At 64.6% G+C, this 103,572-nt stretch carries 109 protein-coding genes, 1 pseudogene and 1 riboswitch (1 of these 111 only partly in view); of the genes and pseudogenes, 61 read left to right on the forward strand and 49 right to left on the reverse strand.

From position 1 onward, the window contains the following. From SP6_RS13725 to SP6_RS13745, 6 genes are all read left to right on the forward strand, one after another. Window positions 1-1,442, forward strand: the 3' portion of a protein-coding gene (locus SP6_RS13725) for a conjugal transfer protein TraN (protein ID WP_007406612.1). Its footprint begins 400 nt before the window's first position; 1,442 of the gene's 1,842 nt are visible here — the last part of the coding sequence; its start codon lies off the left edge, out of view; the stop codon is at window positions 1,440-1,442. Window positions 1,443-1,466: 24 nt separating this feature from the next. Further along, window positions 1,467-1,862 (forward strand): hypothetical protein, encoded by a 396-nt coding sequence (locus SP6_RS13730; protein WP_231727521.1) that lies wholly within the window; start codon window positions 1,467-1,469, stop codon window positions 1,860-1,862. After that, window positions 1,843-2,079, forward strand: coding sequence for a hypothetical protein (locus SP6_RS20495; protein ID WP_082052519.1), 237 nt, complete (start codon window positions 1,843-1,845; stop codon window positions 2,077-2,079). The genes SP6_RS13730 and SP6_RS20495 overlap by 20 nt, the downstream gene beginning before the upstream one ends. Before the next feature lie 2 nt (window positions 2,080-2,081). Further along, the gene (locus SP6_RS13735) at window positions 2,082-2,906 is read left to right on the forward strand and encodes a conjugal transfer protein TraF (RefSeq protein ID WP_007406581.1); all 825 of its coding nucleotides are present in this window, start codon (window positions 2,082-2,084) and stop codon (window positions 2,904-2,906) included. A gap of 65 nt (window positions 2,907-2,971) precedes the next feature. Then, window positions 2,972-4,372 carry a conjugal transfer protein TraH gene (locus tag SP6_RS13740; protein WP_007406607.1) on the forward strand — a complete coding sequence of 467 codons (1,401 nt, stop codon included), beginning with the start codon at window positions 2,972-2,974 and terminating at the stop codon, window positions 4,370-4,372. Window positions 4,373-4,396: 24 nt separating this feature from the next. Then, window positions 4,397-7,225: a conjugal transfer protein TraG N-terminal domain-containing protein gene (locus SP6_RS13745; RefSeq protein ID WP_007406614.1), complete on the forward strand. Its 2,829-nt coding sequence runs from the start codon at window positions 4,397-4,399 to the stop codon at window positions 7,223-7,225. Here SP6_RS13745 and SP6_RS13750 read toward each other — a convergent pair. Continuing rightward, window positions 7,222-7,425, reverse strand: a complete 204-nt coding sequence (locus tag SP6_RS13750; protein WP_037569807.1) for a hypothetical protein — start codon at window positions 7,423-7,425, stop codon at window positions 7,222-7,224. The two genes, SP6_RS13745 and SP6_RS13750, sit on opposite strands and share 4 nt — an antisense overlap. Before the next feature lie 1,156 nt (window positions 7,426-8,581). On the opposite strand from SP6_RS13750, the pseudogene SP6_RS20505 reads away from it, so the two are divergent. Continuing rightward, window positions 8,582-9,292 (forward strand): annotated as a pseudogene (locus SP6_RS20505) (IS5 family transposase). A 147-nt stretch (window positions 9,293-9,439) separates the two neighbouring features. Further along, on the forward strand, window positions 9,440-10,126 hold the full coding sequence (locus SP6_RS13765; RefSeq protein ID WP_007406590.1) for a pentapeptide repeat-containing protein: 687 nt from the start codon (window positions 9,440-9,442) through the stop codon (window positions 10,124-10,126). Here the strand turns inward: SP6_RS13765 and SP6_RS13770 are convergent. Both SP6_RS13770 and SP6_RS13775 read right to left on the reverse strand, forming a co-directional pair. After that, window positions 10,113-10,988: an SDR family oxidoreductase gene (locus SP6_RS13770; protein WP_007406583.1), complete on the reverse strand. Its 876-nt coding sequence runs from the start codon at window positions 10,986-10,988 to the stop codon at window positions 10,113-10,115. The two genes, SP6_RS13765 and SP6_RS13770, sit on opposite strands and share 14 nt — an antisense overlap. Further along, window positions 10,985-12,199: a multidrug effflux MFS transporter gene (locus SP6_RS13775; protein WP_007406598.1), complete on the reverse strand. Its 1,215-nt coding sequence runs from the start codon at window positions 12,197-12,199 to the stop codon at window positions 10,985-10,987. The genes SP6_RS13770 and SP6_RS13775 overlap by 4 nt, the downstream gene beginning before the upstream one ends. Window positions 12,200-12,210: 11 nt before the next feature. Between SP6_RS13775 and SP6_RS20145 the strand changes: the two genes are divergently transcribed. The 3 genes from SP6_RS20145 (at window position 12,211) to SP6_RS13790 (ending at window position 15,307) form a co-directional block, all read left to right on the forward strand. Then, complete coding sequence (locus tag SP6_RS20145; RefSeq protein ID WP_217996030.1) at window positions 12,211-12,957, forward strand: TetR/AcrR family transcriptional regulator; 747 nt, start codon at window positions 12,211-12,213, stop codon at window positions 12,955-12,957. 306 nt (window positions 12,958-13,263) lie between these two features. Continuing rightward, window positions 13,264-13,626, forward strand: coding sequence for a Crp/Fnr family transcriptional regulator (locus tag SP6_RS13785; RefSeq protein WP_050794223.1), 363 nt, complete (start codon window positions 13,264-13,266; stop codon window positions 13,624-13,626). A 232-nt stretch (window positions 13,627-13,858) separates the two neighbouring features. Beyond that, window positions 13,859-15,307 (forward strand): L,D-transpeptidase family protein, encoded by a 1,449-nt coding sequence (locus SP6_RS13790; RefSeq protein ID WP_037569803.1) that lies wholly within the window; start codon window positions 13,859-13,861, stop codon window positions 15,305-15,307. A gap of 64 nt (window positions 15,308-15,371) precedes the next feature. Here SP6_RS13790 and SP6_RS13795 read toward each other — a convergent pair whose 3' ends face one another. The 3 genes from SP6_RS13795 to SP6_RS13805 form a co-directional block, all read right to left on the reverse strand. After that, window positions 15,372-15,923: a hypothetical protein gene (locus SP6_RS13795; RefSeq protein ID WP_007406600.1), complete on the reverse strand. Its 552-nt coding sequence runs from the start codon at window positions 15,921-15,923 to the stop codon at window positions 15,372-15,374. A 129-nt stretch (window positions 15,924-16,052) separates the two neighbouring features. Next, a complete protein-coding gene (locus SP6_RS13800) occupies window positions 16,053-16,397 on the reverse strand; it encodes a type II toxin-antitoxin system RelE/ParE family toxin (RefSeq protein ID WP_007406611.1) in 345 nt (114 codons plus the stop codon). Then, entirely contained in the window at window positions 16,394-16,627 is a 234-nt protein-coding gene (locus tag SP6_RS13805) for a type II toxin-antitoxin system ParD family antitoxin (protein ID WP_037569801.1), read from the reverse strand. The genes SP6_RS13800 and SP6_RS13805 overlap by 4 nt, the downstream gene beginning before the upstream one ends. 470 nt (window positions 16,628-17,097) lie before the next feature. Here SP6_RS13805 and SP6_RS13810 point away from each other — a divergent pair, with 470 nt between their 5' ends. Both SP6_RS13810 and SP6_RS13815 read left to right on the forward strand, forming a co-directional pair. Beyond that, window positions 17,098-18,579 (forward strand): ATPase domain-containing protein, encoded by a 1,482-nt coding sequence (locus SP6_RS13810; protein ID WP_037569798.1) that lies wholly within the window; start codon window positions 17,098-17,100, stop codon window positions 18,577-18,579. After that, window positions 18,579-20,564, forward strand: coding sequence for a PAS domain-containing hybrid sensor histidine kinase/response regulator family protein (locus SP6_RS13815; RefSeq protein ID WP_007406594.1), 1,986 nt, complete (start codon window positions 18,579-18,581; stop codon window positions 20,562-20,564). Before SP6_RS13810 ends, SP6_RS13815 begins: the two co-directional genes overlap by 1 nt. Before the next feature lie 48 nt (window positions 20,565-20,612). On the opposite strand, the gene groL is transcribed toward SP6_RS13815, so the two are convergent. Together groL and groES are read right to left on the reverse strand one after the other, a co-directional pair. Then, entirely contained in the window at window positions 20,613-22,232 is a 1,620-nt protein-coding gene (gene groL, locus SP6_RS13820; protein ID WP_007406588.1) for a chaperonin GroEL, read from the reverse strand. Window positions 22,233-22,280: 48 nt separating this feature from the next. After that, window positions 22,281-22,586: a co-chaperone GroES gene (groES, locus tag SP6_RS13825; RefSeq protein WP_007406608.1), complete on the reverse strand. Its 306-nt coding sequence runs from the start codon at window positions 22,584-22,586 to the stop codon at window positions 22,281-22,283. 486 nt (window positions 22,587-23,072) lie between these two features. Here groES and SP6_RS13830 point away from each other — a divergent pair, with 486 nt between their 5' ends. The 5 genes from SP6_RS13830 (at window position 23,073) to SP6_RS13845 (ending at window position 27,491) form a co-directional block, all read left to right on the forward strand. Next, the gene (locus tag SP6_RS13830; RefSeq protein WP_037569795.1) at window positions 23,073-23,801 is read left to right on the forward strand and encodes a Bax inhibitor-1/YccA family protein; all 729 of its coding nucleotides are present in this window, start codon (window positions 23,073-23,075) and stop codon (window positions 23,799-23,801) included. Between the two features lie 47 nt (window positions 23,802-23,848). After that, a complete protein-coding gene (locus tag SP6_RS13835; RefSeq protein ID WP_007406577.1) occupies window positions 23,849-24,463 on the forward strand; it encodes an HdeD family acid-resistance protein in 615 nt (204 codons plus the stop codon). Between the two features lie 206 nt (window positions 24,464-24,669). Then, window positions 24,670-24,837, forward strand: coding sequence for a hypothetical protein (locus SP6_RS21015; protein WP_007406597.1), 168 nt, complete (start codon window positions 24,670-24,672; stop codon window positions 24,835-24,837). Between the two features lie 69 nt (window positions 24,838-24,906). Beyond that, window positions 24,907-26,613: a cation:proton antiporter domain-containing protein gene (locus SP6_RS13840; RefSeq protein WP_007406580.1), complete on the forward strand. Its 1,707-nt coding sequence runs from the start codon at window positions 24,907-24,909 to the stop codon at window positions 26,611-26,613. A gap of 47 nt (window positions 26,614-26,660) precedes the next feature. Then, the gene (locus SP6_RS13845) at window positions 26,661-27,491 is read left to right on the forward strand and encodes a universal stress protein (protein ID WP_037569791.1); all 831 of its coding nucleotides are present in this window, start codon (window positions 26,661-26,663) and stop codon (window positions 27,489-27,491) included. An 80-nt stretch (window positions 27,492-27,571) separates the two neighbouring features. On the opposite strand, the gene SP6_RS13850 is transcribed toward SP6_RS13845, so the two are convergent. Continuing rightward, window positions 27,572-29,266 carry a cation:proton antiporter domain-containing protein gene (locus tag SP6_RS13850; RefSeq protein WP_007406609.1) on the reverse strand — a complete coding sequence of 565 codons (1,695 nt, stop codon included), beginning with the start codon at window positions 29,264-29,266 and terminating at the stop codon, window positions 27,572-27,574. A 54-nt stretch (window positions 29,267-29,320) separates the two neighbouring features. After that, entirely contained in the window at window positions 29,321-30,799 is a 1,479-nt protein-coding gene (gene cls, locus SP6_RS13855; RefSeq protein ID WP_053003300.1) for a cardiolipin synthase, read from the reverse strand. A 591-nt stretch (window positions 30,800-31,390) separates the two neighbouring features. Between cls and SP6_RS13860 the strand changes: the two genes are divergently transcribed. Continuing rightward, window positions 31,391-33,850: an NAD-dependent epimerase/dehydratase family protein gene (locus SP6_RS13860; RefSeq protein WP_007406280.1), complete on the forward strand. Its 2,460-nt coding sequence runs from the start codon at window positions 31,391-31,393 to the stop codon at window positions 33,848-33,850. Window positions 33,851-33,939: 89 nt separating this feature from the next. Here SP6_RS13860 and SP6_RS13865 read toward each other — a convergent pair whose 3' ends face one another. Continuing rightward, entirely contained in the window at window positions 33,940-34,680 is a 741-nt protein-coding gene (locus SP6_RS13865; RefSeq protein ID WP_037569525.1) for a sensor histidine kinase, read from the reverse strand. 323 nt (window positions 34,681-35,003) lie between these two features. Here SP6_RS13865 and SP6_RS13870 point away from each other — a divergent pair, with 323 nt between their 5' ends. Then, the gene (locus SP6_RS13870) at window positions 35,004-35,516 is read left to right on the forward strand and encodes an Hsp20/alpha crystallin family protein (protein WP_007406251.1); all 513 of its coding nucleotides are present in this window, start codon (window positions 35,004-35,006) and stop codon (window positions 35,514-35,516) included. Window positions 35,517-35,620: 104 nt separating this feature from the next. Here the strand turns inward: SP6_RS13870 and SP6_RS13875 are convergent, their stop codons facing one another. Both SP6_RS13875 and SP6_RS13880 read right to left on the reverse strand, forming a co-directional pair. After that, complete coding sequence (locus SP6_RS13875) at window positions 35,621-36,355, reverse strand: Crp/Fnr family transcriptional regulator (protein WP_007406257.1); 735 nt, start codon at window positions 36,353-36,355, stop codon at window positions 35,621-35,623. Between the two features lie 89 nt (window positions 36,356-36,444). After that, on the reverse strand, window positions 36,445-37,023 hold the full coding sequence (locus SP6_RS13880; RefSeq protein WP_037569501.1) for a helix-turn-helix domain-containing protein: 579 nt from the start codon (window positions 37,021-37,023) through the stop codon (window positions 36,445-36,447). A 538-nt stretch (window positions 37,024-37,561) separates the two neighbouring features. On the opposite strand from SP6_RS13880, the gene SP6_RS13885 reads away from it, so the two are divergent. The 3 genes from SP6_RS13885 to SP6_RS13895 all read left to right on the forward strand — a co-directional run bounded on the left by SP6_RS13885 (window position 37,562) and on the right by SP6_RS13895 (window position 40,214). Then, window positions 37,562-37,897, forward strand: a complete 336-nt coding sequence (locus SP6_RS13885; RefSeq protein ID WP_007406253.1) for a DUF5335 domain-containing protein — start codon at window positions 37,562-37,564, stop codon at window positions 37,895-37,897. Between the two features lie 76 nt (window positions 37,898-37,973). After that, entirely contained in the window at window positions 37,974-38,837 is an 864-nt protein-coding gene (locus SP6_RS13890; protein ID WP_232253934.1) for a YfdX family protein, read from the forward strand. 87 nt (window positions 38,838-38,924) lie between these two features. Further along, on the forward strand, window positions 38,925-40,214 hold the full coding sequence (locus tag SP6_RS13895; protein WP_125974926.1) for a glycoside hydrolase family 130 protein: 1,290 nt from the start codon (window positions 38,925-38,927) through the stop codon (window positions 40,212-40,214). Between the two features lie 167 nt (window positions 40,215-40,381). Here the strand turns inward: SP6_RS13895 and SP6_RS21020 are convergent, their stop codons facing one another. Then, a complete protein-coding gene (locus SP6_RS21020) occupies window positions 40,382-40,837 on the reverse strand; it encodes a hypothetical protein (RefSeq protein ID WP_037569498.1) in 456 nt (151 codons plus the stop codon). A gap of 125 nt (window positions 40,838-40,962) precedes the next feature. On the opposite strand from SP6_RS21020, the gene SP6_RS13905 reads away from it, so the two are divergent. From SP6_RS13905 to trxC, 6 genes are all read left to right on the forward strand, one after another. Further along, complete coding sequence (locus SP6_RS13905) at window positions 40,963-41,760, forward strand: class I mannose-6-phosphate isomerase (protein WP_082052520.1); 798 nt, start codon at window positions 40,963-40,965, stop codon at window positions 41,758-41,760. A 113-nt stretch (window positions 41,761-41,873) separates the two neighbouring features. After that, window positions 41,874-42,482, forward strand: a complete 609-nt coding sequence (locus SP6_RS21025; RefSeq protein ID WP_167541261.1) for a glycine zipper 2TM domain-containing protein — start codon at window positions 41,874-41,876, stop codon at window positions 42,480-42,482. 69 nt (window positions 42,483-42,551) lie between these two features. After that, window positions 42,552-43,214 carry a 6-phosphogluconolactonase gene (locus SP6_RS13910; protein ID WP_209092444.1) on the forward strand — a complete coding sequence of 221 codons (663 nt, stop codon included), beginning with the start codon at window positions 42,552-42,554 and terminating at the stop codon, window positions 43,212-43,214. 248 nt (window positions 43,215-43,462) lie between these two features. Then, entirely contained in the window at window positions 43,463-44,962 is a 1,500-nt protein-coding gene (locus SP6_RS13915; protein ID WP_233419832.1) for a Do family serine endopeptidase, read from the forward strand. Between the two features lie 193 nt (window positions 44,963-45,155). Next, the gene (gene clpB / locus SP6_RS13920; protein ID WP_007406254.1) at window positions 45,156-47,765 is read left to right on the forward strand and encodes an ATP-dependent chaperone ClpB; all 2,610 of its coding nucleotides are present in this window, start codon (window positions 45,156-45,158) and stop codon (window positions 47,763-47,765) included. A gap of 61 nt (window positions 47,766-47,826) precedes the next feature. Continuing rightward, window positions 47,827-48,264, forward strand: coding sequence for a thioredoxin TrxC (trxC, locus tag SP6_RS13925; RefSeq protein ID WP_007406248.1), 438 nt, complete (start codon window positions 47,827-47,829; stop codon window positions 48,262-48,264). Window positions 48,265-48,341: 77 nt separating this feature from the next. On the opposite strand, the gene SP6_RS13930 is transcribed toward trxC, so the two are convergent. Next, the gene (locus SP6_RS13930; protein ID WP_050794211.1) at window positions 48,342-48,857 is read right to left on the reverse strand and encodes an NADH dehydrogenase ubiquinone Fe-S protein 4; all 516 of its coding nucleotides are present in this window, start codon (window positions 48,855-48,857) and stop codon (window positions 48,342-48,344) included. Between the two features lie 53 nt (window positions 48,858-48,910). Continuing rightward, entirely contained in the window at window positions 48,911-49,387 is a 477-nt protein-coding gene (locus SP6_RS13935) for an Hsp20 family protein (RefSeq protein ID WP_007406230.1), read from the reverse strand. 281 nt (window positions 49,388-49,668) lie between these two features. Here SP6_RS13935 and SP6_RS13940 point away from each other — a divergent pair, with 281 nt between their 5' ends. Continuing rightward, the gene (locus tag SP6_RS13940; protein WP_007406240.1) at window positions 49,669-50,307 is read left to right on the forward strand and encodes a hypothetical protein; all 639 of its coding nucleotides are present in this window, start codon (window positions 49,669-49,671) and stop codon (window positions 50,305-50,307) included. A 277-nt stretch (window positions 50,308-50,584) separates the two neighbouring features. On the opposite strand, the gene SP6_RS13945 is transcribed toward SP6_RS13940, so the two are convergent. Together SP6_RS13945 and SP6_RS13950 are read right to left on the reverse strand one after the other, a co-directional pair. Beyond that, window positions 50,585-50,866 carry a glutaredoxin family protein gene (locus SP6_RS13945; RefSeq protein ID WP_007406284.1) on the reverse strand — a complete coding sequence of 94 codons (282 nt, stop codon included), beginning with the start codon at window positions 50,864-50,866 and terminating at the stop codon, window positions 50,585-50,587. Continuing rightward, window positions 50,866-51,612, reverse strand: coding sequence for a redoxin domain-containing protein (locus SP6_RS13950; RefSeq protein ID WP_007406291.1), 747 nt, complete (start codon window positions 51,610-51,612; stop codon window positions 50,866-50,868). The genes SP6_RS13945 and SP6_RS13950 overlap by 1 nt, the downstream gene beginning before the upstream one ends. A 406-nt stretch (window positions 51,613-52,018) precedes the next feature. Here SP6_RS13950 and SP6_RS13955 point away from each other — a divergent pair, with 406 nt between their 5' ends. Continuing rightward, complete coding sequence (locus SP6_RS13955) at window positions 52,019-52,342, forward strand: hypothetical protein (RefSeq protein ID WP_231727515.1); 324 nt, start codon at window positions 52,019-52,021, stop codon at window positions 52,340-52,342. A 116-nt stretch (window positions 52,343-52,458) separates the two neighbouring features. Here SP6_RS13955 and SP6_RS13960 read toward each other — a convergent pair whose 3' ends face one another. After that, window positions 52,459-53,121, reverse strand: coding sequence for a BON domain-containing protein (locus SP6_RS13960; RefSeq protein WP_007406294.1), 663 nt, complete (start codon window positions 53,119-53,121; stop codon window positions 52,459-52,461). A gap of 313 nt (window positions 53,122-53,434) precedes the next feature. On the opposite strand from SP6_RS13960, the gene SP6_RS13965 reads away from it, so the two are divergent. From SP6_RS13965 to SP6_RS13985, 5 genes are all read left to right on the forward strand, one after another. After that, entirely contained in the window at window positions 53,435-53,899 is a 465-nt protein-coding gene (locus SP6_RS13965) for a Dps family protein (protein WP_007406243.1), read from the forward strand. Between the two features lie 154 nt (window positions 53,900-54,053). Next, window positions 54,054-54,866, forward strand: a complete 813-nt coding sequence (locus SP6_RS13970) for a universal stress protein (RefSeq protein ID WP_007406273.1) — start codon at window positions 54,054-54,056, stop codon at window positions 54,864-54,866. Window positions 54,867-54,883: 17 nt separating this feature from the next. Next, window positions 54,884-55,219, forward strand: coding sequence for a hypothetical protein (locus SP6_RS13975; RefSeq protein ID WP_007406244.1), 336 nt, complete (start codon window positions 54,884-54,886; stop codon window positions 55,217-55,219). A gap of 46 nt (window positions 55,220-55,265) precedes the next feature. Then, complete coding sequence (locus tag SP6_RS13980; RefSeq protein WP_037569488.1) at window positions 55,266-56,012, forward strand: HAD-IIB family hydrolase; 747 nt, start codon at window positions 55,266-55,268, stop codon at window positions 56,010-56,012. A gap of 149 nt (window positions 56,013-56,161) precedes the next feature. Then, window positions 56,162-57,109, forward strand: coding sequence for a DnaJ C-terminal domain-containing protein (locus SP6_RS13985; RefSeq protein WP_007406275.1), 948 nt, complete (start codon window positions 56,162-56,164; stop codon window positions 57,107-57,109). Window positions 57,110-57,167: 58 nt separating this feature from the next. Here SP6_RS13985 and SP6_RS13990 read toward each other — a convergent pair whose 3' ends face one another. Next, window positions 57,168-57,551: a winged helix-turn-helix transcriptional regulator gene (locus SP6_RS13990; RefSeq protein WP_042469294.1), complete on the reverse strand. Its 384-nt coding sequence runs from the start codon at window positions 57,549-57,551 to the stop codon at window positions 57,168-57,170. Between the two features lie 112 nt (window positions 57,552-57,663). On the opposite strand from SP6_RS13990, the gene SP6_RS13995 reads away from it, so the two are divergent. The 5 genes from SP6_RS13995 (at window position 57,664) to SP6_RS14010 (ending at window position 62,336) form a co-directional block, all read left to right on the forward strand. Beyond that, on the forward strand, window positions 57,664-58,647 hold the full coding sequence (locus SP6_RS13995; protein WP_037569510.1) for an MBL fold metallo-hydrolase: 984 nt from the start codon (window positions 57,664-57,666) through the stop codon (window positions 58,645-58,647). 245 nt (window positions 58,648-58,892) lie between these two features. Then, entirely contained in the window at window positions 58,893-60,767 is a 1,875-nt protein-coding gene (gene dnaK, locus SP6_RS14000; RefSeq protein WP_007406245.1) for a molecular chaperone DnaK, read from the forward strand. Between the two features lie 75 nt (window positions 60,768-60,842). Further along, window positions 60,843-61,382, forward strand: a complete 540-nt coding sequence (locus SP6_RS14005; protein ID WP_007406296.1) for a nucleotide exchange factor GrpE — start codon at window positions 60,843-60,845, stop codon at window positions 61,380-61,382. A 17-nt stretch (window positions 61,383-61,399) separates the two neighbouring features. Continuing rightward, window positions 61,400-62,026: a hypothetical protein gene (locus SP6_RS21030; protein ID WP_125974932.1), complete on the forward strand. Its 627-nt coding sequence runs from the start codon at window positions 61,400-61,402 to the stop codon at window positions 62,024-62,026. 70 nt (window positions 62,027-62,096) lie between these two features. Beyond that, a complete protein-coding gene (locus SP6_RS14010; RefSeq protein ID WP_007406266.1) occupies window positions 62,097-62,336 on the forward strand; it encodes a hypothetical protein in 240 nt (79 codons plus the stop codon). A 53-nt stretch (window positions 62,337-62,389) separates the two neighbouring features. On the opposite strand, the gene SP6_RS14015 is transcribed toward SP6_RS14010, so the two are convergent. The 8 genes from SP6_RS14015 to SP6_RS14050 form a co-directional block, all read right to left on the reverse strand. Then, window positions 62,390-63,733, reverse strand: a complete 1,344-nt coding sequence (locus SP6_RS14015) for a glycoside hydrolase family 130 protein (RefSeq protein ID WP_037569485.1) — start codon at window positions 63,731-63,733, stop codon at window positions 62,390-62,392. After that, window positions 63,724-66,033: a glycosyltransferase family 4 protein gene (locus SP6_RS14020; protein WP_007406278.1), complete on the reverse strand. Its 2,310-nt coding sequence runs from the start codon at window positions 66,031-66,033 to the stop codon at window positions 63,724-63,726. The genes SP6_RS14015 and SP6_RS14020 overlap by 10 nt, the downstream gene beginning before the upstream one ends. A 55-nt stretch (window positions 66,034-66,088) precedes the next feature. Further along, the gene (locus SP6_RS14025) at window positions 66,089-67,201 is read right to left on the reverse strand and encodes a mannose-1-phosphate guanylyltransferase/mannose-6-phosphate isomerase (protein WP_007406228.1); all 1,113 of its coding nucleotides are present in this window, start codon (window positions 67,199-67,201) and stop codon (window positions 66,089-66,091) included. Window positions 67,202-67,419: 218 nt separating this feature from the next. Beyond that, window positions 67,420-68,466, reverse strand: a complete 1,047-nt coding sequence (locus SP6_RS14030) for a tyrosine-type recombinase/integrase (RefSeq protein ID WP_007406283.1) — start codon at window positions 68,464-68,466, stop codon at window positions 67,420-67,422. Between the two features lie 181 nt (window positions 68,467-68,647). After that, entirely contained in the window at window positions 68,648-70,183 is a 1,536-nt protein-coding gene (locus SP6_RS14035; protein WP_007406262.1) for an argonaute/piwi family protein, read from the reverse strand. Continuing rightward, a complete protein-coding gene (locus SP6_RS14040) occupies window positions 70,180-71,574 on the reverse strand; it encodes a toll/interleukin-1 receptor domain-containing protein (protein ID WP_007406249.1) in 1,395 nt (464 codons plus the stop codon). Before SP6_RS14040 ends, SP6_RS14035 begins: the two co-directional genes overlap by 4 nt. Window positions 71,575-71,622: 48 nt before the next feature. Next, complete coding sequence (locus SP6_RS14045) at window positions 71,623-72,021, reverse strand: type II toxin-antitoxin system VapC family toxin (protein ID WP_037569483.1); 399 nt, start codon at window positions 72,019-72,021, stop codon at window positions 71,623-71,625. Then, complete coding sequence (locus SP6_RS14050) at window positions 72,014-72,376, reverse strand: AbrB/MazE/SpoVT family DNA-binding domain-containing protein (RefSeq protein WP_202795898.1); 363 nt, start codon at window positions 72,374-72,376, stop codon at window positions 72,014-72,016. Before SP6_RS14050 ends, SP6_RS14045 begins: the two co-directional genes overlap by 8 nt. A gap of 151 nt (window positions 72,377-72,527) precedes the next feature. On the opposite strand from SP6_RS14050, the gene SP6_RS14055 reads away from it, so the two are divergent. Next, the gene (locus SP6_RS14055) at window positions 72,528-73,181 is read left to right on the forward strand and encodes a recombinase family protein (protein ID WP_007406279.1); all 654 of its coding nucleotides are present in this window, start codon (window positions 72,528-72,530) and stop codon (window positions 73,179-73,181) included. A gap of 147 nt (window positions 73,182-73,328) precedes the next feature. Here the strand turns inward: SP6_RS14055 and SP6_RS14060 are convergent, their stop codons facing one another. The 4 genes from SP6_RS14060 to SP6_RS14075 form a co-directional block, all read right to left on the reverse strand. Next, complete coding sequence (locus SP6_RS14060; protein WP_007406258.1) at window positions 73,329-73,811, reverse strand: c-type cytochrome; 483 nt, start codon at window positions 73,809-73,811, stop codon at window positions 73,329-73,331. Window positions 73,812-73,825: 14 nt separating this feature from the next. After that, window positions 73,826-75,061 (reverse strand): molybdopterin-dependent oxidoreductase, encoded by a 1,236-nt coding sequence (locus tag SP6_RS14065; protein WP_007406293.1) that lies wholly within the window; start codon window positions 75,059-75,061, stop codon window positions 73,826-73,828. 89 nt (window positions 75,062-75,150) lie between these two features. Next, a complete protein-coding gene (locus tag SP6_RS14070) occupies window positions 75,151-76,302 on the reverse strand; it encodes a TDT family transporter (RefSeq protein WP_007406242.1) in 1,152 nt (383 codons plus the stop codon). Next, complete coding sequence (locus SP6_RS14075) at window positions 76,299-77,171, reverse strand: LysR family transcriptional regulator (RefSeq protein ID WP_007406272.1); 873 nt, start codon at window positions 77,169-77,171, stop codon at window positions 76,299-76,301. Before SP6_RS14075 ends, SP6_RS14070 begins: the two co-directional genes overlap by 4 nt. A gap of 146 nt (window positions 77,172-77,317) precedes the next feature. Between SP6_RS14075 and SP6_RS14080 the strand changes: the two genes are divergently transcribed. Both SP6_RS14080 and SP6_RS14085 read left to right on the forward strand, forming a co-directional pair. Next, window positions 77,318-78,385 (forward strand): molybdopterin-dependent oxidoreductase, encoded by a 1,068-nt coding sequence (locus tag SP6_RS14080; RefSeq protein WP_007406227.1) that lies wholly within the window; start codon window positions 77,318-77,320, stop codon window positions 78,383-78,385. Further along, complete coding sequence (locus SP6_RS14085; protein WP_007406274.1) at window positions 78,382-78,894, forward strand: MgtC/SapB family protein; 513 nt, start codon at window positions 78,382-78,384, stop codon at window positions 78,892-78,894. Before SP6_RS14080 ends, SP6_RS14085 begins: the two co-directional genes overlap by 4 nt. A gap of 51 nt (window positions 78,895-78,945) precedes the next feature. Here SP6_RS14085 and SP6_RS14090 read toward each other — a convergent pair whose 3' ends face one another. From SP6_RS14090 to SP6_RS14105, 4 genes are read right to left on the reverse strand one after another with little or no spacing between them, the layout of a single operon-like run. Next, window positions 78,946-79,716 carry an anti-sigma factor family protein gene (locus tag SP6_RS14090; protein WP_007406229.1) on the reverse strand — a complete coding sequence of 257 codons (771 nt, stop codon included), beginning with the start codon at window positions 79,714-79,716 and terminating at the stop codon, window positions 78,946-78,948. Continuing rightward, a complete protein-coding gene (locus SP6_RS14095; protein ID WP_007406239.1) occupies window positions 79,713-80,222 on the reverse strand; it encodes an RNA polymerase sigma factor in 510 nt (169 codons plus the stop codon). Before SP6_RS14095 ends, SP6_RS14090 begins: the two co-directional genes overlap by 4 nt. 1 nt (window position 80,223) lies before the next feature. Continuing rightward, on the reverse strand, window positions 80,224-81,663 hold the full coding sequence (locus tag SP6_RS14100) for a YncE family protein (RefSeq protein WP_007406255.1): 1,440 nt from the start codon (window positions 81,661-81,663) through the stop codon (window positions 80,224-80,226). Window position 81,664: 1 nt separating this feature from the next. After that, window positions 81,665-82,063, reverse strand: coding sequence for a DUF305 domain-containing protein (locus tag SP6_RS14105; RefSeq protein ID WP_037569481.1), 399 nt, complete (start codon window positions 82,061-82,063; stop codon window positions 81,665-81,667). 130 nt (window positions 82,064-82,193) lie between these two features. Then, window positions 82,194-82,270: riboswitch (Fluoride riboswitch) on the forward strand. 23 nt (window positions 82,271-82,293) lie between these two features. Here SP6_RS14105 and SP6_RS14110 point away from each other — a divergent pair. The 3 genes from SP6_RS14110 to SP6_RS14120 all read left to right on the forward strand — a co-directional run bounded on the left by SP6_RS14110 (window position 82,294) and on the right by SP6_RS14120 (window position 84,770). Then, window positions 82,294-83,652: a voltage-gated chloride channel family protein gene (locus tag SP6_RS14110; RefSeq protein ID WP_007406263.1), complete on the forward strand. Its 1,359-nt coding sequence runs from the start codon at window positions 82,294-82,296 to the stop codon at window positions 83,650-83,652. A gap of 64 nt (window positions 83,653-83,716) precedes the next feature. After that, entirely contained in the window at window positions 83,717-84,061 is a 345-nt protein-coding gene (locus SP6_RS14115; protein ID WP_232252452.1) for a DUF190 domain-containing protein, read from the forward strand. A gap of 142 nt (window positions 84,062-84,203) precedes the next feature. Further along, window positions 84,204-84,770 (forward strand): recombinase family protein, encoded by a 567-nt coding sequence (locus SP6_RS14120; RefSeq protein ID WP_007406260.1) that lies wholly within the window; start codon window positions 84,204-84,206, stop codon window positions 84,768-84,770. Between the two features lie 128 nt (window positions 84,771-84,898). Here the strand turns inward: SP6_RS14120 and SP6_RS14125 are convergent, their stop codons facing one another. Both SP6_RS14125 and SP6_RS14130 read right to left on the reverse strand, forming a co-directional pair. Next, window positions 84,899-86,197 carry a transposase gene (locus SP6_RS14125; protein WP_232252451.1) on the reverse strand — a complete coding sequence of 433 codons (1,299 nt, stop codon included), beginning with the start codon at window positions 86,195-86,197 and terminating at the stop codon, window positions 84,899-84,901. A gap of 97 nt (window positions 86,198-86,294) precedes the next feature. Further along, window positions 86,295-86,711 carry a MerR family transcriptional regulator gene (locus SP6_RS14130; protein ID WP_007406252.1) on the reverse strand — a complete coding sequence of 139 codons (417 nt, stop codon included), beginning with the start codon at window positions 86,709-86,711 and terminating at the stop codon, window positions 86,295-86,297. 63 nt (window positions 86,712-86,774) lie between these two features. Here SP6_RS14130 and SP6_RS14135 point away from each other — a divergent pair, with 63 nt between their 5' ends. Then, a complete protein-coding gene (locus SP6_RS14135) occupies window positions 86,775-87,191 on the forward strand; it encodes a mercuric transporter MerT family protein (protein WP_004213257.1) in 417 nt (138 codons plus the stop codon). After that, window positions 87,191-87,412 (forward strand): GDCCVxC domain-containing (seleno)protein, encoded by a 222-nt coding sequence (locus tag SP6_RS14140; RefSeq protein ID WP_004213258.1) that lies wholly within the window; start codon window positions 87,191-87,193, stop codon window positions 87,410-87,412. The genes SP6_RS14135 and SP6_RS14140 overlap by 1 nt, the downstream gene beginning before the upstream one ends. Before the next feature lie 16 nt (window positions 87,413-87,428). On the opposite strand, the gene SP6_RS14145 is transcribed toward SP6_RS14140, so the two are convergent. After that, complete coding sequence (locus SP6_RS14145) at window positions 87,429-87,938, reverse strand: DsrE family protein (protein WP_007406276.1); 510 nt, start codon at window positions 87,936-87,938, stop codon at window positions 87,429-87,431. Window positions 87,939-88,040: 102 nt separating this feature from the next. Next, the gene (locus tag SP6_RS14150; RefSeq protein ID WP_007016074.1) at window positions 88,041-89,513 is read right to left on the reverse strand and encodes a multicopper oxidase family protein; all 1,473 of its coding nucleotides are present in this window, start codon (window positions 89,511-89,513) and stop codon (window positions 88,041-88,043) included. Between the two features lie 224 nt (window positions 89,514-89,737). Between SP6_RS14150 and SP6_RS14155 the strand changes: the two genes are divergently transcribed. Genes SP6_RS14155 through lgt form a run of 7 tightly spaced genes read left to right on the forward strand, consistent with a single transcriptional unit; the run spans window position 89,738 to window position 93,823 of the window. Further along, window positions 89,738-90,058: an ArsR/SmtB family transcription factor gene (locus tag SP6_RS14155; RefSeq protein ID WP_037569480.1), complete on the forward strand. Its 321-nt coding sequence runs from the start codon at window positions 89,738-89,740 to the stop codon at window positions 90,056-90,058. 2 nt (window positions 90,059-90,060) lie between these two features. Next, window positions 90,061-90,486: a YeeE/YedE family protein gene (locus tag SP6_RS14160; protein WP_004213265.1), complete on the forward strand. Its 426-nt coding sequence runs from the start codon at window positions 90,061-90,063 to the stop codon at window positions 90,484-90,486. A gap of 3 nt (window positions 90,487-90,489) precedes the next feature. Then, the gene (locus tag SP6_RS14165; RefSeq protein ID WP_004213266.1) at window positions 90,490-90,933 is read left to right on the forward strand and encodes a DUF6691 family protein; all 444 of its coding nucleotides are present in this window, start codon (window positions 90,490-90,492) and stop codon (window positions 90,931-90,933) included. Beyond that, entirely contained in the window at window positions 90,930-91,709 is a 780-nt protein-coding gene (locus SP6_RS14170; protein WP_007406237.1) for a sulfite exporter TauE/SafE family protein, read from the forward strand. Before SP6_RS14165 ends, SP6_RS14170 begins: the two co-directional genes overlap by 4 nt. 19 nt (window positions 91,710-91,728) lie before the next feature. Then, window positions 91,729-92,478 carry an MBL fold metallo-hydrolase gene (locus tag SP6_RS14175; RefSeq protein WP_007016078.1) on the forward strand — a complete coding sequence of 250 codons (750 nt, stop codon included), beginning with the start codon at window positions 91,729-91,731 and terminating at the stop codon, window positions 92,476-92,478. Window positions 92,479-92,514: 36 nt separating this feature from the next. After that, complete coding sequence (locus SP6_RS14180) at window positions 92,515-92,901, forward strand: rhodanese-like domain-containing protein (protein WP_004213269.1); 387 nt, start codon at window positions 92,515-92,517, stop codon at window positions 92,899-92,901. 46 nt (window positions 92,902-92,947) lie between these two features. Then, window positions 92,948-93,823: a prolipoprotein diacylglyceryl transferase gene (gene lgt, locus SP6_RS14185; RefSeq protein WP_007016079.1), complete on the forward strand. Its 876-nt coding sequence runs from the start codon at window positions 92,948-92,950 to the stop codon at window positions 93,821-93,823. A 3-nt stretch (window positions 93,824-93,826) separates the two neighbouring features. On the opposite strand, the gene SP6_RS14190 is transcribed toward lgt, so the two are convergent. The 5 genes from SP6_RS14190 to SP6_RS14210 form a co-directional block, all read right to left on the reverse strand. Then, window positions 93,827-94,393 carry a DUF6118 family protein gene (locus SP6_RS14190; protein WP_007016080.1) on the reverse strand — a complete coding sequence of 189 codons (567 nt, stop codon included), beginning with the start codon at window positions 94,391-94,393 and terminating at the stop codon, window positions 93,827-93,829. Window positions 94,394-94,613: 220 nt separating this feature from the next. Then, on the reverse strand, window positions 94,614-95,567 hold the full coding sequence (locus SP6_RS14195; protein ID WP_007406232.1) for a replication initiator protein A: 954 nt from the start codon (window positions 95,565-95,567) through the stop codon (window positions 94,614-94,616). Next, window positions 95,564-95,896, reverse strand: a complete 333-nt coding sequence (locus tag SP6_RS14200; protein ID WP_007406247.1) for a hypothetical protein — start codon at window positions 95,894-95,896, stop codon at window positions 95,564-95,566. The genes SP6_RS14195 and SP6_RS14200 overlap by 4 nt, the downstream gene beginning before the upstream one ends. Next, window positions 95,896-96,549: a nucleotide-binding protein gene (locus SP6_RS14205; protein WP_037569479.1), complete on the reverse strand. Its 654-nt coding sequence runs from the start codon at window positions 96,547-96,549 to the stop codon at window positions 95,896-95,898. The genes SP6_RS14200 and SP6_RS14205 overlap by 1 nt, the downstream gene beginning before the upstream one ends. 71 nt (window positions 96,550-96,620) lie before the next feature. After that, window positions 96,621-97,253, reverse strand: coding sequence for a SprT family zinc-dependent metalloprotease (locus tag SP6_RS14210; RefSeq protein ID WP_007406250.1), 633 nt, complete (start codon window positions 97,251-97,253; stop codon window positions 96,621-96,623). Between the two features lie 376 nt (window positions 97,254-97,629). On the opposite strand from SP6_RS14210, the gene SP6_RS14215 reads away from it, so the two are divergent. Further along, window positions 97,630-97,893: a DUF4160 domain-containing protein gene (locus SP6_RS14215; RefSeq protein WP_233419830.1), complete on the forward strand. Its 264-nt coding sequence runs from the start codon at window positions 97,630-97,632 to the stop codon at window positions 97,891-97,893. Then, window positions 97,880-98,293 (forward strand): DUF2442 domain-containing protein, encoded by a 414-nt coding sequence (locus SP6_RS14220; RefSeq protein WP_007406277.1) that lies wholly within the window; start codon window positions 97,880-97,882, stop codon window positions 98,291-98,293. Before SP6_RS14215 ends, SP6_RS14220 begins: the two co-directional genes overlap by 14 nt. A 9-nt stretch (window positions 98,294-98,302) precedes the next feature. Here the strand turns inward: SP6_RS14220 and SP6_RS14225 are convergent, their stop codons facing one another. Beyond that, complete coding sequence (locus SP6_RS14225; RefSeq protein WP_007406286.1) at window positions 98,303-98,620, reverse strand: hypothetical protein; 318 nt, start codon at window positions 98,618-98,620, stop codon at window positions 98,303-98,305. A 176-nt stretch (window positions 98,621-98,796) separates the two neighbouring features. On the opposite strand from SP6_RS14225, the gene SP6_RS14230 reads away from it, so the two are divergent. Further along, the gene (locus SP6_RS14230; protein ID WP_007406231.1) at window positions 98,797-99,249 is read left to right on the forward strand and encodes a hypothetical protein; all 453 of its coding nucleotides are present in this window, start codon (window positions 98,797-98,799) and stop codon (window positions 99,247-99,249) included. Between the two features lie 79 nt (window positions 99,250-99,328). Here SP6_RS14230 and SP6_RS14235 read toward each other — a convergent pair whose 3' ends face one another. The 3 genes from SP6_RS14235 to SP6_RS14245 form a co-directional block, all read right to left on the reverse strand. Then, window positions 99,329-99,907 (reverse strand): recombinase family protein, encoded by a 579-nt coding sequence (locus SP6_RS14235; RefSeq protein WP_007406295.1) that lies wholly within the window; start codon window positions 99,905-99,907, stop codon window positions 99,329-99,331. Between the two features lie 134 nt (window positions 99,908-100,041). After that, window positions 100,042-100,920, reverse strand: coding sequence for an AAA family ATPase (locus SP6_RS20515; protein WP_009824028.1), 879 nt, complete (start codon window positions 100,918-100,920; stop codon window positions 100,042-100,044). Further along, entirely contained in the window at window positions 100,847-102,247 is a 1,401-nt protein-coding gene (locus SP6_RS14245; RefSeq protein WP_042469296.1) for a TnsB C-terminal domain-containing protein, read from the reverse strand. Before SP6_RS14245 ends, SP6_RS20515 begins: the two co-directional genes overlap by 74 nt. Before the next feature lie 191 nt (window positions 102,248-102,438). On the opposite strand from SP6_RS14245, the gene SP6_RS14250 reads away from it, so the two are divergent. Together SP6_RS14250 and SP6_RS21540 are read left to right on the forward strand one after the other, a co-directional pair. Continuing rightward, complete coding sequence (locus tag SP6_RS14250; RefSeq protein ID WP_007407197.1) at window positions 102,439-103,011, forward strand: recombinase family protein; 573 nt, start codon at window positions 102,439-102,441, stop codon at window positions 103,009-103,011. A 289-nt stretch (window positions 103,012-103,300) separates the two neighbouring features. Continuing rightward, window positions 103,301-103,572, forward strand: a 272-nt coding sequence (locus SP6_RS21540) for an aspartyl protease family protein (RefSeq protein ID WP_369397431.1), incomplete at its 3' end; no start/stop codon positions are given.

Below are 103,572 nucleotides of genomic sequence, written 5' to 3' on the forward strand. Positions count from 1 at the left end.
GCTCGACCACCGGCCAGTGCCAACCGCTCCCGCCAGGTTCCGGCGCGGGAGGATATTACGAGGCGACGTGCAACCAGGGAACGAAGCTCGACGAAGTGCCGAGGTCCTGTTCTATCAGGATGGCGCCTGAGATCACGAAAACCGACGCGTACAAGTATTTCGTCGTTCCCGACAGCGCCTACGGTACGCCGTTCGCACGCTATTCCTCGATGGCGCCGCACGTCGCGGCCGGAACCTGCAAGCCCACGGGCGTGGCCATGCAGGCCTGCGCCGCGCACCGGATTTACGGCGTGTCCACCAACAAGTTCTGCGACGACTACTATGCGACGGAGTATGTCTGCTCGCAGAGCCTGGGGGATATCGCCCTCTTGCCGAGCCCCATCACTGGCGAGGGCTGGCACGAGAAGACCGTCCAGACCAGGGTGACGGTGAAGCGGGTCGACGGCTGCGCCGAAATGGCAGCCGATGCGATGTGCACCGCTGCCGCGGCCGGCGAGGTCTGCACCGAAGGACCTGAGACCCGGATCATCGACGGCGTGCCGGTCACGCAGGCCTGTTGGGCGTGGAAGCGCGACTTCACCTGCAATGTCATGAGCGCAGGGAACGACTGCGGCGATCTCGACGCGAACCGACAGTGCACGTTTCTGCGCGAGGACTGCCTGGACGACCCGCAGCAGGGTGCGTGCAAGGTCAAGGAGAAGGTCTATCGTTGCCCAACACCGGACACCCCGACCTCAAACGCGCCGCAGTACATCTGTGGTGACGATGTCTACTGCATCAACGGGGACTGCGAGCCGATTACCCGCGAGGCCTCGACCGAGTTCAAGGACGCCTTGGTCGCGTTGCACGCGATCGACGACGCTTCAAAGGGCTTCGACCCGAACAATCTCACCGTCTTCTCGGGAACGCGGGACACCTGCCACAAGCCGGTCTTCGGCCTCATCAACTGCTGCGCGGGCAAGGTATCCGGCGCGCTGACGGTCGCCGCAGGCGGCGCAGCGCTCGCCGGCGGGCCCGTCGCGATCGCCGCGCTCGCGACCCCGTTCCTGGCGCTGTTCGCCTGCTCCCAGGACGAGATGAAGCTCGACATCAAGGACCGCATGGGTTTCTGCCACAAGGTCGGAACCTGGTGCTCGTCCAGCTTCCTCGGCATCTGCAAGACGAAGAAGACCGCCTATTGCTGCTTCGAAAGCAAGCTGAGCCGTGTCCTTCAGGAGCAGGGCCGCGTCCAGCTGAACAAACCTTGGGGGAAGCCCAAGAACGAGCAGTGCAAGGGCTTCAGCATTGCCGAGTTCCAGCGGCTCGATCTCTCGAAAATGGACTTCACGGAAGTGTACGCCGACTTCCTCGACGCGGCCAAGCTGCCGGACGAGGTCCAGACGATGACCGAGATTCAGTCGAAGATTCAGAACTACTACGACCTGCATGGAGGCAAGCCATGACCAGCCACGAGCCAGGGGATCGAGATGACGGCCACGGCGAATGACCTGCTCTCTGCCGGCGCTCCAGGGTGTGACTGGAAGATGACCGTGTTCGAGCTGGCGATTTTCATGTGCCTGTATCGCGCCGGGCAGCCGCGGCGCGTGGAGGACATCTGCAAGGTGATCGGCGGCTGGTTCGAATGCGTGGTCGACCCGCCGGCCGCAGCTGCGCCGATCGAGCACATGCTGGCCAATCGGTGGCTCGCGGAAAAGGGTCATGGCCTTTGCGCAACCGAGGAAGGCCGCCGTGCGGCGCGACCGCTGATGAGCGGCATGGTGCGGATGCTCGACCATGGGACGCGGCTGATCGATGTCGCTCTGATGATGTCCGTGCTGCGCTTGTCGAAAGGAGAACTGGACCATGGCATTCGCGATCTTTGAGCCAGCGATCTTGGCGGTGCTGCTCGCCGGCGTCGGCCAGCCAGCACCTGCAGCGCCTATGTCCGCGCCCGCCTCACCGTGCAGTCGCCACGCAACCATCACCTCCGCCTTCGACTGCTGCCTCGACCTCGCGCTGTGGAAGGCGCCGCCCACCGCACCGCTCAACCACCCCGCGCCATCCCCGGACGGTGCGGCAGATCAAAAGGAAGGACGATGAGCATGTCCAAGGTCGCGAAGCTGGCGATGCTCCTGCTGGCGGTCGCGCCCCTGGCGGCGCCGCTGCGGGCGCAGGATGCCGAGCGTCGGGACGACAGCGTCGAGGCGTCCGACCGCAGCGACGATTTCTACTGCGGCGAGCGCAGGCTCGGACAATGGTTCTACTGCACCAAGCCGAAGCCGCCCGAGACCGCGAAGGCGCAGCCGCAGACGTCCGAGCAGAGCGCGGCGGAGCGCCTCGACGCCATCACGCGGCAACTGGATGAGCTGAAGGCGCGGGCGATCCTCGATCCGTCGGAAGAGAACGTCATTGCCTATGTCCGTTTCCAGCGTGAGCAGCTGGACCGCGCGTCGACCTTTTCGGACACCTGGCAGCGTGCGCTCTGGCAGAATCCGGACATCGACTACACGCTGCAGCGGCCGGTCAACACGGTGGCCAAGCGCGCCTGGCTCGACAACCGGAAGGCCGACCGCGACCAGGTGCTGACCAACCTCGGTCAGCGCTACGGTCTGTTCTACTTCTACGCGCAGAGCTGCGGCGCGTGCGAGGTCTTTTCGCCGATCCTGCGATCGGTCGCGGACGGTCACCGCATGGCCGTGATGGCCGTCTCGATGGACGGCGGGCCGAGCCGCGACTTCCCCAACTATGTGGTCGACTCCGGCCAGCGCGCGCGGATGGGGATACCCGGCAACGAGACGCCGGCACTCGTCCTGTTCGACACCGCGACGAAGCGCACCATCCCCGTCGGCTACGGCATCCTCAGCGCCGATGAGATCATGGATCGCATCTTCATGCTCACCAACACCAAGGTCGGGAGCGACTACTGATGTCCATTCAACGGCAGAAGGGTCGACTGAAAAGGCTGGCTCACCGCGCCGGCGCCGCCCTCTCCATGGTCGCCGCATCGCATTTCGCGCTCATCGGTGTCGCACGGGCGGACGTCGCCTCGGAGATGAACGGGTTCTTCAACGACGCCGGCGGCGCGGCGAACGTCACCGGGCCAACGGCGTTCCAGGGGCAGTCGGCCGGCTACTACTCGCTCGGCAACGTCTGGACGCGCTTCCCGCAGAAGAGCGTGTCGCCCTTCAACCTGCAGCTCCCAAGCGCGCGGGCGGGATGCGGGGGTATCGACCTGTTCTCCGGCTCCTTCAGCTTCATCAACGCGAGCGAGATCGTCGCGATGCTGAAGGCGACGGCGAACAACGCGCTCGGCTTCGCCTTCAAGCTGGCGATCGACAGCGTCTCGCCTGAGATCGGCAAGGTCATGGACGAGTTCAGCCAGAAGGCTCAGCTCCTCAACCAGATGAACATCTCGAGCTGCGAGACCGCGCAGGCGCTGGTGGGCGGGATCTGGCCGCAGATGGAAACCACCCGATCGACCATCTGCGAGGCTGTCGGCAACAGCCAGGGCGTCTTCTCGGACTGGGCCGCGTCCCGCCAAGGCTGCAACAACGGGGGCCAGAGGGACGCGACGCTCGCTGGCAACACCGACCCGGCGATGAAGGAGCAGATCATCGGCGACCCGCACAATTATACGTGGGAGGCGCTGAAGAAGTCGTCAAAGTTCGGAGCATTCGACCAGGCCTTCTCCGAATATGTGATGACGCTGGTCGGGACGATCGTCACGACCCCGCCGACAGGCAGCGAGCATGGCCCGAAGGTGGTGATCTACGGACCGGCCGAGGAGGCGGTCGTGACGGCATTGCTCGACGGCACCGCGAACGCGCCGGCAGTGAAAATCCTGAAGTGCAACAACGACCCGTGCACCGACGTCTCCGACCAGACCCTGAACGTGCCTGCGTCAAGCGCGCTTCGGCCCCGGATCGCGACGATGATCAAGAGCATGAGCTCCAAGATTCGTAGCGACACCGCGCTCGACGCAGCCGAGAAGCAGCTGCTGAACATGGCGACGGTTCCGATCTACAAGATCCTCGCGGTTCAGGCCTACGCCCACTACGCGCTCACCGACGGCGAGATTCAGACGCTCTCCGAAATCGTCGCGGTCGATCTGCTGAACGCCATGCTCGACAACATGCTCGACAGGGTGGAGCAGGCGAAGGTCTTCTACCAGACCGCGGACCAGGAGACGGCCTCGCAGTGGCGCCAGCAGATCGCGGCGACCCGCGCCAAGTTCGCGCAGCGGGACGTGAAGCTCAGCAACAAGCTCCAGGTGACGATGCAGATCATCAACCGGAGCATCATGCTCGAATCGACGCTGCAGAACACCATGACGCCCGGCATGTCCTCAGCGCTAAACTTCTCGCGGGGACTGAACGCGCAGGGCCTGCTCTAGGCGCGCAACAGGGAGGTAGCGGCCGTGCTCGAGGTCTACACCGTCGGCGGGGGCGAGTATCTCGTCAACACCTTCAACGCCGTAGCAGCGTGGGCGGGGGGAGGGGGCTACCGCTCTCTCCTGCGGGTCGTGATGGTGATGGGGCTGATCTATTCGCTTCTCGTCGTCGCCTTCACCCTCAACTTCCGCGCGTGGTTGAACTGGTTCCTCCAGGCGACGGGTATCTACCTGTGCCTCATGGTGCCGACGATCGACGTGAAGGTGACCGACCGCCTCAATCCGAGCCTGTCGCCCGCGACGGTGGCGAATGTTCCTCTTGGCCTGGGGGTCCTCGCGAGCTTCACCACCCAGATTGGCGACTGGCTAACCCGGACGGCCGAAACCGTCTTCGTCATGCCCGGAGAGCTCAACTACACGACGAATGGCATGGTGTACGGCGCACGGCTGTTCGACGCGACCCGCAACTTCACCATCCGCGACGCGGAATTCTCGACCAACCTCGAGAACCACTTCAAGAACTGCCTGTTCGGCGACGTGATGCTCTACCAGAAGTCGCTCACCAACCTTGCGAAGGCGCCGGACCTGTGGGCGGCGATCGGGCCGGGCTCGCAAGCGCGGTCGCAGGAGTGGCTGGAGAGGCAAGGCGACGGCTCGGTCCAGAACTTCATTGTCACGTGTCGCCAGGCCTATGACACGCTGAACGGCCAATGGGCGACCATGATCGAGGCGAACGCGGAGCCTTGGGCAAAGGAGGTCTATCCCAAGCTCAGCAATGCTGTCGCCGCGGCGAAGCTCAAGCACGACGTCCCGATCGTGAATGCGGCCTTCACAGGCTCGGGCGACGATTTCACTGGCGTCATGAGGCAGAACACCGCCGTCAACGCCTTCATCCAGGCGCGAAACTCGATGGCCGGCGGGAGCGGGGCGGCGTCGATCGACACCTTCGCACAGACCCGGGCGGACATTCAGGCTCGGAACACCTATAATTCAATCGCGCAACAGGCGATGGCCTGGGTGCCGATCCTGAACATCGTTCTCACAGTCGTCTTCTTCGCGATGTTCCCCGTCATCTTCCCGCTCTTCCTGCTTCCACAGACAGGGCTGAGCTCGTTGAAGGGCTACGCGATGGGGTTCTTCTATCTGGCTTCATGGGGACCGCTTTACGTCATCCTGCACATGATCTGCATGACCCGCGCCGAGGCAGCCTCGAACGGCGTCGCCTCCGGCGGGATGTCGCTCGGAAGCTACGCCGGCATAGGCGCCGTGAACGGCGAGACAGCGACAATCGCAGGCTTCATGCTGATGAGCATACCCTTCCTAGCGGGAGGTCTCGCGCGGGGAGCGATGTCGATCGCCGGGCAGGCGACGTCGATGCTGGCGCCGGCGCAGAATGCCGCGGAAGCTGCGGCGCTGGAGCAGACTACCGGCAATTATTCCTACGGGAACGTGAGCTGGGCGAACTCGACCTCGAACATGCGGCAGGCCGACCAGTGGCAGACCGCACCCAGTTTCATGGGCGGCGCGGCGAGTGTCGGATGGCGTCAGGACAATGGCGCTCTCGTCAACGGCTTCGGCAACGGTCAGGACGTGTTCGACACCAGCGGCGCGATCTCGCGGTTGGGATTCACGCCCACCATGTCGACAGGCACTGTCGCCGAGTGGCGGCAGATGGCAAGCGAGGCGCATCGTCAGTCGCAGGCCTACGACAATGCGGCACAGGAGATGCTCACCTGGACCAAGACCGAGCGGAGTGCGTACGGCACGTCGAGCGAGCGTTCGTCTGGCTGGGATTCGAGCAGCGGCCGCTCGTCGAACACGTCGGTTGAGCAGTTTGACCGGACGACTGGCAGCAGTTCACAAGGATTAGAGGATCGGTCGTCTACCGGCCAGAGCCTGACTGTGTCCAACGGCCATGACCGATCGGCGGGTACTGTCAACCAGGTGTCAGGCTCTGTATCAGTCGGATTGCGCGGTGGTCAGCAAGGCACCGGTGGCGCGCGTAGCGGCATCGGAAGAGTTCTCGGTCGCTTGCCAGGCGTGGGCGGCAGCCTCACAACGCAAGGTCAGCAGCAGGACACCTTGCGGCATGGAACGACAGATACTCGTTCGTCTGATAGTTCCAGTACCGCGAGCAGCGGGGTCCGGGACGAGCATGCCAATGGTACGGGCGCAACGTCCTCCGATGGCACTTATGACCGCTCGGGCGTTTTCAGCCGCGCTTCGACCACTTCCAGCTCCTCCCTCACCCACGAGCAGGCGCTGGCACGTGCCCGGTCGTACACGGAGACGGCCCGAAAGCTCGAGGAGTTGTCGCAGCAGCTCTCCCGCGATGCCAGTTACGCCGAGACGCACGGCATGCAGCTGAGCGAGAACATGAGCCAGGATCTGGCGCAGTGGTATCGGGCGCAACAGGCTTCAAACCCCGGCCTGGATGCTCCGGAGTTGTGGGCGACTGACCTCAGCGACCACCAGCGCGCCGTTCGGCAGGAGATGGTAGCGCGCTGGATGCGCGAGAAGCAGGACGACATTCGCGAAGAGATCGCTGGTAAGCTGCAAGAGCCTGATCTCGTCCAAGTCCACCGGCCAGGTGTCGATAGCGCGGCGGATGTCGCGAGCTCGTATCGACCGCATGGCGTATCAGACAATCCGTCCGGCCCTGCCGGCGGCGATCCTCGGGCCGCCCAGTCGATTATCGAGTCAGGTGGAGACCGGCTCGAGAGCGATCGTGGCGCGGCGCAGGCTGCTCGGACCAACGCCGTGCAGGGTTCGGTCGACGTCCAGCTAGAGGTGAATCGCGACCACAACCGCGGCTTCTTCAATGATCCGAAGCTGCGGGAGCGACCGCGGCGCTAGATTGCGAGAAAGAAGTAGCCGATAACGCCTGCCAGAATCGCATAGGCGACCAGGTAGGCAACCGCGCTCGCTGTGCTGACATTACCATCGGCGTCGGTCACCGGGCCGTGAGGCTCAAACCCATCGTCGACGAACTGAATGATCGGACCGGCTGAATTATCCTGTGTGATTAAGTATGTCGCGGCGTCCAGCTTAAGCATAAGAACCTCCGAACCTGTCCATTACAAGGTTCGAGGCTTGATAACAAGGTGGTGAGGGAGGAGCGGCTCCGGCGCGAAACGGGAAATGCTCGCTGAAGAGCGGGCCACAGCGGGGGCCGCAGCTCCTGATCTCTCGCGCATGGCCGAGATGACGGTAACTGTCGCAGCATCGTCATCGCGATCCAGGTTAGCTATAAACTAGGGACTAGGAACTCCGGCGGAGCGCTTGGGCTCTGCTTCTCGCTGACGTGAAGCCGGCCCTAGTCGGCGAACTCCCGCACGGTCCTAATCGACAACTTGGGCCGTCGGCGCCGAACTGGTCCATCGAGGGGCCACCCGTCATTGTCCCGCGCGGCGCCCTCCAGCCTTGCCCTTAGCTCCTGCGCCTGCCCCTCATATTCGATCGCCAGCAGCCTGTGAGCCGAGGCCGCCTCGACGCTGTGGGCGGCCGCGGCCGCGGCTGCCTCATCGCGTGCGCGACGCACGTAATATTCAAGGTCTTCCCTGCTCATGCAACTCTCCTCCAGCGCCTCTCCCGAATGAGTGGTTCGGCGTCGAGCCGGCCCCGCGCCACCCGAGCGGAGCCGTTGTGCTCCTTTCGGATCCTGTCGTGCGCCTGCACCGAAATGGCTTCCGGCCGGCCGCAGATTAAGGTCTCGCGTGTCAAGTGCCGGCTACCCGACGATGGAGGTGGGGCAGGTTACGCTGGACCTCCCATTTTGTATCACGCCCTTCATAGGCGTTCCACCGATATGTCGGGGGGCTTCTGAGGCGGGCTTCGCCAAAACTCACTGGAAGTTGCCCGCCACCCATGAATCTTTGACGCCCGTGTTTTGGACGAGGGAAGGCCTTATCCCGGAAGTGCCTTTGATCCGGCGATATTGGTGGCGTGGATGATGTTGTAGGCCAATACCGAGAGGACGGCTTCGGCTTTACCCGTCGGAGACCTCTCGTGAGGAATCTACCGCGCCAGAAATGCGTTTTATCGTCCCGAAGGGATGCTCGACGGTGCAGCGCCGCGTGCGCATCAGACTGGGGTCGGCCAAAATCCTGGCCTCCATGGCGCCAAGGTCGACGCTCACCGCGGCGCGATCTCACAGAACCCTCCAGATTCACTTTGCGTTGCGGATGTGACTCACGCTGCGAATGGATCGAGATGGCTGACCGACGCCCATTGGCGAGGATTGAACCGCATTGTCTGGGTAAGCCGACTGACCCTGGGCGTAGCGGTAGAGACAACCGGCTGTTTCTGGAGGCGGTGCTGTGGATTGCGCGCACGGGCAGTCCGTGGCGCGATCTGCCGGAGCGGTTCGGCAACTGGAGCACGGCGCTCCGGCGGTTTCGCGACTAGCGTGCAGCTGATGTGTTCAAGCGGATTTTCGACGCGCTGTCGGACGAGCCTGACCTGGAATACGCCATGGTCGATGCAACGATCGCGAAAGTCCACCGTCACGGGCAGGGCGCAAAAGGGGGAATCAGCGCCAGGCCATCGGCCGCTCCAAAGGTGGCATGACGACCAAGAACCTGGCGCTGACCGATGCGCTCGGCAATCTGGTGCGCTTCCGGCTGGTGCCCCGGCCAGCGCTTCGACAGCGTCGAGGTGGCGCCGCTCATCGACGGCCTCGCCTTTGAAGGGCTGATCGCGGACAAGGCCTTCGACAGCAACGCCATCCTCGCCGACCTGGATGAGCGCGGCGCCGCCGTCATCATCTCGCAGCACCCCAAACGCATCGGCGCACGACAGATCGATGCCGCCGTCTATACCTGGACCCATCTGATCGAAAACTTCTTCTGTAAACTGAAGGAGTTCAAACGCACCGCCATGCGCGCCTGCAAAAGCGACCCCAGCTTCGAAGCCATGATCTAACTCGCAGCCGCCGTCATCAACTCACGGTGAATCCCAATAGTCCCTAAATCGGCTATTTCGCATTCACGCACGACTTCCCGCGGGCGGCCATTGCTTAGAGGCATGGCGAGTGTGGATAACATTGGCTGACCGAGCTACCAGTCACCAGTGGATAATCTGTTTTCCGATCGCTCAATTCACGACCAGGCGTTGACCCGGGCCGATGTCGAGCGCCTGCTCGCGTCCCCGTCTCATCTCATCGACTGCGATCTCGAAGCGGCCGACCTCGCCAGACTGGACCTATCCCGCTGGACGTTCGAGCGATGCAATCTGCGCCGCGCCGACTTCACCGGCGCGAAGTTGGAGGGCACGGCCTGGCGGTCTTGCCGCGCCGCTTTCGCGCAATTCACCGGAGCCGACCTGAGCGACGCCATCTTCGTCGCCAGCGACTTCAATAATTGCGTCCTGCGCGAATCAACCCTTGCCGCCGCGAAATTCGAGCGATGCAAGCTGACGGGCGCGGACCTGTCGAACGCGAAAGCGCTCGATATCCGCTTTGATGAAACCCTGTTGATCCATGCCAAATTGCCGGGATTATCGTTCCGCAAGCGGATCCTGAAGAAGATCGACTTCGGGCAAGCCGATCTGCGCAGGTGCGACTTCCGCGCGACGATCTTCGAGGAGTGCAGTTTGCGCGATGCGGTCATGACGGGATCGCGTTTCGACGGCGCCGATCTGCGCGGCGCCGACCTGGGCGGCTTACGGCTTGTCGACGCCAGCCTGTTTCGCGGTGCGACGATCTCCCGCGAGCAGGCCGGCCAGCTCTTGAGCGAACTGGGACTCAATGTGCGTTGATGGGTCGGTCCTTCAGCGCCGTTGCGAGGGCCTCCGACAGCGGCGTGGTCGGCCGCCCGATGAGCCGGCTGAGCTGGCGGCTGTCATCGAACAGGCCGCCCTTGGCGATGCCGATGTCGGAGGCGACCATCCGCGCGGCGATCGGCTCCGGCAGGCCGCGCACCACGAGCGCCGCCCGGCATTCGTCCGCCGGCAGGTCGCGATAGGTGACGGTCTTGCCGGAAAGCCGGGTGATTTGCGCCGCGAGCTCGGCGAGAGTGAAGGCCGTATCGCCCGCAAGCTCATAGACCTGGCCTGACTGATCGGCCGTGGCCGTCAGGACGGCCGCCGCACCAGCGGCATAGTCGGCGCGCGCGGCGGCCGAGATGCGTCCGTCACCGGCGGCGCCGATGATCGACCCGTTATCGATCGCCATGCCGACGCTGCCCGTATAATTCTCGATATACCAGCCGTTGCGCAGCAGGACGTGGGGAATAGCGGCCTCGGCCAATGCCGCCTCGGTCGCGACGTGCTCCTCCCGCACCGCGAGCGGCGAGCGGTCGGCATGGAGCAGGCTGGTATAGGCCAGCAGCTTCACCTTTGCGCGCTGTGCCGCCGCGATCACCGCGCGGTGCTGGGGCACGCGCCGACCCATCTCGTTCGACGAGATCAGCAGTAGCCGCTCGATCCCGGCAAGGGCGCTGTCGAGAGTCTCGGGCCGATCATAGTCGGCCTGCCGCACGGCGACGCCCTTCGCGGCAAGCTCCGCGGCCTTGTCGGGGCTGCGCGCCAGCGCTGCGATGTCGGATGCGGGGATCGTCTGCAAGAGCGTGTCGATGACGAGCCGGCCGAGCTTGCCGGTGGCGCCGGTGATTCCGATCATGATGCGGGTTCCTTCTGCAATTCGAAGACGCGCGCCCTCGGAAAGACACCAAAGGCAAGCAGGCAGGCGGCGATGCCGCTTACCGCGATCGTCAGCACCATCGGCAATGCGGTGCCGTCGGCGGTGAGTCCGACGATGAGCGATGCGAGGGTTCCCGCCGCGAACTGGATCGTGCCCATCAGTGCTGCGGCCGTGCCCGAGATGGCGCCATAGGATTCGAGCGCCATCATGCTGTTCAGCGGCATCACGAAGGCGAGCGCGGTGATTGCCACGAACAGCAAGGCGGCCAGCGCCACGATGCCCGCGCCGCCGCCCAGTTCGAGCAGGGCGAGAATGACCGCTGCCGCCGCATAAACGGCCAGCGCCGCGCGAACGATCGTCTGCGGGGCGAAGCGATGCATGAGACGAGGCGCGAGTTGCGCGCCGGCCGTCAGGCCGACGGCATTCATGGCGAAGATCAGGCTGTAGGCGGCCGGGGTCAGGCCGTGGACGGAGATGAACACGAAGGACGAGCCGGCGAGGTAAGCGAAGAAACCCGCCTGTGCGACGGCCATCACACCGACATAGGCGATGTAGCGCCGGCTGACGATCAGATGCAGATAGTTGCGCGCCACGTCGGCCGGGCGGGTCGCGGTCCGCAGGGCAGGCGGCCGCGTCTCTGGCAGAACGGTGGCGACCAGTAGCGCACAGCCAGCGCCGACGATCGCCAGCAGCACGAACAGGGCCGGCCAGGGTGCAAAGGCAAGGATGGCCGTTCCCAGCAGCGGCGCAATGACGGGCGCGACACTGAGCGCCATCATCATCAGCCCCATCAGGCGGGCGGCGGCATGGCCGGTGTAGAGATCGCGGATGATGGCCATGCTGATCGCCATGCCGACCGAGCCGCCAAGGCCCTGCACGAAGCGCCAGGCGATCAACTGTTCGGGCGTCGCCGCGCTCGCGCAGCCGAGCGCAGCGGCGACAAACAGCGCCAGTCCCGCATAGATCGTCGGCTTGCGCCCGATCCTGTCGGAGAGCGGGCCGCAGAAGAGCTGACCGATCATCAGGCCCGCGAAGAAGGTCATGAGGCTGAATTGCACGGCGCCTTCGCCGGCATGGAGATCGGCGGCGATCCGCGGCATGCCCGGAAGATACATGTCGATGGCCAAAGGGGCGAGCGCGCCGAGGCTTCCGAGGATGGGTGCGATGCGTCTTGATGCTATGGGCTGCAATGCGAATGACCTTGCCGGATATCTTCCACTCCGCCCCGGATTTGCGCTGGCGGTTCGGAAACGGTAGCGTTTTGAACCGTGATAGGAAACGATATCGTTCCGTAATGTCAAGAACCTCCTCGACACTTCCCGATCACGCCATCGCCAGGGCGGGACGACCTCCGCTCTATTCGGACACCGAGCGGCGGCGGCGCATCCTTCAGGCCGCCGAGCAGGTGTTCACAACGCGCGGCTACGGCGCCGCCACGATGGAGGACGTGGCGCGAACCGCCGGCATGTCGAAGAAGACGATCTACGCCTTCTATACGGACAAGAGCCGGCTGTTGGCCGCGATTGTCGTCGCCGCCGATGATTGCCCCTGGGACGATCGCGACGCTGTGCCGATCGCCGATCCATTGGCGGAGCTGCGCCACCGCCTGATGGAGGTGATCGCCTTCGTGCTGTCGCCACGGCAGGTCCGCCTCACGCGGCTTCTCATCGCGGAGGCCGAGCACGCGCCGGAACTGGCCGATGATTTCCATGAGCGCGTGATGGCGAAAGGCTATCGCTATCTGGTGGCGGCCGTGGAACGGGTGAAGCTGGAACGTCCGTGCCCGAGCATCGGCGATGTCGAGCGCGTGACGGGAATGCTGCTGGGCGCGGCGATGGGCGACCTTCACCTCTGCGCCCTGTTCGGCAGGAGCGAGAGCCTCACACGCAAGCGGATCGTCGCACAGATCGACCTGGCGCTCCGGACGTTCGGCTTCATAGCCGAATAGCCTCGACTACCTTCAGCATCTGCCGGCGCCCGGAATAATGATCGATTGGTCGGCGCGCGCTTCCTCATTCGTGGTCTGAGACGGGTGAAGGCTGAAACCGCACTCTCAGTCGTACCTTATCACATCACCCACGCCGCAAACGCCCGTGGGTTGATCAAACTGCTCGCTGCGGCTTGATTCACCCCGCGCCCTGGCATCATGCGCCGCCGGCCGCCTGAACATGTTGACGGGCTTTGGCACAGCCTGTGAGGGGTGCGCTCGTTAGATTCGCGTAGATCATTCACTTCCAATCTCCTTTTTTCACGGATGGGAAACGATGATCTCGGTCTGCTGCGACCGCATCTAACACCGGTCGAGTTGGGGCGAGGCCAGAAGCTGGTCGTGGCGGGCGAACCGATCGAACACATCTACTTTCCCGAGGGAGGGGTTGCGACCGTCGTCTCGACGTTGCCGGAGAGCGGCAGCACGGAAGTCGGCATCTTTGGACGTGATGGTCTGTCAGGCTTTTGCGCGCTGATGGGGGCCGAATGTTCTCGGCACGACACGATCGTACAGGTCGATGGGGCAACTGGCCTCCGCATTGATACATCGACGCTTATCGAGCTGATGGAGCAGAGTCCTCCCCTGCGTGCGCTTCTCAAGCTCTATGTGCCGACGTTCATAGTCTAGCTGGCGCACGGCATTGTCTGCCATGTGCATCACCAGGTCGAGACCCGTGTCGCGCACTGGCTGCTGATGTGCCACGACCGCATCGACGGAGACGAAATCATGGCAGTGGGGGGGAGGGGGTGAAACTGTCAGGGGTCGCCCATAGCCGAGGCGCGTTTCGTGAACCTGGATGCCGGTCGACGGACTTCGGAGCGGAACCGCCTTTGCCGCGTTGCGGTTCGATTAGAAGGGGATGATAGTGCGCGTGAATGTGGCCGTTCCATTGTTGCTGGCCGGCTCGCTGGGCCTGTCTGCATGCGAGGTTCGCACCAATCCATCGAGTCAGCATGAGGCTGGGGGAACGGTTTCCCAACCAGCCTGGACCGAGGCTTTGGTGGGCCAGCTCAGGAAAGCCATGGAGGCCCGTGCGGCTCACGGTCTCGACCGCCTGCCGTTTCCGCTCGAGCAGCGATCGGGCACAGCGGGTCGCGACGCGGCGTTGACGAAGGCCGCGCTCGCATATGCGGGCACGTTGGCTCGCGGGGCGGCCGATCCGACAAAGCTCTTCGACATCTACACCGTCCCACGCCCGCAAGTTGATCTTCGGGCGGGTCTTGCGCGCGCGATGCAGGAAGGAAAGCTGGACGAGTGGCTGGAGAGCTTGGCGCCGGGGGACGAGAATTACCGCAGGCTGTCGCAGGCCTATGTTGCGCTTCGAAAGTCGAGCAACGCGCCTCCCACGCCGATACCGGACGCGGGCAAGCCCATCGAACCGGGCAAGAGCGATCCGCGCATACCGGCTATCGCCGCGCAGCTCGTAGCCTTCGATTATCTCGACAAGGCCGCCGCCGGCGCTGTCTATACGCCGCCGATGGTGGCTGCGGTCAAGCGGATGCAGGCTGACTATGGCATCGATCCCGATGGGATGATCGGAACCGATGCGCTGGAGATCCTGAATCTCTCGGACGCGGACCGAGCGCGTGCGATCGCAGTCAACATGGAGCGGCTGCGGTGGCTCGAGAGAAACCCGCCGGCGACCCGCATCGATGTCAATCTCGCCGCCGCCCGATTGGCCTACTGGCGCGACGGCAAGCTCGTCGACACGCGCAAAGTGGTTGTCGGCGAACCGGAGACCGCGACCCCGCAGCTTGGATCGCCGATCCTGCGGCTGGTTGCGAACCCCACCTGGACCGTGCCGCGCTCGATCCAGCGCAAGGAGCTCGCCGGCAAGGGCGCCGGCTATCTCCGTCGCAACAACATGGTGTGGAAGGATGGCTGGATCGTCCAGCAGCCGGGTCCGAAGAACGCGCTTGGGCTTGTGAAATTCGACATGCAGAACGAGCAGTCCATCTATCTGCATGACACGCCCGCCAAGGCGCTGTTCTCCGAAGTGCAGCGGCAGCGCAGCCATGGCTGCGTGCGCGTCGAGGACGCTCTTGGCTTCGCCGAGATGCTCGCACGCGATCAGGGCGTTGATGCCGAATGGCACCGGGCCCGCGCCACGGGCAAGGAGAGCTACGTCGCGCTGCCGCAACCCGTACCGGTCCGCATGCTCTACCAGACGGTGCTCTTCGACGATTCAGGCGAGCCGGTGGTGCGCTCCGATCCCTATGGATGGAATGATCGCGTGGCGAGCGCGCTCGGCTTCCCGGCAAGCACGGGCCTTCGGGTGAAGACACGTGCGGCTGACGTCGGGCCCTGACGGCGATTGTGGCTGCTTGTCCAAGGGCTTCAGGCAGCCGCCGGATAGTCTTTCGCCAAGCTCATTACCGCGGATGAAGCGCGCGCCGCACCTCGTCGGTGACCGTGTAGACAGCCTGGCGCTGGGCACCGCGGTTGTGATGGTCGACGCGGTAGCCCTGATAGTGCCGCCGCACGAAGCCGGCCCTGACGAGTTCCGAAACCGCTCGGCTCACGTTCGTGCGCCCGGAGAGACGGATTCGCTTCTGAACCTCCGCGGCGATCAGCTGTTCGGCGGCGGCTATGTCGGATGGAAGCTCATTGCGCTGCTCGAGCTCCGATCGAACTTTCCTTGCGATCGCAAGACGGCGGGGATCCCGCCGGGCGACCGGAGCGAGGGCATCGCAGAGCCAGTCCCGCACCGGCACCTGGCGGTCCCCGTCACGGACGTAGGGGCCGGCCGAGCCGCTTTGTGTGCTCGCCTGCGCGATCAGATTGAGCACCATGAAGCTATAGCGTGGGCGTTCGCAAACCGCCGTCAGGCGATCGAGAAGAGCCGGCAGGTCCAGCGCGGGTGCGTCCTGCGATGCTGATCGATCCGCATCGGTGGCGGCGGCGAAGAAGTCCGGCTGGAACATGAGAACGAATCAAGCACATCTTGATTCCCATGTGAATCCCCCTTCTTGCGGTAGGTCGGACTTTCCGAGGTTTCGCGCATCGAGTTTCGCGACTGCGGAGTCTTCAGAAAGCGCCTGGCGTGCTCGACCTCAGCGCGATGTGCGGTCATCGCCTTCGGGATCGTCAAGCCAGGCCGGGATGTCGCGGTGCGCGTCGAGCACGCGCCAGACATCGATGTGATCGTCCCGCTCAACGTAGAAGACGAGCCACGGAAAGCGGGCGAGCCGGCGATGTCGCAGACCGGGCAGGGCCAGTTCATGTGCGTAGCGCGGGGAACCGATCCCGGGTTGCTCGCCTATCATGCGGTAAGCTGCTTCGAGCGTATTCACGAAGCGAAGCGCGATCTCCGGCCCGGCCTCGCGCGCATAATGGTCAATAGCGTTTTCGACGTCGCGATGAGCCTGTTCGCGCGGAACGACCCGCTTGGCGGTCATGCCGTGCGGCGAGCCCGCGCGCGCAGCCCCTCGAAATACGGGTCGTCCGCTGGATCGCCCGGGGCAGATTCGGCACCGTCGAGCAGCAGCCGGCGCAACCGCTGGCGATCCTGGTCCTTGCGGATGAGTTCGCGGACATACTCGCTGCTTGTGCCGTAGCCGCGGCCCGCGACCTGCTCGTCCACGAATGCCTTGAGGGTGTCGGGCAGCGAGATGTTCATCGTGCTCATGGCGTTCTAGATACGCAGTTTGGCAAAATTTGGCAAGGTGAGCCGCCCGTCGTGCGTCTTCTGACGACTAGATCCGACAATTTCCCGATGCGAGAAGCCCGGGGATGAACAGCTGTGGCACTTTACCGGCGGGGTAAAGTGCCACGAGCGGTTGTCTTCGCGGCGAGAAACTGTGGGGGAGGTGATCGGCTCAGTGGGGAACAGGCGGGCGGGTAACGCTCGCCAGGCTCCTCGAGCAGGGTAGCGGCTGACCGGCACCTGCATGATTGACTGATCTAGCTCAGCGACGAATACATCTCTGATCCGGCACCCTTTCTGGCGGGGCGCCGTGGGCCAGCAATCCAGGCATCGCTGGGTGCTTTGTCGGCATGTTCAACGAGGCTCGCTCCTGCCCCGCCATACGTCGTCAGGCAGCGAGGGTCGCGCAGAACGGTCGGGGGAACCCATGCTCGAAGGGGGCAAGTTGTACGATGAATAGCGAAGAACCTGCTGGAACGGGAGTGCCGGGCCTTGATGACATCCTCGGTGGAGGGTTGAGCCGCGGCAGAGTCTTTCTCCTCGAGGGCCTGCCGGGAACGGGCAAGACCACGGTCGCGATGCAGTTCCTGCTCGAAGGGGCCCGGAACGGAGAGAAGGTGCTGTATCTGACGCTCTCCGAAAGCGAGGAAGAGCTGCGCGCCGCCGCCGCAGCGCACGGGTGGGCGCTCGACGGCGTCGAGATCGTCGAGTTGATCTCCCCCGATAGCCTCGTTGACGAGAAGCAGCAGCAGAGCTTGCTCTACTCGTCGGACCTCGAGCTGGTGGAGACGACCCGGAGAATATTCGAAGCCTTCACGCGATCGAAGCCCGACCGGCTGGTCCTCGACAGCCTCTCGGAAATCAGACTGCTGTCGCAGAGCTCGCTTCGCTACCGGCGACAGGTCCTCGCGTTGAAGCACTATTTCGCGGGCCAGGGTACGATCGTGCTGATGCTCGACGACATGACGACGGAGACCGAAGACAAGACCGTTCACAGCGTCGCGCATGGTGTGGTCTGCCTGGAGGAGCTCGCAAGAGAATACGGTCCGGAGCGCCGGCGGATCAGGGTCGCCAAATATCGCGGGCGAGGCTTTCGCGGCGGCTATCACGACTTCGTCATCGAACGAGGCGGCGCCCGCGTATTTCCGCGCCTGATCTCGGCCGAGCACCGGTCCAGCTTCGAGCGCGACAAGGTCACGACCGAGATCGCCGAACTGGACGCGCTGACGGGGGGTGGTCTGGAGCGTGGATCGAGCGTGCTGATCCTGGGCCCTGCAGGAACGGGGAAGTCTCTGCTCGTGCTGACGTTCGTCGCTGCGGCCGTGAAGAAAGGAGAGAAGGCGGCGTTGTTCGTGTTCGACGAGGAGGTCGGACTCCTGGCCGAACGGGCAAGAGGGCTTGGAATCGACATCATCGCGATGATGGACGCCGGTGCCTTGCAGGTCGAGCAGATCGACGCCGCCGAGCTCACCCCCGGAGAGCTTTCAGCGCGGGTCCGGAAATGCGTCGAGGAGAATGGCGCGAGGACGGTGGTGGTGGATAGCCTTAATGGTTACCAGGCCGCGATGCCGGGCGAGAACGCCCTGGTGCTGCACATGCACGAGCTGCTGCAGTATCTGAACCGCCAGGGCGCAACGACGTTCGTCACCATCGCGCAGCGCGGGCTGGTCGGCAATACGCAATCTCCCGTCGATGTCACCTATCTCGCCGACACGGTGATCATGCTGCGCTACTTCGAGGCCCGCGGCCGTCTTCGCCGGGCGATTTCGGTCGTGAAGAAGCGAACCGGTGCGCATGAAGACACCATTCGCGAATATAGCATTGGCGCCGAAGGGGTCCGGATCGGCGAAGCGCTGGTCTCGTTCCAGGGAATGGCGCGCGGCGTGTGCAGCCTCTTCGGGGATGCACCTGAGCTGATCGAAGAACGCCATTGATGCCCGAACATTCCGAGCGCGCGCTGATCCTCGCGCCTTTCGGCCGGGATGCAGACGTCGCCGCATCCGTTTTGGCGAACGCGGGCATCACCGCGCTCGAATGTCCCTCGGTCGCCCGGCTGGTCGAGGAGATCCGGGCAGGCGCAGGCCTCGCGGTGGTCACCTCGGAGGCGCTGATCGGTGCCGACACCGGGTCGCTACAGGCATGGATCGCGGACCAGCCAGAATGGTCCGATTTTCCGTTCGTTCTGCTCGTGCACCAGGGCAGCGGGCTCGAACGCAACCCCGAGGCTTCCCGCTTGCTGGAGCGGCTCGGGAACGTCAGCTTCCTCGAACGCCCCTTCCATCCGACTACCCTCATGAGCCTGGCGCGCGCGGCGCTGCGCGCCCGCCGCCGGCAATATGAGGCACGCGCGCGCCTCGAGGAGCTGCGTAGCCTCGCCGGCTCCCTTGAGCGCAAGGTCGAGGAGCGGACCGCCGAGCTAACGTTGGGCGAAGCGCGGATGCGGGCGATTTTCCAGACCAACAATCAATATCAGCTGCTCATCGATCTCGATGGGACCGTCCTCGACGCGAACGCCACGGCGCTGGCGGGGATCGAAGCGCGGCTCGAGGATGTGGTCGGCAAGCTCCTCTGGGAGACCCCGTGGTTCGCGCATTCGCCCGACCTCCACAACGCCGTGAAGGCTGGTGTGCTGCGCGTCGCAGCGGGCGTGAGTTTGCAAAAAGAATTGACCATCCATCTTCCGATCGGCCCGCGCTCGTTCGACGTGGGCATGCGGCCGATGCGTGGTCCGCAAGGCGATACGCTGGCACTCATCGTGGAAGCGCTCGACATCACCGACCGCAAGCGTGCCGAGGAGGCGCTCCGTCAGGCGCAGAAGCTCGAGGCGATGGGTCAGCTTACCGGCGGCGTCGCCCACGACTTTAACAACCTGCTGACGCCGATGGTGGGCGGGCTAGACATCCTGAGTCGCAGCGGAGTTGGCACGGAGCGCCAGCGCCGCCTCATCGAGGGTGCCATACAGTCGGCCGAGCGGGCGAGGGCGCTCGTGCAGCGGCTGCTGGCCTTCGCGCGGCAGCAGCCGTTGCAGCTCCGCGCGGTCGATATCGGCACGCTGGTGCGCGGCATGGCCGAACTGGTCGGATCGACGATCGGGCCAAGAATCAGCCTGGTGATCGAGATGCCGGAAGGGCTGCCTTCCGCACGCGCCGATCACAACCAGGTCGAGATGGCGCTCCTCAACCTTTGCGTGAACGCGAGGGACGCGATGCCCGAAGGGGGCACGCTCCGCATCTCGGCATCTGCCCGGCATCTCAGCGCGGAAAATGATGAGGGCCTGAGCGCCGGCAGCTATATCAGCCTCGCGGTCTCGGATACCGGGATCGGTATGGATGAGGAGACGGCCAAGCGAGCCGTGGAGCCGTTCTTTTCGACCAAGGGGCTGGGCAAGGGGACAGGGCTTGGCCTTTCGATGGCGCATGGCCTTGCGCGGCAACTCGGCGGAACCCTCACGATCACGACCGCTCCCGATGCAGGGACCCGGGTGGAGATTCTCCTTCCCGTGTCGACGGAGACCCCGCAGCGCGCGGCGCCAAAGATCGAGGGAGTGCTGCCCCAGGAGGGAACCGCCCTTCTTGTCGACGATGACGATCTCGTCCGCTCGAGCATCAGCCAGATGCTTTCCGCGATCGGCTATGAGGTGACCGAGGCGAAATCGGCGGAGGACGCCCTGGAGCTGGTGAAGTGCGGCATGAACCCGAGCGTCGTGGTCACCGATCATCTGATGACAGGGATGTCGGGCGTTGCCCTCGGCCGCGCGCTGCGCGCGCGCACACCCGTCCTGATCGTCTCGGGCTATGCCGAGAGCAGCGAGATCACTCCGGACTTTCCGCGCCTCATGAAGCCCTTTCGGCAGGACGAACTGGCCGCGAAACTTGCCGAAATCCGGGCGGCGGCGAGCGCGAGCGGTGACACCGCCTAGACGAAAGGCACTGGGTGTTCGGATGGGGGCCTTGCGGCCCCCAATCCTTTAATAGTCCATCGCGGGAACCGGCGCCGGCTTTTCGTCCTTCGGCAGCTCCGCGACGAGCGCCTCGGTCGTGATGAGCAACCCTGCAACCGACGCCGCATCCTGAAGAGCGGTGCGCACGACCTTGGCAGGGTCGATCACGCCGGCGCGGACGAGATCTTCATACTCGCCTGTGGCAGCGTTGAAGCCCCAGTTGTAGTCCGATCCCTCGCCGAGCTTCCCGACCACGTAGGCGCCGTCCTCGCCGGCATTGTCGACGATCTGGCGCGCCGGCGCCTTCAAGGCGCGGCGGACGATCTCGATCCCGGCCTTCTGGTCGTCGTTGGCCGCGGAGAGGCTTTCCAGCGCTTTGACCGCGCGCAGCAACGGGATGCCGCCTCCGGGCAGGATGCCCTCCTCGACCGCAGCGCGCGTGGCGTGGAACGCATCGTCTACCCGGTCCTTCTTCTCCTTCACCTCGACCTCGGTGGCGCCGCCGACACGGATCACGGCGACGCCGCCGGCGAGCTTGGCGAGCCGCTCCTGCAGCTTCTCGCGATCATAGTCGGAGGTGGTCGTCTCGATCTGCTGGCGGATCTGCGCGGCGCGGCCGTCGATGTCCGACTTCTGGCCGGCGCCATCGATGATCGTCGTGTCGTCCTTGTCGATCACCACCTTCTTGGCGCGACCGAGCATGTTGACGGTGACGTTCTCGAGCTTGATGCCGAGGTCCTCGCTGACGACATTGCCGCCGGTGAGGACGGCGATGTCCTCGAGCATCGCCTTGCGCCGATCGCCGAAGCCCGGCGCCTTGACGGCCGCGACCTGGAGCCCGCCGCGCAGCTTGTTGACGACCAGGGTAGCCAGCGCGTCGCCCTCGACGTCCTCGGCGATAATCAGCAGCGGGCGGCCCGACTGGATTACCTTTTCGAGCAGGGGCACCAGCGCCTGCAGGTTCGAGAGCTTCTTCTCGTGGATCAGGATGTACGGATCTTCCAGCTCGACCCGCAGCTTCTCGGGGTTGGTGATGAAATAGGGCGAGAGATAACCGCGGTCGAACTGCATGCCCTCCACGACTTCGAGCTCGGTCGCGAGGCTCTTTGCCTCCTCGACGGTGATGACACCTTCGTTGCCGACCTTTTCCATCGCCTCGGCAAGGATCTGGCCGACCTCGGTGTCGCCGTTCGCGGAGATCGTGGCAACCTGGGCGATTTCGCTGTTCGCGCTGATCCTGCGCGCATGCGCCTTGAGATCGTCGACCACGGCTCCGACGGCGAGATCGATGCCGCGCTTCAGGTCCATCGGGTTCATGCCGGCGGCGACCGCCTTGGCGCCCTCGCGGACGATCGCCTGGGCGAGCACGGTCGCGGTCGTGGTCCCGTCGCCGGCGAGATCATTGGTCTTGGACGCGACCTCTCGGATCAGTTGTGCGCCCATGTTCTCGAACTTGTCCTTGAGCTCGATCTCCTTGGCGACCGTGACCCCGTCCTTGGTGATCCGCGGCGCGCCGAAGCTCTTGTCGATCACGACGTTGCGGCCCTTCGGCCCGAGCGTGACCTTGACCGCATCGGCGAGGATGTCGACGCCTCGCAGCATGCGGTCACGCGCGTCGGTCGAGAAACGGACTTCCTTTGCAGCCATTGTATCGTTTCCTCCTATGTTCGCGTGGATTTCTGTGGGTACGCCGCCCTATTTCGACGACGCTTCGGTCTCGACGATCCCGAGGATGTCGCTCTCTTTCATGATGAGCAGTTCCTCACCGTCGATCTTGACCTCGCTGCCGGACCATTTGCCGAAAAGGACGCGATCGCCGGCCTTGACGGACAGCTCGACGAGCTTGCCGGTCTCGTCGCGGGCGCCGGGCCCGACGGCGACGACCTCGCCCTCCTGAGGCTTCTCCTTGGCAGTGTCGGGGATGATGATGCCGCCGGCCGTCTTTTCCTCGGCTTCGATGCGACGCACGGCGACACGGTCGTGCAGGGGACGGAAATGCATGCATTACCTCCAAAGCAGATCATGATGTGATGACCCTCCCGTTCGCGGGGAACGGTCGGTTTCGGCAGAGCTAGGAAGACGACTTTCGACCATCAAGAGATCTGCCGCACGTTCCTGGCACTTCACCCATGTGAGTGCCAATGCGCATGCACGTTCGCGCAGCGCACGAGCGGACATTGCCTCGAGAGTCGCGGCGACGAGGTGATGTAGATCAGCGGGCGATTGCGGCCGATTCGCTACGGCACTGCTCAAGAGGACCGCAAGACTTCGGCAAGGACGGACAGCCCGTGATCTCGCTTGGTTCAGTGCTCCAAAGGTGGGTGACGCGATGGCCCCTGCCGATCGTGGACGCGGGCGCTGTGCAGCGCTCGACGAGCCTTCAAAGGTCCGGAACGCCGCGAACTGCTCCCGGACCGTGTCGGAAGGCGCAAGGCCGGACCCGCACGTGCTTCCTCGATCGCTGCACCATCCGTTGGAGATTTGCAGATGAACACGCCAATTGAAAGTTCTGGCGCGGATTTGCACGGCGCCTCGCGGCGCGCGGTGGCTTACGACGCCGGTCTTCGCCGTTACATGCTTGGTATCTATCGCACGATGGCCCTGGGACTGGTCCTTACCGGGCTTGTCGCCTCCCTCGTCGCCAGCACCCCAGCTCTCTATCAACCGATCTTCAACACGCCCCTCAAATGGGTCGTGATGCTGGCGCCGCTCGCCTTCGTCCTGTTCTTCTCCTTCCGCGTCGAGCAAATGAGCGCCAACACTGCGCGGATCGCCTTTTATTCATTCGCGGCCATCATGGGACTGTCGCTGGCCAGCGTCTTCCTGGTGTTCACCGGCACCAGCATCGCGCTGGCGTTCTTCTCGGCCGCCGCCCTGTTCGCGACGATGTGCCTGTGGGGCTATACGACCAATGTCGACCTCTCGCGCTGGTCGACCTTCCTCATGGTCGGGCTTGTCGGCGTCATCATCGCGAGCCTGATCAACCTGTTCCTCGCCTCCGACACGCTGCAGTTCGCCGTTTCGATCATCGGCGTGCTGGTGTTCACCGGCCTGACCGCCTGGGACAGCCAGCGATTGAAGAGCCAATACTTCGCCTATGCGGGCACCGAATCCGGCGAGAAGCTGGCCGTGATGGGGGCGCTGTCCCTTTATCTGGATCTCATCAACCTGTTCCAGCTGCTGCTGAACCTGATCGGGGAGCGTCAGCGAGCATAGCGACGTCGCGTCGCCGTCCTATCGGCCCGCAGAAAAGGGAGGCTTTCGTGGTTCGAGTTAAGATCAACGCCGTTTCCGACGAGCCCGAAGCGGTCAGCCAGCCGATGTTGGGGACACTGCGCCGCAACTGGGGATGGATCGTCTTTCGCGGTGTCCTCGCGCTGGCGCTTGGCGTGGTATCCTTCCTGTTCCCGCTCAGCGCCCTGTTCGCCTTTGCGATGGTATTCGCCGCCTATGCCGGTGCCGATGGAATCCTTTCCATGGTCGCGGCGGTGCGCGGCGCCCGGCGTAAGGAGGAGCGCTGGTGGGCCTACGTGATCCGCGGGATCATCGGCATCGCGACTGCGGTCCTGTTCGTGCTGATGCCCGAGGTCATGACCGTTGGCTACGCTCTCGTCACGCTTGTCATGCTGGCGATCTGGGCGATTGTGACCGGCACCCTCGAGATTGTCGCAGCAACGAGCCTGCGCAAGGAGATCAGCGGCGAGTGGTTGATGGGGCTCTCAGGTGCCCTCTCCGTCGTTCTCGGGATCGTGATCATCATCCTGCTGGTCCTCGATCCCCTCACGACCTTGCCTTCGGCCGCATGGGTGATCGGCTCCTACGCGATCTTCGCCGGCGTGGTCCTTCTGGGGCTTGGCTTCAAGCTTCGGCGGGCCTGAATCCGCCGATTGCCGCGGGAGCCGGTGCTCTCCTGGAGGCGCCCGCGGAAAAGCACCGGGCGGCGAGAGCCGCTCGGTGCATCCCCACACCGCAAAACATCCACTGGCTGATCTGAATCAGTTCTCCTTCTCGCACGATGGAGAGAATACCCAGTTGAACGGCCCGCCCCCTAGTCGCGGCGCGGCTTTGCTGAAGGAGAAAGACGATGCCGACTCCCAAGGCGCGGGACGAACGTGCCGAAGACGAAAAGCCGGAAACAGAGGCCGGCGAGGATATGATCGAGGAAGAAGCGGGGGCCGACGATCTGGACCCTGTCGACGAGGCGATCATCGAATCGTTTCCGGCGAGCGATCCGCCCGGATGGACCCTCTAGAGGATTCTCGCGACTCTTCGATCTTCGCGAGCTCGAAAGCGGTTTGATCAGGCGAGAGGTGTACGAGCCATGCTTCACCATCTTCTCGCCGATGCCGTGATCCTCATCCTTGCGTCTTTGGCGTTCGTCGCCCTCTTCACGAAGTTGCGGCTTTCGTCGATCGCCGGTTATCTTTTTGCGGGTGCGCTCGTCGGCCCATACGGGCTGCATCTGGTCGCCGCGAACGAGGGCACCCGTTTCCTGGGCGAGCTCGGCATCGCCGCGCTGATGTTCGTCATCGGCTTCGAGTTCTCCTGGCCCCGCATCGTCGCCGCGCGGCGTTTGGTCTTCGTGGTTGGCCTGCTTCAGGTGAGCCTGACTGCTTCGTTGGTTGCAGGCGCCGCTCTCCTGGCAGGGCTCTCCCTGACCGCATCGCTGATACTGGGATTTGCGCTGGCGCATTCGTCGAGCGCGATCATCCACAAGCAGCTGCTCGATCAGGAGGAAGTCACAACGGCCCACGGCATCACGACGACCGGGATCCTGCTGTTTCAGGATCTGGCCGCACTGCCGGCGCTGCTGCTCGTCGGTGCGATGGCCTCGGGTGCTGAGCACGACCTCGCTCCTTTGCTGCTGCGTCTTGGCGCCGCTGTCGTCATCTTTGCCGGGGCGGCCCTCTTCGCCCGCCGGACGATCGGCCGGATTTTTGACTGGGTCGCCCGATCACGCTCGAACGAGCCGCTGATGCTGGCCGGGCTCGGGCTCGTGGCGGGCGTCGCGCTGATTGCGGAGTCGATCGGGCTTTCGCTGGCGGTTGCCGCCTTCATCGTCGGCATGGTCGTTGCCGAGAGCAACTATCGCCATCACCTCGCAGACGAGCTCCGTCCGCTACGCGACATTTTCCTCGGCCTCTTCTTCCTCACGATCGGCATGAGCGTGGACTGGTCCATCGTTATCACCGAACCTGTGGCCACGGCCGGTGCGCTGCTCGTGCTCGTCCTTGTGAAGTTCGCTATCGTCTTCGCCCTCGTGCGGCTAAGCGGCGCCGAGCGCAGCTCGGCGTTGCGGACAGCCCTCATCCTTGCCCATGGTGGCGAGATCTCGCTGCTCATCCTGATGCAGGCGATTGGCGGCGGCCTGCTGCCCGAGGAGGTGGCGCAACCTGCAATGGCCGGAACCGCGGTCAGCATTTTCCTCGCCCCTTTCCTGATCCAGTTCAATCGGCGCATCGTGACCGAGGTCATCGCTGCGCCTGAGATCGCGGGTGATCCCGAAGGGATGATCGGGGGGGCGCAAGGAAATCTGCGGAACCACGTCGTCCTGGCAGGCTGTGGGCCTGTGGGGCGCCTCGTTGGTAAGGTGCTGAAAGCCAGCGGCGTTCCCTACATCGCGATCGAGCGAGACGTGGATCGGCTTCGGATCGCGCAGCGCGAGGGACATCCGGTCATCTTCGGTGACGCCACCCGCTACGGTGTCCTGGAAGCTGCCGGCGTCGAGGACGCGGGAGCCGTGGTCTGCCTTCTGAACAGCGAGGCTCGGCTGGAGGAGCTTGTCCGGCATGTGCGGCAGCTCAACCCTGCGGTCCCCGTCCTCGTCAGCACCAGGGACGACCGGGGGCTCAGGCCACTCGTGAAGGCGGGCGCCACCCACATTTTCCCAGAGAGCCAGGCTGCAGGACTTGGCCTGGCGGCTCAGACGTTCATCGCGCTTGGGGTCCCTCCGGCCGAAGCGCTCGCTCGCGTTCGGGCGATCCGTGTCAGGCTCAATCCCGAACTTCGAGCGCTGCGACCAGTATGACTCATCGCAGGTCCTCAGCCTGCATGTCCCGCTAAAGGAGCTTCTCGATGGTGTATCGCGACCTCTTGCTTCAGCTGACGACTTACCCCAAGCCGACGCCGGATTCTTTCATTGAGGCGGCGGCGGCGTTGGCGAACAGGTTCGACGCGCGGCTCTCGGGAGTGATCTGCCAGGTGGAGCTTCCGCCGGTCTCCAACTTCCTCGCTGATCGGCTCGTGGGTGCCAGCGCAATCATCGCCGGCGAGAACGCGAAGAGCAGCGAGAATTGCCGGCATGTCGAGGAGCGATTCCGCGCGATTGTTCCGCCTGCTTCACAGGGAGAGCTGTTACCCGTTCACTGCAAGGCCCTGGTGAGCGCCTTGCAGATCGCGCCGCATTCAAGGGTCTTCGACCTTACCATCGTTCCGAGCTTCGGCGCTTCCGAGGCCATCGCAGAAGATCTTGTGTTCGATGCCGGCCGGCCGGTGCTGCTGCTTCCCGCCCAAGATGGATTGCCGTTACTCGGCCTCGATGCGGTCGTGATCGGATGGGATGGTGGCCGTGCCGCCGCCAGAGCGGTGGCGGACGCGCTTCCGATCTGCGTCGTCGCCAAGTCGGTCAAAGTGGTGACGATCACTGGGGAAAAGTCGCTGAAGGCAGATCTGCAAGCTTCCCTCGAACGGCATCTAAAGGCTCACGGCATCCAGCCCGAGATGATCGAGCACCATGCGGAAGGCGCGAATGCCGGGACGCAGCTCCTCGAGTTTTGCCGGCGCTCAGGGGCGGGCATCCTGGTGATGGGCGCCTACGGCCATTCGCAATTTCGCGAGTTCATCCTGGGTGGCGCCACACGAACAATCCTTGCGGCGGCCGACCTGCCGATCCTGATGTCCCACTGAACCGGCTGGGGTATGCACTCCGGACGGTGAGACTCGTGGATCGTCCCAGGACCTGGCTAAGGAATAGACGCGATCGCCGTTCAGCTGTCCGCCATACGGACCAGCCCTTCGCCCTCCTCCTCTCCCGCTTCGCACGCCAGCGCCGCCATCCGCGCGGCGGCTTCCCTTTCCGCCATCACGATCTCGTCGGACCCCATTGCCTGCAGCTGCTCGACCTCCGGTTCCGAGTGCGCCCGCGCGATGATCCGTAGATCCGGGTTCAGCCTCCGCGCGCGCTTCGCGATGATAGCGGCTTCGAACCCTTCCGGGATCGCGATCAGCAGCTTCGATGCGCTTGCGATGTCGGCTTGCTTGAGCGCGGAAACCTCGGTGGCGTTGCCGAAAATGGCCCGGAGGCCGGACGATTCTGCTGCTTTTGCCGCATCTCTTCGGTCCTCGATCACCGTCAGCGCGTAACCCGACGCTCCGAGGATGTCGGCGATGATCCGCCCCACGCGGCCAAAGCCCACGAGTACAACATGGCCCGGGGGTGGGCTCTGCTCGCTTTCCTGACTTTCCGACGATCCGCGCGCGGCCACGATGGTGAGGAGGGAGAGCGTGCCTCTACTGGTCGCGAATGAGAATAGAAGCGGGTTGAGGAAGATCGAGATGATAGCGGCGGCAAGGATGAGATCCCGGCCGTCAGGCGGGAGAATCCCGTAGCTGACGCCAAGGCCGGCGAGGATGAACGAAAACTCGCCGATCTGCGCCAGGCTTGCCGAGATCGTGAGCGCGGTCTGGTCCGGATAGCGGAACGAGCGCACGATCGCATAGGCTGCGGCCGACTTGCCCACTAGGATGATGGCGAGGGTGGCGAGCAGGGCCGCCGGTTGTTCGACAACGACGGCTGGGTCGAACAGCATCCCCGCGGAAACGAAGAACAAGACGGCGAAGGCGTCGCGGAAGGGCAAAATTTCCTCGGTTGCCAACCGACTGAGCTGCGTCTCGCCGAGAATCATGCCCGCGAAGAATGCACCGAGAGCAAACGAGACATCGAAAAGGAACGCGGCGCCGAAGGCAACTCCTAATGCAATGGCGAGCACCGCGAGGCGGAACAGCTCGCGGGAGCCCGTGTCTGCGACCCAGTGCAGCACTGCAGGCATGGCGCGCCGGCCCACCAGAAGCATGACTGCGATGAAGCCCGCCACCTTCAAGAAGGTGCTCGCGACGGCGCTCGCGGCAGCTGCGCCGGCGTTCGCCGCCGTGCCATTGAGGATGGCCGCGACGGAGGGCAGCAGCACCAGCGCCAGAACCATCACGAGGTCCTCGACGACGAGCCATCCGACGGCGATGCGGCCTCTGTCGGTTTGCACCAGGTTGTGGACCTGCAGTGCCCGGACCAGGACGACGGTGCTCGCGACGGATAGCGCGAGGCCGAAGACGAAGCCCTCGCCCATGCTCCAACCCAGCGTCCACGCCAGCCCCATTCCGAGAAGCGTTGCGACAGTGATTTGGATCAGGGCCCCGGGTATGGCCACGTTCTTCACCGAAAGCAGGTCTCGCAACGAGAAGTGCAGGCCGACGCCGAACATCAGGAGGATCACTCCGATCTCGGCAAGCTGGGCGGCGAGCTCGGGATCAGCAGCGAAGCCGGGCGTGGAGGGTCCGACTGCGAGACCCGCCAGCAGATAGCCGGCGATCGGCGATATCTTGAGCCGGTGAGCGAGCGTTCCAGCAATGAAAGCGACAACGAGGCCGGCGACGATCGTGGTGATGAGCGGAGCGTTATGGTGCATAGTCGTTCTGCCGGAATAGAGGTCTCGGTTTGCCCCGACCGAGTTGATGTGAGCTCACAGCAAAGGACTGAACAGTCGCGCGACATTCTCCGCGCACTTGCGCACGAGATTGCGCGACTCCCAGTCGCTCGGCATCAGCCGGATGCTTTGCTCGAGGCGCGCGTCCTCGATGCGCCGCAAGGCGAGCGTAGCGTCCCGATCATAGAGTACGAGGCTGATCTCGGAATTGAGCGCGAACGAGCGCATGTCGACATTGCTCGACCCGACGACGGCGACGGTCTCGTCGATGCTCATATGCTTGGCGTGGAGAAAGCCCGGCTGAAAAAGATGGATTCTTGCTCCTGCGGATAGCAGCTCGGAATAATAGGACTGCTGGGCGAGGTGAACTAGGGGATGATCTGAGCGGCCGGACAAGAGCAGATGGACCTCGGCTCCCTTGAGGATCGCCACCTGCAACGCTTGCAGGAGGGGCTCGCTCGGGACGAAGTAGGGAGTGGAAATCAGGACACGCTCTCGAGCCGAGTGAATCAGCGCAACGAAAAGCTCGTCGATGCCCCCGTGCTCGAGATCGGGCCCACTCGGCAGAACTTGCCCGAGGCTGCTGCCGGCATCGTTCGCCGGAGGGTAGAGATGCCCGTCGGCGAGCTCCTTCTCCGTCTCGAGGAACCAGTCCGCCACGAAGACCGCCTGCAATTCGCCGACAACCGGCCCTCGAACCCGGGCCATTACCTCCCAATTTGGCCAGCCCCATCCATGATCGGCGTCGATGATGTTCTGCGAGCCGGTGTAACCGATGCGTCCGTCGATTACGGCGATCTTGCGGTGATTGCGCAGGTCGAAGCGCGTGGTGCGGCCAAGCACCCGAATCGGCAGGATCTCGTGAACTTCGACGCCTGCGGGCCGCAGCTCCCGCTCGATGCGGGCGGCCCACGTGCGCGATCCGATCGCATCGACGAGCACCCTGCACCTGACGCCGCGCAGCGCGGCCTGGCGCAGCGCGGCGATCACCTTGTGGCCGGCGGCGTCCGTGGCGAAGATGTAGAAGAGAAGGTGGACATGGTCGTTGGCGTGCCCGATGTCCTCAACGAGGAGATTGATCGTTGCGTCGTAGTCCGTCAGGAAGTCGACCTCATTGCCTTGTAAGAGCGGCATGCGGCCGATCCCGCTCACGAGGGAAGCCGCTGAAGCTTGGGCGAGCGGCAGCTCGGCCGGCCGAGCGACCCGGTCGATGCAGGAAACTGCCCGGTCGATGATCGGCCAGAGTTGCGCGACACGTTCTCGACGCCACCGGGGGTGGAATGGCCGGCCGATCGCCAGATAAAGGACGAGGCCGAGCCACGGCGCCACGAAGAAGAGGAGCAGCCAGCTCTGCGTCGCAGCCGGCGACCGGCGGAAGGGAACAACGATCAGCGCGCCGATCCGGATCGCCCAAGGCGCTGCGACGGCCAGCCACTCGAGAGCGACGCCCAGGTTCACCTCATCGCCTTTGGCGATGAAGAAGCCGTGTTGCGCGAAGTGATCCGATCCCAGCATCGCGGCCGCGGTGTGGACTCCTGGGCGGAGCGTGCCTCCCAACCCATTCTGTGTCGAGGTCCAGAGAGGCTAAAGTCGTGTGGGATGCGATCGGCTCGGTTCGGTCCACGGGCGTCTGGTCGATCGGCATGCTGGGCTGGGAGACCACTTGGCGCGTTGCGCACGGTGCCGCCTCATGGCGGCGGGCCGGCGTCCTCGTACACGAACCGCTGCTGCCGCTTCCGGATGACGCCAGCCGCGCCCGTTGAGATCAGCCCGCACATAATCACCTCCTGGAAGGAGCGAGCTTCCCACCGGCAAGGTGGCGTGGCCCTGACATAGCTCAGGACGAGCTCGACGAAAGTTAAGGTATGAGCTGCGTGCCGGACCTTCCGGAACCAGGTGATGCCCAGACGAAGGGTCGAATGGCGTAGCTCGTGCCGCCGTGCATGACGGCTGAAGGGACCAGGTGGGCGCTCGGGCTCGGCGCCTTGCGTCGCCCCGAAGCTCAGCTCGTGCGGCAGATGTGCTCGCGCCATGCGCCGGCGTCGCGGTTGGGATCAGGTCGGCGTGGCCGTGAGGCCAACACGAGACAGATCGGGGTGAGCACACATGGATAAGCCACTTGTCATCATCTCCGGCGCAACGGGCAATCTTGGACGTTCGGTGGCGGCTGTGCTTTCAGCGGATTACCGGATCGTCGGGCTCGATCTCAAAGCAGAGGCGCTGACCTTCCCGGTGATCAAGGTCGATCTTGCTTCGGACCAATCTGTGCTCGATGCTCTGGCGCAGATCCGCGCGAGCCATGGTGGACGCGTGGCGTCGGTGATCCACCTGGCGGCCTACTTCGACTTCACGGGCAAGGAACATCCGCTCTACCGGTCGGTCAATGTAGAGGGCACGCGCCGGCTCCTGCGAGCGTTGCAGGACTTCGAAGTAGAACAGTTCGTCTATTCAAGCACGATGCTCGTGCACGCGCCGTGCGCGCCGGGCGAACAAATCGACGAGAGCTGGCCGATCGATCCCCGTTGGGCCTATCCGAAGTCGAAGGCGCTGGCCGAAGAGGTAATCCGCGAAGAACACGGTTCCATCCCATATGCGATCTTGCGCTTCGCCGGGGTGTACGACGAGGAGTCTGCAGTCCCCACGCTCTCCAATCAGATAGCCCGGATCTACGAACGCGAATTCGAGAGCTTCTTCTACTCGGGCTCGCCGCTAGTGGGCCAGTCCATGGTCCATCGAGAGGATGTTGTCGAAGCGGTCCGTCTCGCCGTTCAACGCCGGGACACGCTGCCGCCCGATGCGGAGATCCTGATCGGCGAGCCCGAAGCGCTGGGGTATGATGCGCTGCAAGACGAGATCGGATATCTCATCCACGGCATCGAGGACTGGCCGACGTTGCGAGTGCCAAAGCCGGTGGCGGCAGTCGGTGTCTGGGCTCAGGATAAGCTCGAGCCCGTCGTCCCCGACGCAATCGACGAGGGTGAGAAGCCGTTCATCAAGCCCTTCATGATCCGGCTTGCAGACGACCATTATGCGCTGGATATCGGCCGCGCCGAGAAACTGCTGGGCTGGCGACCCCATCATCGCCTCAAGGATGAGCTCCCGAAGATGATCGCGGCGCTGAAGCGCGATCCTCTGGCTTGGTACAAGAGAAACGGTCTCCGGCCGCCGCACGATCTCGCCGAGGCCGCCGCGCTGGGCAAACATCCTGAGGAGGTCAGGCGGGCGAGCGACGAGCGCTACCGGAGGGAGCATTCCGAGACGCGCTGGGCGCATTTCGTGAACCTCATGCTCGGAACCTGGTTGCTCACTCAGCCGCCGCTGATCGGCGTGGTCGAGCCTCTGCTCCGCTGGACCGAGATCGTCTCCGGCGTGCTGCTGATCGTCTTCGCATCGCTGTCGCTGAGCTGGCACGCGCCTTGGGCGCGATGGGTATCGGCCGCGATAGGCGCTGTCGTGATGGCAGCGCCGTTTGTCTTTTGGACCGACAATCCAACAGCATACCTTTCCGACACGCTGGTGGGTATGTTGATCTTCGGCTTTGCGGTCGGGACAAAGCCCGAAGTGGGGCCGTCACCTCTGGCGCGAGTGACCGGTCCGCAGGTGCCTCAGGGGTGGACGTATAATCCCTCGAGCTGGACCCAGCGCATCCCGATCATCGCCCTTGCACTGATCGGCCTCTATGTCTCCCGTTACCTCGCAGCATATCAGCTCGGCTATGTGTCCGACGTCTGGGAGCCCTTCTTTCAGGGAAGCGTCGAAGACCCGCGCAACGGCACCGAGGAGATCATCACCAGCGAAGTCTCGGAAGCATGGCCTGTTTCCGATGCCGCGCTCGGCGGCTACACCTACGGCCTCGAGATCCTTACGGGGATCGTCGGGTCGCGCGCGCGCTGGCGGACCATGCCGTGGCTCGTGCTTCTCTTCGGGCTGATGATCGCCCCGCTCGGGATTGTCTCGATCTTCTTCATCATCATCCAGCCGATCTGGATCGGCACCTGGAGCACGCTGGCGCTGATCGGAGCCGCGGCGATGCTGATCCAGATACCCTACTCGCTGGACGAACTGGTGGCGGTCGGCCAGTTCCTTCGCCGCCGTGCACGGGCAGGCAAGAATGTGCTTCGGGTCTTCCTGTTCGGGGACACGGACGAGGGGGGGGCTGGTGACGTGCCTGACGAGTTCGACCGACCGGCCCGCGCGATCGTGAAGGACGTGGCGATCGGTGGCGTGAGCCTGCCCTGGAACCTGGCCATTGCGGCCGCGCTGGCGGCATCGCTCTTGTTCACGCGGGTCACGTTCGGCGCAGCGCCGCCGATCGCGGATTGGGATCACCTGCTCGGGTCACTGGCGCTGACCGTGATCTCGATAGCCGCCGCCGAGGTCGCGCGCTCCGTCCGCTTCCTGCTCATTCCCATTGGCGCGGCGCTCTGTGTTACGCCATTCGCCTTCGGCGCGGAGGCTCTGCACACCGCATATAATGTGCTGCTAGGCCTTGCGTTGGTCGGTCTCGCCATCCGGAGAGGCGAGGTGTCAGCCCAGTACGGGTCGTGGAATCGCCTGATTGCCTGACCAGGGCAGGCGCGGCAGGGCTCGTGACACGCGGCCGCAGCGCGGCTGAGACGGGAAGGGCGGCCGCGTTCTTTGGCGGTGATATCGGTTCAGGACCTGCCCGGCGCTGCTCGCGGCAGGTGCAGGATGACTCGGGTTCCCGCGCCTTGGTCGCTCTCGACCGCGATATCACCGCCAAATTGGGTCGCGAACCTTCGGACCTGGCCCAACCCGAGTCCGGTTCTCCTGAGCGACTGCCTCGTCGTGAAGAACGGATCGAAAACGCGGGTCAGAACGTCGGGTGCGATTCCTTCACCGGAATCGATCATTTCAAGCCGAACGAAGTCGCCCGCTGCGCCTATAGGGCTCGCCGTGCTTCGGAATGTGTTCAAGGCTCGCAGGACCAGCACGCCACCCTTTGGCATCGCGTCGGCGGCGTTCGCCAGGAGATTGAAGAGCGCAAACTGGAGATAATTGGGTAGGACGCGGACCGGCCAGAGGTCACGCGCGATCTCTGTCCGAAAGTCCACGCCGTCTCCCAGAATGGTGCTGGCCCGCGCCTCCAGCCCGCGGATCAGCGCTTCAACCGAAACCCGCTCGGTCGTCACGCCGCGATCGGTGCTGAGCTCCGCGATATCGTCGGCCAGGGCGGCGGCATTCCGGATCGCGTGCTTCATTCCGGCTACGAGGCGCGCCAGCTGCTGCTGATCCGCTCCGCGCTCGATCGAGACCAGACCTGAGGCGATCACCGCCAGCATATTGTCGAGGTCGTGCGCCATTCCACGCATCAGCATGTCGGGTTGGCGAACGACCCGATCGGCCGGGCTGCTCAACACAGTCGTGATGTCCATGACCACTCCTTCGGTCGCCGGATGCCAAGCTTCGGTCGCCATGCCATGCCGGAGCATATCGCGACCGGCGCCAATCGGGGGCTGAGCTAAATCAGTGTTAGCCTGCCCGGAGCGCTTACCGATGAAGCTCGCCACCGGCCGCCTCGGCGGAATGACTGGAAGTACCAAAGTAGCGTGGAGAGTTTTGTGCCTTAGCTGGCGAAACGGCGCAATCACGCACCGGCGCGCTCAGCCTGAGGCGACTGGCCACCCAGCTTTCGGTCAGCGTGCCAGGCATGTCGGCGGCTCCGCGATGACGCTGTTCGAAGAAGGAGTTAGATGCCATGTCCATTCGTGATCTGATCCCCTGGAGCCGTCAGGAGAACAAGGTTCCTGCTCAGGTCAGCGCTGCCGGCGCTGCGAGCGACCCGGTGCTCTCGCTGCACAGGGAAGTGAACCGCCTGTTCGAAGATGTCTTCCGTGGCTTCGGCGTGCCGGCGCTCGCCGGCGTCGAGCGAGGGCTCCTCGCCCCGAGCGTCGAGCTTGCCGAAACCGACAAGGAAATCCGCGTCACGGCCGAACTCCCCGGCCTCGACGAAAAGGACGTGGAAGTGATCGTCGAGGAAGGCGTCCTCACGCTCCGTGGCGAGAAGAAGTCGGAGGTCGAGGACAAGGACCGGGGTTACTCCGAGCGGAGCTACGGGCGATTCGAGCGCCGCATCGGCCTTCCGAAGGGTATCGAGCAGGACAAGGCGAGTGCCACGTTCAAGAACGGCGTTCTCACCGTCACGGTGCCGAAATCGGCGTCTGCCGCCGAGAACGTCCGCCGCATAGCCGTCAATTCGGGTCAGGCATGACGGTGCCCGCCCGTGGGCCGCGCGCCCACGGGCGGAGCCATTCAAGCAATTGCGACGGTTCTGGTGAAGCTGTCCCGCTCCCGGCAACGGCATATCACGTATGATCAGAGCAGAAGGCGAGGGTGCTCCCGAGTCGACAGTGTATAGCCCGAAAGGTTGATCATGAGCTGCCGGTTGCGGATCACGAGCGAGTTCGCTGCGATCGCTGCCAGATCGCCGCGGCGAAGCTCCTGCATCGAGCGGCTGACATGAGTCTCAGATAAGCCGAGGAGGTCAGCCAGATGGCGACGCTGAAGCGGGAAATACGACATCGCATCTTGCCCGAGGTCCAACGCAACGAGGCGATCTACAAGCTCAAGGAGGAAGTAGGCTAGGCGTTCAGCGCCATTCTGCTTCGCGACAAGCGCCATGCGGCGATCGGCGCGGCGCTGGTCCTCCATGAGCGCGAAGACCATCGCCTCGGAGAGGTGGCTGTGCCGCTGAAACAGCTCGTCAATACTGCGCCCTGTCAACACGCACAGCGTCACGGGGGTTAGGCTTTCGACACCGCTCTCCGAATCGCCCAGCATCAACTGTTGGAGACCGATCAGGCTACCCGGCAGCAGAATGTCGATGATCTGTCGTTGCCCGGTTGGTGTAAGCTTGTAGCGATATGCCCATCCCGCATACAGCGTGTACAGCTTTCCGGCGAACCGCCCAGGCTCGATGATCACGCGGCGCGCAGGAACATCGATCTGATTATTCTTAAGGGCGCGCACAAAGCTGAGCTCGGGCGCTGTAAACTTCTTGAACAGCGCCAACCGGCGAAGCGCGCAGTCTTCACACGGTATGAAGTTCATTCGCAGTCCGACCCCGTTCGCATAGCCAGTGCGCTATAGCAGCAGTGGGCCCACATGTCACACCGGTGGCTGCCTCGGCTGCGGCCCTGTCAGGTCGTGACCACCGCCGCCGCCAGACGCGCAAGCCCGATCGGATCCAGGATTTCAAGGTTGCGGCCATTCACCTGCACATAATTATGCCGCTGGAGCCGGGTGAAGGTACGCGTCACAGTCTCGCTGGTTAGCCCGAGATGGTCGCCGATGTCGGCTCTGGACATAAGCAGATGGAAGTGGCGGCGCCCTTCCAGCCTCTGCATGAGATCGAGAAGAAAGAACGCCAGCCGCTCCATGGCATTCGACCGTCCGAGCAGGAAACCGGTGCGGAGCGCGACCCGATAGGTGCGCAGAAACCAGGTCGTGATCGTGGCGCATGTGAAGTGATCGAACTGCGACAGGCCCTCGAGCACGCTGCGATCCGTCATGATGAGCGAGGTCGGGCACAGGGCCTGGGCGAACTGGCTGCGCACCTCGTCGCGTTCGAGCAGGATGAATTCCCCCGGCAGGTAGAAGCCGCCGATCCAGCGGCGACCATCCTCGGAGATGATGCTGGTTTGGATGGCGCCGGAGAGGATCCAGTAGAGGCCATCCGACTCGGGCCGTGCAGGGAGTTCCTGGCGGTCCTTCAACATGATGAGTTTGGAGTTGAAGCCATTTCCTAGAGGCGGAGGAACGACCTTTCGCCCGCGATTCATCGCGGGCGCCTCCGTCTCATATGAGCTAATAAGCCGTTCCACATGTCACTGTGCGTAACATATGTCACGGGTTAGGGCAATCCCAATGGCCGAGTCGTGCCACAGTTCGACCGGCAGAAAGCTGAGCTATGTCAGGGCGGCTGAGGGCCGGGCCTGCAATTCCAGGCGCTACCTGGAGAATATCGATGAGCGCGTTGAGCTGGATATCGGCCAAGATCGCGATCTCACCGCCCTCGCTGGCCCCGCCAGCGGGCGGCCGGGTGGATCAAGATCCGATGTTCAAGATGTTGGGAAGCGGCTCGGGAAACTGTGCCCCGGACCTTCCAAGGCATTCCCCAATTCGCAGCTTTTCCGGAGGAAGCGCTGCGGCAAACCGCGCCCCGCGGACCGGGGGCTCGATGCGGGACGGCCGATATCCTCTCTCGACGAGAAACCCCGGCGAGCGGTCCCTCGCCCTTTGTGAAGGAGTCGAACCGTGAACGTCGTTCCTAAGGCGGAATGGCCTCAATATCTGAACCGCGTGTCCCGCGGCCTGACCGGGCTTCGAGCCGAAATCGAAGTCGCATCGCTCGAACTCGGCGATCAGATCGAAGCGCAATACCTGCCGATCACCGGAATCTTCTATGACCACAAGGATGACTTGGTCGGTGTGACGCTCGAGGGGCTGGATCACATGATCCGCCACCCGCAGTCGATCTATGTCGAAGAATCCGGCGATGGCGTTGCGGCGATCGCAGTGATCGATCGCGACGGAACGAATCACCTCATCAAGCTGAGGCGGCCGCTGGCGCTGCCCGCTCCCGACCAATGAGCCCGTATCCTCAACAACCAAAGGGAAGATCATGAAACGCAGTCTTTTCGCCGCGACCGCAGCCTCGGCCCTCATCTTGACGGCGGGCTGTTCCAAGCAGGACGCCGACAACCAGGCCGCCGAGAACACGACCACGGCGGCGAACAACGCCACCGCGCAGGCGACGCCGGCCCCGCCGGTCGATCGCGAAGAGCTGCTCCAGGACGCCGTTTCGGCGCTGCAGGAGACAGAGAATGCTCTTGCCGCGCTCGACAAGAAGGATGCCAAGGCCGCGACCGCCGCTCTCGAGCGCGCGACGGGCAAGCTGGAAATCGTGCTCGCGCGCAACCCCAGCCTCGCTCTCGCCCCGGTCGACGTCAGCGTCGTCAGCTACGACGTCCTGGGTTCGGTGGACGCCGTGAATGCGCTGCGGAAATCGGCCGAGGACGCGCTCGAGGATGGGCGGCTGCAGGAAGCACGCCATCTCATCGACGGGCTGGCGAGCGAGACCGTCGTGCGGGTCAGCAATCTCCCGCTCGCGACCTACCCGGACGCGATCAAGGCGGCCGCGGTCCTGGTCGCGCAGAACAAGCTCGATGAAGCGAAGGCGGCGCTCGAAGCGGCGCTCAGCACGATCGTGGTCCGCGACGTGATCCACCCGCTCCCGCTTACGCGGGCAAGCGCGGCAATCGAAGAGGCGCGCAAGCTGGCCGCGAACGCACAGCGGGGCGCCGGAGACGAGGCGAAGATACAGCGGCTGCTGACCACTGCGCGCGAGCAGCTCCGGCTCGGTCAGGCGCTCGGCTATGCGACCAAGGACGAAATGAAGGACCTTCTGAAGACGGTCGACGAGATCGAGGACGGCACCAAGAACAAGGGCGCGGCGACCAGCATCTTCGACAAGATCCGCGAGCGCTTCAAGAAGGCAACGGAGTCGAGTCAGCCTGCGGAGAAGAAGTGACCTTGCGCTCTCCAAGCAATGCGGCAGGCGCCGGCGCGCGCAGGTTCGACGGTTCCGCCGGTCGGCAACGAGGGGAAACATAAGTAGATGAGTGCGGACGTTCCGATCCTGCGAAGTCCGCACTTCATCAAACCCGACCATCGAAGAACGGTTATACGAACGTTCATGCCCGGCGACTCGCCGAATGCCTTGGAGCAGGGTCAGACCCGGGCCGAGCGCATCGTCGGGCGGATCCTCGGCCTGTCTGAGGATGAATTGGCGGACGAGTACGCACGGCTGCTGAGTGTTCTTTGCGGCCGCCACCGCGACGTGGAGAAGGTCTTTCTCCAGCGCTACGAGAACGCCAGAGAACTGCTCCGCGGGGGCTTCTCGGCGAGTGGCGCTCGCGCAAAGCTGATCGGCGCCTATTTCAGCGAAGAATATGCCTACCAGTCGGCTGCTCTGTTCAACCCGAGCATCGTCAGGCATCCGGATCAGTCGGGTTGTCCGCCAGGCGCGCTGCGGTTCATCCTCTCGCTGCGGGCGATCGGCGAAGGGCATCTTTCGTCCATCGCCTTCAGAACGGGCACCTGGCAGCCAGGGAGAGACATCGTCCTAGATGCGGCGAGCCCGCTGGCGGCCACGCCCCTAATCGAATATCCCCAAAACGATGATGGTGCGGTGCGTCTTCATTGCGAAGACAGTCACAACCTGTCGGAGACAGTCCTCTTCCCGATCCTCGAGCGGCAGCGCGGCGGCATTGAGGATCTTCGGCTCACCAGCCTCGAACTGGAGGACGGGTCGACACTGTTTGCAGGGACCTACACGGCGGTCGGGGGACGAGGAATCGCCCAGGAGCTGCTCACCACCCGAAACTTCATCGACTTCAAGATGCACCGGCTCGAGGGACCGATCGCCGCCTCGAAGGGAATGGCGCTGTTTCCCCGCCTGATCGAGGGCCGTTACGCGATGCTCGGCCGGCACGACAATGAGAATATTTGGCTTCTGCTGTCCGAGAACCTGCATCACTGGGACGGGGGCATCAGGATCGTAAACCCGCAATGGACATGGGAATTCACACAGCTCGGCAACTGTGGATCGCCGATCGAAACTGCCGATGGTTGGCTCGTCTTCACGCATGGCGTTGGAGCGATGCGGGAATATTGCATCGGTGCGTGCCTTCTCGATCGATCCGATCCCAGCCATGTGATCGCCCGCACACGCCGGCCGCTGCTGCGCCCGTCCCCGGAGGAGCGATACGGCTACGTCCCGAACGTCGTTTATAGCTGCGGCGCGCTGCTGAGCGGGAACGACATATTGCTCCCATATGGCGTCGCAGACAGCTTCACTGCCTTTTCGACCTTGACCGTTGATGCTCTGTTGGCCGCGATGGATTAGGCGGTAACGCACGGGGAACGTAACGGGGTCGCAGCAATCCGACTGACATGGGTCAGCCAGCCGGACGGCTTCACTGCTTACAAAGCACTTCGTCTATCGGCGCCGCCGACGCGCGATCTCGTGGAGCTGCCTGCGTGCCGCACACCTTGCCCCATTGCCTGCTCCGGTCAGTACTTCTGATTGCGCTTCCGCTTAGCGGTGCTGGCGCGCTTGCGCAGGACGGGAAGCCTCAGCAGCCGGTCGGCGAGGTGTTGGACCGCGCGGGCAAGATTGTCGTGCAGCCCGCCCACGATGTGGGTGTCGCCAGGACCGAGATTCCGCCGGTGCTCCTCAAGGCCGCAGAGGATCCATATAGCGTGGAGAAGCTTGGAACCTGCCGCGAGCTCACAGAGGCGATCAAGGAACTGAGCAACGTCCTGGGCCCTGATTTTACCACTGCGCGCCAAAGACGAGAAAATCGGGCCGGGAGAATAGCCGAAGCCGGCGGCAGGTCCGTGGTCAATGCCTTGATCCCCTTCCGCGGAATCGTCCGGGAGATAACAGGCGCCGCTCCCGCGCAGCGGCGCCTGAATGCCGCAATCGACGCGGGCTACGCGCGGCGTGGCTTCCTCAGAGGGCTCCATTACGCCCGCCACTGCCGCTCGAACTTCTAGAAGGGGAGGGGAACGCCTTGCCGGTCTTCCGCTTGGTGACAAAAACGGTCAGAAAGCCCTGGGGCCGGCGGTCGCTTGGACCTGGGTGCGATGACGTGAGTGCGGGCGAGGAGCCCATCGGCGAAATCTGGTTCGAGGTTCCGCGCGGGAGCGGGCTTGGTGAACCAGAGCTGCTGGTCAAGCACTTGTTCACAAGCGAGCGGCTCTCTGTCCAGGTTCATCCTGATGACACCACCGCGAAGGCGCATGGGCTTCCCCGGGGCAAGAGCGAAGCCTGGCATATCCTCGAGGCAGAGCCAGGGGCGAGCATTGCCATGGGATTGCGCGAGCCGATTGCAAAAGACCGGCTGCGGGCCGCAGCGAAGGACGGCTCGATCGTGGCGCTGCTCGATTGGAAGCCGGTAAGAGCGGGTGACTTCTGGTACGCGCCGGCAGGCACGATCCACGCCATAGGCGCAGGGCTCAGCCTGATCGAGATTCAGCAGAATGTGGACGTCACCTATCGGCTCTATGACTATGGTAGCAATCGCGAGCTCCATCTGGACGAGGCGGTGGAGGCTGCCCGCCCGGCGCCCTACGAGGCTCCATTCGCCCCATTCGAGTTGGCGCGGGGCAGGCGGGTGCTTGCCGCCGGAGGGCCGTTCGTGGTGGAACGCTGGGCCGACGCTTTCACTGGCATTCTGGCGCCGCGGCGAGGCGAGCCGGTCTGGTTGATACCCCTCCGGGGCGAAGCGGTCGTGGGATCGGAGCCGATTGAGCCCGGCGGCGTGTGGATCGTCGCTGGCGATGCCGGCGTCAACTTCACCGGCTCGTGCGATCTTCTCGTCGCCTATTCGGGCCGAGCGGTGCACGAGGCGCTCATCAGCAGATCTCGGAATGAGCGGCAGTCCTGAAGTCGCTCCCGATCGAACCGAAAGCGCCTTCGTGATCTGAGCTAGATCAGTGCCGGACGGAGGTGTTGCGCATAGCGAAGCCGATGATCCCGCCTCGGTGGGCTTCTCCAAGGATGGGCCTTGAAATGCCTGCTAGTCCGGTTCGCTGCGCCACAATCCTGACATTGCTTCTCGCATGCGGGAATCCCGCGAGTGCGCAGACTTCCACCGCTTCGTCTTCAAGCCCAACCGAAGGCCGCAGCGAGCAGTACAACGTACCGCCGCCGCCTGGCTACAAGCCGTCTCCTGGCCGGTTCGTGCAGTCGGACCGCGAGCGCGAGGAGGACGATCGCTACAGCCGCGAAGCCGAACGGTGGGCGGCAGAAAACTGTATTGCGGACCGCCGAAGCAACGTCGCTGCAGGCGCGGTGATCGGCGGGCTGATTGGAGCGCTTGCTGGTTCAGGGCTCGCCGGTCGCTACGATAGAGCCCCGGCCACCGTCCTTGGCGCGGGTGCAGGCGCGGTCGCGGGCAGCGCCATCGCGAGGAACGCCAGCCCCGACTGTCCGCCCGGGTTCGTGGTCAAGGCAGCGCCCGAGCCCTTCTATCCGCCACCCGTCTATCCGCACGTCTATGTGGCGCCGCCGTGGTATGATCCCTGGGTATGGTACGGGGGCCACTGGATCTACAGGCCCTATCCCTATCACCGATACTGGTACAAGCGCCACTGGCGACGCCGCTAAGTGCCGGAGGAGCCGGAAGTCCTTGGTGTGCCTGAGCCGCTATGGCATGGGTTTGCCACTCCGGAGCATTTGGCCGAGAGCCTGGTCCGAGAGGTGTCGGGCATCATCACCGATCGTCTAGATACGGAAGGCGCCGCCTTCGTCGCCTTTCCAGGTGGCCGGTCGCCTGTGCGCGCGTTCGAATTCCTTGCACCGCGCGCGAGCGGGTGGCGTGGAGTCACGATCATCCCCACCGACGACCGCCTCGTGCCGCCACGCGACCGACTGTCCAACTATGGTCTGCTGGAGAGATATTTCGCGGCGGGGCAAGCACAGCTCATCCCTCTCGCAAGACCACCGTTCGATGATCCTGCCGCGGCGGCAGACGCAGCCGAGCTGAGGCTTTCGGACCTGGCTTGGCCGCTGGATCTGGTCTGGCTAGGGTTCGGCCTGGATGGGCATGTTGCCTCGCTCCTCCCCGGACCCGACCTTTCCGTCGCGATGCGTTATCCTGACTGGAGGCGCGTCGCGGGCGTCAGGCCCGTGCCGCTTCCGGCCGAGGCGCCGGTGCCAAGGGTGACGTTGACCCTGAGTGCCATTCTCTCGGCAAAGCGACTGCTGATTTCCGGCTGCGGCCGGGACAAGTTGGAAGTCGTCAAACGGGCCTTGGATGAGGGTGCGGAGTCGCAGATGCCGCTCGGCATCGTCTTAGCTAAAGCGAAGTGCCAGCCCGATCTGTTCTGGAGCCGATAGCGTCGGACTTTGCCAGTGGATCAGGCTCGCTTCGCGACGTCACTCATGCGGGACCGGCTCAGCAAGCTCTTTGCGAAGAAGCATCGCAGCGAATGCTGGGTGTCGTGGAGAAGATGCTGGGGACGCCCTTTCCATAGCACTGACAAAGATCAGCGTTTCGCCGAGCCGGCAGGCTTAGCTTGCCCAGGTCTTTGGTGCTCGATCGGCTCGCCGGAAGGCTGATCGAGCTGATCGACAGGAGATCCTGGATGCGGAGGTTCGTTTTCGTTCCAGCGTTGTTGCTAGCGGTCGCCTGCGACACGCGTAGTCACGCCCAGACGGCACCACTGAATGCGGACGGTTCCGGTCGTCTGGAGTCGGCGCGCGGCGCCCCCCCGAGCTTTGCCGATCTTGCGGCCCGTCTCTCCCCGGCTGTCGTGAACATCTCGACGACGTCGCGTGTCAGGGCGCGGAGAATGCCCGACTTTCCAGGCGGCCTTCCGTTCGGCGGCCTGTTTCCCTTTCCGGAGCTGGGCCGGCCGCCCGCTCCCCGTAACGCGACGTCGCTCGGATCCGGATTCCTCATTTCGGCAGATGGCTACGTCGTCACGAACAACCACGTCGTGGCGGGTCGCGGCGCGGGCGTGCAGGTTCAAGCGATCAAGGTCACGCTGACCGGCGGGCAGGAATATCCCGCTCGCGTGGTCGGGCGTGACGAAGCCTCCGACCTCGCTGTCCTGAAAATCGAGGCCAACAACTTGCCCTTTGTGCGCTTTGGTGACCCGCCGGGCGCGCGCACCGGCGACTGGGTCCTGGCAATCGGGAATCCCTATGGCCTCGGCGGCACGGTGACGGCCGGAATCGTGTCCGCCCTTCATCGCGACCTCCGGTCGGGGCCATATGACAGCTTCATCCAGACCGATGCCTCGATCAACTCCGGCAATTCAGGCGGCCCGCTCTTCGACATGCAGGGCAATGTGATCGGGATCAACACCGCGATCATTTCTCCCACCGGGGGCAATGTCGGGCTCGGCTTCGCGATCCCGGCGGAGATCGCAAAGCCGGTCGTCGATACGTTGAGAGCAGGTGGTCGCGTCCGCCGTGGCTATCTCGGCCTCCTGCTGCAGCCTGTCACCGAGGATGTCGCTGCCGCGCTGGGCTTGCAGAAGGACCGCGGCGAAATCGTCGCGGAAGTGCAGCCGAACCTGCCGGCGGCGCGTGCGGGCTTGCGGCAGGGCGATGTCATCTTGCGCGTGAATGGGAGCGAGATCACGCCGGAGAACTCGGTAGCAAGGCTCGTCGCAGCCGCTCCCGTCGGCTCGCGGGTAACGCTCGAGGTGCTTCGCGAAGGTGCCCAGAAAACGCTGACGGCGGTGGTTGCCGAACGGCCGCCAGAAGCGAGCCTCAACGGCGAGGACGAAGAATTCGACCTTGACGACGATGGCGAGGGTAAGGCGAGCGTCTCCGCCGGGCTGGGCCTTTCCGTCCGTCCGCTCACGCCCGCGCTTGCGAGCGAACTGCGGGTCGATCCTGGAACCCAAGGTCTCGTCATCGTGCAGGTCGATCCTTCCAGCGACGCCGCGGCGAAAGGGCTGAGCGAGGGCGACATCATCCTGTCGATCAACCAGCAGGCTGTACGGACCGCACAGGAGGCGGTGAGCTTGATCGCCGCAGCGAGGAAGGCGGGACGCAAGCAGGTGCTTCTGTTGGTGAAGCGCGAGTCGGTGCCACCGCGGTTCGTCGGCATCGAGCTCTCCGGGAAGCCCTGAGAGATGGCGAGGAGAGGAGGACTGGCGCGCGGCACTTCTCCTCGCCTTGCGTGTTGGACGAGGCGGCTGATGCTTGCTCCGATCGCAATCGGACGCGACCTGCCGATCGATGCGCCGACGGAAAGTCCGCGCGCGAGGCCTCCGCTCGCTCCGCACTTCCGCCGGCTCTGTTTGTCGAACAGGAGGAATCGGAATGAACCTTGAGAAGTACACGGACCGCGCGAAGGGCTTTCTCCAGTCCGCGCAGACTGTCGCAATCCGGCTCAATCATCAGCGCATCACGCCGGAGCATATCCTCAAAGCCCTGCTCGAGGACGAGCAGGGCATGGCAGCCGGCCTGATCCGCGCCGCCGGCGGCAATCCGGACCTGGCGACCAGCGAGGTCGACGCTGCGCTGGCCAAGCTGCCCTCGGTCACCGGAAGCGGGGCGTCCCAGCCTCCCGGGCTCGACAACGATGCCGTCCGCCTCCTCGATCAAGCCGAGCAGATCGCCCAGAAGGCCGGGGACAGCTATGTGACCGTCGAGCGGTTGCTGCTGGCGCTCACCCTTGCGGCAGGCGCGGCGGCTGGCAAGGCGCTGGCGCGAGCGGGCGTGAAGGCGGAGGCGCTGAACGAAGCGATCAACCAGCTCCGCGGCGGGCGCGCCGCCGACACGGCAAGCGCCGAGGACCGCTACGATGCGCTGAAGAAATTCGCCCGCGACCTCACCCAGGCCGCCAGGGACGGGAAGCTCGATCCGGTCATCGGCCGGGATGAGGAGATCCGACGCACGGTTCAGATCCTGGCGCGTCGGACCAAGAACAACCCCGTGCTCATCGGCGATCCCGGCGTGGGCAAGACCGCGATCGTGGAAGGGTTGGCGCTCCGCATCGCCAATGGCGACGTTCCCGACACGCTCAAGGATCGCAAGCTGATGGCGCTCGACATGGGGGCGCTCATCGCCGGTGCGAAGTATCGCGGCGAGTTCGAGGAGCGACTCAAGGGCGTGCTCGACGAAGTGAAGGGGGCCGAGGGCGACATCATCCTCTTCATAGACGAGATGCACACGCTGATCGGCGCGGGTAAGACGGAAGGTGCGATGGACGCGGGCAACCTGCTGAAGCCCGCGCTTGCCCGCGGTGAGCTGCACTGCATCGGCGCGACCACGCTCGACGAATACCGCAAATATGTCGAGAAGGACGCGGCGCTCCAGCGCCGGTTCCAGCCCGTGTTCGTCGGCGAGCCAACGGTGGAGGACACGATCTCCATCCTCCGGGGTCTCAAGGAGAAATACGAGCTGCACCACGGCGTGCGGATCACGGATGGGGCGATCGTCGCGGCGGCGACGCTTTCCAACCGCTACATCACCGACCGGTTCCTGCCCGACAAGGCGATCGACCTTATGGATGAGGCGGCAAGCCGGATCCGCATGGAGGTCGAATCGAAACCGGAAGAGATCGAGACGCTCGACCGGCGCATCATCCAGCTGAAGATCGAGCGGGAAGCGCTCAGGAAGGAGTCGGATGCCGCATCCAAGGATCGCCTGACCCACCTCGAGCATGATCTCGCGCAGCTCGAGCAGCAGTCGGCGGAACTTACACAGCGCTGGCAGGCGGAGCGGGAGAAGATCCAGGCCGAGGCCAAGCTCAAGGAGCAGCTCGACCAGGCTCGCCTCGAGCTCGACCAGGCACAGCGACGCGGCGACCTCGGCCGCGCTGGCGAGCTGAGCTATGGCGTCATACCGGGTCTGGAGAAGCAGCTGGCCGACGCCCAAACAGCGAGCCAGGGCGCGATGCTGCGCGAGGAGGTGACCGCCCAGGACATCGCAGCGGTCGTCTCGCGCTGGACGGGCATCCCGGTGGACAAAATGCTCGAAGGCGAGCGCGAAAAGCTCCTCCATATGGAGGAGGCGCTCGGCAGGCGGGTCATCGGCCAGCGGCAGGCGGTCACGGCGGTCAGCCGCGCGATCCGCCGTGCCCGCGCGGGCCTGCAGGATCCGGACCGGCCGATGGGCTCGTTCCTGTTCCTCGGCCCGACCGGCGTCGGCAAGACCGAGCTAACCAAGGCGCTCGCCGGCTTCCTGTTCGATGACGACAGCGCGATGGTCCGCATCGACATGTCGGAGTTCATGGAGAAACACTCGGTCGCGCGGCTGATCGGCGCCCCGCCGGGCTATGTCGGCTATGAGGAAGGCGGCGTGCTGACCGAGGCGGTGCGGCGGCGGCCCTACCAGGTGATCCTCTTCGACGAGGTGGAAAAGGCGCACAACGACGTCTTCAACGTGCTCCTGCAGGTGCTCGACGATGGCCGGCTGACGGACGGACAGGGCCGCACGGTCGATTTCAAGAATACGCTGATCATCCTCACGTCCAATCTCGGCAGCCAGTATCTTTCGAACCTGGCGGAAGGGGAGACGGTCGAGAGCGTCGAGCCGCAGGTGATGGAGGTGGTGCGCGCGCATTTCCGGCCGGAATTCCTCAACCGGCTCGACGAGATCATCCTGTTCCACCGCCTCGGCCAGGCCGACATGGGTCCCATCGTCGACATTCAGGTCGCGCGCGTCCAGAACCTCCTCAAGGACCGCAAGATCACGCTCGACCTCACGGATCGCGCGCGTGCGTGGCTCGGCCGCGTGGGGTATGACCCGGTCTATGGCGCCCGTCCGCTGAAGCGCGCGATCCAGCGATATCTTCAGGACCCCCTGGCGGACCTCCTCCTGCGGGGCGAGGTGCCGGATGGCTCGACCGTCACCATCGATGAAGGCGACAGCGAGCTGACATTCTCAACCCAGGTATCAAGGCCTGCCGAGGCGCAGGCTGCTTGAAAGGGCCCGTCGCGGCGGCGACCCGCTGCCGCGATGACCTGCAGCGAACGAGGATTCATCGATGGCCGAAAAGCGTCGGGTCGTCTGCCCCCATTGCGATGCCACCAACGCGGTGCCGGCCGACCGTGAGCCGCTCGTCGCAAAATGCGGGCGTTGTCATCAGAAGCTGTTCGAGGGCGCCCCTGCCGCTCTCGACGCTGCGCGAGCGCGCAAGCATATCCGCAATTCGGACCTGCCGGTGATCGTCGACTTCTGGGCGGCCTGGTGCGGCCCGTGCCGGGCGATGGCGCCGATCTTCGAACAGGCGGCGCGCTCGCTCGAACCGAAGGCGCGCTTCATCAAGGTCGATGTGGACGCAAACCCCGACATCGCGTCCGAGTACGGCGTCCAGGGGATTCCTGCGTTGCTCGCCTTCAAGAATGGCAATGTCGTCGCGCGCCAGGCTGGCGTCACTGATCTAGGCACGCTGAGAGGGTGGGCCGAGCGGTTCAGCACCTAAGTTCCAGTGCGGTGCCTCGGTGCGCATCGGGCGCGGCGGTGCCGAGCGTCCTCCCAGGACGCCGCGCCGATACAATGTCAGGAGCGGTCCTGCGCCAAGGTGGCGTCGGGCCACCCCGCGATCGGCGCGTCGTCGAGCTGGAAGCGCTGCTTATTGACCGGCGCGGTATGAGCGCGCGGAGGCTCATGCACGTCGTAGGGCAAGTTCAGTCGCTCGCAATATCGCTCTGCCGCCTCGCGAGTAGGAAAGCGAAGGTCGACCTGAACCAGAGGATCGTCACCACCGGTCCACCCCATCAGCCAATCTACAAACGGCTTCTTCCTTTGCGGGAAACTGAGCCTCCACTGCCCCTTCCGCGCCCGCCCGCCCTGGTTCGTCGCCGTTGGGAGCGGCTCGAGGACGGCCCGCGCGTCCTCCGGAAGCGCGCTCAGGTAGCGGAGCCACGAGCGGTCATCCTGCGAGTTGCGGCCGGACCTGACCTCTTCACGGATGATCAGCGGTCCTGGGCGCAGTCGACGGCGCGAAACGCGGGCAAGCCTCGCCCTGAACCGGGCAGACGCTGCCGCGCGGGCCTTCGCGAGTCGCGCAATCATAAAACGTCTCCTTCCAAGTGCGCGCCACCGGCTTGTCGATGGCGCGCAATCTCTTAAGCCTGGGCCTGGGTTTGGTCCTTCTCGGTCGTGGATGCCGGCTGGGCGGTGGTGGAGATGTCGAGTTTGCGTGGCTTCATCGCCTCGGGCACCTCACGCTTCAGCGTGATGGTCAGAAGCCCGTTCTCCAGTGCGGCCGACTGCACGATGACGAAGTCGGCGAGCGGGAAACGACGCTCGAAGGAGCGTGTGGAGATGCCTTGATGCAGGTACGTGGCCTGGGGTTCTCCCCCAGCCTTGCTTCCGCTGACGGTGAGCATGTTCTGCTGCGCCACCACTTCCAGTTCGTCCGGTCGGAAGCCGGGAACTGCGACCGAAATACGATAGGTGCCGTCTGCGCGCCTTTCGATGTCGAACGGCGGGTAGGGCTCGGCCGCATCGGGCGCGGCATTGTTCATCAGGTCGAGAAGCCGGTCGAAGCCGACGGTAGAGCGCCGATAGGGCGCCAGATCTAGATAATTCGCTGCTCTCATCTCCAAATCCTCCTCGTGAGCAATTTGGACATCTGAGGCGTCGGAGAGAGAGCCGACGCCCTCTTGTCCTGCCGGGCCCGCAGAGGCACCCGACACAATTTAGCTAGTACTGGTGAAGTCGTGTTCAAGACGGCGTGAAGCCGCTTGGGTGACTTTTTTGGCTCTCGGGCCCGAGCGCAAAGAACGCGGGAGCAGTGCGGAGCAACGGCTGATTTACATCAGGGCGTTTCGAGCGGAGACCGGGGAGACGTGGAGTATTTCGGTCATCATTGGAGCGCAGCGTGCCGCAAGAGTCGGAGCAGAGCATTGTCCAAATCGTCCGGGCTCGGGAAGTCGTCGGCACCGTGCACAATCTCGAACTGCTCGAGAGCATGGTCGTCGCACTCAGCGCCGCGGGCTTCGACAAGAGCGATATCGACCTGATGGCCAGCCGCGAGGCGGTCCTGGAGAAGCTGCCGGCGATCTATGCTGATCCCATCTACCTGGCCGAGATACCTGAGCTGCCACGGCGCGAGCTCGTAACGCGCGATGAAGGGACGACGGTCACGGGCCTGGTGTTCGGGACGTTGATCTCGCTTGCCGCGCTCGGGGCAGCTTTGCCGGTCGTCGCATCGGGCGGCGCACTCGCAGCGGTGCTTGCCGCCACAGCCGCCGGTGGCGCGGCCGGAGCGGGAATTGCGAAGGTCGTCCGCAGCGCAATTCTTGGGGGCGTTGGCGCGGAAGATTTGGAACGCGACTTGCGTGGGGGAGGATTGGTCGTCTTCGTTCGCGCGCGCGATGCCGCCGCGGAGGAAAAGGCTCAGCAGATCATGCGGAAGTCAGGAGCTCTCAACGTGCACGTGCACGAAATCGAGCTGAAGAAGACGCTGGACGAGTTGCCCCTTGCCACTATCCAACCCGATCCGTGGCTCGCCACTTGATCCGCACGGGCCTGGCGGCCCGGCGCGCCCGAGAAATCAGAACGGGCCCCGATCTAACCCTAGCCGGTTCGGTCGTACCTCGGGCGTTTCGAGGTACCATTCGTGTGGCGGCCGCGGCATCATGCTCAGCCGCCCATGAAATACGGGCGCGCCGTAGATTTGTTGGTGGGGAAGGGCACCGGACAGCGTGACGGGCGGAGTGATAGCATCACGCTGCCCGGTGCGACGGCTCGCCGGCCGGGGGGGCGAGTGGCCAGTGCGAGCCGTATTCCTAAAGCTAACGGTATCCGGCGCGGGCCAGCGCCCATTCGAGTTCGCGCATCGAGGGCTGCACGAGAACCTGTCCCCCGAGCTTGATCGTCGGACTGGCTAGCCTGCCTCCGGCCAGCCATTCGAGCTCCGACCGCACTTCCGGATGGGCTTCCCAGTCGACGAAGCGATACGGGATCCCGGCTCGATCGAGATACCGCCGAACCATCATGGTGATGCCGCACCAACGGCTTCCATAGATGACGATCGGAGCGGCAGCCGAGCCGCGTGCTCGATACGCGGACGCCATTATTCGCGTCCCTCAGTTGCTGGCGTTCCAACAATCTCGTCGAGCTTGGCGAAGAGCTCATAGATGTCGGGAACATGCTGGAGCTTCGGCGAGACGTGGGCGTAACGGATGACGCCCTCTCCATCGATGATGTAGAGCGCGCGCTCGGAAAAGCCATCAGCGTCGCGCCATACGTTATAGCGGCGCGCGACTTCTCCTTTGGGATTGAAATCCGCGAGGAGAGGCATCGAGAGTCCGCGGGCGGCGGCCCAGGCGCCGTGGCTGTAAAGGCTATCTACGGAAATCCCGACGATCTCCACGTCGCGCTTCTCGAACTCGCTCCATTCCTGCTGATAAAGGTCCAACTGCTTGCTGCAGCCCGGGCTCCAGTCGAGCGGATAGAAGACGAGGACGATTGCCCGTCCCGCATAGGATGAGAGGGTGACTTCCCGGCCGTTAGCGTCCAGCAGGGCGAACTCTGGCGCCTTCGCTCCCACGCTGAGAGGAGAATTGATCGCATCTCCCTCCATCGCGGGCGCATGCTCGTGGAGGCTTTTCAGATCATCCAGAGTCGCGCCGGCCGGTGCCTCGAAGGCAGGGCGGGCCGAGCCGGCGGAGCGCCACAATTCCTGGATCATGCCGTGGAGCAGCGATAGAGCCTGCTTTTCCGGGCCGTCCGGAAGCTTGGGCGCCAGCGCCGCGAAGTCGGTGCTGAGCTGTTCCAGTCGACTTGGCTGGGGGTCCAGTGTGCCTGCGTTTCTATCCAAGTTGAGGGCTCCTTGCTGCCAACGTGGTCCGTCTTCGCGAGGAATGGCGCGACGAACCGCTCTGATGTCGCCGACTCAACCTAGCCCGGTCGCCCGGTGGCGGGCTGAGATAGATCAGAGCCCGGATCGCCCTTGCGACTAACCCAAGATCGCCGCTCGACGTGGCTCGGCTGCAGGAGGTCGGTGACCCTCGTCGAGCGCGGGGACCATGGACCAAGGGGCGACGATCAAACGCATAGAGCAAGAGGTTGAGATGGAGATGAAGGGAATCAGGGCTGCTCTCGTGCCCGCGCTGCTTCTGGGCATAGCCGGGTGCACCACGACAGGGTCCGGCGTCGGCGTTTCGAGGGCCGGGTCGACGACAGCGACGTTCGTGTGGAAATCGAGCGGTGCCCGATCGGGCACGATGACCGCAAACCTGAGCACGGGCGCCACCTATGCAGGCCCGTTCTTCCAGATCACGAGCGAGACAACCATCGAAGAACTCGGCCCGCTATGGACCGGGTGGGGCAACCGGTGGAGGTGGCGCGGCTGGGCCTATTGGGGTCCCACCCAAAGCACGCTCACCCATTATAGCGGGAGAGTCCTGGCCAACCTCGGCGGGCCGGACGGGCAGATGCGGTGCCATTTCCGGCTGATGCGGCCCGGCGCAGGCATGGCTGGCGGCGGTCAAGGTCGCTGCCAGTTGCCAAGCGGGACGATCATCGACGCGACCTTCCCCCCGACCTGACGGGCCCTCGCTCAAATCCGTCGGCAAGGTTGCGCCGGTCGGCGATCGGTTCGTGCAGGTCGATGCTGCGCAGCCGGCGAAGGCGGGGATAGCCAAAGCCATCCCCGCCGATTGCATCAGGGCAGGATCCTGATCTGATTGTCGACACTCGACACGCCGGGCGCAGACCAGGCCGACCGCTCGGCTTCCTGGCGCTCCGCCCAGGTCCTCACGGTGCCCTTGAGCGTGATCTTGCTGCCGTCGACCTCGACCTGGACGCGCTGCGCGTCAACCTGCGCGCTGCGCACGAGCGCATCCTCGATCTTCTTCTTGACGTCGCCAGGGTTCACCCTGGGCTGGACCGTGATCGTGTTGGTAACGCCCTTCACGCCGGCGATCGATCGGACGGCGCGTTCTGCCCATTCCTTCTGGAAGTTCCATTCCACGTGGCCCTCGAGCGTGAGCCAGCCGCTCTTGACGACGATCTTGATCTTGTCGGCGCTGCTGGGCAGCTCGCGTTTCAGCGACTTGACCGCCTCCTCGGCAATCTCGGGATCGAGGCGCTCGGTCGAGAGCTTGACCTGAATGTCGTTGGCGACGGCCTTCACCCCCGAAACCCGCTTCGCCGCCTTCTCGGCATAATAGGAGTCCATGTAGCTCTTGGTGACGCCGCTCAGCGTCACGATGCCGTCCTTCACGGCGACCGCGATCGTGTCTTCATGCTGGATCGACGGATCGTATTGGATCTCGCTCTCCACGTCCTTCTTGATCGTGGCGTCAGTGCGGAAAAGTGAAACCATCTCGGATCCTCCTGTCTGCTACGGGCATCTAAGCCCCAGTTGGTACTCCGCCGCGGTTCACCTATTCTGCGAGTCGAGCGCGCGCGCTGACCCACGTCAGCCGAAATCGGGGACATCGAAGGGTAGGCGTTCCCCGAGCAGCGACATTGGCGTGCACGTCTGATCTGGGTCAGTTTGCCGCGCGCTTCGCCGGCTAAAGTTGGCGCGACCTCAGGAGCCGCGCACGTGGCCGAGGATGGCATAGGAGCTGCGACCGCATCGGCGGAATAGTGACCGCGGAGGCGGCGCCATTTGCAGGACAATTCGAATGGCCATGAATATCGGAATCGACGAGACAAAGAGGAAAGAGATAACCGGCGGCTTGGCCCGCTTGTTGGCGGACACCTACACCCTTTATCTGACGACCCATAACTTTCACTGGAACGTCTCGGGGCCGATGTTCAACAGCCTTCATGCGATGTTCATGGCGCAATACACCGAATTATGGAACGCCGTTGATCCGATTGCGGAGAGAATACGTTCTCTTGGTGAGCCGGCGCCGGGGTCCTATGCGCAGTTCGCCAGGCTCAGCTCTCTTGCCGATGCGCCCGAGACGCCCCCGAAGGCCGAGGCCATGATCAGGATCCTGGCCGAGGGTCACGAGGCGACTGCCCGATCGGCTCGCAGCCTCTTTCCTTTGGCCGATAAAGCGGGCGATCAGGCGACCGCTGATCTCGCCACGCAACGCGTTGCGGTTCACGAAAAGGCGGCCTGGATGCTCCGCGCGCTCCTCGACTAGTGAGCTGACCTCCGCAGTCCACGCTCTGGCGGGCGAGAACGATCGCCGCGCGTCGTCTGACCTATGTCAGCGTCCGCCATCTTAGTGCTGCTTACCCTTCTGCTGCTGCGGCCATTGCCTTTCGGCCGACCACGCAATCGAAAGGATAGGGTTGATGAAAACAGGATTGCTCCACGTCGCCGAAGACAGAGGCGGAGACGCGCGGCTCGACGCGGCGGTCCAGCTTGCCCGGGCATTCGACCTTCATCTGACGGGCACGCAGGCTGCGCCCCTGTCGGCCTACGCGATGGCCGACCCCTTCGGCGGGGTCTATCCATCGGTGAAGCTCTTCACGGAGCACGAGAAGCGACAGGATGCCACGCGCGCGGCCGTGGAGGCCAGACTGCGCGACGAGGGCGTGGCGTTCGACTGGGTACGCGGAGCTGGTTCTCCCGCGACGGTGCTTCTCGATCAATCGCGGCTGAGCGACGTGATCATCCTCAGTCATCTCGAAAGCGACGAAGGCGGCTGGGACGCCGAACTCGACCTCGTCGGCGACGTCGCAGTCCATTCGCGCGCTCCGATCCTCTCGGTGCCTTATGACAACGGAACGCTTGATCTCGAGGGCACTGCGCTCGTCGCGTGGAACGCTTCGTTCGAGGCCGCGCAGGCGCTGCGTTTCGCGGTTCCGCTCCTGAGCCGGGCGGCGCGCGTCCAGATCGTGACGATCGGGGACGACGCTCCCGAATTTCCCGCAGCCGGCGCCGCCGCCTATCTCTCGCATCATGGCATCCAGTCGGAGTTGCTCCCGGTGCCCCGCGGCGAGCTCAGCGTGGGGGAGGAACTGCTGAACGTCATCATCGACTCGCGGTCGAGCTTCGCGGTTCTCGGCGCCTATGGGCATTCGCGCATTCGCGAACGTATCCTTGGTGGGGTCACGCGCGAGATGTTGCTGCGGTCCCCGAAGCCGCTGCTGCTGGCCCATTGAGCAGGGGAGAACGATCGATGCGTCGGTTCCTCGCGGCGACCGCCTTGTGCGTCGCACTCGCTGGATGCGGAACGCAGAAGGCCGAACAGCCTGCCGCCGGCCAGACCGCCACGAGCGACGGGATAAACGACTACCAGCAGGCGGTGATCAACCTCAACGAGGCATCGCGGAAGGCGGTGCTTTTCCGTGCAATCCGAGATGCCGGCCTTCCGTGCCAGAACGTCATTCAAGCCGAGCGGCTGCCTGACGAGAAGGACGGGCCGGTCTGGCGCGCGCAGTGCGAGGACAAGTCATATCACCTCGTCATCGTCCGCGCTGACGGAACAGCCTATGTGGTGAGCCGGACCCGATGACCGCACGAGGCGAGCGCGATGTCGACGCACTTGCGACGGTGGCAGCGTGAAGCAGCTAATGGCGTTCGATCTCGACGGCACGTTGGCCGAGAGCAAGGCCCCGCTCGATGACGAGGTAGCCGGGCTGCTTGCCGCGCTCTTGTCCTTCGCGCAGGTGGCGGTGATTTCCGGGGGCGACTGGCCTCAGTTCAAGAAGCAGGTCGTCGATCGGCTGCCGCCGGGTGCCGAGCTGGGGCGGCTGTGGATCCTGCCGACGGCAGGAGCGAAGCTTTTCCGGTTCGCCGGAGAGTGGCGCCAAGCCTATTCGGAGGCAATCACGCCTGCCGAGAAGGCCCACATACTCAAGGAGCTGGATCGGGCGATCAAGGCTGCCGAGCTCGATCGCGATCCCGCATGGGGGCCCCGGATCGAGGACCGCGGCACCCAGATCACCTATTCAGGGATTGGGCAGAAGGCGCCGCTCGAGGCCAAGGAGGCCTGGGATCCGGATCGGCGCAAGCGGCTACAGCTCCAGGAGATGCTGAGGCGAACCTTGACAGAATGGTCGGTCAATATCGGAGGCACCACCTCAATAGACATCACCCGGGCAGGAATTGACAAAGGTTTCGGGCTTCGCAAGCTCGCCGCAGAGAGCGGCGTTCCTTTGGAAGACATGGTCTTCCTCGGCGATTCGATTTTCCCGGGTGGCAACGACTATCCGGCCGTCACCGTCGGAGTCGATGCAGTTGCCGTTCGCGACGTGCAGGAGACGAAGAGCATTCTTCATGCTCTGACGCTGTGGCTAGGCCGTTGAGCCCGCCAGACGATGGTGGGTCGGTCTAGCTCCGATGGCAGCCGCGGGGGCTCGGGACGAACGGATGATTCTGACGGAACGATTTGCCATCTCATCTGCAGCGCGGGGCGATCGCAGGCGATGAGGGGCCGGGACAGGGACTGAATAGAATGGCGGATCCATACCAAACCCTGAACGTCCCGCGCGATGCCGACGATGCCACGATCAAGAAGGCATATCGCAAGCTCGCCAAGGAGTATCATCCCGACCGTAACGCGGATAAGCCGGGGGCGGCGGAACGCTTCGCTGCCGTGACCGCGGCCTACGACCTGCTCACCGACAAGGACAAACGAGCGCGCTACGATCGCGGCGAGATCGACGAGGACGGCAATCCGAAGGCTCCCTTCGGCTTCTCCGATTTCGATGGCGCCGGTCCTTTCGCCCGGCGCGGCGGCTTCCGCGCGGGCGCCGATGGCGGCGCGACAACCTTCGAATTCAGCGGAGACGAGGCCGACTTCGCCAGCATCTTCGGCGACTTGTTCGGCCGCGGGGAGACCGCGGGTGGAGCGCGCCGGCACGGTTCGTATCGCCCTCGCGGAGCGGACGTCGCCTATCGTTTGAATGTCAGCTTCGAGGATGCCGCGGCTCTGCGACCGCAGCATATCGACCTGGGGGGTGGGAAGGCTCTCGACCTCAAGCTGCCGGCAGGCTTCGAGTCCGGCACCCAGCTGCGTCTTCGCGGGCAGGGTGAGGATGGTCCCGGAGGCGCTGGCGATGCGATCGTCATCCTCGAAATTCAGCCGCACCGATTCTTTGCGCGCGAAGGCGACGATGTATTGCTGGACCTGCCGGTGCGCTGGGACGAAGCCGTGCTCGGCGCCAAGGTGCGGGTCCCGACCGTCGACGGACCGGTGTTGCTGACGATCCCTAAGGGATCGAGCTCGGGCCGCACGCTACGGATCAAGGGCAAGGGGTTCCACCGGCGGGACGGTTCACGCGGCAATCAGTTGGTCCGCCTGATGGTGCATCTGCCTTCCGGAGACGCCGAGCTCGAGGAGTTCGCCCGCACCTGGGCTCAGCGTCATGACGAGAATCCGCGCGCGACGATGGGGGTCTGAGAGGGGGCGGAGCTGTGCACGCGTACCGACGTCGACCCGATGCGCGTGCACCAGTCGATCAGGCTGCTCTGCCTGACCGCTGGACCCAGTCTTCAATCTCAAAGGCGTGCGTCTCGATCCAGCGATCGAGCTCGCGCACGACGCTGCTGAGGGTGTAGCCCAGCGAGGTGAGTGCATATTCGACCCGCGGTGGTACCTCAGGGTAGCTGGTGCGCGCCACCAAGCCACACTCCTCGAGGCGACGCAGGGCCTGGATCAGCATCTTCTCCGATACGCCGCCGATGCGCCGACGCAGCTCGGCGGTGCGATACGAACGCTCGCTAAGCGCGTGGATAACGAGCAGCGTCCATTTTTCAGCCAAGAGCGCCAGTACCTTCCGTGCCGGGCAATCAGCAAGGAACACGTCGCACTGCAGTTCGCGGAAGGCACGCGAATTCTCCATTACTTACCTCACGGTATGTACTTGCTGAGTGGGCTGTACGGCAACACCTCCTAGCGTGCAAGGCGCCCACTCGCTGGCGGTGCGGCGCACGACGACGAAAGGAGGCTTCGAGGTGAAATCGTTGACCAAGGTCTTGCCTGCTATCGCAGCAGCAATTTTGCCCCTGTCAGTTTCGGCAGAGCCGGCACATGCGGCGAGGGTAGAGCGGTCAGCAGCGCAGGCGCCCGGTTTCTATCGGGTGATGCTTGGCGATTTTGAGATCACCGTTTTGACGGACGGCACCACGCCGGTGCCTTTCGCCGACCTGCTCCATGGCATCAGCCGTGGGGAACTGGCCGAGATCTTTCGCGCTGCCGGCGAGCCGCTCGACCGCGAAACTTCGATCAACAGCTTCCTGATCGACACGGGCGAGCGCCGTATCCTGATCGAGGCAGGCGCGGGAGGGTTGTTTGGCGACTGCTGCGGGCGTCTCCCAGCCATGCTGAAGGAAGCAGGCTATTCGCCGGAGTCGATCGACGCGGTGCTCCTGACGCATGTTCACGGTGACCATTCGGGTGGCCTGACCGTGGACGGTCGTCGAGTCTTTCCGAACGCCGAGATCTACCTCGCTAAGCAGGAGCTCGAATATTGGCTGAGCGACGTGGCTAAGGCACGGGCAAAAGCCAGTCACAGCAAGATGTTCGAAGAGGGGCGTGCGGCCCTTGCACCCTATTACGCAGCGGGTCGTATCCGTACCTTCACCGCGCCGGCGGAGTTGTTTCCCGGCATTCGTGCGACCGCCGCACCCGGCCACACGCCCGGGCACAGTTTCTTCGAGATCGAGAGCCGCGGGAATCGCTTACGCGTGGTCGGCGACATCATCCACGCGGCCGAGATTCAGCTGCCGCGACCCGACATCACAATCGATTTTGACGCCGACGAAGCGCGGGCGGCAAAGACGAGGACGGCCGCCCTGGCGGAGCTTGCCGGTACCCACGAGCTCGTGGCAGCGCCCCATGTCTCCTTCCCGGGCCTGGGACATGTCGTGCGTGCCGGCGTCGGTTACGCCTGGACGCCGATCCCCTATTCCGCGGCCGTTCGGCAGGTAGGGCACTGAGGACTGTTGCGCGTTCAGCGCGCCGCCGCGCGCCGTCCCAGTGCCGCCGCGCGCGCGGTCGTAGCTCGCGAGGAAGCTTGATCGAGCGAAAGCTCGTCAGATCCAAAGTCTGCTGACGGGAAGTAGACGAGTGCGCGCACGCCGGCGGTCTGCAGAGGCGAGGGTTCGCGGCAACTGATCCAGGTCAGGACTCACCTGCAGGATACTGTCCATCGTCGGCGTTCGATTTATCCTTGGAGGCTGGCATGGCGAAAGCAATCGGCATCGATCTCGGCACCACCAATTCATGCGTCGCGGTGATGGAGGGCAAGGAGCCCAAGGTCATCGAGAATGCCGAAGGTGCCCGGACCACCCCATCCATGGTGGCCTTCCGCCCTGATGGCGAGGTGCTGGTCGGTGCCGCCGCGAAGCGTCAGGCCATTACCAATCCGGAGCAGACCCTCTTTGCGATCAAGCGCCTGATCGGGCGCCGCTACGATGACCCCATCGTCCAGAAGGACAAGGGCATGGTCCCCTACAAGATCGTTCCCGGCGCCAATGGTGACGCCTGGGTCGAGGTGAACGGAAAGAAGTCGAGCCCCAGCGAGATTTCTGCGCACATCCTGCGCAAGATGAAGGAGACTGCCGAGAAATATCTGGGCGAGCCGGTCACCGAAGCCGTCATCACCGTTCCGGCCTATTTCAACGACGCCCAGCGGCAGGCGACCAAGGATGCTGGGACCATCGCCGGTCTCGAGGTTCTGCGCATCATCAATGAGCCAACGGCTGCCGCCCTTGCCTACGGGCTCGAAAAGAAGAAGGCAGGCACGATCGCGGTCTATGATCTTGGCGGCGGCACTTTCGACGTGTCCATTCTCGAACTCGGCGATGGCGTGTTCGAAGTGAAGTCGACCAACGGCGACACCTTTCTCGGCGGCGAGGATTTCGACAAGCGGATCATCGACTTTCTGGCGGACGAGTTCCGCAAGGAGCAGGGCATCGATCTGCGCCAAGACCGGCTCGCGCTCCAGCGGCTGAAAGAGGCGGCCGAGAAAGCGAAGATCGAGCTCAGCTCGGCATCACAGACGAGTGTCAACCTGCCCTTCATTACCGCGGATCAATCCGGTCCGAAGCATCTCGACATCAGCCTAACGCGCGCCAAGCTCGAGGCGCTGGTCGATGACCTCATCTCCCGCACCGTGGGGCCGTGCAAGGCGGCGCTGGAGGATGCAGGGCTCAAGGCCGATCAGCTCGACGAAGTCGTGCTGGTCGGCGGGATGACCCGCATGCCGAAGGTCGTCGAGGCGGTGAAGACCATCTTCGGGCGCGAGCCGCACCAGGGCGTCAACCCTGACGAGGTCGTGGCACTCGGCGCAGCGATCCAGGCGGGCGTGCTGAAGGGCCAGGTCGAGGACGTGCTGCTCCTCGACGTCACGCCATTGTCGTTGGGCATCGAGACGCTCGGCGGCGTGATGACCAAGCTCATCGACCGGAACACGACAATACCTACGAAGAAGAGCCAGACCTTCTCGACGGCGGAGGACAACCAGCCCGCTGTGACCATCAGGGTCTTCCAGGGCGAGCGGGAAATGGCCGAGGACAACAAGCTCCTCGGCCAGTTCAATCTCGAGAACATCGCACCCGCGCCCCGAGGCGTGCCGCAGATCGAGGTGACGTTCGATATCGATGCAAACGGCATCGTGAACGTTTCCGCGACAGACAAGGGGACCGGGCGCGAGCAGAAGATCACCATCCAGTCGTCGGGCGGACTGAGCGAAGAGGACATCAAGCGTGCGGTCAGGGATGCCGAAGAGCATGCCAGCGAGGACAGGAAGCGGCGCGAATTGGCGGAAGCGAAGAACCAGTCCGACGCTCTGATCTTCCTCTCCGAAAAGACGCTTGCGGATGCAGGAGATCGCGTTGCGGCCGCGGATCGGCAAGCCGTCGAAGAGGCGGTTTCGAACCTGAAGACGGCCATGCAGGGCGACCAGATCGAGGACATCCGCGCGCGCGGCGAGGATCTGCAGTCTGCGACGCAGAAGGTCGCCAGCGCCCAGCGCTCCGAGCCGGGCAGCACATCGTCGGCTGACGACGGGATTGTGGATGCCGAGTTCGAGGAGGCGGACGACGCGAAGAAGTGATCCGGTCCGTTCCGCTGATCACTGTTTGGTGAAGTGGCGCCTGCCGCTTGCACGGATGAATGAAGGCTCGGTCAAATGAACCAGGACGACATCGCTGAAGGAGGGCAGTCTCCGGAGCCGCAGGAGCAAGGGGTGGAGAAGCCCGAGTCCAAGCAGGCGGCCGCATCGGAAGCCGACGAGCTGCGGGAGCGGCTCCTGCGTGCGCTGGCCGATGCCGAGAATGCCAGAAAGCGAGCCGATCGCGCGCGTGCCGAGGGGCGCGAAACCGGCATTGCAGACCTAGTCTCGAAGATCGTTCCCGCTCTCGACAGCCTCGATCTCGCCATCGAGGCGGCCAGCCGGACGGAGGAAGGAACCCGGCCGAGTGTCGATGCCCTGTTAAACGGGCTCCGGGCGACCAGTCGCGCGTTCCTCGATGCGCTGGTCAAGGTTGGCGTCGAGCGAATATGCCCCGGTACGGGCGAGGCGTTCGACCCCAACATCCACGATGCGATCTCATCGCGATCTGATGACGAGACCGGTGATGGCCTGGTCCTGGAGACCCTCCAGCCCGGATACAGGGTTGCAAGCCGGCTTGTGCGGCCCGCGCGCGTCGTGATTTCAAGGGCGAGCTGAGCGAGGAGGCGGATCCGATGATACGGTTCGCCTCCGCCGCTGACGCCCCCGGAACACGGCAGAGCTTTGGCCGGCTGCTGCGGCGCTCGGCCCGGTCCACAAGGGGCAACTGGTGGTGCGGCGTGCTCGCCCTCGTCTCGGCCGCGCATGTCGACCCGGCGCCTGCGAAAAGCGAGCCCCAGCTCCCGACTTTCGAAGTCCGCGAGGTCGGCAGCGGCGATCGGCCGAGCTATGAAATCGCAATCCTCGCCCCGACTCGCTGGCCTGACCGGTCGGTGCGGACGGGCTTGCTGAGGAAAGCGGCGCAAGTCGCTGCAGGCCGAGGGGCGCGCTGCTTTGCGATCGAACGCGCGCAGTTAAGCCGCGATGTGTCGTATGTGCCGCTCCGATCCGGCCATATGACCGTTTCGACGAGCGGAAGCGCGGCCGAATGGCGCCGTTACTGGCGGCTCTATCAGCATGTGCTCGACAAGCCAGGCGTTCATTTTGGCCTCGGATCTGCACCTCGAATAGGAAGCAAGGTAGTCGAGGGGCGGATGATCATTCGTCTCTGCGGACCTGGTGTCGAGACGTCGGGCGATCTCTTCGAAGTGGAACAGATTTTGTCACGCATTCACACTTCCGACCCAGCCGGAAGCCGTTGATGGTCTGATCCTCTCTCTGCGACCTCGTCTTTGCAGATGTTCTCGCGAGTCAAGGTGGCGGAGTAGGCGTATGTCCGTTGTCGTCCTGATGATCGAGCACCTCGGTAAGGTCTTCCTGTCGACGCACCCGAACCATGCAATCGCCTGGTCCACCCTTTTGTCCTACGTGAACGGCGCCTGGGCTGAACATTTCCCCGATCGGCCGCCTCCAGACAACGAGGAAGAACGCGTCACGATGTTCTTCGCGGGGGAGGGGGACGAGTATGTCATCGCGGAGGCGGACGTCGAGACCGACACGACGCTGCATTAGGCAAGTGCCTGCTGGTGCACGACTGACGTCCGCTGCCCCGTCAGAGCGAAGGATCACGCGTCCGTTCGGTCCCGGATCGGCTCCACATCCTGGGCGAGTGGGGACCGGGCGCCAGCTGGCGGCGACAGCATCGCCAGCAATTCCGCCAGGTCCATCGACGCGAAGCTCACGGAACTGTCCGCCACGCCATACGGCATGATCAGGCGGCCGGCGTGCGCCAACGCCCCGCAGGTGTAGACGACGTTGGGAACATAGCCTTCGCGTGCTTCATCCGAGGGCGAGAGGAGCGGCACTGCTGTTCGGCCGATAACGCGGCTGGGGTCATCCCGATCGAGCAGCAGCGCCCCGATGGAATATTTGCGCATGGCGCCGACGCCGTGGGTGAGCACCAGCCACCCTTCTTCCAGCTCAATAGGTGATCCGCAGTTGCCGATCTGAATGAGCTCCCAGGCATATTCGGGGCGGGCAAGAAGTTCGCCATGCTCCCAGCGATTGAGATCGGAGGAGCGCAGCAGATAAAGGCTTTCGCCATCCTGCCTGCCGATCATCAAATAGTCTCCGTCGAAACTACGCGGGAAGAGCGCCATGCCCTTGTTGCGTGCGGCGCTGCCTTGGAGCGGACGAAGCTCGAACGTCTCAAAATCGCGGGTCTCGAGGATTTCCGAGGAGATCGCCTTGCCGCTGTAGGCGGTATAGGTACCGTAATAGGTAAAGCCGCCATCATCCTGCTCGAACCGTACGAGGCGTAGGTCCTCCAAGCCGTTGCGCTGCGCGGGCGTGAATGGAAACAGCACCATCTCGTCGAGACGGTTGCTGCAGTCATGGCGGCGAAAGACGACTCTGCCATCGTCGTGGCTCTCGGCTTTGGCGGCGACTGCAAGATCCGGTTCCGGCTCGAGTTCGAGCGAGCCGTCTGGAAGGACGATGCCTTGGCGGAACGTCACCGATGAGATGTGCCCCTCGCCGACGGCGCGCAGGGACAGGATGAAGCGCAATGCGCCATGCGGGAGCCCCGTCTGGTCAGGATGAGGCACGATGCTCGGGTTCATGACAGCAGCGGCACCGAACGAATATTCATGGCAAAAATAGGCGCCGATAAGCTGCCGCTGCGAACGGTCTAACGAACCGGTGAGACCAATGTCGGTCGCGACCTGATCGTATCGCTCTTCGAAAACCTTGCGAATCTCACGGTGCCGGCTCTCGAAATCCGCGAGCACGAGGGCAAGCTCCGCTTGGGTCGTGCGGCCGTCCATCGCCCGCACGGCAGCGATGATCCGGCGCATCCGCTCATTATCGACAGGATTGAGGTGCCGCGGCTCCGACGCGATTTGCAAGGGCCGGACGACCACTCTGGAAGGGTTCGGAAGGAGGTGCAGGCTGGATTGGATCAGCGGCATGCCTTGCCTCCGGACGCGGCCACCTGGCGCTCCTCGCTTGTGTCCAACGCGGCCGCCTCGTTGCGCAAGCGCGCGATCGCCAGGGCGGCAAACTGGAAGGCGAGGATGGATTCTGCGCCTTGGTTGAGGTTCACCCGATCCACCTGCAGGCCATCGTAGCAACCGCCATCGGGGCTCGCGATCCGGACGCCGAGATCATTTGCGCCAAGATACCAGGCAAACGCGGCTTCGGCATGGTCCCGCCATCGGCGATCGCCGTCCTGCGCGAATGCGAGCGTGCAGGCATCGATCGTCGCCCAGGCCTCGAGCGGCTGCTGATCGAAGGCACGCGGCGGTTGAAAGGCCGCGCCGAAGCTTTGGGTGCCGACCGGCCGGAAATGGCCTTCCGGAGCGGTCTGCTGGCGCCGGAGCCAGTCCAGCGCCTCCAGGGCGTCCTGTCGCATGTCCGTGCGACCGAGAACGGTACTCGCCAGCAGCAGTGCTTCCGGCAGGCGGGCATTGTCATAGGCAAGGACCGGCTCGAACCACGTCCAGGCGTCCCGCCTTACTGTACGAAGCAGGTCGAGCAGCTCCCCGGCGAACGATTCAAGTTGAAGCCTTGCCGGTCGGTGGCCCGGGTACACGCTGAGATGCGCTGCTAGGCCGAGAATGGCGAAGGCGCGGGCGCGGGGGCTGGTGAGGAATGCGCTTGCCGGGATCACCTTGTCTGCGAGCGCCGTCGCCCAGAGCTTGAGACCGTGATTGCGGGTGAGCTCGGCCGTACGGCCGATCGCCCAGACAGCGCGGCCGAAGCTGTCCTGCGAGCCTTCCTGTTCGAGCCAGTTCCGGTTGAAAGCCATGAAGTTGCGAAAGCGCTGTGACTGCTCGTTCCAGGCAAGGTCGACGAACGAGGCGTAGGTAGGCGCCAGGGCAAGCGCGCGCTTGGCCTCGATTCGCTCTGCTTCGAACTGCGTGGCGAGCATCAGCGCGCGGGCGTTATCATCGAGGCAATAGCCATGGCGCCGGTCGGGGACGGTGGACCGACTGTGCTGCAGCATACCGCACCCATCGGTCAGCCGCGCCACGGCGCTGAGGCTTGGCTTCGGCGGCTTCGACTTGGAGGCATGGAGCTGCACGACGCCCGGCTTACCAAAGACCTCGATGCGCGCCCGCTGAAAAAGCGTCGTATAGCGCTCCGCCACCACAGGCCAGATCATGTCACGGCCGGCTTGATAAGCGTTGCGCCGCATCTCGTCGCGAAGGTTCCTGTTGGACAGAACGGCGCCCACGGATCCGGCGAGCGCCTCGGGCGAACCGAAGGGGACCAGCTGACCGCGACGCCCGGCGAGCAACTCCTGCGCGTGCCAATAGGGGGTAGAGATCACCGCCTTGCCCAAGCCGACAGCGTAGGCGAGCGTTCCGCTCGTGATCTGCGCCTCGGAGAGATAGGGCGTCACATAGATGTCGCAGGCCGAGAGCCACGCCTGCAAGGTCGGCGCGTCGACATACTCGTTCACGAAGCGCACATGGCTCTCGAGACCGAGGCGGCGGACGCGACTTGCCAGCTCGTCGCGGTAGCGTTCGCCCTCGCGCGCCGCCAGATGAGGGTGCGTCGCGCCGAGGACGATGTATACGAGATCTGGATGGTCCTTCACGAGGCGATAAAGCGCTTCGATCATCACCTCGATGCCCTTGTTTGGGGAAAGCAGGCCGAAGGTCAGGATGACGCGATGGCCGTCGAGCCCGAAGCGGTGCTTGTGGAAGGCTGGGTCCAGGAAGGGCAGATCGGGGATGCCATGCGGGATCACGGCGATCTTGCCGGCCGCCACCTCCATGTCACGGGTAAGAATCGTTCGGCCCATCTCGGTCATGACGACCAGGCGGGATGACCGCTCGGCGAGAGCGCGCATCACCCGTCGTTGATCCGGGTCGGGCTGCGTCAGCACCGTGTGAAGCGTCGTCACGACCGGCGCCCGAAGCCTCTCGAGCATCGGCAGCAAGTAGCCGCCTGCCTTCCCACCGAAGATGCCGAATTCATGCTGAACGCAGATGACGTCCGGATTGAGCGCATTGAGGTGGTCCGCAGCCGCCAGGTAGGCGTCGGGATCGTCCTGCGCGATCTCGTAGCCTACTTCCTCCGGGTAGCGGTGCCGCGTCCCAGGATCGTTCATCGCGACAGTGGAGAGACTGGCGTCGGGCGATATCTGGCGCAGCGCGTCGTGCAGATCGGCGGTGAAAGTCGCGATGCCGCAGCGTCGAGGAGGGAAATTGCCGATCAGCGCGATGTGGCGAACCGGCGGCGTCAGAGCATAGCCGTTCATCTTACTCTCCATTCCGGGCGTCTTCGAGATCCGTGTCGCCGATCCCTTTTCCTGCTCACGAGGCGGCGGGCGTGGCGATCGACAGGGCGGCGGTTCGCTGCGGTCGTCGCGGTGGCGGAGGCGTCGCTTGACTGGCGCGTTGCACCAGTCGTCGTACCTCCTGGGCACGCTCCCGCGGGATCACCAGCACGACGTCATCCGTGGCAACGATGACGAGATCGGACACGCCCAGCGCGGCAACTCGCGGCCCGCTCGTCCGAATAAGGCACCCGTGGCTTTCCAGCGCTAGGACATCGCCGTGCAGCGCATTTGCGCTGTCGTCCTGCGCTTCGATCTCATGAAGCGCATCCCAGCTCCCGATGTCGGACCATCCCACCTCGACGGGGACCACCGCCATGCGCGCGGCGTGCTCCATCACGACATAGTCGATCGATTTCGCCTCCACGGACGCGAAGGCGGCTCTATCGGGAATCACTCGATTGCCCTCGCGATCGGCGGTCGCCAAAGCCTTGCGAACCGATCCGAGAAGCCCCGGCGCGTGAACCGAGAGTTCCTCAATGAGGCGGTCCGAGCGGAGGAGGAAGATGCCTGCGTTCCAAACATATCGGCCATCGGCAAGCATGCGTTCCGCGCGTGCCGCCTCCGGCTTCTCGACAAACCGGTTCACCCGGCAAATCTCGCCGGAGAGCGGCTCTCCCATGTGGATATAGCCATAACCGGTCGCGGGGCGGTCTGGAGTGATGCCGAACGTCACCAGCCAGCCATCCTGGGCCAGGGGAAGAGCCCGATGCACGGCTTCGCCGAAGGACTCCACGTCCCTGATCACATGATCGCTCGGCATGACCAGCAACAACGCGTTCTCGTCCGTGCATTCGAGCGCCGCCATGGCGAGGGCGGGGGCGGTGTTGCGCCCGATCGGCTCGAGGAGCAGCCGGGAGGGTGGGCATCCCACCGCTTCGAGCTCTCGGAGGATCTGCCGCTCATGGTCCTGGCTGGCGACGACGACGGGGGAGCTTGCTTGCGCGATGCTCCTGGCGCGCAAAGCCGTCTGCTGAAGGAGGCTTTCTTCGCCTGCCAGTGGAAGGAACTGCTTCGGCGTCTGCTCTGTGGAGAGTGGCCACAGTCTCGTCCCTGCGCCGCCGGAAAGGATGACGGGGATGAGCTGCATGAATCAGGCCCTTGTCGCGAAGTCCCGCCATGGGAGCAGCGCGCTCCAGGGACACTTTTCCGATTTCCTTTCAGCGTTGGGCGCGATCCTGATGGCCGCACCCGCCGCCAAGGCTACGTGAGGGTAAGGAGGGCGCGGCTGCCCCGCCCTGCGCTAGATCAGTCGTAGCATCACTGCCTGCTCATGAGGCCGGCTGTCGCGAGCGGCGGCGCTCTGGATCAGAGAAACCGCTGGCCGGCATGGTCGCGGAACCGGTCGGCCGAGCGGACATAGTCCGAGAGGACTTGCACCGTCTTGTGGCGGCTGACCTCCTGCATCTTGAAGATCGTCGCGCCCTGACTGGCTGCTTCGGTCAGGAACCCCGCGCGCAGCGAGTGACCGGAGAATTTGGCGGCGTCGTAGCCGGCGGCACCGGCATAGCGCTTGACCAAGCGCGCGACTGCCTTGTCGGACATCGGCTCGCCGGTAAGTTGGTCGCTGCGGGTGAGGCGGCGGAACAGCGGGACCGTCGCTTCCTGCGCGGGCGTGCGGACAACTTCGGCCTCCAGCACCCGCACGGCGCTGATCCATTCGAGCAGCAGCGCCTTCGGGCGCAGCCGGGTGCCTTCGGGGATCGCGATCGTCGTGCCTTCGCCGGCTTGGTCCGTTTTGGTGGTGCCGAGGTAGAGTTCGATCCCGTGGTCGAGGATGCCGACATTCTCGAGCGTCAACGCCACCAGCTCGGAACGGCGCAACGCGGCGGCCATGCCGATCGCGAGCGCGGCACGATCGCGACGGGCGCGCAGGCCATCGCCCTTGATCTGCGCCAGCATGTCGCGGAGCGCGGTGGCGTCTGCGGGCTCCTTGCGGGTTTTCTTGGCCCGCTTTTCGTTGCGGATGCCGGCAAGCGCCTCGCGCAGGCCGCCCGCTTCCGGGTGCGCGGCCGGCGCTGGATAGTTGCTTGTGCGATGATGGTGGCCGATCGCGGCCACGCGCCGTTCGATGGTGCTTGGCTTAAGACCGGACGCGGCCTGGTTCGCGACGAACGCGGCAATCTGTTCCGGATGTGCCGGCATCGCTACGAGGCCGCGCGTGCGACACCAGTCGGTGTAGATGATCCAGTCGGAGTTATAGGCGCGATGGGTCGCGGCGGCGCGCGCGGCTTTCTTGTAGGCGGCCGCGCGTTCGAGATCCTCGTGGAGCACGGCAAGCATCGCGGCGTCGGGCGCCAGCGCCGGCAGCGTGACGGGCTCGGGCTCGGCTTGGTCGGGACTTGGGTCGTGCAAGATCGGTGCCGCAGTTCGATGGACTGTCAGCGCCGGTTTGCCACCTGTAGGTTTTCCTTAAATGGTGGACGGCATCTGCCCGGCGGCAAGCTCCCGAAATAGTGGATTTGTGCCTGAACTGGACGTCACCATCTTCGCCTTAGGATCGAACCCACATCGGCGTTAGTCGGCGCTCATGGCATCAGATGTAGTGCCGAAACGGCAGCGGCGGTGCGGTAACGGTATGGGGCGATGCCATCAGGATCTCACCCACCCGGTCCGCGAACTTGAGCGTCACGGGCAGGGCGCTCGCGAAATCGCAGGCGTTGTAGTTGACCTTGGTGAGCGCAAGGATGTCGCCGAGCACCTCTACGATGTCCCCTTCGCCATGCGTCACGTCGACGGTGAGCGGCTTGGGTGTCTCGAACCCTTGATAACCTGCCAGCCGGGGTACGAACCCCCGCGCCCAAAGGTAACCTGACCAGTCACCCACGGTAAGGGCCGTGCCGCGCAGGACCGGTGTCGACGCGGAGGGGCGGAACAGCCGAACGTCATCGAGCTGCTTGATCCTGACTCCTACCAGCTGTGTTTCAGTGGGTACTGCGCTGCAAAAGCCGTCCCACTCATCGTCGGAAAAGCGGTGACGCCCATGGATGAACAGCTGGTTCGGTGGCTTGCCGTGCTTGAGCTTATAGCCCTCGACCACCGAGGTCATCAAATTCGCCGCCGCGCTCCTCGACAGGTGATATTCCTTGCGCTCGTCGGAGTACCAGGGGCCAAGGGCGCCGCGAAAGACGAGGCCGTCGCCTGAGTTGAGGAACATCTGCGCGGCGCAACAGGCCTCGCCCGTTGCCGCAGGCGTGTCGTCGTTCTTGAACACCAGTCCGACGTAGCACACGCCAGGCCGGACATGGGCTAAGGCCCAAGGCTTCGCGTCCATCTTGAAGTAGAGCGTGGTGCAGAAGTTCCAGGCAACCGTGGCCTCGTCCTGAAGGCCGCGTCGGCGGTCGTTGGCTATGTTGAGGTTGCGGTCGACCAGCGTGCTTTCGAGGATCAGCTGGAGGACGACGCCGTCCTGCAGCAACTCGGCTTTCAGCTGGTGGTGGAAATTGTTCGAGAACAGGTAAGTTTCGGCATCCCGCACCGTGTCGGGGAACAGGTCGCCGCCCATCTGGAAGAAGCGTTTGGCGTCCTTGAAGCTCGTGATGTCGGAGGGGGTGCGCTCGTCCTTGGGCGGTGGTGCGACCTGGGGGCGTCCATAGCGATAGACGACGTCCGGAACGACAACGAGCCAGACGTCGGGACGGCGCTCCTCGGCGCGGATGTGCGCGCGGATCGCGTCGGCGAACAGCAGCACCGTGGAACGAACCGCGTCGGCGCGATTGTTCTTCTTGATGCAATGATCGATGTCGCCGCTCTTGACCGCTAGCTCGACCATGCCGCGGGTCGGCAGCGGGATGCCGAAGCAGGCCTCGAAGCCCGGCCATGCGGGTGCCCATAAGACGGGCTTGCCCTTCGCATCGACTTTGCCGGGTATATGCAGGCTGATCCGCTCTAACCAGCGGCGGGATAGGCCGACGCCGCTCTCCGTCCCGATGACGCCCAAGCGTACCTGGGAGCGGCCATCTGGACCTTCGAGCGGCCCGAAGAGGAAGAGCCCATCTTTTGGCGCTTCCATCTGCTGCCCGTGACCGAACTCGAGCAAAGGCTCGGCGATGCGGTGCGTGAGGATGCTCATGCGTCGGCCTCCTCCGGTATCTCATCCCGGTCAAAGGCCGTTTCGAAGTCCTCTGACAGAGTTATCTGGCCTCCGTCGTCTTCCTCGGCTCGGCGGTCTTCTTCCGCGGCGAAGCTGACTGGAAAGTCGAAGCTCATCGGTAAGCTAGCGACGGTGAGGCGCTCACCGGACGCGGCAATGTCTAGTGCCGCTTCACCTTCGGCAAGCCAGCCCATCGCGGCGAGCAGCATGTCGCGCCATTTGTCATTGAACCAGGACCGCGTGAGGCGCAATCGGATGCGCTGCAGCTGTTCACCCGGGAGCGGGGTTCGGCCGTCGGTCGTCACCGCAACATTGGCATGGACCCGGAAGAGAGCATCCGGCCAGAGCTTGGGTTGAGCGACAAGGCACAGGTGCCAGCGCCGATCCTTGAACTTGCCGCTCAGGACACGGTCGACCCGATGTCCATCGCTCAGCGTCAGCTTCACTCTTCCGTCGATGAGTCCGTCGGGGAAGAAGCGGCCTCGGGCGCCCGAGGCGAAATCGACAGGAAGTAGCCCGAGACGATGCATGGCCAGGTCCCAGTGCTGACGCATCAAATTGACGGCGATCCGCCGTGCATTGGAACGCTCACCGAAGTGGCGGCTATAGGTACCGTCGATCACGCCGTTGAATGGCAAGCTGGCGCGCGCCTTCAAAGGCGGAGCGCCGTTGTCGAGACGCTCGATAGCATCGGGTCCGCAGAAGGCGATGGCGCCTCCCTCGTGAAGCACATGGGGAACACGCGTAAACTGGCTCCAGGCTTCCAGCTGCGCAGTCGTTCCCTTCGCCTCCAGGATCCAGACGTCGGGCCTCGCCCGGAGTTCGAACCAGTTGCTGTAAAGCGTCTCGGGATTTGGAGTGACCAGCTTTCGACCGTCCTCTTGGGCAGCAACGATCATCGCAAGCTGCTCGGCGTCCGGATGCTCGACCTTCAGCACACGTGAGGTGTCGAGCGTTTCGAGCAGGGGCTGAAGACAGGCCGCCCAATTAGGGAACGCATTGTGTGCGTTCTGGCGGAGGATCTCTGTTGGGAAATCGCCGAAATCCACGTCGGCAATCCGGATCGGAATCATGAACTCCGCGTCGCCGAGCTTGCGACGCATGACGTCGCCGAGAGCGAGCTCCTTCTTTACGCCTTGCTTGCCGATATGCTCGGACACCACGACGATCTGCTTGATGGCCTCGTGCCGCAGCACGTGCTCGATCTTGTCCCAGAAATCGTCGCCACCCCGAAGCGCGCGAACGTCGACCCAGACCTTGTATCCGGCCGTGGTTAGGCGCCCGGCAAGCCACCGGGCGAAGCAATTGTCCTCAGGATTGGCGTGCGTGATCAGAATTGTGTCGCGCACCGGTGTCGGAGCGGTAGTCATGGGAGTCCCCGCCAGCAGAGTGCCGTACCTAAAAGCACGAACGTGCGACTACTCTGCCAGAGGGCGCACGTTGGTGATGGTGATGCCTACATCGGCACTCGCAAGTGGCCCGTCCGTTGTGAGCATCTCGGCTTGCAGGTCGATCGCCAAAGCAAGGCACGTCCGATCGCCGAGAGAAAGACCGAGCGCCTTCGTGGCTGGCCGGAGGTCGCCTACTATGAGTGCCTGGGCAGGAGTGAGCGGCCGGACATCAAGATGCAGCCCGCCAAGCGCCTCACGCACCTCGTCGAGCGGCAATCCCCGGTCCCGTAGCTTGGAGACGACCTCTGCGAGGTTGGCTGTTCCGATGATGCTGCGGGTCAGGACGTCGACTACCCTATCCGCCCCGGGTTCATCGTTCAGAAGACAGAGCAGGGCGGAGGCGTCGAGTACGACTTTGCTACTCACGCTCCGCCTCACGCCGACGCTCCGCGATCAGCTCGTCAGCCAAGCCGACGCCTTCGGGCACATACTTGCGCAGGATGGCGCGAGCACGCTCAAGTGCCTTAGGTACGGAACGTACCCGCAATTCGCCATCGTCCACATCGACGAGAACGGTGTCACCCGTGGTGATCCCGAGCTCACGGCGCATTGCCGCCGGGATCACGAGCTTACCACCGTCCACGATTTTGACCCTCTGTGCTTCCATCTGCACCAATCCCGCTGCTCTGACCTGTCCAACGGCTTTATACCGGAGGGCAACGTCGGACGCCAGCGTGCAGGGAGGGATCGATGCACGGCTGGTCACCGAAATATCGTTCATCAATAATGGAGCAGCTACTTAGACCCGGTCTGCTTAGCTAGGCTCCGTAGGACCGGCACTTGCCGTTCTGAGCCGCCTGCTGCATGATTGGCTCACAAGGGTATACCCAAGAAGGCCGGGCTGAAGTGACGAGCAAATGGCAGGCATCGAGATGAAGGCGGCGCGGGTTTACCTGCGTGTGAGCACGGACGAGCAGGACCTGACACGTCAGGAGAGCATCGTGGCGGGCGCGCGGGCGGCAGGCTTCTACATTGCGGCGGTCTACCGGGAAAAGGCATCAGGCGCGCGGCCCGACCGATCCGAGCTGCTGCGCATGGTGGCGGACCTGCAGCCGGGCGAGGTGGTGGTGGCCGAGAAGATCGACCGCATCAGCCGCCTGCCTCTGCCGGAGGCAGAGCTTCTGGTGGAGACGATCCGGGGTAGAGGGGCGCAGTTGGCGGTGCCGGGCATCGTGGACCTGTCTGACTTAGTAGCCGACAGCGCCGGCGTGGCGCGAATCGTGCTCGAGGCGGTGCAGGACATGCTGTTGCGCGTCGCGCTGCAGACGGCTCGGGATGACTATGAGACCCGGCGCGAGCGGCAGCGCGAGGGCATCGAAGTTGCGAAGAGGGCGGGGCGTTACACCGGCCGCAAGCCGGATCTCGCCCACCATCGACGCATCGTAGGTCTGCGCGAGGCGGGCATGAGCATCGCGAAAACCGCGGAGCTTGCCGGATGCAGCATCGCGCAGGTCAAGCGGGTGACGGCCCTGGACAGAGCGAAAGGTGCCGGAACGACTTCTGCACCTGCTGCTGATCCCAAGTGATTCAGTTCGGCGTCTGACGCGCTTCGATGCAGGGTTATGACACCTATAAACCCGCGGAAAAGCGAAGGCGGGGGGCAGTGTCACAACCGGACGGCTCCGACACCGTCCCGATTGGGATGGTATTTCGGGATTATGGAAGTAGATCGGTTAGCCGGTTCCACCTGAGACATCAGGAGCCACTTTGGGGTCCGGGTCCTGCGCCTTGCCGGTCGCGGGTGCCACCTTCTGGCTCGGCATAGCGGTGAGATAAGCAACGATCGCATCGACGTCCTTCTCGGCCACTGGCGCCTTATACACCTCACGCATCTTGGTGACGGTCGCCTTCCACTGATCCGCCGATAGCGCAGGCTGGGTCAGCGCCATGCTGGCTGAGTGGCACGAGGTGCAATTGGCATTGATGACGTCGGCGTGCGGACCGTCGGGGTAGGTCGCGTCGTCGGCCGGCAGGTCGACGCTGGTCGAGGCAAGCGAGAAGCCGCGCGCTGACACGCTGGCGGCCGGTGCCGGCTCAGACATCTCGGAGATCGGAACGGGCGCCTTGCGGCTGCTCGGCGCGCCGATCGAGACGAGGATGATGCCGGTCAGGCCGATCAGGCCAGCAGCCATCATGCCGGGAGACGGAGTCTTCATGATTTGCTCGCTCCTCAGGCCGCGATGATGGTGGTGGTTTCAATGTTGCCGCGCATGAACCCGCCGGGATTCCAGATCGGCTTCATCGGCTGAGCGACACCGTTGGTGTTCCAGCAGCGCACCATGATGGGGTTAGGCCCGCGTCTCAGCGGCACCCGCCCGTCCCAGCGCCGGAAGCTGTACCTGCCCTCGTCCGCTCCGAGCGTCGTCCTGTACCAGGTGCGGCCACCGTCCGACGACACATCGACCTTGGCGACGCCGCAATCGCCGCCCATTGCGATGCCGCCGACCGGGATCGACGCTTCATAGGCGATCGCCTGACCATCGGGCAGGCTGGTCATCCAGCTACGCGGGATCATGCGATTGATCGGTACGGTCGGGAAGTCCTTGGCACCGGGCGCGACATTCGCGCCGGGTGTCGCGGGGATCTTGTAGGCCTTGGCCATCCAATACTGGTCGTCAGGGCCGGGCAGTACCTCGATCGCGTTCAGCATCTTGACCCAATAGGTCGAGTACCAGCCCGGCACGATCAGCCGGCAGGGAAAGCCGTTGAGGAGCGGCAGTTGCTCGCCGTTCATGCCGAAGGCGATCATGACCTCGCCGTCGCGGGCATGGTCGATGTCGAGTGCCTTCTCGAAGTCAGGAGCGCCCGCCACGACCGGCTGATCGAGAGCGCCGAAGCGCACCTGCACCGCGCCTGCCTTGACCCCGGCGAGGTCGAGCACGTCGCGCAGGCGAACGCCGAGCCACTTGGCGTTGCCCATCGCGCCATTGCCCCATTGCGCGCCGGCGACGCGCGGCTGGAACAGCCCGCGGCTGTTGCCCGAGCACTGGTTCACCGCCGCCATCTCGACCCGTGGAAGGCGCAGCAGCTGAGCGAGGCTGATCGACAGCGGCCGATTGACGTGGCCGAAGACGTTGAGGCGGAAACTTTCGACGTCGATCGAGGTCGGTATGTCGGCCCAGTGCCAGCGGACGAAGAACTGGTCGTTGGGCGTGAACACCGACTTGTCGAAGACCTCCATCGGCGTCTCCAGCAAGGGTGGATGGACGCGCTGGAGGATCATGCTGCCCTTGCCGGGAAAGGCGCTGGTCATCGGCCGCTCGGCATTGCCGCCGGGCAGCTTCAGGTCGACGAGCTGCTGCGCCAGTGCCGGCGCGGCGGCAAGGCCGGCGGTGCCGAGCGCGGCATGGCTGAGGAAGCGGCGACGGCTGGTCTCACTCGCCAGCCCGGCGTCGAAATTGTCCATGACAAGGCTCTCCTGTGGCCAGTCACGCTGGCGGATCGAAGGGGCATTCTGCAAGTGATCGGACCGACTGATCCGATCATCATGGCGGATCAGTTCGGGGTGGCGATGCAGGGCGAGACGAACAGGTTGCCCCGCCATGCACCGGCTAGCGTCTTGGCACCGACCAGCAGCCACATCGCCGCGAGCGCAACCGTCAGCACCGTGCCGACGATACCGAAAAACATAAGGTTCAGCGTCGTGCCGAGGCGGAAGGTGGCGACGGTGTAGACGCCGAGCGGGAAGGTGTAGCCCCACCAGCCGAGGTTGAACGGCACGCCCGCGCGCCAGTAGCGGATGGTGATAAGCGTCGCGAGCGCCAGCCACCACAGGCCGAAACCCCAAAGGCAGAGCCCGGCGACAACGCCGATCCCCTGCGCGACGGTGCCGACGCCGGCTAGCCCGTGCGCGGTGAGGATCGCCGGCGCATCCGCGCCGAGCACCAGCATGCCCAGAGCACCCGTGCCGATCGGCCCCAGCGCCAGCCAGGAAGATGCCGCCATGCTTTCATGCGGCAACTTGTGGAGTGCCATGCGCAGGATGAGGATGGCGAGGATGCCAAACGCGACCGGCACCGAATAGGCCCACAGCACATAGGAGGTCGCGAGCGTCACTATCTGCGCGTGGGGATCGGTTAGATGCGGCGCGAGCAGCCCGCCGCTGGCGCCCGCCACTTCGGCAGCGACGACCGGCAGCAGCCATACGGCGGTCATGCCGTCCAGGCTGTGCTCGTGGCGGGTAAACATCAGGTAGGGGATCAGCACGCCGCAGGCGAGCGACATGGCGACGTCGATCCACCACAGGATATGCGCGACCGGCACGATGCCATTTCCGAACCGCGCGATGCCGAAGGCGAGACAGCCGTTGATGATCGTCGCCAGCCCCATCGGAATGGTCCCGATGAACATCGACACGGTGTTGTGCCCGAAGATGCGCCGCGCCTCGTGCCCGAACATCACCCAGCGCGCGCCATAGAGGCCGGCGAACAGCGCGAAGAGCGCGATATTGAAGAACCACAACACCTCGCCGACAGGTTTAAGCGAAGGCCCGATGCCGGGCACCTGCGGCAGCGCGAGGGCAAGGATGCCCGTGCCCATCGTCGCGGCGAACCAGTTGGGCGTGAACTGGCGGATCATCTCGCGGGGGTGATCGAGCCGGCTGAGCGGCTTGAGGCCGCTGAGAACGGAGTGCGTGTCGGCAGTCATGCGACCTGCTCCTTGATGAGATCCGTCAGCGCGTCGGCCGCGCGGGTGCGATAGCGTTCCTTGTGGCGCAGCGCGTGAAAGGCGCGGTCGGGCAGCCCGAGCGGCAGCTCGACGAGATCGCCAGCCTTGAGCGCGCGCGCGACGACCAATCGCGACAAGACGGCAACGCCGGCACCGGCCTCAACGGCGGTGCGCACCGCCTCGTTGGACGGCAGCGTCATCGCTATCGTCAGCTGGGCCGGATCAAACCCGCGCGTTCGCAGCACGTCCTCGAAAGTCGAGCGCGTACCCGATCCCTGCTCACGGACGATCCAGCGTGTAGTGCGCAGCCAGGCCTCGTCGATGCGTTCGGCTTCCTCGCGGCCGACCAGCACCATTGGGTCATGCCCGACATTCCAGTGGGCAAGCGCCGGTTCGTCCACCTCGCCCTCGACAAAGCCGAGTTCCGCCGCGCCGCTCAACACCTGCGCTGCCGCGCCTTCGGTGTTGTCGATCGCCAGCTCGACCGCGATCTGTGGGTGGCGTTCGTGGAAGGCGGCGAGCTTTGCCGGCAACCAATAGCTCGCGATCGTCTGGCTGGCGACGATCCGCAACGAACCACGCGCGAGCCCGGCATAGTCCGCGAGCATCGTCTCGGCATGCGCTGCCCGCCCCAGCACCGCGCGCGCTTCCTCCAGAAAGCCGCGGCCTGCCTCGGTAAGCTGGATGCCACGCCCGACGCGGTGGAACAGCGGAACGCCGTAGCGCGCTTCGAGGGCCGCAACCGCCCCGGAGGCAGCAGACTGCGTGACGTTCAGCGCCTCCGCTGCCTTGGTGACGTGTTCGCGCTCCGCGACACCGACGAATATTCTGAGCTGCTCCAAAGTCATGCAGCATATATCGCGTACTTAGATCGATACGACCAACCGTTTGATATGGTCATTCCAATCTGGATATCGGAATGGTCGGCAGCCTTTCGTCTGCGATGGTCTCGAAGACTTGAAGCGTTACGCGTGCCCGCGACGTTTGATCGTCCATGACCGATATGATCGAGCGCAGTTCTGATCCCTACAATGCCGAGCCGACGCCCGGTGCGTTGATCGAGCGGTTTCTGACGCCGCAGGCGCTGTTCTACGTGCGCAGCCACGGGCCGGTGCCGGATCTGCCCGCCAATCATCGGATCGAGGTGAGCGGGAGGGGCATGGCGAGCCGCTTCTTCTCGGTGCAGGAACTGAAGAGCACGTTTGCCACGCGCACGGTAACGGCGGTTCTCCAGTGCGCCGGCAACCGGCGTACCGATCTCCAGCAGGTCGCCAACACCTCCGGCGATCCGTGGGACGTAGGCGCGATCGGCAATGCGGAGTGGACCGGCGTACGCTTGGCCGATGTGCTCGATGCGGTCGGCGCGCCGGATGCGTCCGAGCTGTTCGTGGCGTTCACCGGCGCGGACGAGGTGGACGTGGAGGGTGAAGAAGCCTTGTTCGGGGTATCGATCGCCATGAGCAAGGCGCGGGAGCCCGACGTACTCCTCGCCTGGGCGATGAATGGCGAGCCGCTGACGCCCGAACATGGCGCCCCGCTCCGCATGGTGGTGCCTGGCTATGCCGGGGTCCGCAGCGCCAAATGGCTGACACGGATCGAGGTGCGTGAAACGCCCTCCGAGGCACCGATCCAGGCGCACGACTACAAGCTCTTCCCCGCCGCTGTGACGAGCGACACCGTCGACTGGAGCCAGGGTCTGACGATCAATGCCATGCCGCTCAACGCCGCGATCTGCTCGCCCGGTGCGGGCGAGAGTTTGGCCGCCGGAGAGGTGCGGATTGAGGGATATGCCATTGCCTATGACCGCCGTATTTCTCGGATCGAAGTGTCGGTGAACGGCGGTCGCGACTGGCAACAGGCGACCTTCGCCGATGATCCGGAGACGCGCTGGGGCTGGCGGCGCTGGATCCTTGACGCCACACTTGCCAAGGGACGCCAGCACCTTGTCGCCCGTGCCTTCGACGAGACCGGGCAGGGACAGCCCGAGCGGCCGGATACGATGTGGAATTTCGCCGGCTATCTGTGCACCGCCTGGCATCACGTTCACGTGCTGGTCGAATGATCGAAGCATCAGCGGCACCGGACGTCGCTTTCTGGATCGATGCGATTGGCCGGCTGGTGGTGGCGACCGCGGCCGGGATGGTGCTCGGCTGGGAACGCTCGCGTGAGAACCGGCAGATCATGGGCCTGCGGACGCTGGGTCTGGTCGGTCTGGCGAGTTGCATCGCCGTTCAGGCGATCGTGCATAGTGGCTTGCCGAACGTGAACGCCGATGCCGCAGGACGGGCGATGCAGGGCATTCTGTCCGGCGTCGGCTTCATCGGTGCCGGTGCGGTGCTGCGGGTCGGCCAGGGTCAGGAAGTGCATGGATTGGCGACCGCCGCGTGCATCTGGGTGACAGCCACGATCGGCGCGGCAGCAGGGTTGGCGGTGTGGCCGCTCATCATCGGCGGGGTGAGCCTTGCAATGCTCGTCCTGTTCGTCGGCGCGCCGCTGGAACGCCGCATCCGCGAGCGAGCCCGTCTGACGCCGGCCGAGACCGACAGGAAGGATGTCGAGCGCAAGCCGTGATCGCGCTGGACCGCCCGGTGCCCGTCGGCGCCGGGAGGCGGCAAGGCGCTATCAGGACACAAGCGCGGCATCTGCCTGACGCCGGACTTCATCGGCGATCGGATGCAGTTCGGCCGCGGGTCGCTCGCCCACCACACTATAGCCGATCCCGTCGACCGCCCATGTGACCCGGCCCATGGTCCCGCTGGACGTGCTGGTCATGCTCGCGGTCTTGTCGATCTGCATGGGCCTCGTCAGCACCGCAAGTTTCGACGCTTGCGGTCCGTCGTAGAGGAGCAGTGCCGCAGGGCCGTGGGGCGTCGCGACCAGTCGCCCCCCGCCATAGCGATAGCCGGCCGTGCTGAGGTCCGGGATCGTGACGCGCTCACCCAATCGAGCGGAGGTCCATCGGATCAGCATGGCGCGCTGGTCGGGGCCGATCTCCGCCGGTCGTATCCGGTCGGCGGCATAGACACGGAAATTATCACTCGCCTCGTTGGCCAGCGCCGCGATGCCCGCGCGGGGTTCGCCGCTCCACCGCGCGCTCGACCAGCCACCGCCAAACCCCAACGCCAGCAGAAGTGACGCGGCGATGGCGAGCTGCCAACGCGGTTGCCGTTGCCGTCCCCTGATCGCTGCCACGCGCATCGTCGCCGGGATCGGTTCATCCGCGACGGGGGCGAACAGGGATGCAAGGGCTCGCGCCTGCTCCGCCTGCTCTCGCACACGGGCATGCACGTCCGGCTGGCCTTCAAGATAGGCGTCGACCAGGCGCTGCCGCTCGGGCGACAGCCTGCCATCGATCCATGCGGCCAGATCGTCCTCGCCGATCGGGCTGGTCATTGCACGCTCCTCAATCGCGGCCGTTCACCCTCCCGGAGGAGGGTCGCCAGACGGTCGCGCCCCCGCGATATGCGCGACATTACCGTGCCCAGCGGCACGCCGACTACGGCAGCGACCTCCGCATAGGGCAGGCCCTCGACCGAGACCAGGAGCAGCACCGTTCGCTGTTCTTCAGGCAACGCATCAAGCGCGCGCAGCAGGTCGCGGTGGTGCAGGCCTGTGTCCTGATCGGCCGGGCGGCCGAGCGCGGCGTCGTCCACGAGGTGGAGCGGAACCGCCGTACCTCGCCGGCTATGCTGCCGCTGATGATCGACCAACAAATTGTGCAGGATCGCATAGACCCACGGGCGGACCTCCGCACCCCGTCGCTGTCGCCAGCGCCCGACCGCGCGCTCCAGGCAATCCTGCACCACGTCATCCGCCATCACCCGGTCGCGCAACCACGACCGGGCATAGCGGCGCAGCCCGGGGATCAGCGGTTCGATCGCGGCGGCAAGCGGGTCCATCTCAGTCGCGCTGCACCTGCACGATGCGCCCCGGCGCGCCGTTCACCACCTCCGCAACCGCCAGAAAGCGCCGGGGTGTCGCGGTGCTGCCCTGAACGATCTGGCGGATCGGACCCGATGCGTTGACGATCGCCGCACCTGCCGGGTTGCTCATGAAGTTCGCAAGCGGCTCTACAGCGCCGCTGCCGTCCGCATTGGCGGTCAGTACGAGCATGTAAGGCTTCTTGGGCTGCAAACCGGTAACGGCACTCTGCACGACCTGAATGATGCCCTGGTCGAAGAGGGTGATGCTGCTTGCCGTACCTTTGCCGCCAATCGGCCCCATGGTCAGATGCAGCGCCTTGCCCGCTGTGCCGAGCGGCTGGAGATTGTCGGTGCCGGGGCCTGTCGGAACTGCGTTCGACACATAGGCGATCGCCTGCGGTGCCTGTCCGACCGGCACGGTAGCGACGACCGTGTTGCCGGCAGTGTCGATCGCGGCCAGCTCATCGGAATTCTCTAGCCCGACATAAACGCGCCGGCCGTCGCCCGATGGCCAAACACCGTGCGGCATCTTGCCGACCGGAATTGTTGCCACCGGCGTGAAGTCGGACGTGCGGAACACCTTGACCACATTCTCTCCGCCGACCGTCACATACGCGAACTGCCCCTTGGCCGTGCGGGCGAAATTGACATGGTTCGTGATAGGCCCGGTATCCAGCACCTTCAGGATCGCGAAGGGTGGCCGAGCATCGAATGCGACCGTCTTGCCGATGTCCTTCAGCGTAAACCACACTTGCTTGCCGTCCGGCGTCGCGGCGATGTTGGGGCAGAAGGGGCTTGGCTGCGCCACCTGTCCGACCTGCGCGTGGGTCGCGACATCGAACACAGCCAATACCGGATTGAACGAAGAGCAGACATAGCCGTACCGGCCATCGGGAGAGAAGATCGTCATGCCCGGACCACCGGGCGTCTTGATGCGCCCCGTCTCCTTGTACGTCGTGGGGTCGAGCACGGCGATATAATCCTCGCCGCGGACCGTGACCCACACCTCCTTGCCGTCCGGCGTGAAGAACGCCTCGTGCGGACTGCGCCCGACATAGGTCGTGTGCTTGACGGTGTTGGTGGCGGTGTCGATCCACGACACGGCGTTCGATCCGATCGACACGACCGCCAAGGTCTTCCCGTCCGGCGAGAAGCCCAGGCCGTGAACCAGCACCTGTCCCTTGTAGAGCGGGGAGAAGTTCATCGGCTGGGGATCGCCGAGTTTGATGACGCCGAGCAGCCGGTTGTCGGCCGGGTCGGTCACCGACACCGTGTTGGAGAATTGTTCAGACGCATAGACGCGGTCGCGGTGGCTGACGGGCATGTCCTTAGCGTTCCACGGCGCCTGCTGGGCCATGGCGAGGCCCGGTGCGGCGCTCATCAGCAAGGCGGCCGAGCGCAGGATGGTCCGGATCATGTCAGTGCTCCATAGGGCTATGGTGGTCGCCGCCCTGCGTCGGGGCTGGCGTCGAAGGCGGTAGCGGCTGGCCGATCGCCAGCTTCATGGCGGCGATCTCCTGCTGCTGATCGATGATGATTTCCTGCGCGATGCGCTTGAGCTGCTCGTTATGGCCGTAGCGCAGCTCCGCCACCGCCATATCGATGGCACCCTGATGATGCGGAAGCATCATCGCCACGAAGTCGCGGTCGACGTCACCGGACGGCTTGACCATCATGCCCGCCATCATCCGGTCCATCGCGACAGACATCATGGTAGCGTAGCCATCGGCGGGGGCGGCCGCGACTGCGCCGGTAAGTAGGGCCGAAGCCGTCAGACCCAGCATCCAATCTCGTCTACGCATAAGCCTCCAGCGCATCGGTCTCGAAAGCGTAGACGATGCTCGTCGGGGTTTATTCCGTGGCCAAAGCCATTTTATCGGTCCTCACCAAAACGATAGTCTCATCCTTCTGCGGTTGGTTGACCGGGTCGCGGTCGGACAGCATATGCGCAGGCACGGCGATGGATTTCCGCCGGGCCATTCGGTCGAACCGCCCTCGCAAGGGCCGATGATTCCTACCAGGCGCCGCAAGGCAGCAAGGAGGAATCGTGCGCGCGACATTTCGCAATCTCTATGACCAGTTCAACATGGCAGCGTTCATTCGCGATCGCCGCACCCATGCCACGTCGGTACTGCGGTGGGCTTTGATCCTGGTCCCGATGGCCGCAGCGGTGGGAACGCTCTGCGCGGCCTTCCTGCGGAGCCTCGACGCCGTAACCCGGCTTCGCTTCGCCTTTCCCTGGCTGCTCTACCTGCTGCCGATCGGCGGGTTCGTGGTCGGACTGCTCTACCATCTGACAGGGCGCTCGGTCGAAGGCGGCAACAACCTCATCGTCGAGCAAATCCACGAACCGGGGGGCGGCGTGCCGCTGCGCATGGCTCCGCTCATCTTCTTCGGCACGGTCGTGACACATCTGTTCGGGGGATCGGCGGGACGTGAAGGCACCGCCGTGCAGTTGGGCGGCAGTCTTGCCAGCGGGTTTGGACGCGCGCTCAGATTGGATGCGGAAGCGACACGCACCCTCCTTATGACCGGGATCGCGGCTGGGTTCGGCGCGGTCTTCGGGACGCCGATTGCGGGCGCGGTCTTTGCACTGGAGGTGCTGGCGATCGGTCGGGTCGAGTATCGCGCGCTGGTGCCATGCCTGGTCGCGGCGCTGGTCGGTGACTGGACCTGTCTTGCCTGGGGCATTCATCACGGCGTCTACCATGTCGATGCGCTGGTGCCGGTCGACGCGCTGCTCGTCGCCAAGGCCGGTGTCGCCGGCATTGCCTTCGGTCTGACCGGGCTGACCTTTGCCGAGGCCAATCACGCGCTGGGCGGATGGTTGAAGCGCGTGATCCCCTATGGCCCACTACGACCCGTTATCGGCGGGCTGGCCGTGATTGCGCTGGTCTGGCTGCTCGGAACCCGCGACTATCTTGGCCTGGGTACGCTCGCCGCGACACCGGACAGCCTGACCATCGCCAGCTTCTTTGGTCCCGATACGCACTCGTGGAGCTGGGCGCTGAAGCTGCTCTTTACCGTCGTGACCCTGAGCGCGGGCTTCAAGGGGGGCGAGGTCACGCCACTGTTCTTTATCGGCGCGGCGCTCGGCAATGCGCTCGCGCCGATGTTCGGAGTACCGTCGGGGCTATTCGCAGCGATCGGCTTCGTCGCGCTGTTCGCGGGCGCGGCCAACACACCGCTGGCTTGCACGTTCATGGGGATCGAGTTGTTCGGCGCGGCCTATACGGTGCCGATCGCAGTCGCGTGCTTCGTCGCCTACCTCTGCTCAGGCCACAACGGCATCTACCTGTCGCAGCGCGTCGCTGTGCCAAAGGTACCTGCCGCACACCTCACACCCGACGCGACCCTGCGCGATGCCCGCACGCACCGCGCTTCTCGCCGGCGCACGCGCGCCTGATCCTGTTTCCTGTCGAAAGCCCGTCATGCCCAATCGTTTCACCGTCCATCACCGCGAAGTCGGGATGCTGCGCATCTATCTGAAACCGTCCGACAAGATCGGCCCGCGTCGCTTCTGGGGGGCAAAGCCGCTCTATCGCGAGCTGATTCGCACCGCGAAGGCGGACGGCATCATCAACGCCGTCGCGCAAAATACCCATTACGGCTTCAGCAATCACGAACCGATCCGGGAGAACGGCTCGGAAATTGCCGATCCGCATCTGACGATCTGTGTCGAACTGGTCGGCGATCGCGATCAGCTCGACCTCTTCTGTCGCCGGCATGGAGATCTGATCGGCGACAAGGTGATCGTCTACAAACGACTGGAGCATTGGACTATCACGCGCAAAACTGAGCTAACCAGAGCCTGATCGGCGTTCCCGTAAAGGAACCTCCAACGGGACGACCGTGACCGACACAAAAATCCGCTGTATGCCCGCCGGGGCTTTCCCAAAATATGTTCCCGAAATATGAGTCCCGAAATTCGCTGTTTGAGATGGGATAACGGGACTCATGCTGGTTGGTTATGCGCGTGTCTCGACCTCCGACCAGGACCTGACGCTACAAACCGATGCGCTGACCAAGGCTGGCTGTGAAAAGCTGTTCACCGACAAGGTGAGCGGCGCGAAGCTGAACCGTCCCGGTCTGACCGAAGCTCTCAATTTCGTGCGGGCCGGTGACACGCTGGTGATATGGAAGCTCGATCGCCTTGGCCGATCGATCGGAGGCCTGATCGAACTGGCGGCGGACTTGTCCGCTCGGAAGATTGATTTCCGGTCCCTGACGGACGGGTTCGACACGGCAACCCCATCGGGCCGTCTGCTGTTCCATATCCTCGCTTCTGTCGCGGAGATGGAGCGCGAACTGATAAAGGAACGGACGATTGCCGGTTTGGCAGCGGCACGGGCCAAGGGCGACACGGGCGGAGGCCGCAAGTCGGTCATGACGCCTGACATGCTCGATACCGCCCGCAAGCTGCTCAAGGCTGGCGACAAACCGGCGAAGGTCGCGAAGCTGCTCCAGGTCGGCCGTTCTACCTTCTATCGCCACTTCCCTGCGGCCGAGCGCGAACCCGGCTAACCGGCGTCAGAAGATCGTCGCGTAGTAGGATTGCTCGAACCGGCCACGGCTGATCCGGGCCATGCGCTCGATGCGTTCCGGCACCGGGGGCGGGCGACGGTTCCGGGCCGGTCTTGCGTCGGTGCGGGCTAACAGCACGAGATTGGCAATGGCCGCGCCCAACAGAAACTCTTCTTCGGCACCGGCAGTCCGCGAAGGTGCAGGCGGGTCAGCCCTCGCTTGCCTTTGGCATCGGCGAACACCCGCTCGACACCCCGGCGCAGCCGCATCGACCGCTTGAATAGCGGCGTCTGCATCTCGCCGCGCACCATCTCACGCACGTCCTCATATTCGCTGTGCGTGACCGACCTGTTGCTGCCTGCGGTGCATTTCCGTTTGAGGTGACAGGCGCGGCAATCGGCAGGACTGGCGCTGTATCGGAGAAAGCCCGCCCGACGATCGGCACCGCGAAAGGGCAGTATCTTCCCAGCGGGGCAGACATAGCGGTCCTGCTCCCGCTCATAGCGGAAGGCTTCGCGGGGGAATTTGCCCTTGGTCTGTTCGGATCGTTCCAGCACCGGGATATGCGGGATGGTGCCGCGATCGGTGACGAACGCCAGGAACGCAGCGCTGCCATAGGCGGTGTCGGCCGCGACACGCTTTGGCCGATAGCCGAACCGATTGTCGGCCCGTGCCAGCATGGTCCGCCCCGCATCGACTTCCGCGGCGAAGCGGGCGGGACTGGCCTCCACGTCGATCGCCACCCCTCCCGGCGTGTCAATCAGGACATTGAAGGCATAGCCGAACCGGCCCCGCGCCGTGCGCGCCGACCATGCCGACGCCGGATCGGTGCGTGACACCTCGGCCGGTTTGCCACGCGGTACGCCATGTTCCTGCGGTGGAGCATTGGCCTGATCCGCCAGCCATTCACAAACCGGGCGGGGAAGCCGGGGCGCGGCCATGTCGGCGTCCCGCATCTTGCGCTGCCAGCTTGCATCGGCCGCGACGAACGATGCATCGATTGCGGCATCCTTGTGGGCGATCAGCCCCGCATCGGCGCAGCGCCGCACCGTCTGCTCGAACAGGATGCGGAAGATGCTAGCATCGCGGAAGCGGCCATGCCGGTTCTTGCTAAACGTCGAGTGGTGCGGCACCGGCGCGTTGAGCGGCAATCGGCAGAACCAGCGATAGGCGAGGTTGAAGCGGACTTCCTCACACAGACGGCGCTCCGACGTGATGCCATAGAGGCGAGCGATCAGCGCCATGCGGACCAGCAATTCAGGCGCGATCGAGGGACGCCCACGGCAACTGTAGTGCGGCGCGAGCGCATCGCGCAGTTCACCCAGGTCGATCAGCCCGTCTATCCTGTGCAGGATATGATCGGCGGGGATCATCGCTCCCAGCGCCCGCCAGCTTGCGCCCTTGCCGCCTCGCTGTTGCTCACCCATCATGGCCGCTGCTCCCGATGTGTCGAAGCAGGGAACCCGTTAGGAACGCGATCGGATCACCCGGCCTTTTTTCAACAGCCCCGACCGGTTTTGACACCTAAGTGGTTGTATATTGGTCAAGCAATTCGATCACGGCACAACTCGCCGCCCCGTCGCCCTCGCAACGGTCGATCGTCGTGGCAAGCAGGCTTTCGAGTTGCGCTAGGTCTGCCATTTTCGCGCGAACCCGCTCCAGGTGGTGGGTCGCGATCTCGCGGACCTCACTGCACGACGCCTGCGCGGGACCGCCAAGTGACAGGATCGCGCGCACCTCGGCCGGGGTGAAGCCGAGTTCACGCGCGCCACGGATGAATCCAAGGACGCGGACGTGGCCGGCCCCATATACTCGCCGGCCCCCGCTCGTGCGGGGTGGGGTCGCCACAATGCCGACGCGCTCGAAATAGCGGATCGTCTCGATGTTCACGCCGGTTCGGCGCGACAACTCGCCGATAGCTAGGCCTTTCTCATCCCTCATAATTCGCTTGCTCCTGTAGCCGCTACAGGAGGCATTAGGGGGTTATTCCGCCGGAGACGACTGATGAATAAAAGGATTTTGCCGCACGAAACCCTGGCCGCTTCCGCATCGCCACGCCGCGCCGACGCGGGGCTATCCGCCCTGGGTGCGCTGGCGAGCTTCGGCGCGGTCCTAGCCGCCGCATCCTGCTGCGTCTTGCCGCTCGCGCTGGCGGCGCTGGGCGTGGGGGCGGGCCTGTCGAGCACCTTCGCCGCGCTGATGCCTCTGCGCTGGGCCCTGACGGCGCTTTCCCTCGTCGGCCTGGCTGCCGGGTGGTGGGCGTATGTGCGGCGTCGGAGGACCTGCGCTGCGGATCGGTCCTGCACCGTGACCCTACCGTCCCGCGCAACTCCGATCATGCTCACGATCGGCACGACCCTGACGCTGACCGCGCTGATATGGGATCGCATTGAAGCGCCGCTTATAAAGGCGCTTTCCTGATGCAGCTCACCTCCACGCTGACCTGTCCCGAGTGCGGCGGTGTCGCGACCGAGACGATGCCCACCAACGCCTGCCAGTTCTTCTATGATTGCCGACATTGCGCGGCGGTGCTGCGGCCCCTGGCCGGCGACTGCTGCGTGTTCTGCTCGTTCGGCGATGTCCCATGCCCTCCGATTCAGGAGGCGAAGGCGAACGGGACCGTGGCGGGCTGCTGCGGGTGAGGGGGTATCGCACCTTTCAATCCGGGATGAGCGCGTAACCCCGGATTTGTAGATTCGCCAAGGTTGTAAGCGCCGAATCATCGATCTCAACGCCCGAAGCCACTTGGTTCGGCATGATCTCATTTCCGACCATGGCCTGACTGCAAACGCGGATTGAAACACCGGCTTTCTGGAGAGCGGCAATCAGCGCAGCGTTCGGGTTGGCCGCTACCTTCATACGCGCCGCATATGGCGCGTTCTGCAGGACGAGCGGGGTCGCGGGACCATGAATGATGACGGCGATGTCACCAGCCGGATGGACCTTGTCCGCGCCTAGCAGGTTCACGAAGCGCGCGACCTTCTCAAGGCTGGGATTCACTTTGTCGGGAGAGCTTGCGGCCTTGGTGACATTGAACAAGACGCGGTAGCGAAGCTTGGGATCGGGCCGCTCGGCAGCACTGGGCACGGCCACGATCCCGCCAAATCCCGGTATTACGGGATAAACCAGATTATCCTGTGCAGCTAGCGAGGTGCCGCCGGTCAGCATCGTTGCCGCGAGCAGAAATGTGGCGAAAGCTCTTTTTGGCAACCTTGCTCTCCTGTTGGACGGTAGGCGCTGCATAAACTCTCCAGAAGTGGGAGCCTACGCCTACGCAACACTGAACTGGCCCATCATTCCATTATCCTCATGTTCAAGGATATGGCAGTGATACATGAAGGGAGCGCTCTTGGCCGGCTGATCAAATCGGATGAGAAGCTCCACCGGTTCCTTGACGAGGACCGTGTCGCGCGGCCCCTGGTCGAGAACATCGGGCTGCCCGCCACCGCGGGTGAGAACATCAAAGTGGACGCCGTGAATATGGATCGGGTGGCGCATCATTTCGCCAGACACCTCCCATATTTCGGTGGAGCCTAGCTTCACCGTCTCATCGATGCGATTCATGTCGAATGGCTTGCCATTGATCGTAAGGCCGCCACCGCCGCTTCCTGAGCCCATCATGCCGCCCATGCCCATGTTGAGGCTCAGACGGCGACGGCGCACCGCCTTGCTGGCGTCGGGCCCAGTTCGTGATGCCAGAAGGGTCGGCACGACGCCGCTGGCACGAGCCTGTCCCAACGGCCGTGGTTCAAACCGCAGCACGGTCGCTGGTGCCGCGGCATCGGTCCTTCGGGCGCCACGCCCCATCATACCCATGCCGCCCATCATCGAGCTGTTGGTATCAGCCGCCGTCACCAGCGAGGCGGACCTACCGTCCGTGAAGTCCACGAGAAGCTCGGCACGTTGGCCCGGCGCCAAGGTTATGGCTTCCAATGCCACTGCGTGTTCGAGCAGCCCCCCTTCGGTTCCGATCCAGTGAAAGCTCCGCCGATCGGAAAACGACAGCTCATAAATCCGCGCGTTCGATGCGTTGACGAGCCGCAGGCGAACCAACCGATTTGGCACCGCCGCCAGCGGATTCACCGCGCCGTTCACAAGGATCGTGTCGCCGCGCCGGCCCTGCATGGCGACCATCATGCCGCCTGGCATGACAAGGCGACCATTTTCGAACTGGCGATCCTGGATGAGCAGGGGCAGATCGTCCACGCCATATTCTGACGGGAGCCCCAGGCCCTGCTCTTCGTCGTCGGTTACCAGCAACGCCCCAGCCAGGCCCGAATAGACTTGCTCGGCCGTCAACCCATGGACGTGTGAGTGATAAAGGAGGGTCGCTGCGGGCTGCCGGATCGGGAGCGTGGGCCGCCAGGTCGCGCCCGGCGCGATGATCTGATGGGGGCCGCCATCCAGCTCTCCGGGGATCAGAAGCCCGTGCCAATGCACAGTCGTGTCCGCGTTGAGCCCGTTGGTCACGACAGCCGCCACGTCGTCGCCACGGCGCACCCTGATCGTCGGTCCGAGATAGCTGCCATTATACCCGAGCGTGTCACTCGGCCGGCCTGGATAAAATGAAGTCGTTCCGGACTGGACCCGTAGCGCGAATGAGCGGCCAGGCCGTGCGTCCAACAGCGGCGGCATCGGAAGCGGGTTTGCACCTCCCCCGCCGAGGCCCGGCGTGGAGCGCGAGCAAGCGGTGGTTGCGAACAATGCCGCTCCGCCAGCCAACAGCGAACGTCGATCGAGCATCTAAATCTGTCCCAGCGTGCAGCGCAGCTCGGAAGCGATACGGACAGCCTGGTCGATCAGCATGGGGTTACCTCGCACTCCGGCGCTTCGAAGGAGCCTCGATGGCTTGGCGAAATAGTAGCTCACGGGGGGAACCTCCTAGCTGGCGCTTGATCGAACACCACTCCATCATATATGCTACATATAAGATGTTTGGAGCAACTGTGCCACCTTCCCTCGTTAAAATGTCTCCGGAGCTTCTGGAGGAAAAGGCCGGCGAAGCGGAAGCGTTCCTCCGTTCGCTTGCGAGCCGGCACCGTCTGATGATCCTGTGCAGCCTGCTCGGCGGGGAGTTGTCGGTAACCGATCTGGGCGAACGCCTCGGACTGACACAGTCGAATTTGTCCCGCCATCTGGCCACGCTGCGCGACGAAGGCCTGGTCGGAACACGGCGGGAGAAAACGACGATATTCTACCGCATCACGTTCGAGCGCGTGCTGCCGATCCTGACGGAACTCTACGCACTCTTTTGCGCCGGTGACGAAGCTGAGAGCAGAGAATCCTGACGATGGAGGGTTTCACCCCATTCTCGGCCATCGTGGGCGGCGCGCTAATCGGCCTCTCGGCTTCCTTCCTGTGGATCGCCAATGGGCGCATCGCTGGAATCAGCGGCATCGTCGGCGGGGTGCTTGCGCCTGTCCGCGGCGAGATGGCCTGGCGCGCAACATTCCTGGTCGGCCTGCTCGCCGCGCCCTTGCTCTACCGGGCGGCGGGCGGCCTGCTACCGGACCTCACGTCGCCGGCCCCAGTCGCCGTCGTGATCGCAGCCGGCCTTCTGGTGGGATTTGGGACTCGGCTCGGGAGTGGTTGCACCAGCGGGCATGGCGTCTGCGGAATAGCGAGGCTCTCGCCCCGCTCGCTCGCCGCGACAGGCGTCTTCCTCATCACAGCGGCCGCGACTGTGTACGTCGCCCGACACGTCATCGGACTCTGAGCAATGAGGAAGCTGCTCATCGCGCTCGCCTCGGGGCTCATTTTCGGCTTCGGCCTGATCGTCTCCGCCATGATAGCCCCCAGCAAGGTTCTGGCGTTTCTTGATGTCGCCGCGCCGTCGTGGGACCCGAGCCTTGCCTTGGTGCTGGCCTCGGCCGTCATGGTTTCAGCGTTGGGATTTGCACTCGGCCGAAGGCGCGATGCTCCGCTTTTCGCACCGGCGTTCAATGGGCCATCGTCCCGGTCCCTGGACAAGAAGCTTCTCTCGGGCGCGGCTTTGTTCGGCGTCGGATGGGGCCTCGTCGGCTACTGCCCTGGTCCGGCCCTGGTCGCCCTGAGCCTCGGAGCGCCGGCGGCGCTGGTGTTCGTCGTGGCGATGCTGGCGGGCATGGGCGTCTTCGCCCTTCAGGAACGTTATCGCGCAGCCAGGCCCGGGGCAAACCCATGACGCCGGTCGACATCCTCACGCTCATATCCGGTGTCGTCGTCGGCTTTACCCTCGGGGTGATCGGCGGCGGCGGCTCGATCCTTGCCCTGCCGTTGCTGCTGTATGTCGTGGGCATGAAGGACCCGCACGTCGCGATCGGCACGAGCGCGCTGGCGGTGGCCGCCAATGCCTTCGCCAACCTGATCCAGCACGCCCGGGCCGGAACCGTGAAGTGGCCCTGCGCCCTCGTCTTCGGGGCATCGGGCGTCATAGGCGCCCTGATCGGCTCCACCCTGGGCAAGATGGTGGCGGGTCAGCATCTCCTGGTGCTGTTCGCAGGCGTGATGATCGTGGTGGGGGTTTCCATGCTGCGCGGCAAATCCGGCGGCGGCGACCCGGGCGTGCGGATCACGCGCCCCATCGCTGTGCGGCTCGTGGCGATCGGCCTTCTCGCCGGCCTCCTGTCAGGGTTCTTCGGCATCGGCGGCGGCTTCCTGATTGTGCCCGGCATCATGCTCGGCATCGGCATGCCCATCCTCAACGCGGTCGGATCGTCGCTGTTTTCGGTGGGAACGTTCGGATCGGCGACAGCCCTCAACTATGCCCTGTCAGGACTCGTGGATTGGCGCGTGGCCGGCTTCTTCATCGCTGGCGGGGTCGCTGGCGGCGTCGCCGGCATGCAAACCGCCATCCGGCTCGCCGATCATAAGGGCTTGCTCACCCGCATCTTCGCTTTCGTCCTGCTGGCCGTGGCCGCCTACATGCTGTTCCGCAGCCTAGGCGGGATCGGCGGCTAGACACCATTGGAGACCGATCATGATCTTTCGTCAGTTGTTCGAGCCGGAGTCCTCGACCTACACCTACCTCCTCGGTTGCCCGGAGACGCGCAAAGCCGTCCTGATCGATCCTGTCCTCGAAACGATCGAACGCGACCTTGCCGCGCTTCAGGAACTGGATCTCGAACTGGCTTATACGTTGGAGACGCATGTGCATGCGGACCACGTCACATCGGCCTGCTATCTGCGCAGCCTTACCGGCTCCAAGATCGCGTACCCCGCCATGGACGGCCTTCCCTGTGCTGACGTGGGGGTCGCCGAGGACCAGCCTTTGACTGTCGGCGCGCTCAAGCTTCAGCCGCTGTTTACGCCGGGGCACACCGACGCCCACCATACCTACCTGGTTGAGCAGCCCGATGGTCTTCGCGCCTTCACCGGCGACGCCCTGCTAATCGACGGCTGTGGCCGCACCGACTTCCAAAACGGTGACGCCGCCACCCTTTATCACTCCGTCACGCAGAAGATTTTCACGCTGCCGGGCGATGGTCTGATCTACCCGGCTCACGACTACAATCATCGCCACATCACGACAGTGGCGCAGGAGCGTGAACGGAACCCGCGCCTTGCGGGCAAGACCGTTCAGGAATTCGTCGCGATCATGGCCGCTCTCGATCTTCCCTACCCAAAGAAGATCGACGTTGCCGTTCCGGCAAACAAGCTTTGCGGTGATTGCCCGACAGATTTGCCGGAAATGCTGCGCCAGATAGGCGGCAAGTCCGAGCAGGGCTGAGCCATCCGATACAGGTTCATTTACAGGAGAAAGTCGATGCCAACACGCACCTCGAAACAACTGGTTTCCGAAGCGAATGCGATTGTCGAAACTATCGCGCCTGACGATGCAGCCAAACTTGTCGGCAATCCCAAGGTCCAGTTCGTTGACATCCGCGAGCCAGGGGAAGTCGCAAAATCGGGGCTGGTGGCTGGTGCGGTGCATGTCCCGCGTGGCCTTCTGGAATTCCAGGTCGATCCTGAAAGCCCCACCCACAATGCCAAACTCGCCAGTGGATCGCGGTTGGTGCTCTATTGTGGGTCCGGCGCCCGCTCGGCGCTGGCCGCAAAATCACTCAAGGAGATGGGCGTGGAGAATGTCGCCCACGTCCCCGGCGGGTTTGCGGCGCTCAAGGATGCCGGCGCTTCAATCGCACCGGAATAACCCATGGCGCGCTCGAGCGCCGCTTCTCGCAGGCAGGATACAATCCTTGGATAGCCATATCGCATTCGCCAGCCTCGGATTGAGCCCGATAGCCATCTCCATAGGCCCGCTCGACATCCGCTGGTACTCGCTGGCCTATATCGCCGGCATCATTGCCGGGTGGTGGTATCTGCTGCGGCTGCTGGCCCAACCAGCGGCCCCGATGAACCGCGCACAAGCCGACGATCTCGTGTTCTACGCGACGTTGGGCGTTATCCTCGGTGGCCGTCTCGGCTATGTGATCTTTTACGGTCCTGAGATGATCTTCGACCCCCTGCAAATCCTCAAGCTGTGGGACGGCGGCATGTCGTTCCACGGGGGTGCAGCTGGCGTCTCGCTCGCGCTGATCCTGTTCGCGCGACGACACGGCCTCGAATGGCTGCGGGTCCATGATTATGTCGCCTGCACCGTGCCGATCGGCCTGTTCTTCGGCCGCCTCGCTAATTTCGTGAATGGTGAGCTTTGGGGAAAGCCCACCGATGTGCCTTGGGCGATTGTGTTCCCCGGAAGTCGCGATGGCCTCGCGCGTCACCCGAGCCAGCTCTACGAAGCCGGGCTGGAAGGACTGGTCTTGTTTGCCGTGCTCGCGTGCCTTTTCTGGTTTACCAACGCCCGACGTCGCCCTGGCATGCTCGTCGGCGTGTTCCTTCTTGGCTATGGGCTCGCTCGCTTCATTGTCGAATTCTTCCGGGAGCCGGATGCCCAGCTTGTCGGCTTCACAGCCAGAACAGGGCTTCATATGGGTCAGTGGCTCACCGTGCCGATGATTGCCGCAGGTATCTATTTGATAGTCGCAGCTTGGCGCGCCGGCTCGCGCAACCAGCAGGGCAAATCAGTAAAAAGTGAGCCAGCAATCATGCCAAAATCGAGTTGCAGTGAATAGGAACTAGCGGTCGCTATCCTGCTGCTCCTCAAGGCTAGCACCAACTTTGATTGTGCATCGCACCGTCTCGCGCGTTCGGGCTGCGGCCTTGCTGCACCCTTCGATCGTTTCGCGATTGGCCAACACCATCCTGTCGGCCGCTATGATCGCGCGGAACGCGGTGGGCGAGGCGGCCTGCATCATCCGCTGCCCGCCTTCCCACATTGACAGGTCGAGCGCTCGCGCCGCCATCTTTTCCGGCCATTGCCAGCTCGCCGGCACGGCACGCGCGACGACGCCGGCGAACGCCGCCCAAAGCACCATGCCGAGCACCACTCCGCCGATCGCCGTCCACATCAACCAGCGGTTCTGCTCGTAGCCCCGCCGCGCCGATGCGGTGACGCCCTGAAGCGCCCGAGTTGCATCCTTCAGCTCTGCGGCTGCGGTCGCGATCGTCCGCCGGTCCTCGGCGCGGGCGTCACCGCCTGCCGCTACGATCCGGTCAACAACGTGACGCGGCGTTGCTCCGTCCCTGGCTGCCGTCACCAGCGCGTCGGCGCGCTGCAAGGTGGCGTCGATCTTCTGCACCATGCCCGCCAGCGTCTCGCTGATAGTGCGGTGGGTGATCCCCCGAAGCGATGGTGGGTGATCCCCCGAGTCCGCCGATCCTGAAAAGCGGCTTTCCGGGCCGGTTATCCACAAGCTGGCGGGCGGTTCGGCCCCGATCGCGTCGCGCCGCGGCCGGTCGGTCGACTCGGGCCGGTGGGTGAAACCCCGATAGGGAGGGCTGCGGTGGGTGAAACCCCGATAGTCAGCGCCGCCCGGCAAGCCGATCCATGCGGGCGTCCACCTCCTCGGTGCGCCGGCGATCGGCGTCGAAGCGGGCGCGCCGCTCCTCCTCGGCCCGCATCCGCTCGGCAAGCGCCAGCGCCTCGGCCTCGCCGCGCCGTCTGAACAAGACGGCCGCGCTTTTGTCGGCCGTCTCGGTCGTCTCCATCGTATAGTCGGGGAGCTGGTCGGCCTCGATCACCCGCCGGAGCATCCGATTGAACTCCTTGGGCTGGGCGTCGCTGCCGGTCTTGTCGCGTAGCAGCTCCACCCGGCACACCCACCCACCCTGCTGCGAGCCGACATGCTTGCGCGCGATGCGATACAGCGCCCGCTCTAACCCCCCGGACAGCAGGAAGTAATCGGGGTGCATGGTGAGCAACGACTTCTCGTTGACGATCCCCTCGTAAACCCAATCCGAGAGGGTCAGCGTCATGCCGCGCGGCTGTTCGGTCTCGGCGTCGGTGTCGAAGGTCCAGCTATCGAGCCAGTTGAACCCGGCCTTCTGCCGGCGCGCCGATGCGCGGATCGAGGTCGTGATGGAAGTCGTCTGGAGCCGGAGCAATGCCGCCTGCAGCTCCTGATAGTCCCTGCCCCCGGTGCTGCGCTTGATCGCCCGCAACAGGTCGTAGGGCGTCGTGGTCAGCGTGCGCGGCAGGTCGTTCAAGCCCTGCTGCTTCATGCGGTTGAGGGTGGACGCCGCCCATATCAGGATATCGGCGTCCCATATTGTCGCCATGCCGTAGTCGGGGATGGCCTGCACCCGCACCCATGCCTCGCCGTCCGGGCTGCGATACTCGATCGGCTTCAACCGCTTGCGCTTCTGGAGCGAGAAGAACGGCCGCTCCATGACCTCGCGCTGGTCGCGGAGCGGAAGGTCGCCCAGCGCCGGAATGAACAGGTCGAACTCGGGGTTGGGATCGCGCCGCTTGCTCACGGCGCGAACTTGGTGTGGCCCCGCTTGACCAGATACTGGCGGAGCAGGCGTTCAGTGATGACGGTAAGCGGCTCCCCGCCCTCCTCGACGCTAAGCTGGCGAAGCGCACGGTGCATGTCTTCAGGGATATGGATCAGCACCGGCTTCTTGCCCGGATGGCTGCTGCGCCGCGCCGGTGTCGCCGGAGCGGGCGTGTCGGCCGATCGCCGCGATCGGCGCGGCGCTGCCGCCCGCTGCGGCTCGGGGGCCGCGTCGGAAGCGGAAGCCGGTACCATCTCCTCGGGTTCGTCGTCGAAGATGCCGGCGAGCGCGGAAGGCTTCTTCGCCATTATGCAGCCTCGCTTACTGGCTTAGTCGTAAAGCCGCTTAGTCGCTTAGCCTCGGCATAAGCGGCGCGCAGCTCGGCGGCGGCCTTGCTGTCCGGCTCGGTCTCGGCCGCGGTGCGCCCGAGCGGGGTGGCCTTGTAGAAGTCCTTGCGGAAGTGAAGGCGGCTGTCGAACATCGTCACGCCCTTGGCCGCGAACCCGGCATGGGCCTCTTGCCCCTCCCCGCCCTGGTGCGGAACCTGGGTCAGAATGACGGCGAAGGGGGTGCCGGCCTGCTGCACCTGCTTGACGGTCTGCAACACCGAATGAACGTCCAGCCCGCGGGGTGCCACGGGGATGATGACGAAATCCGCCTGCTCGGCCGCGAGCATGGCGATATCCTTGGAGTTCGCTGGCGTGTCGATGATGATGAGGTCGATCTTGCCGCTGCCGCGCCCGCGCGAGACGTGAAGCGGCAGGCCGGCGACGCTGCTGTCCTTCACCGTCACGTCGTCATCGTCGCGGCGTTCCGACCAATAGAGCGCCGAACCTTGCCGATCGTCGGCGTCGAGGATCACGACGGATGCCCCTTCCCGCGCCGCCTCGACGGCGAACCCGGTCGAAAGGGTGGTTTTGGATTGCCCACCCTTCTGCGCGATCACGGCCCATACCTGCATCGCTGTTCTCCCACTAAGCGGCTAAGCGACTTATGCCGCTTAACCGCTTAGTCGTAAAGGGTCTTAGTCGCTTAGCTGTCATCCGTTTCTTCGTCGGGGTCGATCGGATCGTGCTGCATCGGTCCATGTCCAGCGATCGGGCATAAGGGCGCGCCCGCCGTCTCCAGCCATTTGCGCGCGGTCCTGACCGTATAGCCGCACGCCGCGCACTCGCATTTGAGCATCCGCGTCGCCTGCTTCTTGGGTGCCGTCGTCTCGCCGCCGGTGTCGAGCCGGGCATGGGGGAGGGGGCCTGCGGCGGCAAGGATCGGCGTGATGGTGGCAAGGAAGGCGTCGCCCGGCGTGGTGGCGCGCATCGGCGGGACCAAGCCAAGCCCGACCGCGACCCGTTTAAACGCCTTCCCATGTCCGGCCGCGATCCCGACCGCCGCGTGGACCAGCTCGTGCGCGAGGACCGCGGCAATCTGCGCCGGCATCGCGTCGGGGGCGTGCGCCAGGTCAGGCCGGATGAATATCTCGAAATGCCCATCGCCGCTGCGCCGGTTATCCCAGCACTCGCCGATCGCGCGGCCTTTCGCACCCCGGCTGGTGAAGCCGATCGCGACGCGCACGCGGGAGGGCAGGGGGGTGTCCAGCGCGGCGAATAGCGGGGCCATGCCGATCGCCACCCGGTTCAACCAGCTCTCGCGATTGTCCTGCTCCATAATCTTCTCCCTTCAAAATCGCCCTCGGGGCGATGGCCTTCCGCCATCGGCCCTGCCTCGTGGCGAACAGCGGGGGGTGAGGGGCAGCGGGAATCTGCCGGGGTGGTGCGGGCGCAGTGAGCGAAGCGAGGGAGCCACGGCCCGGCTGATTGCCGTTGCTGGGAGAGGGGGGCAGCGCCCCACTTTCCCGCTCGATCGAACACACGTCGCCGGCGACGCCGGCGTCCCTCAAGCGGGCCTGCCCGCCCGCGCGAGCGATCGTCACCCGCATGGGGCGAGACGCTGACAAGCGGCTCGATCGGAGCGCGAGCGGAGATAGAGCGCGGTCCCGCACGGGACGCGCCCGCCACGCAACTATTCCCTACCGCTTGGGTTTATGCTACACCGGCCTATGCCCGTCGTGTTCCGTATTGGTGGCCTGCGGGTCGTGATCTGGCCCAACGATCACCGCCCGGCGCACGTTCATGTGAAGGGCGCGGACGGGGAAGCGGTGTTCAACCTGAACTGCCCCGCCGGACCGCCCGAGCTGCGCGATAGCTACGGTTTCAAGCTGTCGGACGTGAACCGGATCGAGGCGGCGCTGGCGGAGGTGGTGCCGATGCTGTGCGAGGAATGGAGGACGATACATGGCGATTACTGAGCAGGAGCTGGCGCAAGCCGAAGCGCGCATGGCGGAAACCCGCGCCGCGGGCCATGCCGTGTCCGCCCGCTATGATCGCCGGCGTTCGCGCGTGGTGGTGGCGCTGAACACCGGGGTCGAGCTGACTTTCCCGACGCAGCTCGCCGAAGGTCTGGCCGATGCCTCGCCCGACAACCTCGCCGACATTGAAATCAGCCCGGCCGGGCTGGGGCTGCACTGGCCCAAGCTCGACGCGGACCTTTACGTTCCGGCGCTGCTCCAGGGCGTGTTCGGATCGAAGAAGTGGATGGTCCGCCAGCTCGGGGCGGAAGGTGGACGGGCGCGCACGGCCGTCAAGATCGCCGCCTCGCGCGCGAACGGCCGCAAGGGCGGTCGTCCCCGCAAGGTCGCACTGGCCTAATCGAGCGGGTCAGGCGGACTCGAACAAAGGCAGCGGCTCGATCGCGCGCGCCGGCACGGGCTGATAGACGCCGATCGTCACCCACTCCGGCCGCCAATCGACCGTCACCGTGTCGCCGGCGATGCGCGTGATCCCCGCGCCCTCGATTTCGACTTGGTAATGGAAGTGGTCGCCTTCGGGGTCGTATTCGCCGGCGATCAGCGTCCCGTCGCTGATCGCGAGATGAAAGCGGTCCTCGTCGCCGTCGAAGGGGACGCGCAATTCCATTTCGACGCCGCCGGTGATGCCCAGGCGCTCGGGGGAAAGCGGGGTGATGGTGATGCTCATGCGATTCTCCGTCCTGCCTGATAGTAAGAACACAACGAGAACAGACATCAAGCTAAGCTGGCTTCATCGGCGGTAACTTATTCGCATAGTCGCTTAATCGCTTAGTTATGATGATATTGCTGAATCGGAGGCGTTTTCCGCTTTCGTTCCTACCAATCCTGACTCATAGAATCGTCATGCCGATCGCGCGCGAACATCGCTGGCTCTACCCGATCGACTGGTGCGAGCTGTCCGCCTTCATCCGCTTCGGCCGCGCCAAGGGGCGCTGCGAGCATTGCCGTCGCCCGCACGGTCGCGACGTGCTGCACCTCGGCGATGGGGTCTGGTGGGACGAGGACGCGGCCCGCTGGCGCGACGGGCGGGGCAGGGGGGTTCGCCACCTACCGACACCCGATGCCCTGGCACTCGTGCAACCGGGCCTCGCCGGCATCGCCCCGCCCGCCTCGATGAAGATCACGCGCGTCGTCCTCGCCAGCGCGCACCTGAACCACGATCCCGGCGACAACCGGCCGCGCAACCTGGCGGCACTCTGCCAGCGGTGCCACATGCGGCACGATGCCGACGAACATCGCCGGCGCCGCTGGCTCAATGCCTTTCGGGTGCGCGCGATCGGCGACCTGTTCGCCTGATCGCCCGCCGAGCCGAAGGCCGGCCCGGGTTGGGTGGGTGGGACAAAGACGTGGCCGTCCCAATCGGGGCGGCCTCCTTCTAGGCCGGCTGACTCAACGAGCTGCGCCCGCCCGGTATGTGCCGATAGAGCGTCGAGGTGGTGGTGCCGAGCTGCTGCGCGACCTCATCCACCGTAATCATCGGGTCGGCGAGCATCGCCTTCGCGCGCCTCACCTGGGCCTCGCTCAACGCCTTCGGTCGGCCGCCACGGCGATTAGCGGCGCGCGCGCTCGCCAGCCCGGCATGGGTGCGCTCCAACATCAACTCGCGCTCGAACTCGGCAACCGCTGCAAAGACGTGAAACACGAGCCTACCGCCCGGACTGGTGGTGTCGATCGCCTGGGTCAGCACCCTGAGGCCGATCTGGCTTTTCGCCAGATCTTCGGCCGTCTCCACGAGCTGCCGGACGGAACGTGCGAGGCGGTCGAGTTTCCAGACCACGAGCGTGTCGCCGTCGCGAAGATAATCGAGCGCGGCTTTCAGCTCGGGACGATCGCGCGCGGCCCCGGATGCTCTTTCGGTAAACACCCGCTCGCATCCGGCCGCATGGAGCGCGACGCTCTGCGCGGCGGGGTTCTGGTCGCGGGTCGATACCCGCGCATAGCCGACTAGCATCATTCCTCCCAAAACTCGTCCGGCCTCGGCCAATATCGGGAAGTAATTACAAGACAGCGTTTTGGGAAGCGGAAGCCCGCGGGACACCGTTCTGTAAACGCTCGCGCTAAATGGCGGCGTTCTGATCGCGCTATTTGTCAGTTGCCGGGTCCGATGACGAGGCAATCGCGCGCGGCCTGAACGATGTCAGCGGTGACCTCCTCGACGCGGTTGAGGGTCATGATCCGCCGCATCTGCGCGAACAGGCGCTCCATGAGCCGGAAGTTGCCGCGCGTGATGCGGATCACGGCTGCCTGCGCTTCGATCGCGTCGAGTTGGGCCGGGTCGAAGCTGATCCCGAAATCGCCGGCGTGGGTCGCGAGCAGCAGCCGCATTTCGGTCTCGGTAAGCGGTTTGAACTCGTGGACGAAGCCGATCCGCGAGTAGAGCTGGGCATAGCGGGCGAGGCGCTTCTCCAAGCCCGGCATACCCATCAGGATCAGCCCGAAGCCGTGGCGATCGGCCATGTCGCGGAGATGTTCGAGCGACTTTATGGTCAGGCGGTCGGCCTCGTCGACGATGACGAGGGGGCAGGCGATGCGGGCGGCGTCATGGGTGATTTCGTCCTGCGAGCCGCCCGCGACCGTCAGCCGGGCATAGCCCAGCTTAATGAGGTTGAGGCCCAACACCGCGTCGATCGTCTTGGGCGTGTTGCTGACCGACACGGTGTAGAAGACGGCGCGGCAGCGAGCGACCTTTTCGCCAAGGAGCGCGGCAATGGGACGGAGCGCGGCATATTCCCCCAGGTCGGGGAAGCTGGAAAACTCGCGCGCCGATCGCGTCTTTCCGACGCCCGGCCGGCCATGACACACGCCGATATAGCGGTAGTGCGCGCAGGCTTCGGCAAACTCGACGAACCGGGCATGTTCGCGGGTCGCCAGGAACGGCTGCTCGACCAGGAACTCAATCGTCAGCGGCGTAGAGCCGGAGCCCTCGGTAGGTGGTGGGCCGGGAAGCCGTATCCTCTTGGTCGCCATCGAAGGTCTCCGTGGGGGCAGGCACCTGCTTGTCGCGCTCCTTCGCGCCGCGCCGGGCGCGCTGGATCGCGCGCAACGACGGGTGCCCAGCGTGCGCGGAGCTGAGCGCACGGCAGACGAACCGGCCCTGGTGGTAGACGTGGATCTCGGTCAGGTCGCGGGGGTCATAGACCGCCTCGACCTGCTCGCCGACGAAGGCCGCGAGCGTGGGTTCGACATAGCGCCTGCCCATCAGACGGATGCCGTCGCGCAGCACTTTACGGGGCTTGGGCACGTGCACGAGCAGCATGTCGAGCTGTTCAAGGCTGTCGGGCATTGCGGGCAGGAACCCGCCCTTCTGCCAGCGCGTGATCGGCGGTTCGCCGGTGCTGCCATGCGGGCGACGATGATAGACGCCGCACACGAACGCCTCGAAGCGGGCGCGCAGCTCGTCGAGCGTGAGCACTGGCGCCGACAGCGGCTTGCCCGCGATCAGGTGGCCGGGCAGGTCGGGCAGGAACATGTCGTTGATGGTGCGGAACAGCCGCTCGATCTTGCCGCGCCCGCGAGGACGCCCCGGCAGCGAATGGATGAGGCGGATTTTGAGGGCGATGCACGCCTGCTCGATATGCTCGGAGATGAAATCCGAGCCGTTGTCGACGTAAAGCTGTTCGGGAATGCCGCTGACGATCCATTCGGGATTGGGCTTGCGCCAGATCGCCTGCCGCAAGGCGAGCGCCGTGTTGAGGGCACTGGGGGCATCAAGGCTGAGGAAGTAACCGGCGATGGCTCGGCTGTGATCGTCAACGATGACGGTCAGCCAAGAACGCACCGGGGTTCCGGCATCATCGAGCACGAGAATGTCGAGAACGGTATGATCGGCCTGCCACATCTCGTTCGAGGTCGCGGCTTCGCGCCGATGCACTAGCTCGTGCTGGTCGCGGTAGACGGCCGGATCGGAGGCTGCGGCGATCTGGCTTGCCGGTATCGCCCTGACGACACGCGCGACGGCCGCATAGCTGGGGGTTCGGTGTCCATGCGCGATGGCGAGTTCCTGCACCTTTCGGTGAATGGCGGCGACCGGGGGCCGCGGGCGCTTGGTGGCGAGAGTGCGGGTCAGTTCGACCAGATGTTCCGGCAGGTGCAGCCTGCCCCGATCGTTGCGCGGCAGACGCGCGAGACCGGCAAGTCCTTCGGCACGGTAGCGCCCGAGCCAGCGCTGCAACGTCCGCTCGCTCAGCGTGCCGGTGCGGGCGAGGTCCGCGAGCGGGATGCCATCGGCGAGGTGCGGTTCAAGGACGCGGTAGCGCTCGATCGCCAGCGGCGGGACAAGCGCCGGATGCGTCACCGCCGACGGTCCGTGTCGCAGGTAAGGAAAACGGAGATTTGCCTGCCCATCGCCATGCGAGTCCGCTCGCGTTGCCAAACCGGCCTGTTCGACGTAAATCTACCCGGTAAAGAAAACTAGGGCAACATAGACCTGCCGATGACGACTTTCTTCCCAAACCGCGCCCGATCGGGGCGCCACCGGCCCTACGCATGAAAATCGGTTACGCCCGCGTATCGACCGCCGAGCAGAACCTGGACCTCCAGCGTGATGCGCTGAAGGCTGCCGGCTGCGAGAAGGTCATCACCGACAAGGCCTCCGGGGCGACTGCCGCTCGCCCTGGATTGGAAAAGGTGAAGGAGCTGCTTCGCGCCGGCGACACACTGGTGGTCTGGCGCCTCGACAGGCTCGGCCGCTCGCTCCGTGATCTGATCGGATGGATGACCTACCTCGACGAGGAAAAGGTCGGGCTGCTGAGCCTGCACGAGGCGATCGACACGACCACCACGTCGGGCAAGCTTACCTTCCACCTGTTCGGGGCATTGGCGGAGTTCGAGCGCAACCTGATCCGCGAGCGGACCCAGGCCGGTCTCACCGCAGCCCGCGCTCGCGGCAAGAAGGGTGGCCGGCCGGCCGCACTCGGCAAGGACAAGCGCGACCTGGCCGTCAGGCTCTACCACGAGAACACGATGCCGATCGCCAAGATTTGCTCGATGCTCGGCATCTCCAAGCCAACACTCTACGCCTATGTGCGATCGGCCGAGACCAAGCCGGTAGCCGCGTAGCGACGCTCGCCGACAAATAGCGCGATCAGAATGCCGCCACTTAGCGCGAGCGTTTACACCGTTCGCGGTCCCGATCGGCCCAGCGTCCCCCGGAACCGTTCGTTATCGGGAAGGCATCTAAGCGGTCTGCACCATCCTTCATCTAAAGTTCTCCAAGCGCTTCTGAGGATTTTCGGGCGCACCAAAAGCACTTGCTCCTCCAGTGGCTGGAGCATGTAACCGCAATTTGCTCTCCTGCGGACGGGGGGCTGGAGGTGGCTTTTTGACGGCCCGTGTTGAAGCAATCGGTATGTCTCGACGCTCATTAGTGGCGCGGCTGGTGGCCTGTGGAACCGGCTTGGTGCTCGGTTCTCCAACGCTCGCGCGACAGACTTCCCGGTCTGCGGGCTCGTGGAACTTCGGTGCGGCTCACCTCGAATGGGAGCCGCTGGAAGTCGGCACGGGTGATACCCTCCTTGTTTCGGCACAAGTGCGCGGAGTGCCGGTGCGGGCGGTGCTCGACAGTGGCAGCGGCGCGTCGATCATGAGCACGGCGCTCGCGGCGAAGCTCGGCTTGAACGA

The sequence above is a fragment of the Sphingomonas paucimobilis NBRC 13935 genome (genome assembly GCF_000739895.2).
Taxonomy (GTDB): domain Bacteria; phylum Pseudomonadota; class Alphaproteobacteria; order Sphingomonadales; family Sphingomonadaceae; genus Sphingomonas; species Sphingomonas paucimobilis.

What these genes read in the sequence shown, in the direction of transcription:
- SP6_RS13730 (WP_231727521.1), top strand. Translation starts at nt 1,467, where the DNA reads ATGACGGCCACGGCGAATGACCTGCTCTCTGCCGGCGCTCCAGGGTGT.
- SP6_RS20495 (WP_082052519.1), top strand. Translation starts at nt 1,843, where the DNA reads ATGGCATTCGCGATCTTTGAGCCAGCGATCTTGGCGGTGCTGCTCGCC.
- SP6_RS13735 (WP_007406581.1), top strand. Translation starts at nt 2,082, where the DNA reads ATGTCCAAGGTCGCGAAGCTGGCGATGCTCCTGCTGGCGGTCGCGCCC.
- SP6_RS13740 (WP_007406607.1), top strand. Translation starts at nt 2,972, where the DNA reads ATGGTCGCCGCATCGCATTTCGCGCTCATCGGTGTCGCACGGGCGGAC.
- SP6_RS13750 (WP_037569807.1), bottom strand. Translation starts at nt 7,425, where the DNA reads ATGCTTAAGCTGGACGCCGCGACATACTTAATCACACAGGATAATTCA.
- SP6_RS13770 (WP_007406583.1), bottom strand. Translation starts at nt 10,988, where the DNA reads ATGATCGGAATCACCGGCGCCACCGGCAAGCTCGGCCGGCTCGTCATC.
- SP6_RS13785 (WP_050794223.1), top strand. Translation starts at nt 13,264, where the DNA reads ATGGGAAACGATGATCTCGGTCTGCTGCGACCGCATCTAACACCGGTC.
- SP6_RS13790 (WP_037569803.1), top strand. Translation starts at nt 13,859, where the DNA reads ATGATAGTGCGCGTGAATGTGGCCGTTCCATTGTTGCTGGCCGGCTCG.
- SP6_RS13795 (WP_007406600.1), bottom strand. Translation starts at nt 15,923, where the DNA reads ATGTTCCAGCCGGACTTCTTCGCCGCCGCCACCGATGCGGATCGATCA.
- SP6_RS13800 (WP_007406611.1), bottom strand. Translation starts at nt 16,397, where the DNA reads ATGACCGCCAAGCGGGTCGTTCCGCGCGAACAGGCTCATCGCGACGTC.
- SP6_RS13805 (WP_037569801.1), bottom strand. Translation starts at nt 16,627, where the DNA reads ATGAGCACGATGAACATCTCGCTGCCCGACACCCTCAAGGCATTCGTG.
- SP6_RS13810 (WP_037569798.1), top strand. Translation starts at nt 17,098, where the DNA reads ATGAATAGCGAAGAACCTGCTGGAACGGGAGTGCCGGGCCTTGATGAC.
- SP6_RS13815 (WP_007406594.1), top strand. Translation starts at nt 18,579, where the DNA reads ATGCCCGAACATTCCGAGCGCGCGCTGATCCTCGCGCCTTTCGGCCGG.
- groL (WP_007406588.1), bottom strand. Translation starts at nt 22,232, where the DNA reads ATGGCTGCAAAGGAAGTCCGTTTCTCGACCGACGCGCGTGACCGCATG.
- groES (WP_007406608.1), bottom strand. Translation starts at nt 22,586, where the DNA reads ATGCATTTCCGTCCCCTGCACGACCGTGTCGCCGTGCGTCGCATCGAA.
- SP6_RS13830 (WP_037569795.1), top strand. Translation starts at nt 23,073, where the DNA reads ATGAACACGCCAATTGAAAGTTCTGGCGCGGATTTGCACGGCGCCTCG.
- SP6_RS21015 (WP_007406597.1), top strand. Translation starts at nt 24,670, where the DNA reads ATGCCGACTCCCAAGGCGCGGGACGAACGTGCCGAAGACGAAAAGCCG.
- SP6_RS13840 (WP_007406580.1), top strand. Translation starts at nt 24,907, where the DNA reads ATGCTTCACCATCTTCTCGCCGATGCCGTGATCCTCATCCTTGCGTCT.
- SP6_RS13845 (WP_037569791.1), top strand. Translation starts at nt 26,661, where the DNA reads ATGGTGTATCGCGACCTCTTGCTTCAGCTGACGACTTACCCCAAGCCG.
- SP6_RS13850 (WP_007406609.1), bottom strand. Translation starts at nt 29,266, where the DNA reads ATGCACCATAACGCTCCGCTCATCACCACGATCGTCGCCGGCCTCGTT.
- cls (WP_053003300.1), bottom strand. Translation starts at nt 30,799, where the DNA reads ATGCTGGGATCGGATCACTTCGCGCAACACGGCTTCTTCATCGCCAAA.
- SP6_RS13860 (WP_007406280.1), top strand. Translation starts at nt 31,391, where the DNA reads ATGGATAAGCCACTTGTCATCATCTCCGGCGCAACGGGCAATCTTGGA.
- SP6_RS13865 (WP_037569525.1), bottom strand. Translation starts at nt 34,680, where the DNA reads ATGGACATCACGACTGTGTTGAGCAGCCCGGCCGATCGGGTCGTTCGC.
- SP6_RS13870 (WP_007406251.1), top strand. Translation starts at nt 35,004, where the DNA reads ATGTCCATTCGTGATCTGATCCCCTGGAGCCGTCAGGAGAACAAGGTT.
- SP6_RS13875 (WP_007406257.1), bottom strand. Translation starts at nt 36,355, where the DNA reads ATGAACTTCATACCGTGTGAAGACTGCGCGCTTCGCCGGTTGGCGCTG.
- SP6_RS13880 (WP_037569501.1), bottom strand. Translation starts at nt 37,023, where the DNA reads ATGTTGAAGGACCGCCAGGAACTCCCTGCACGGCCCGAGTCGGATGGC.
- SP6_RS13895 (WP_125974926.1), top strand. Translation starts at nt 38,925, where the DNA reads ATGAGTGCGGACGTTCCGATCCTGCGAAGTCCGCACTTCATCAAACCC.
- SP6_RS21020 (WP_037569498.1), bottom strand. Translation starts at nt 40,837, where the DNA reads ATGGAGCCCTCTGAGGAAGCCACGCCGCGCGTAGCCCGCGTCGATTGC.
- SP6_RS21025 (WP_167541261.1), top strand. Translation starts at nt 41,874, where the DNA reads ATGGGCCTTGAAATGCCTGCTAGTCCGGTTCGCTGCGCCACAATCCTG.
- SP6_RS13915 (WP_233419832.1), top strand. Translation starts at nt 43,463, where the DNA reads ATGCGGAGGTTCGTTTTCGTTCCAGCGTTGTTGCTAGCGGTCGCCTGC.
- clpB (WP_007406254.1), top strand. Translation starts at nt 45,156, where the DNA reads ATGAACCTTGAGAAGTACACGGACCGCGCGAAGGGCTTTCTCCAGTCC.
- trxC (WP_007406248.1), top strand. Translation starts at nt 47,827, where the DNA reads ATGGCCGAAAAGCGTCGGGTCGTCTGCCCCCATTGCGATGCCACCAAC.
- SP6_RS13930 (WP_050794211.1), bottom strand. Translation starts at nt 48,857, where the DNA reads ATGATTGCGCGACTCGCGAAGGCCCGCGCGGCAGCGTCTGCCCGGTTC.
- SP6_RS13935 (WP_007406230.1), bottom strand. Translation starts at nt 49,387, where the DNA reads ATGAGAGCAGCGAATTATCTAGATCTGGCGCCCTATCGGCGCTCTACC.
- SP6_RS13945 (WP_007406284.1), bottom strand. Translation starts at nt 50,866, where the DNA reads ATGGCGTCCGCGTATCGAGCACGCGGCTCGGCTGCCGCTCCGATCGTC.
- SP6_RS13955 (WP_231727515.1), top strand. Translation starts at nt 52,019, where the DNA reads ATGACCGCAAACCTGAGCACGGGCGCCACCTATGCAGGCCCGTTCTTC.
- SP6_RS13960 (WP_007406294.1), bottom strand. Translation starts at nt 53,121, where the DNA reads ATGGTTTCACTTTTCCGCACTGACGCCACGATCAAGAAGGACGTGGAG.
- SP6_RS13965 (WP_007406243.1), top strand. Translation starts at nt 53,435, where the DNA reads ATGAATATCGGAATCGACGAGACAAAGAGGAAAGAGATAACCGGCGGC.
- SP6_RS13970 (WP_007406273.1), top strand. Translation starts at nt 54,054, where the DNA reads ATGAAAACAGGATTGCTCCACGTCGCCGAAGACAGAGGCGGAGACGCG.
- SP6_RS13975 (WP_007406244.1), top strand. Translation starts at nt 54,884, where the DNA reads ATGCGTCGGTTCCTCGCGGCGACCGCCTTGTGCGTCGCACTCGCTGGA.
- SP6_RS13985 (WP_007406275.1), top strand. Translation starts at nt 56,162, where the DNA reads ATGGCGGATCCATACCAAACCCTGAACGTCCCGCGCGATGCCGACGAT.
- SP6_RS13990 (WP_042469294.1), bottom strand. Translation starts at nt 57,551, where the DNA reads ATGGAGAATTCGCGTGCCTTCCGCGAACTGCAGTGCGACGTGTTCCTT.
- dnaK (WP_007406245.1), top strand. Translation starts at nt 58,893, where the DNA reads ATGGCGAAAGCAATCGGCATCGATCTCGGCACCACCAATTCATGCGTC.
- SP6_RS14005 (WP_007406296.1), top strand. Translation starts at nt 60,843, where the DNA reads ATGAACCAGGACGACATCGCTGAAGGAGGGCAGTCTCCGGAGCCGCAG.
- SP6_RS21030 (WP_125974932.1), top strand. Translation starts at nt 61,400, where the DNA reads ATGATACGGTTCGCCTCCGCCGCTGACGCCCCCGGAACACGGCAGAGC.
- SP6_RS14010 (WP_007406266.1), top strand. Translation starts at nt 62,097, where the DNA reads ATGTCCGTTGTCGTCCTGATGATCGAGCACCTCGGTAAGGTCTTCCTG.
- SP6_RS14015 (WP_037569485.1), bottom strand. Translation starts at nt 63,733, where the DNA reads ATGCCGCTGATCCAATCCAGCCTGCACCTCCTTCCGAACCCTTCCAGA.
- SP6_RS14020 (WP_007406278.1), bottom strand. Translation starts at nt 66,033, where the DNA reads ATGAACGGCTATGCTCTGACGCCGCCGGTTCGCCACATCGCGCTGATC.
- SP6_RS14025 (WP_007406228.1), bottom strand. Translation starts at nt 67,201, where the DNA reads ATGCAGCTCATCCCCGTCATCCTTTCCGGCGGCGCAGGGACGAGACTG.
- SP6_RS14035 (WP_007406262.1), bottom strand. Translation starts at nt 70,183, where the DNA reads ATGAGCATCCTCACGCACCGCATCGCCGAGCCTTTGCTCGAGTTCGGT.
- SP6_RS14040 (WP_007406249.1), bottom strand. Translation starts at nt 71,574, where the DNA reads ATGACTACCGCTCCGACACCGGTGCGCGACACAATTCTGATCACGCAC.
- SP6_RS14050 (WP_202795898.1), bottom strand. Translation starts at nt 72,376, where the DNA reads ATGAACGATATTTCGGTGACCAGCCGTGCATCGATCCCTCCCTGCACG.
- SP6_RS14055 (WP_007406279.1), top strand. Translation starts at nt 72,528, where the DNA reads ATGAAGGCGGCGCGGGTTTACCTGCGTGTGAGCACGGACGAGCAGGAC.
- SP6_RS14060 (WP_007406258.1), bottom strand. Translation starts at nt 73,811, where the DNA reads ATGAAGACTCCGTCTCCCGGCATGATGGCTGCTGGCCTGATCGGCCTG.
- SP6_RS14065 (WP_007406293.1), bottom strand. Translation starts at nt 75,061, where the DNA reads ATGGACAATTTCGACGCCGGGCTGGCGAGTGAGACCAGCCGTCGCCGC.
- SP6_RS14070 (WP_007406242.1), bottom strand. Translation starts at nt 76,302, where the DNA reads ATGACTGCCGACACGCACTCCGTTCTCAGCGGCCTCAAGCCGCTCAGC.
- SP6_RS14075 (WP_007406272.1), bottom strand. Translation starts at nt 77,171, where the DNA reads ATGACTTTGGAGCAGCTCAGAATATTCGTCGGTGTCGCGGAGCGCGAA.
- SP6_RS14080 (WP_007406227.1), top strand. Translation starts at nt 77,318, where the DNA reads ATGACCGATATGATCGAGCGCAGTTCTGATCCCTACAATGCCGAGCCG.
- SP6_RS14085 (WP_007406274.1), top strand. Translation starts at nt 78,382, where the DNA reads ATGATCGAAGCATCAGCGGCACCGGACGTCGCTTTCTGGATCGATGCG.
- SP6_RS14090 (WP_007406229.1), bottom strand. Translation starts at nt 79,716, where the DNA reads ATGACCAGCCCGATCGGCGAGGACGATCTGGCCGCATGGATCGATGGC.
- SP6_RS14095 (WP_007406239.1), bottom strand. Translation starts at nt 80,222, where the DNA reads ATGGACCCGCTTGCCGCCGCGATCGAACCGCTGATCCCCGGGCTGCGC.
- SP6_RS14100 (WP_007406255.1), bottom strand. Translation starts at nt 81,663, where the DNA reads ATGATCCGGACCATCCTGCGCTCGGCCGCCTTGCTGATGAGCGCCGCA.
- SP6_RS14105 (WP_037569481.1), bottom strand. Translation starts at nt 82,063, where the DNA reads ATGCGCTGGAGGCTTATGCGTAGACGAGATTGGATGCTGGGTCTGACG.
- SP6_RS14115 (WP_232252452.1), top strand. Translation starts at nt 83,717, where the DNA reads ATGCTGCGCATCTATCTGAAACCGTCCGACAAGATCGGCCCGCGTCGC.
- SP6_RS14120 (WP_007406260.1), top strand. Translation starts at nt 84,204, where the DNA reads ATGCTGGTTGGTTATGCGCGTGTCTCGACCTCCGACCAGGACCTGACG.
- SP6_RS14125 (WP_232252451.1), bottom strand. Translation starts at nt 86,197, where the DNA reads ATGGGTGAGCAACAGCGAGGCGGCAAGGGCGCAAGCTGGCGGGCGCTG.
- SP6_RS14130 (WP_007406252.1), bottom strand. Translation starts at nt 86,711, where the DNA reads ATGAGGGATGAGAAAGGCCTAGCTATCGGCGAGTTGTCGCGCCGAACC.
- SP6_RS14135 (WP_004213257.1), top strand. Translation starts at nt 86,775, where the DNA reads ATGAATAAAAGGATTTTGCCGCACGAAACCCTGGCCGCTTCCGCATCG.
- SP6_RS14140 (WP_004213258.1), top strand. Translation starts at nt 87,191, where the DNA reads ATGCAGCTCACCTCCACGCTGACCTGTCCCGAGTGCGGCGGTGTCGCG.
- SP6_RS14145 (WP_007406276.1), bottom strand. Translation starts at nt 87,938, where the DNA reads ATGCTGACCGGCGGCACCTCGCTAGCTGCACAGGATAATCTGGTTTAT.
- SP6_RS14150 (WP_007016074.1), bottom strand. Translation starts at nt 89,513, where the DNA reads ATGCTCGATCGACGTTCGCTGTTGGCTGGCGGAGCGGCATTGTTCGCA.
- SP6_RS14155 (WP_037569480.1), top strand. Translation starts at nt 89,738, where the DNA reads ATGTCTCCGGAGCTTCTGGAGGAAAAGGCCGGCGAAGCGGAAGCGTTC.
- SP6_RS14160 (WP_004213265.1), top strand. Translation starts at nt 90,061, where the DNA reads ATGGAGGGTTTCACCCCATTCTCGGCCATCGTGGGCGGCGCGCTAATC.
- SP6_RS14165 (WP_004213266.1), top strand. Translation starts at nt 90,490, where the DNA reads ATGAGGAAGCTGCTCATCGCGCTCGCCTCGGGGCTCATTTTCGGCTTC.
- SP6_RS14170 (WP_007406237.1), top strand. Translation starts at nt 90,930, where the DNA reads ATGACGCCGGTCGACATCCTCACGCTCATATCCGGTGTCGTCGTCGGC.
- SP6_RS14175 (WP_007016078.1), top strand. Translation starts at nt 91,729, where the DNA reads ATGATCTTTCGTCAGTTGTTCGAGCCGGAGTCCTCGACCTACACCTAC.
- SP6_RS14180 (WP_004213269.1), top strand. Translation starts at nt 92,515, where the DNA reads ATGCCAACACGCACCTCGAAACAACTGGTTTCCGAAGCGAATGCGATT.
- SP6_RS14190 (WP_007016080.1), bottom strand. Translation starts at nt 94,393, where the DNA reads ATGGTGCAGAAGATCGACGCCACCTTGCAGCGCGCCGACGCGCTGGTG.
- SP6_RS14200 (WP_007406247.1), bottom strand. Translation starts at nt 95,896, where the DNA reads ATGGCGAAGAAGCCTTCCGCGCTCGCCGGCATCTTCGACGACGAACCC.
- SP6_RS14205 (WP_037569479.1), bottom strand. Translation starts at nt 96,549, where the DNA reads ATGCAGGTATGGGCCGTGATCGCGCAGAAGGGTGGGCAATCCAAAACC.
- SP6_RS14210 (WP_007406250.1), bottom strand. Translation starts at nt 97,253, where the DNA reads ATGGAGCAGGACAATCGCGAGAGCTGGTTGAACCGGGTGGCGATCGGC.
- SP6_RS14215 (WP_233419830.1), top strand. Translation starts at nt 97,630, where the DNA reads ATGCTACACCGGCCTATGCCCGTCGTGTTCCGTATTGGTGGCCTGCGG.
- SP6_RS14220 (WP_007406277.1), top strand. Translation starts at nt 97,880, where the DNA reads ATGGCGATTACTGAGCAGGAGCTGGCGCAAGCCGAAGCGCGCATGGCG.
- SP6_RS14225 (WP_007406286.1), bottom strand. Translation starts at nt 98,620, where the DNA reads ATGAGCATCACCATCACCCCGCTTTCCCCCGAGCGCCTGGGCATCACC.
- SP6_RS14230 (WP_007406231.1), top strand. Translation starts at nt 98,797, where the DNA reads ATGCCGATCGCGCGCGAACATCGCTGGCTCTACCCGATCGACTGGTGC.
- SP6_RS14235 (WP_007406295.1), bottom strand. Translation starts at nt 99,907, where the DNA reads ATGATGCTAGTCGGCTATGCGCGGGTATCGACCCGCGACCAGAACCCC.
- SP6_RS20515 (WP_009824028.1), bottom strand. Translation starts at nt 100,920, where the DNA reads ATGGCGACCAAGAGGATACGGCTTCCCGGCCCACCACCTACCGAGGGC.
- SP6_RS14250 (WP_007407197.1), top strand. Translation starts at nt 102,439, where the DNA reads ATGAAAATCGGTTACGCCCGCGTATCGACCGCCGAGCAGAACCTGGAC.